This window comes from Paraburkholderia bengalensis (assembly GCF_037126505.1).
In the GTDB taxonomy this organism is placed as follows: Bacteria; Pseudomonadota; Gammaproteobacteria; order Burkholderiales; family Burkholderiaceae; genus Paraburkholderia; species Paraburkholderia bengalensis.
In genome coordinates this window covers 56,128-171,470 of the sequence record NZ_JACFYJ010000008.1, presented here as the reverse complement: position 1 = coordinate 171,470, position 115,343 = coordinate 56,128, and the positions used below count along the sequence as shown (strand labels likewise).

Here is a 115,343-nt window from a genome sequence, read left to right as displayed (position 1 = left end):
ACCATCTTCCCCACACTCACAATCTGGCCGAGACGGCATTCACACGCGGTCAGCCTTCATGGGGCGGCCACCTTGCGGACGAACTCGAACGGCTCGTTGCGTTGCACGATGCATCGACGATAGCGGCCGTGATCGTCGAACCGCTCGCGGGATCGACCGGTGTACTCGTGCCGCCGAAAGGCTATCTCGAGCGTTTGCGGGAAATCTGCACGAAGCACGGCATTCTGCTGATATTCGACGAGGTCATTACTGCATTCGGGCGCCTCGGCGCGGCGACCGCGAGCGAGCGTTTCGGGGTAACACCGGACATTCTGACGATGGCCAAGGCTATCAACAATGCCGCGATCCCGATGGGCGCAGTGGCCGCGAGCCGGTCTGTCCACGACACGATCGTTGCCGCCGCAGCCGGGAATGCGATTGAGTTCTTTCACGGCTATACCTATTCGGCACATCCGGCAGCGGCAGCGGCAACCATTGCAGCGCTGGATCTATACAAGAGCGAAAGACTATTTGAGCGCTCCGCAGAACTTTCGGCCGCCTTTGAGGATGCCGCGCACGAATTACGCAATTCGCCTTACGTGAAGGACATCCGGAATCTGGGGCTCGTGGCGGGGATCGAACTCGAGTCGCGCCCCAATGCGATTGGTACGCGGGCCTACGATGTCTTCGTCAAGTGCTTCGAAGCGGGCGTGCTCGTCCGATGCACAGCGGATGTGCTGGCGTTTTCGCCGCCGCTGATCGTCAGCGGCGAACAAATCGATCAGATCTTCACGACGGTGCGCGATGCGCTTCGATGTGTCGCGTGATGTCGATGGCTTATCTACATCGCCAGGCATCTGGAGTTCACTACATCGATTAAGAGACACGTAGAAAACAACCAATCTCTCGCGGCACCTGATGAACGGGGATGGTGCTGACTTCTGGGCTGTCCGTCGCCGACGACGTGTAGTGGAGGCTCCGCCTCGGCGTACGCGCGCACATGACATCGAATTGCAGTAGACGTCCCACCGTGGACGCTAAAAGGCGATGCGCGCCCCGAAAGCACCCATGAGCTGCGTTACGCGGTCCATATGGACTAGCCAAAAAATAAGACACCCATTCCAATGTTCGTTCAAGGAGGCGACCGTGAGGAGTTACTTTCCGCTATGGTGCATCGCGATAGCGTGTCTTTGCACATTGCATTCAGCTGGAGCGCGCGCACAGAGCAATGTCACGCTATTCGGTGTTGTGGATGCCGGATTGCTCTATACGAGCAAAACACTTGATCCAAAAACGGGAGGCAACGCTGGAAAGCAATTCGCGTTAATCGACGGACAATCTTCCTTTTCCCAATTCGGTCTAAGCGGCACGGAGGATATCGGTGGGGGGTACAAGATAAAGTTCAGGCTGTTGAGCGGGATTAGCATCGCGAACGGCGGCTTTAACCACTGCAACGGGAACCTGTTCGGTTGTGAAGCGTGGATCGCGATCGAGGGCGATACGGGTCAACTCAAGGCGGGGCTGCAATACTCACCATTCTTCCTCGCCGTCTACGACACCGACCCGCGCAGCCTGTCGCTATTCGGAAGCTCGGGCGTTTTATTGGTGGACAATGTATTAGGCACCAGTGTCTTCAATGCGAATGCGATCAGCTATACCAGCCCGGTTGTCGCGGGCCTGCAAGGCAGTGTGATGTATGCGTTTGGCGGGATTGCGGGAAATTTTCAGGCCGGACGGCAGTACGCGGCCAGCCTGAAGTACACCATAGGCAAACTCACCATCAATGCTGCGTTTTACGACGGCAACGGAGGCGGCAATGTTCCTTCGCCGATTCCGACGACTGTCGCGTTCGTAGGGCGCTTGCTCGGCGTGGCATATCAGGCCGGTTCGATAACGGTGAAGGCGTCAGTTGTCAATTACAAGGTGGCGGGATCGTTCAACAACTACGTCTATGGGGGCGGACTGACGTGGCTCGTGATGCCGGACGTGGATGTCAACGGCGGCGTCTGGGTGACGAGCGACCGCAACCAGACGTCCAATCATTCGGTGCTGGCAGCTCTAGGTACCAACTACTTTCTGTCGAAGTCGACGACGCTCTATGCCCAGGTAGGTCTGGTGGACAATCATGGCGCGATGAATACGGGATTGTCGCTAAGTGGAGCACTTTTCGGCGTAAAAGGCACGACCGTGGGCGCTACCATCGGAATACGGCACTCGTTTTGACCGTCGTGAACACGTCACGACGCAAGGCACTGCACAGTTGGAGCGGGGCCGCGCCGTCGTGCATCTTCGTCCCGCAGGCAACCTCGATGGCCGGATCACGCTGATACAGACGCCCTGGTTCAGGGGCCATGGTCGGCGGCTTGCAATCGATGGCGTCGAGCGCATTTCTCCGCAGTCCGATGACAGGAAAATCGAGCATGACCGACAGCGCTTCCAACTTGCAGTGGGTTGATTCGTTTCTTTTAGGTCACGCTCCCATGGATGCTCTCCATGAGGAGTTCGTCGGCCTTATCGGTCGCCTGCAAGCGGCTGAACCTGAACAATTGGATGAACTTCTCGAACTCCTGGCAAAACATCTGCATCGGCACTTCGAACTCGAGAACGCCTGGATGATCGAGACCGATTTTCCTCCCAGAGCCTGTCATATCGACGAGCATGCGGCCGTGCTGAAATCTGTGGCTGATGTCCGGGAGCAACTTCGCGCAGGGAACGTCGACATTTGCCGCTACCTCGTCGACGAGCTTGCGAACTGGTTTCCTTCGCACGCGGATCATCTCGACTCGGCGTTGGCGCATTGGATGTCCAAGATTCGATTTGGGGGAAAACCGGTAATTCTCCGCCGAAGCTTGTCGCTCGAATGATGGTGCATTCGCTAACGGCTGTGCGTGTCGTTACGTTGGCGTCAGGGTTTTTATCGACGCGCTGAACCCAACACCGTATTGGTCGCGCCGCCAACACGATAGGACGTTGGCACATCGACGATATTTATAGATTGAGACGTGCGTCTATGTGCGATTGTTCTGCCCGGTTCTAATCTACGCCTGCAACGACCGTGTATTGGTTGACCAGGAGGCGTCAAATGGGCGAAAGATCTTTGTCTTTGCGTTCGCAAGTTGATAAGTGGTTTCATCCGGCCTCGCTCGTCAGTATCAAACGAACCCCAATACATTCGGGACGTGTGCTACGGTGCGTGCGTGTCGAATCGCGGGCGGAAAGGATCATTTTTTTCTTTAAACACGGAGACGGTGTTTGGCGGGTCTATCCGCCCGAACCGGGAGATTCGCCTGACCGGCCTTGCTATCAGATATCGATGTAATCAGGGCACGTACGCATTCAAGAATCAGTGGCGATGCTCAGCAACTGTGAAAGATGCACTGAAACAAGAAGCAAGCGTCACGTCATTTCTTAAGATGAGGATACATCAGCTCCGCTCTCTGGTCGCCATTGCAGATACAGGCAGTGTTCGCGGCGCCGCGCGCATGCTCAATGCTTCGCCTGCGGCAATCACGCAAAGTCTGCAGCAGATGGAGAAAGACCTGAAAATACAGCTAGTCGCTCGCGCGGCGTCAGGGGTCACGCTGACGGCAGACGGGCGCGCGCTGCTCGAGCATGCGCGTCTGATCGTCGGCCAACTCGCGCGAGCGCATCAGGCCATCGACGCAATGCGCGCAGAAACGGGTGGACGGCTCTCGATTGCGGTCACAGCATGGGTGGCGATGACGTTCCTGCCGGAAACCGTTGTCCGGTTCCGTCAGCGCATGGCGAATGTTCAATTGGAGTTCTTCGAGGGATTACTCGCCATTGCCAATCCGCGACTGCGCGATGGCAGTCTCGACATTTACATTGGGCGTCAAGCGCCCGGTAATACGACTTCGATGTTTACGCACAAGCCGCTCTTCTCCTCGACGCGCGCGATCGTGGCGCGCCGAGGTCATCCGCGCGCAGAAAGCCGCACGCTTGCAGAACTGCTCGATCTCGACTGGCTTGTTGCTTTGGACCCTGAGACAGAAGGTCTCGCGCCATACAAGATGTTCGCGCAGCACCAATTGCCTGTGCCCCGCAGCATTCATTATCTGCATTCGCTGACAGTCGCTGTCGCGTTACTGCAAAGAACGGACATGGTCAGCATATTTCCGTGGCCACTCGTCGAACTCTGTGCTTCGCGCGACTCGCTTTGCGCAATACCCGTGCGGGAGCAACTCGATGAGTCGACGGTCGGTATCATCACCAGGGCGGGTGAGCCATTGAGCGCTGCGGGCAGTTGTTTCATCGATTGCCTGGTCGAGAGCATCCGCGATGAAACGGGACCAGGAGCACGGGATCGAGACCGCGTAATGACTTCGGTCGAAATCCAGATCTAGGAAGAGTTCGAACCGGTGCTTTTGACAAATTGCAGGAAGCTCGCGAGTACCGAGAGCGTGTGTAGCCGACTGGCCGCATGGAATCTGGCGCAAGCAGCCGGTTCACTTGCGCGCCTCGACCCACTGCATCCGCCACTGCGGCGCGTCGAACGGCGCCGAAAAATACTGCGTCTCGCGCACGACCTTCCCGTTGGCGAACTCCATGATGCTGACGACGAGCGCAGCCTGTGTGTTGTAGTCGATCTCGTACTCCGTCACCCAGAGATTGCCGCTTCCCTGGATTCGACGCACTGCAAATCCCGAAGGCTTGTCTGGATGGTGGCCGCGTAAAGCCTGCAGGTTGTTTCGCCCGACGATCCGCTCACCCGACTGCGGATACTCGCAGACCACGCCATCTGCGTAGATATCATGCTCCGCATTCAGGTCACCTGCCGCCGAAGCACGCCAGTGCGCATCGAGCGCTTCACGTGTCTGTCCGTCGTCCATGAATCGCCTCACGCGGTCGTCGGCGGGATGAAACCCGGACTGCCCGTCTTCACGACTTCGTTGAACCGTTGCCGCGTCTCTATTGCGTTGATCTCATCGAAGGCGTCGGTAGGAAGCGCGGAAATGTCGAAATTCTCTCGGGCTCGCGCCGCCGTTTTAGGCGTGGTGAGCACGACCGTGCCGCGCTGCACGGCCCACGCGAGCAGCACTTGCGCGGGCGTTTTATTCACGCGGGCGGCAATTCGCGCAATGACAGGATCTTCAAGCGGCCCCGGCCTGATGCCATGTCCTAGCGGCGCGAATGCAGTGAAGACGATGCCCTTCTGATTGCAGTACGCCAGCAACGCCGTTTCCGGCAGATAGGGATGTGATTCGACCTGAATCGCCGCGGGCTTGATTTTCGCGGACTCGTACAGCGGCTGAAGCTCGCTTAGCGTGATGTCCGAGAGTCCGATCGCGCGGCATCGTCCACGCTCGACGAGTTCTTCCATCGCGTGCCACGTGTCGAGCAACGTCACGCCTTCGTCGTAAAGCACTTTGCCGTTTGCGTCACGCAGGTCCTGTTCGTCGCCCGCCTGAAACGCGAACGGCGTGTGAACGAGAGAAAGGTCCAGGTAGTCGAGGCCCAGCCTTTCAAGACTGCCGTCTAGCGCGGGGCCGACGCGCTCGGGCCGGTGGTTCGAATTCCACAGTTTGGTCGTCACGAAAATCGCATCTCGCGCAACCCCATGTGCCGACAATCCCGCCTTCAGCGCGGCACCTACCTCGCGCTCGTTTCGATAACGCTCGGCGCAGTCGAAGTGCCGGTAACCGGCTTCGATCGCGTCGCGCGTGGCACTCACTGTCGTCGCCGCGTCGGCGATCAGCGTTCCAAAACCAATGACGGGCATGTGCCCGCCGTCACGCAGCGTCACCGTCCCGCTGCGGAAATCATTCGACCCGATCATCGTGAAGCCTCCATGCGCACCGCGCCTTCACATGCTAGGACGGTCCGCTTGCGGTGTCATGGGAGGTGACCGTGCTCGCACTGTCGGCGACATTGAAACGCGCCTGCGAACCGCCCTTGAATGAATGCCGCTCAGGCTCAAAGAGATGTAGCCTCGACGACGCGATCACATTTCGCCCAGAAGCACGGGATCAGCGTTGTGCTGTCGACTGCGCACTTTCGTTGTCTTGATGCGTTGCTGGCGCACCATACGTCGATTCCCAGCCGCCCCCGAGTACCTTGCATAGTGTGACGAGATTGGCAGCGGCATCGGCGCCGCTCTGTTCGAGGTTGCTCTGTGCTTCGAGCAACTGTTTCTGGACATTCAGTACGTCCAGATAGTCGAGCGCACCGGCCTTGTATCGCTGCTGCGCAACAGAAAGCGCACGCAGATTCAGCTGTACGACCTCCTGGAGCTTTTTGTGCCGCTGTTGCTCCGCGTCGTAGGTAATGAGCGCATCGTCCACTTCGCGCCATGCATCGAGAACCGTCTTTTTGTAGACGATGGCGGCCTCCTGCTGTTGTGCCTCACGCAATTGAAGCGTGCCTTTGAGGCGTCCGCCTTCGAAAATCGGCAGTGTGATCGACGGCCCCACGACGAACTGACCGGATGCCCAATTGGCGAGACTTGAAAGCTGAAGGCTCTGGAAGCCTGCACTGCCGTTCAAGGTGATGCGCGGATAAAAGTCTGCCTTGGCCATGCCGATGGCCGCCGTGGCCGCATGCAGCTGCGCTTCGGCCCGGCGGATATCGGGCCTGCGCTGTGCCAGTTCGGATGGAAAGCCGATCGGCACCTGCGCCGGGAGTGCGGGCACATCCTGCGGTGCATCGAGGGTCTTGCGCAATGCTCCCGGTTCCAGCGCGAGCAATACGCCGATGGCGTTGATGGTTGTTTCCTGGCGCGATTCGAGCGTTGGAATAAGGCTTTCGATGGACGCAGCCTGTGCCGATGCATTCGCTACGTCGAGATCGGTCGTGACGCCGTTGCGCTTGCGCGCCTCGGTCAGCTTGGTCGTGTTGTTTGCCAGTTCGAGATTCTGTCGCGCGATCTGCAACAAGGCTTGTGTATCGCGCAGCTGGATATAGTCGCGCGCAAGCTCGGCGCGCACGGAGAGCAATACAGCATTGCGGTCCTCGTACGATGCATCGGTCAATGCAGAGGCCGCTTCGACGCCGCGCCGCACACGGCCCCAGATGTCGAGTTCCCATGAAGCGTCGAAGCCGAACTGATACAGGTTGTAGGCGGGCGAGCCTTTCGAGCCAGGCATCGCCGATACGCCGAGCGGCGCGCTGCCCGATGCCGATTGCGGATTCGAACTGGTCGGCGTCACGCCGAGCAGCGAAAGAATGCCGTTCTCGCTGCCGCGTTCGCGGTTATAGGAGGCCGCGCCATCGAGCGTCGGATATCGCGCCGCACCCGCAACGCGCAGTCCGGCGCGGCTTTGCAGCAGGCGCGCGGAAGCGGCGGCGACATCGAGATTGGCATCGGTCAACTGCTTCTCGAGCGAGTTCAACATCGGGTCGTTAAAGAGCGTCCACCAGTCCGGATTGAAATCGGCTTCGACGGGCTTGCTGGGCGACTGCGCCGTCTGATTGCGATCGAACACATTCGGCGTGGCAGATTTCGGCGGTTCGAAATTCGGCCCGACCAGACAGCCGCTCAGCGCCAGCGAAAGCACTGACGTCAGCATCAGTGCTGGCGCACGGCTGAGAAATTCACGCGTGTTCATTTTGCGTCCACTCCTGCTATCGCCGTTTCGGCGCGCTTGCCGACTGCCACTTCTGCTTCTACCGACAACCCCACGCTGAGCGCGGACGCGGCCTGCTGGTTCGGATCGATCCTGATCTTGACGGGCACGCGCTGGACGATCTTGGTGAAATTGCCCGTCGCGTTGTCGGGCGCAATCGGCGCGAAGCTCACGCCTGTTGCAGGCGCGAGGCTGTCGATGTGGCCTTTGATGACGATGCCGGGGAAACTGTCGACCTTGATGTTCACGCTTGCGCCAGGGCGCATGCGCGCGATCTGGTTTTCCTGGAAGTTCGCGACGACATAAGCATCCGCGAGCGGCACGATAGCGAGCAGCGGCGCGCCGGGCGTCACGAATGCGCCGACCCGCACGGAGCGCCGGCCGATTTTTCCGTCGACGGGTGCATGAATCTCGGTGTACGAGAGATTGAGCTTTGCCTGTTCGAGCGCGGCTTCGGCATGCGCCTGCGCGCCCGCCGCCTTGTCGCGCTGCGTACGTAACACATCGAGGTTCTGCGAAGTCGCAGACAACGCCGCTTGATCGTGCGCCTGCTGTGCAAGCTGCTCGGCGAGCGCGCTGGCGGCATGCTGTTGCTCCTGCGTCGTGCCGGCGCCCGACTGCGACAGATCCTGATAACGGGCCGCATTTTGACGTGCAAAGGCGATCGATGCTTCATCGGAACGCAGCGTGGCACGCGCCTGGTCGACGAGCGACGGATGTCGCGCGATCTCCGCATTGTAGTTCGCAACAGCGGCTTTTGCGGCCGTCACGTCGGCTTGAGCGCTGTGCAATGCCGCCTGAAAGTCGCGATCGTCGATGCGTACCATCAGTTGTCCGGCCTTCACCTGCTGGTTGTCGTCGACGAGGACTTCCGAGACCTGCCCGGCAACGCGCGGCGCGACCAGCGTGAAATCGGCGGCGACGTAGGCGTCGTTGGTGGATTCGATGCCGGGGCTGACGAAGAGCTTCGTGCTGCCCCATGCGGCGACGCCGAGCACGACGACAGCTGCGGCAATGCGAACCATTCTGGGCGAGGGACGGGTGACGGAAGACATGGCAATCAACGTGTTTAGCGAGGGGTGGATGGCGTAGTGCTCCACGGCGGATAGATGCGCACCGGCAGCACGGGAACGAGGAAAAGCACCGCAATGGCGATACAGGTCATCACGCGATAGAGGTCGGCGGAAGTGAGCACCACGGCCTGTTCGTGAATGCGTTGGGCAAGGCCGACATATCCGCGCGCGGTGTCGAAGCTCTGCGTGGCGATCAACGCGTTGTTGCCGAGATGATCGACCAGCATGCTCGAATGAAAATGCTCGCGCGCGGTGCCGAGACCTTCGATCAGCGCGGTCGACACAACCGCCGCGAAGCCTCTGAGCGAATTGAACATCGCGGAAGCAAAGGGGCCGTCGGTGGGCGGCAAGCCAGTGGTCACGCCCATCAGGATTGCGAGTATCACCATCGGTTGCGCGACGATCTGCAACGACTGCAACCAGTAAAAGTTGTCGCGAATCCACTCCGACGTCATGAAGCTGCCAAGGAAACAGGTGAGTGCGATCATCGATAGCCCCAGTGCCATCACCCAGCGCGAATCGACACGGCGAAGATTCAGCAACGCAGCCGTCAGGGGCAGCGTGACGAGCAGCGGAATGGCGACCAGCAGTGACAGAGGTGTCGTTTGAAGCGGCCGGTAATCGTGCACTCGCGCGAGGAATTGACCCGGAATAGCGGCCACACCAACGAGCAGCACGACGGCGCACACGAGCGTCGAAAGACCGTGGGTGAAATTTCTGCGTGACAGCATCTGCAGCTTGAAAAACGGCACTGGGTGATACCACTCGTTCACGAGAAACAATGCGAACAACAACGCGCCGCCACCGAGCATCGCGCAGATGAACGGGGAATTCAGCCAGTCAAGGCGATCGCCTTGCAACAGACCGATCACCAGCATCGCGACGGCGGGGAAACCCGTCAACAAACCAAACCAGTCGAACGCTTTGAACCGTTCAAGTTTGAGCGAGTCTTGCGGAAGACCGTACTGGATTGCAATGCCGGCGATCGCGCCGAACGGCAAAATCTGCCAGAACGCCATTTTCCAGCTCACGTACTCGGTCCATAGCGCGGCGAGCGGGGTTCCCACAGAAGGGCCGAAGGTTGCGGTGAGCGCGTAGCCTGCGAGGCCATAGAGCTTGATGTTCGGTGGCAGATAACGCAGCGCCACGATAATCAGCATCGGTGGAATACATCCCCCCGCGATGCCCTGTAGCATGCGCAGCAAATAGAACGTGGGCAGGTCGGGCGACAGTGGGCACAGGAAGCCGAACAGCATGGAGGCAATGAGTGCGCCGAGCGTGAACCGCTTCAACGTGAACGTGATGCCGAACCACGGCGCGAACACCATCGTTGCCACGTTGGTGGCTTCGAAGAGTGCCGTCAGCCAGCTGCCGTCGTCACGTCCTATCAATAGCGCGCCACGAATGTCGTTCATGGCTTGCGCGGTAACCTGCTCGTTCAGTATGGCGAGTAGCGACGCGAGCAGCATCCCGATCAGACCCGTGGCGAGGCGCAGCGAGAACGCCGGCTGCGCCTGCGGCGCGGGCGTCTGTGCAACGGGCGCCGGCGGCAACGGCGCGACGGGTTCTGCCGTCACCACCGCTTCGATCGTCTGGGTATCGACAGTCGTTTTCATAAAAGCACTCGGCAAATAGTCATCAACAATGCATCTAATGCAGGCAACGACGCATCCGCGTCACACCCGTATTTTTGCGGCGTCCTTACCGCTTGATGATGTGATGGATTCTAGAGCCGCGTCGGCTTTCGCGAAGCGGAAAGGACGGATCGTTTCAGGCCAATTCATTCGGGAATCTGGCCATCGCAGGAACTTTCATGGTTTTGATTGAACGCCTGGAAAAGGTCTTTTTACATGGGGTAAATCATCGGTTTTGAAAAAGACAGTTGTCCGGCGCGGATCGTCATTCGAGATGCTCGTCGATAGAATCAGTCTCAACGCCAGCGCTTCAGAGCGCTTGCCAGACGGCTGAATGGAACTGTTAATGGAGATGGGTGATGAAATTCTCAGTGAATGAAGCGATTCGTTCCGACGACGTATCGAGGATCGAACGTGCAATGAAAAGCGTCGACAGCGATGCGAAGGTCGATATCGATGTCAACGCGAATAGCGTGAGCGTCGATTCGTGGCTGATGCCGGAGGAGTTCTTTGTCGCGTTTCAGGACGAAGACTATAGCGTCAAGATCATCGAAGGTTAGGATAAGGGAAGCGGCCGGCGTCCAGCCGTATCGGTTGGAAACCGGCCGCCGCCTTAGGCCTTGGGCCGCGCCTCCGCAAAGTATTGCGGGGCTTCCCGACGATCGAACATGCCGTACTCGCGAATCACGCGAACATTCCGCAGGCGTGCACCCTCGGCTAACGTCATGCTCTGCGCGTACGTCTGAGCAGCAGCCAGGTCGCGCCATGTGAGCACGGCGATCACATCGCCCGGCACCATCAACGCATCGAAGATATCCCACGCGATCAGACCGGAGGCCGCCAGATCAAGATTGAGCGAGCTGGCCACGGCTTCTGCGCCCGCCTCCTTGACCCAGTCCGCCGCGCGTTGCGCATCGACCAGCATCACCGCCTTGCCGGCGCCCGATTCGGTTTCGTCGAGGCGTTGTTCGGTCAATGCGTAGCCTGCGGGAACGCGCGTGTCATCGACCGTCTGCCCGATACGCAGGCGGTAGTCGGCGAACACACGATCGCGGGCGGCCTGTTGGGTCTTGAAGTGTTTCGATTCGACGCGCCAGCGAATCAGCGACTTCTCATCGCGCCAGCTGGAGAGCGACAGGAGCCAGCCGGCGCGCGTGAGACTTGCGTAGCGATTGTTATCGATGAAGCCGTCGATCTTCTCCAGTTCCGGGCGCAGCATTTTCGCCATGCCGAGATAGGCATCGAATTGCTCGGGAATCGGATTAACTTCAAGCATTGCTGTGAACATGACACATCCTTTCGACAGATTAAGTGAGCGCTACCACTCGATAGGGGTTTCATTGTCGGAGAGGACGCGGATTTCCTGAAGCGTGTGGGAATAAAGTCTTGGGACATTCAGTATTCGATTTGCGCCACGCCGCCAGCGGGCCGGATAGATTGTGTCGGTTGCAGGCCAGAAGCGATGTTTCTGTGGCCAATCGGAGGAAAGTCGGATCGCGGCGCGAGAAGGACTCGTAGAATCGGCCCACAGCAGAAGCCGTAAGTCAGGAATCGAGATGGACAAATATCGTGAGATGGAGGTGTTCGTTGCCATCGTTGATCGTGGCAGTTTGACGGGCGCGTCGGACAAGCTCGGCATGTCGGCGCCGGCAGTCTCGCGGGCGCTGAACTCGCTGGAAGCGCGCGTGGGGGTGCAACTGCTGTCGCGCACGACCCGCTCCATCCGCCCGACCGATGCAGGCATGTTTTACCTCGATGCCTGCCGCCACGCGCTGGGGACGATTGCCAACGCAGAGGCAAATATCTGCGCCGATCAGAGCAAGCCGGTGGGCACGCTGACGGTTTCCGCGCCGGTCCTGTTTGGTCAGCGCTTTATCGCGCCGCTGCTCAACGCCTATGCGAATTTGTACCCGGAGGTCAGCGTGAATGTCGTGTATGCCGACAGGCCGACGCGGCTGATCGACGAAGGCGTTGATATAGCGATACGTATTGGTCTGCTTGGCGATTCTTCCATCTTCGCTGTTCCGCTCGGCTTCGTGCGTCGCCGTACCTACGCGGCGCCGGGCTATCTCAACTTGTGGGGCGAGCCTGTGCATCCGAAAGATCTCGCCGGGCATCATTGCGTGTCCTATACGGGCGTGACCCATCCGCTGGAGTGGATGTACTGCGAGAACGGTTCGAGGCTAGCCGTGCGTGTGCGTCCACGGATGACTGTCGATCTGGCGCCCGCAGCCGTGATGGCGGCCGTTGATCGCGTGGGTATCACGCAATTGCTTTCGTATCAGGCGGCGCCCGAAGTATTGAATGGAAGTCTTCAGCCTGTCCTGACGGCATTCGAGCCGCAATCGATTCCTGTCAATCTGCTGCACGTCGAGCGGCGCGGCAAGAGCATCAAGGTCCGCTCGTTCGTCGAGTTCGTTACGGAGACGTTGCGCAGGAACGCGCAGCTTCAGTTTCCCGAACCGCGGCAACATAAAGCGCCCGATAGGCATCAACCAGCTCATCAAGACTGAAGCCGCGATTCAATCCGCTGGGGTTCGGCAGGACCCAGACTCGAGCGCCACCGAAGGCTGTTGTTTGAAGTCCCCATTGGATATCACGTGATCCCGTCATTGCGGATATCGCCATTTTCCCGAGAAACGCGCAGTAGCGCGGCGCATAGCATGCGATCTTTTTCTCGAATCCGGCTGCTGCGGCTTCAATTTCCGTTCGCGATAACCCGTCGGCGCGCGCTGTCGGACGCGCGACGGCAGCTGTTAGACCGCAGCCGTATGGCAGCAGCATGCGGTCATTGTCGGGAGATAGAACTTCGGGCGTAAAGCCTGCCAGATGAAGCACCCGCCAGAACCGGTTGCCGCGGCCCGCGAAGTGATGGCCCGTCGCCGCGGCACGAAGACCGGGATTGATGCCGCAAAACACCACCGATAACCCGGCTTCGAGAATGTCAGGAAGTCCTCGGTCTGATTCGGAGTCGTTCATTTGCTTCATTCCGTCAACGTGTCGAGAACCAATCGGGTTTCGGCTGCATCGCCGCGAAACCGCTGACGATACTGTTTCGGCGTGACATTGAGGCGCCGTGCAAACGTGGTCCGCATGTGCGTCGCGCTATGGAATCCGCAGTTGAATGCGACCGTCTTGAGTGGTGCGTCCGACTCTTCGAGCAGTTTTCTTGCCGTATCCACGCGCACCTGTTCGACGAATGCCGATGGCGTCACCTTCGCATACTTCGCGAACAGCCTGGAGAAGGTACGCCGGCTGACGGACACCGCGCTTGCAAGTTGCTCGATCGACAGGACGTCGGTGATGTGGTCGACCACGTAGCGATGCACTTTGCCGATGATCGGATCGTCGTCTTTGCGCACGCCGACATAGGGGCTGTACTGCGATTGCCCGCCTTCGCGCTGAATATAAACGACCAGCCGCTTGGCGACGCGTACGGCGAGTTCGTGTCCCCAGTCTTCGGCAACGAGCGACAGGCACAGATCGATACCTGCCGTGACACCCGCCGACGTAAACAACCGGCCATCGCGAATGAAAATGCGGTCGGATTGGACGCAAACATGCGGAAAGGTATCGGCGAGGCGAGGGGCGTCTTCCCAGTGCGTGGTGACTTCCCTGTTATCGAGCAGCCCAGCATGCGCGAGCACAAAAGCGCCATTGCACACGGAGCCGAAGCGGGACGCGTCGTTTGCCTGACGCCTTAGCCAGGCGAGAAACTCGGCTGGCGGCTGAAAATCGGGCAGGCGCGGACCGCCCGCAATCAGCAGCAGGTCGAACTGCGTGTCGACTTCGTCATAGGAGAAGGGCACGGCGAGTTGCATGCCGTTCGAACAGGACACCGTGCCCCGTTGAAATCCGACGAGGGATACCTCGTAGCGCTGTTGCGCGTCGAGCGACGCATTGGCCTCGGCAAACACATCCAGAGGGCCCGCGACATCCAGGGCTTGCACACCATCAAAGATAACAATGGCGACTTTCATCTCGTGACCTTGATCGATTGTAACCTGCGGCCTGCGCGAAATCCTAGGGCGCGCAGCCGATCAGAATAACGCAACTACAGTACTCCGACTGTGGCGTGACGGGCAAATAACGTACGCATTTGTGCCCGTGCTGCAAGCCTCCGCCGCGCTGAATACGCTGACCCGAATCGCGCATCGTTTGGCCCAGGATCGCGCTACCTGGTTGTTTCCGCTCGCGGATCGACTCAATAGACTTGGTTACATGAACGCGCCGGATGTGACCCACGCGTACCCGCTTTGAAGGACAGCATCATCATGTTGCAAGAACGCGAAACTTCCTTTCTGTTCGGGGGCAATGCCCCTTACGTCGAAGAGCAGTACGAGCTGTATCTGGTCGATCCCAGCTCCGTTTCTGACGAGTGGCGAAACTGGTTCGACGCGCTCAGCGCGACGCCTGCGATCGACGGCAGCAATCGCGGCGACGAGCCGCACTCGCCTGTCATTTCGAGTTTCGTCGAGTTTGCGCGGCGCCCACCTGCCGCACGCCCGATAATCGATAGCGATCTCGGGCTGGCCAGAAAGCAGGTCTGCGTGCAGTCGCTGATCGCGGCCTACCGGACAATCGGTACGCGCACGGCAAACCTCGATCCGCTGAGCTGGGACCCGCCGCGGCCCTACGCCGAATTGACACCCGCGTATTACGGTTTATCGGCAACCGATATGTCGACACGGTTTAGCACGGCTGACACATTCTTTTTCGACGACGACGCGGCGCTGCAGGATATCGTCACGGCGCTTGAAGAAACGTACACAGGCACGCTTGGCGCCGAATTCATGCACCTGAGCAATGCGGGGGAGCGGCGCTGGTGGCAGATGCGCCTTGAGTCCACGCGCGCGAAGCCGGCGTTTTCGGCCGACGAGAAGAAGCACATTCTCGATCGGTTGACAGCAGCTGAAACGCTGGAGAGGTATCTGCATACCCGCTATGTGGGGCAAAAGCGTTTCTCGCTGGAAGGTGGCGAGTCGTTGATCGTGCTGCTGGACGAACTCGTCCGCTACGGTGCATCGAAGAAGCTGCAATCGGTGGTAATGGGCATGGCACACCGTGGGCGGCTCAATGTGCTTGTCAACATCGCGGGCAAGCCGCTGCATGCGCTATTCGACGAATTCGAAGGCAAGGCAGCCGATAAGCTGCCGGCCGGCGATGTCAAATATCACAAGGGCTTTCGGAGCGTGACGCAAACCAGCAACGGCCCGGTGGAAGTCGTGCTCGCTTTCAATCCGTCACATCTGGAAATCGTCAATCCCGTCGTACAAGGCATGGCGCGCGCAAAGAGCGACACGTTGCGACTGGCCAATCATGAGCAGGTTCTGCCCGTGGAAATTCACGGCGACGCGGCCATGTCCGGGCAAGGCGTCGTGATGGAGACGTTGAGTCTGTCATACACGCGCGGCCACGGAACGGGCGGCACTGTGCATGTTGTCGTCAATAACCAGATTGGCTTCACGACTTCGGACCCGCGCGATACGCGTTCGTCGTTCTATACGACCGACGTGGCCAAGATGATCGAGGCGCCGATTCTCCACGTGAACGGCGACGATCCCGAAGCGGTCGCGATGGCCGTGCAGCTCGCACTCGACTATCGGACCCAGTTTCACCGCAGTGTCGTGATTGATCTGATCTGTTTTCGCAGGCATGGTCACCAGGAGCAGGACACGCCCGCGATCACGCAGCCGCTGATGTATCGCGCGATCGCCAGTCATCCCGGCGTCCGCGCGCTTTACGCACGGAAACTGATTGAACAGGGTGTGCTGACCGAACGTGATGTAGAGGCAAGCGTCAAGGCGTGCCGGGAGCGGCTGGCAAGCGCGCACAAGGAAGCGATTGCCGAGGATGCGGCCACCTTCGATCATACGTCCGCGCGGTACAGACCGCCTTCGTCGGAACAACTGCGCACGTTGGCAGCGGACATCACGAAGCTTCCCGATGGCTACGGCCTGCATCCTTTAGTCGGCAAAATGCTCGCCGCGCGCCGCGAAATGGCAGAGGGCACGAAGCCGCTCGACTGGGGCATGGGCGAGCACCTCGCGTTCGCATCGTTGCTGGAGAGGGGCGTGGATGTGCGTTTGAGCGGACAGGACAGCGCACGCGGTACGTTCAATCACCGGCACGCTGTTTTGCATGACCAGAAACGTACGGGCCGAACGGACGGCGTTTATATTCCGCTGGAACATGTCGGCAGTAGGCAAGGCCGCTTCACGGTGACCAATTCAATTCTCTCTGAAGCCGCAGTGATGGCCTTCGAGTACGGTTACTCGACGGTCAACACCAACGCGCTGGTCATATGGGAAGCGCAATTCGGCGACTTTGCGAACGGCGCGCAGGTGGTGATCGATCAGTTCATCGCCGCGGGTGCGGCGAAGTGGGGACAGCGCAGCGGCCTGACGCTGTTTTTGCCACACGGGCAGGAGGGGGCCGGACCGGAGCATGCGTCCGCACGTCTCGAACGCTTTCTGCAACTCGGCGCCCACGACAATATGCGCGTGGTCCAGCCGACCACGCCCGCTCAGCTGTTTCATCTGCTCAGAATGCAGGCGCTCTCATTCGATCGGCGTCCTCTGATTGTGATGACGCCCAAGTCGCTGTTGCGCCATGCGGAAGCCGTCAGCACGCTGGATGAACTGGCCACCGGCGCGTTCAATGAAGTTCTGATCGAACAGAGGAGCGACCCGCTGCGGGATTCCACGGTTGAGCGCGTCATCGTGGCCTCAGGCAAGGTTTATTTCGAACTGCTCGAACATCGCCGCACGGCAGGCATTACCGATGTACCGATCGTTCGCGTCGAACAGCTTTATCCGTTCCCTTTGCAGCATCTCGCCGCAGAACTGGCGCGTTATCCGAATCTGAAGACGGTGGTTTGGTGTCAGGAGGAAGCGCACAACCAGGGGGCGTGGAGTTTCGTGCAGCCGCGCTTGGGTGACATCGCACCCGATGGTACGGAGCTGCGTTATGCGGGGCCTCTCGAGTCCGCATCGACGGCGCCGGGGTCGCACGCGACGCATGTGGCGATTCAGGCGGCCGTGGTGGCGAGCGCCTTTTCGCATTAGCGGCGTTCGAATGCACCGACGCAAAACAGAAACGGATTGATGAGGGTCAGCTATGGCAAACAACGCACTTACTGGATCGAAACCGCAGCCGGCACCGGAGCAAAACCAGGAAACCATGTCCGGCGCTGACATCATCCTGCGGGTACTGAGCGAGCAAGGTGTCGACACGATCTTCGGATATAGCGGCGGCGCAAACCTGCCGACGTATGATGCAGTGTTTCGGTTCAATGAATTGCACGAAGGAAACCCGGACCGTCAGATCAAGCTGATCGTACCCGCCAACGAGCAGGCAGCGGGCTTTATGGCCGCCGGCTATGCCCGTGCCAGCGGAAGAGTCGGGGTGTTCACGGTGACATCTGGGCCGGGTGCAACCAACGCACTCACGCCAATTGCCGATTGTAATGGCGATTCGATTCCCGTCGTGCTGATTTGCGGACAGGTGCCGCGTTCGGCGATTGGCAGCGATGCTTTTCAGGAAGCGCCCGTCTTCAACATCATGTCGGCATGCGCGAAGCAGGTGTTTCTTGTCACCGACCCGGAAAAGCTCGAAGAAACGTTGCGTAGTGCGTTCGAGATCGCTCGCACCGGTCGTTCTGGGCCCGTGGTAGTCGATGTTCCGAAAGACATTCAGAACTGGAAGGGTACCTATAAAGGACAAGGCACGCTGAAGTTTCGCGGCTACTCTGACCGGCTTCGAATAGTGGCTAAAGGTGCAAGCCTCGATGCGGACAAGCGCGCAGCGTTTTTCGATCTGCTTGAACACAGCGCGCGCCCGCTTTTATATGTGGGTGGCGGCGTGATTGCCTCGGGCGCAGCGGCTGAGTTGAGGCAGTTTTCCGAACGATATCGCATACCCATCGTGACAACGCTGATGGGTCTCGGTTCGATACCCGCGAGCCATGAGATGAGCCTCGGCATGCTTGGCATGCACGGCACGGCATGCGCCAACTATGCGGTGCAGGATTGCGACTTTCTGGTTGCCATCGGCGCGCGTTTTGACGATCGCGTCGCGGGCGGCCGTCCCGAGCAGTTTGCGCCCGGAGCGCGACATGTCGCGCATATCGACATCGACGAGGCCGAAATCAACAAGGTCAAACGGGTCGACTGGTCGCATGTCAGTGATGCGAAAAGTGCGCTGCTGGCGCTGATGGATCACGGCGCCAGCGAATGCTCGCACGCCGCCTGGCTTTCGCACGTGATGGACCTGAAGCGCACACATGGAATGAATTACGACCGGCAAAGCTCGAAGATCCAGCCACAGCTTGTGATCGAGAAGTTGAGCGAACTGACGGGCGGCCGCGCAATTGTCTGCACGGGTGTTGGCCAGCATCAGATGTGGACTGCTCAGTTCTTCGAATTCGTCGAGCCCCGAAGCCTTTTGACGTCGGGCAGCATGGGGACGATGGGTTTCGGGCTGCCAGCGGCGATCGGCGCGCAACTCGCCCGGCCGGACGCGCTCGTGATCGATATCGACGGCGACGGCAGCATTCGCATGAATGTCGGTGAGTTGGAGACGGCTACGACATATGGCGTGCCCGTGAAGGTACTGCTGCTCAACAACCTCGGTGACGGAATGATCCGCCAGTGGCAGCGTCTCTTTTACGACGGGCGGCTGGTGGTCAGCGACAAGGCACTGCATCGGAAGAACTTTGTGATGGCCGCGAAAGCGGACGGCTTTGAATTCGTGCGCCGTGTCGAGGAAAAAAGCGACCTGGAAACGCAATTAATGGCGTTTCTGGCATTTGATGGTCCAGCTTTTCTCGAAGTGATGATCGACGAGAATGCCGACGTGTTTCCGATGGTGGGGCCGGGAAAGACCTACGCCGACATGATTACGGGACCGTTCATCCCTTCGCGGTCGGGAGGCAACACGAAGCGTTCGCAAGAAGCGGCAGATATGTTCTAGAGGATGAGTCCGGCGATGAAAGATTTCGATGCAATGATACGCGCGCTGGCGCATCCCTTCCGTCGAAAGGTGCTGCACTGGCTGGCCGATCCTGGCAGCCATTTTGCGGACACGGAATATGCGCTGTTGCACGGTGTTTCCGCCGGCATGATTCACTCGAAAAGCGGACTGTCGCAGTCCACGGTATCGGCTCACCTCGCGCAGCTTGAACGAGCGGGTTTCATCAATGCTAAAAAAGTCGGGCAGTGGGTGATCTTCACGCGAAACGAAACCGCGATTCATGAGTTTGGCGGATGGCTGCGCGACGACATCGCCCCGCTCGGTGAGCACGGAAACACTGTCGAGGCCGAGCAGACTTGACCGCGCCTGTTGCTTGCTCGCCGGGTCACCTTCGCGCGAGCGCGCGAAGGCGGGTGGTGAATAGGTGGGCGGTTCGCGTCGGTCAGTTGCGAGGGGCGCACCGTTTCAGCTAACGTCTAAGCACGTTTGACGGCAGGGCGTGCAGCGATCCGGTGGATCCAACGTGCGGCGATTGCTGGCTCGACGTCCGCAACCCGTCGACGGTGAAGGTTCGAGTACCGTCATTGAGTTTCCTGTTCGCACCGAGCTTTGGCGTCGTCGATATGAAAAGCAACAGCGTGCACGCATCGGGTGGATGGAACAACGCAGTGACGGCGACGACGGCGGAAGATATCGGTGCGTTGACCGTAGAGATGCTTCTCCGTGAACCGCGAATCGTGAATGAGGTCGTGCGTGTCGCGGGCGACACGATGACTTATCGGCGACTGGCCGATGCGCTCGGCTGCGTGAACGTCGCCTCCATCCCGTCAATGTTCGCGGGCACGCGGACGCAACGCACGTTAGACGTGGCTTCCGCCGACGCCGAAATGCTATTGCTGCGCGCCAATTCAGAAGACTTCGAATCGCTTCGGCGGCTCGCCCAGTTGCCGAAACACCGAAAGCCAATCCTCGATATGCCAGGTTTTGGCAACCATTCCGTCGCGTAGTTGGTGAAAGGAATGGATGGCGAACCGCACTTGTCTCGACGTGGCAGGGATTCCGAGAAGATCGCCGGTCTGCGTCCCTGAGACCTCGGCGCGCACGCCGACGCGGTCGCCATGAATAAGGAGGTCCAGTATTGTGATTTTCATGTCCGGCAGCGCTGTGGCGATATTGGTAAATACCTTGCTCATTTGCTCCGGACCTGGAGCAGCGCCCGGCGGTTCAGGGATATATTCCCAATCTGCCGTGACTACCTGTCGAAGAAGTGAGATGTCATGCGCGGAAAAGGCATGATAGAACTGCTCAATCGTGTGGCGTGTTGCGGATTCGGTGGTGAGGGGTGTCATGGGCGCGGCTCCGTAGACGTAGTGCCTGAACGGCCACAGCACGGCGGCGTAGACAGGTCGCGTCCGCGTATGGCGCTTGCTACTTCAAGCATACATTGCCCGGGGTTCTCTTGCATTCGTGCGGACGGCAAGCAGACGTTCATTTCTTACGTCACCAACATTGTGCAAATGGTGCTCAACCTTTTCTGGCCGTCATCCCCTCGAGGCGGGCAGTAGTCCGCGCCGGCTGCACGCAACACTTCATCGATTGATCATTTTCGCGATCTGCAAAACGATCTTTCCGATCGCGATCTGTCTCCCTGCAAGCGTGATTTCTAGAATGTTGACAAGGATTGGGAGCGTCGCTTTCCGGCACGAACTCGCGTCACCCGCCAATCCCCACGACTGGACCATTAAGGGAGCTTTCATGCAGTTTCTGTTTGCAGTGCGCGTTCAAGGGAGTCTTGCTTCTGTTACCGGTGAACAGCGTGAGCGGGAAGTCGCGTATGTTCGCGAGAAATATGCAGCGGATTCGGTGCGACACATCTGGTCGCGCACCGACGTTGCCGGTGCTTGTCTGTTGATCGAGGCATCAAGCGCAGCCGCAGCACGCGCCGTAATTGAAGGGTTGCCATTGATGCAAGCGGGATTGCTCGTCATCGAGACGTTTGTGCCGCTTCAGCCATATCGTGGCTTTGCTGCTGCGGCCAACTGATGAATCATCCGCCATTCAAAGCGCTTCAGCATGAAGCGGACGCAGCCGAGAAGCTGCGTCTTTACTTTCTCGATCACGGCGGCAATCGCGTGCTGTCCGCGATGAGCGACGGTAGTGATTTGACCGTTCTTGTTGACACACACTGTGTGGCTCCCGACGGAGTTGCCGTCGATGCGGAGCACGGTCACCTCTATTGGACCAACATGGGCGTGCCGTCGCGCAACGATGGTTTCATCATGCGATGCGACCTCGATGGAAGCAACATCACGACCGTCGTGCGTCCCGGCTTCACACATACACCCAAGCAGCTCGTGATCGAGCCGCGCGGCAAGCATCTTTACTGGTGCGATCGAGAAGGCATGCGTGTCATGCGATGCAATCTGGACGGGTCGAACATCAAAACGCTTGTGCAAACCGGCTACGGCGCCTTCGACCAGGCGGATGCGCGCAATTGGTGCGTCGGAATTGCAGTCGATATCGAACGCGAGCAGATTTACTGGACGCAAAAGGGTGCGCCGAAGTCCAACACCGGGCGCATTCTGCGCGCTCCGCTAGGCGGGTTGCGAAACGGCAATACCCCTTTTTTGCGTCGCGATGTGGAGACGCTTTTCAATGCATTACCCGAGCCTGTCGATCTCGAACTCGATACGGCGACGATGACGCTCTACTGGACCGATCGCGGCACACCGCCGCTTGGCAACACGCTCAATCGCGCGTGCCTCGACAATCGTCACGCGAGCGGCTTTCATCACGAAGTACTGTGTGGCGGATTTCAGGAAGCGATCGGAATTTCAGTGCATCGGGATCACAATGTCATCTTCACGAGTGACCTCAGTGGTTCTGTCTATCGAAGCGAGATGCAAGCACAGACGCTATCCGTCGTCATTCAGAACGCCGGTCGTATTACGGGCATCACTGCGCTCTGAATGGAAGTTTGCCGTTGTTCAGGTTTTTCAGCGCGGCCTCTTCGGCGGCCATACGCGCGCTCAGTTCGTGCTTGAGAAAGTCGACGAACGTGCGAATTTTCGCATCGACGTAAAGGCGCGACGGATAAACCGAATAGACGTTGCGAGTGGGTAACTGGAACTTCGGCAAAACCCTCACTAATGCTCCACTGCGCAAATCGTCGATGGCCGAATACACAGCTAACGCGCCGATTCCAGCACCTGCGAGCAGCGCCACCCGCAGCGCCTCCGGATCGTTGACTTTGAACCGTGCTGTCGACGCGTTCGACAGCACCTCTCCATCTGAATTCTCGAGTGTCCAGCCATCCGTCGGAGGCGACGCTGGCGACTGCAACCGGATGCACTCGTGACGGGTGAGGTCGTCGGGCGAGTCAAGCGGAGGACGCTGCTCAAGATACGAGGGCGCCGCAACGAGGACGCTATAACTCGTGCCGGTTGTCTGGCTCACGTAATCGGAGTCGGGAAGCGTCCGCGCTGTGAGGACGGAAACGTCGAACTGTTCTTCAACAAGCCTCGGCATGGCCGCCGACAAGGTGAGCTCGATGTTCACGTCTGAATAACGCCGCTGGTATTCGATGATACAGGCCGCCAGATGCGTCTGCCCAAGTCCCGGCATCGCGTGCACGCGTAGGGTTCCATACGGTTCGATCAGGGCATCGGCCGCTTCCGCGTCGGCATAGTCGAGATCGGCCAGAATCTTCTGGCAGCGCCGATAATAGCGCGCACCTGCTTCAGTGGGCGTGACACGGCGGGTCGTGCGATCAAACAGACGAACGCGCAATTCTTCTTCAAGCGTCGAAATGGAGCGTGAAACGTGCGCAATGCTGCTGTTCAGGACGTTGGCGACGGCCGTGAAGCTGCCAACTTCGACGACACGCGAAAACACGCGTATGTTGTGTATCTTGTCCACAGAACGCTATTCCTTCAAAGTCGTACAGCCGGCCGACAGCATGGGCGATTGCCTCGATTGTCCTGAACTGCTTGCAGCGCTCCCAAGAGAGTCGTTGTACGGACTGGCCGGCAACGGGATGAGTCATTTCGTTCTTCCGGTAGAAATCTTCGAGCACGTTCGCGTGTCGTGGTGCCGACACGCGGTATCAGACGGTCCGCGACGTTTCACGCATCGCCTTCCAGGTGGGAAGGATATTACTATGAAAAACATAGTGTCAAGTTTGACGGCAGCTTCGGACGCGTTTGAAGGTGATAGCTGTGATAGCGTAACGGGGGTCGAAGGGGATCAGGAGCGGTCGTCTTCGAACGAGGAAGTCGCTCCTATGAAATATGGATGGAATCGGGGAGCGATTGTCGCATGCGATTCGAAAGCGGCAAACCCGATCTACACGGATGCGTCGCAGCGTGCGTTGGAAGGTTTCCTCGTTGAGCTGTGGAGTCGTGCGAGTTCGTGGCATTTTGCGGATGTCCATTAGCGTGCGGATCTCAGCGCACAGTAATAATTCCAGTCTGTCGATACGAGTTCCGCAGGTTGGCCTGTTAGACAATAACCGTACCGGTCCTGCAACTAGCATCGGAATCGCGAGGCACGCCAATCACCGCGTGAGTTCAACGACTACGTCGTGCGAACGCCACTCCATAGACAGCAGACCTGATGACGGGCATCGCGTCGTCCGAAAGCTCGATGCCGTCGATCAGGTTGGTCGGGAGGAACAGCAGATCCTTTTGTATCTCCCGGCTGTCGGCAAGAACCCTGTGCACTGTCAGTACACCAAGGTCCACCACGCGACGACCGGCCGGCCATGGCTGGCTTGGATCGCGGGTATCGTCGCCGGGGCCGGCAAGCTGGGCCGTGAAGTGGAACACGACTGGTTTGATCGCAAGGCGCTGCGGCATGTCGTCGATGAGAAAATCACACGGCTGTCTGGCGGCCTCGTCGGCGGTCAAATACACACGCTCTTCCGGCTTCATGATGTACCGCACGGCCTGTCTGCGCCCGGCCTTGTCGACAAAGATAAAGGCGTTGAGACCACGATACTCCTCGTGTGCAAAACTGTCCGGCGTGCCAGCAGAATTGAACGATGCGAGAACCGTTGGATGACGGGCGGCGAAGTCGTCGAACCTTGTCGGCTTGGGCGCATCTTCAGGGCTCTCGCTGATGGCAAACAGGAGATCACGAAACCCCTCGCCAGTCGCCATCGGAAAAGTCGTTATCGCCAGCATCACGATATCCACTTCGGCTCCGCCAGGCAGATGAAATTTGACGGCCATGCCTTTGATATTGCCCGGCGCGCCGTCGGGGATAGCCGGAAAGCCGCCGTCGTTCGAGAAGCGCACGGTGAATGGAATGGGGCTGCCGTCGAAGATTGCAGCTCGGCTCAATGCGGCCGCTGTGGGAGTTGCGACGAAGCAGCCTTCCGCGACAATTCCTTTCGCGTGGTTGACGCGAAAACCGGGATGGGTCCCATAGATCTTGTAGAAAATATCTACGATCTCGCTCGCGAGCGAAGCATAGTCGGCGCCGGATGCTGCGGCGCTGGTTTCGGCTGACGTGTGGCTCATGAGTAGCTCCACATACTTGGAGTGAGGGGCCGCCCCAATCGATCCAGAATTTACTCCGGATGCTTTGACGTTGAACTCGATTTCGCACCCAAGCATGTTGCGATTCCCGTCGCGGTCGGTGTGTTTCCGGACGAGAGATATACGCGGCCCCCAGAGCTGGGCGGAAAGGGCCTATCCCAAGCTGATTCACTATCAGGTGAATTCGGGATCGATCGCCTCGATAAAGCCAACAGGTATGAGACTGCGGCTGTCGTCTGGGCGCATTACGCTCGTCATGGTCATGCTGGCAATTGGCTCCGGAACTTCGTGTTTTAGCGTCAGGCGGTAACCTCGTCCCGGTATATTCTGGATCAGACGTCGGTCTTCGCCCAACGCCTTGCGCAACGCGCACACCTGCACGCGTATATTCGATTCTTCGACGACGGTATCGGGCCACACCTTGCGAAGAATGGTTTCAATCGAAACAACCTGGCCGCGCGCTGCCATCAGCACGGCAAGAATGTCGAATGCGCGGCTGCCAACCGGCACGGAGTTGCCGCGTACCTGGATCTCACGGGTCGACAGATCGACGTCGATGCGACTGGCCTTCATGTTCGTTTCTCACGAGTAGGGCAAATGCTTCTCGAATGTCCACATCAGTTCAGAAAGCGCGATGGCCGTAAGCGGCTGCTGGTTATGGTCGCGTCAAAACGGCCTCCCGAATGATGAAACCGCAAGTGGTCAATCGAGTCGATAGCACGTATGTATCGCTCACTATACTTTGGTATTAGCTCCTGCCCGTTTCGTTGTCGCGGCTATGGGCAGCGACTATATTGCACTTGCCACTTCGAGTGGAACGTCCTGCCCGATTGGCAGGTACACAGTTCTTTCATCATGCGAGTGCGACTATGAAGATTCTGATGGTGTTGACGTCTCATGATCAACTCGGCAATACCGGCAAGAAAACCGGCTTCTGGTTAGAAGAATTTGCGGCGCCGTATTTCACGTTTCTCGATGCTGGCGTCACCATAACCGTCAGCTCGCCTAAGGGTGGACAACCGCCGCTCGATCCGAAGAGCGACACGCCCGAAGGAAAAACAGAACTGACGGAGCGTTTCAAGAACGACCCGGCTGCGCAGAAGGTACTTGCCACGACGGTGAAGCTCGATACCGTCAAGGCCGATGACTACGACGCGGTGTTCTATCCCGGCGGCCATGGCCCGATGTGGGATCTGGCGGAAGACCCGCTATCCATTGCGCTGATCGAAAACTTCTACAACGCCGGCAAGCCTGTTGCCGCTGTGTGCCACGCGCCTGGCGTGCTGCGTCATGTGAAGGTGAATGGCGAGCCGCTTGTGAAGGGCAAGCGCGTGACGGGGTTTACGAACTCGGAAGAAGAAGCCGTCCAGCTCACAAAAGTGGTGCCGTTTCTGGTCGAAGACGAACTGAAGCGGCTGGGCGGACGGTTCGAGAAAGTCGACGACTGGCAGGTGCTGTCGATCATCGATGGCCGGCTCGTGACGGGGCAGAACCCCGCATCGTCGACTGCGGGCGCGCGCGATCTGCTCAAGGTGCTCAAGCAATTGCATTCGAGCTAACCCTTGCATTCGCTCATTGAACCTGGACACCCCGGAGAACGACATGACCGACGCCGGCTCGAATCAGCAGTTTCGGATTGAACGACGCAGCCACGCCTACTGGCGCGTGATTATCGATAACCCGCCGTTCAACATCTACGGTCCGGAATCCATGCCGCAGCTGAACGCAGTCGTATCGGCGCTCGAAACCGATCCTGACGTCAAGGTCGTGGTGTTCGAAAGTGCGGTGCCTGGATTTTTCCTCACACATTACGACTTCATTCCTCCATTGCAGGAGACCATCAGCATGCCGCCGGGGCCGACGGGGATGCCACCGCTGCCGGACATGCTGGCGCGGCTCGGGCGCGCGCCTGTCGTGTCGATCGCATCGATCCGGGGCCGCGCGACGGGCGTCGGCAGCGAACTGGCGCTTGCCAGCGACATGCGCTTCGCGAGCCGCGAAAAAGCGCTGCTGTCGCAGTGGGAAGTGGGCGCCGCGCTGGTGCCGGGCGGGGGGCCGATGAACCGGCTGTCGCGTCTGGTCGGCCGCGGCCGCGCACTGGAAGTGCTGTTGAGCGGCAGCGACATCGACGGTGATCTGGCCGAGCGCTACGGCTACGTCAATCGGGCGTTCGCGGACAGCGAACTCGATGCCTTCGTCGACGCGCTCGCATCACGGATCGCGTCGTTCGACAAGGAGGCGATCGTCGCGATCAAGCGTCAGGTGAATGCCGTCACCTTGCCGTCCGACAAGGATGTGGCGCCCGAATGGGATGCGTTCATTGCATCGGTGGGGCGCCCGCAAGCGCAGGAAAGGATCGCGCAACTCATGCAACTTGGGCTGCAGAAGAATCACGATGTGGAGGCGCGGCTAGGCTACTACACGGGCACGCTGGGACACTAGCATCGCATGACGCACCTGCGCAGAGGCGGAGGTCGCGCGCGGCACCTTGCAGCCACGGCCGCGCAAGGCACGGTCGCGACGTCGAATGTACAACTCGATCTCGCGACCGTGGTCAACATGTCGCGCGCGATCTTCAGCGGCATCGATCTGAACGAGCTGATCCGCACGCTGATGGTGCTCGCGCTCGAACTTGGGGCCGCGACGCGCGGCTTGCTGATTTTCCGTCGCGGCGACGAATTGCGTGTCGAAGCAGAGGCATCGACCGTGCACGACGGCGTAGAGGTGCGATTGCCGGGCGTTCGCGCGACGGGCCATGCGCTGCCCGAGTCCGTGCTGCGCTATGTGATCCGCACGGGCGATAGCGTGCTGCTCGACGATGCATCGGCGCGCAGCCTGTTTTCATCCGACGAGTACGTTCGCCATCACGGCTGCGGGTCCATTCTGTGCCTGCCGCTCGCGGAGCAGACGCGGCTGACGGGCGCACTGTACCTCGAGAACAACCTGACCTCGGACGCTTTCACGCCCGCCCGTACGGCCCTGCTGCGGCTGCTGGCGTCGCAGGCCGCGCTGTCGCTCGAGAGGGCGCGTCGCTATGCCGATTTGCAGGACGCGCAAGCGCTGCTGGCCGATGGGCAGCAACTGAGCCATACGGGCAGCTTCGATTGGCGGGTATCGAGCGGCGAACTGATCTGGTCGAAAGAGACTTTCCGCCTTTTCGGCTACGAGCACGGCGCAGCGCCGACCGTCGAGATGATGTTCAGCCGTGTGCATCCCGACGATGTCGGCTGCGTGCGCCTCGCGTTCGACCGCGCGGCCCGCGGCCGGCAACCGTTCGACATCGAACACCGGTTGTTGATGTGCGACGGGTCGATCCGGCATCTGCAAGTCGTCGCGCACGTCGTGGTCGATGCGCAAAGCCGGCTGCGCGTGCTCGGCGCGCTCAAGGACATCACCGTGCGCAAAGAGGCGCATGCGGCGCTGGAACGCAGCGAACGCCGCTATCGCGGCCTGTTCGTCGACATGCCCGTGGGCCTGTGGCAGATCGAGGCGCAACCGTTGATCGCGCTGCTGTCCGAGTTGCGTTCGCAAGGCGTCGAGAATCTGTCGGCGTTTATGGACGCGCACCCAGACTGGCTGAGCCGCGCGATGGACTTGCTGAGCGTCGCAGAGATCAATCGCCACGCGGCGCAGATGTTCAGCGCGAACGACGGCAGCGAGCTGCTCGGTCCGTCGCCCTGGCTCTGGCGCGAGAGCCCTGGCACGTTCCGGCGCGCGCTCGAAAGCCGTTATCGCGGCGAGGCGATCTTTCAGGAAACTACAAAGCTGCCGACGCTCGACGGGCGGATTATCGACGTTCTCTTGACGCTCGCGCATCCAGACCCGGAGCAGCACCTTGGCATTGCGCTCGTCAGCCTCGTCGATCTGACCGAGCGCGTGCGCGCGCAAACCGCGCTGCAACGTCTCCAGGCCGACTTCGCGCATGCTGCGCGCGTTTCGATGCTGGGCGAACTGACGGCTTCCGTCGCGCACGAGTTGAACCAGCCGCTGTGTGCGATCGCGATGAACAGCGCGATCGGCAACCGCTGGCTTGACCGCGCCGTGCCCGACGTGGCGGAAGCCCGGCAGATCAACCTGCAAATTGCCGCCGATGCGCGTCGCGCGGTGAATATCGTCGATCGCATTCGCGGTATCGCGCTGCGGCGCACGCCTAAGCGTGCTGTCACGCATCTCGACGAATTAATCGACGAATCCCTCATGTTGGTGATGCACGAACTCCAGTCGCGCGGTGTGATCGTGTCGCGACAGCGCGCTGCCGTCCCGCCGATGCTGCTCGCCGACCGCATCCAGTTGGAGCAGGTGATCGTCAACCTGCTCGTCAACGCGATGCAGGCAATGGAGCAGGCGGGCAGCCGCGAGCGCAACATCACGATCCGCACGCAGAGCTGCGATGACGGGACGCTGTGGTGCGCCACAGAAGACAGCGGACCGGGCATTCCCCCCGAGGCGCTCAACCGGCTGTTCCAGAGCTTCTACACGACGAGGGAGAACGGCATGGGCATGGGGCTTCGAATCTGCCGCTCGATCATTGAAGCGCACGGCGGGCGCATCGCAGCCGACAATGGCTCGGTGCACGGCGGCGCGCGTTTTCATTTCAGGCTTCCATCCGCTGCCGGCGCGGGCAACTGAAGGGCCACAGAAGGATCACTGAGGGACCAGCAGGGGACCAATTTTGCCCTGCACATACGATGGTATGAAACCGTCATGCGATGGTGGGGCTCATGCCAGGCAATAGTAGGCTGGTGCGTGCGTTGCTCGCCCGATACGCTAGTTCCGTTGGACCAGGCGTGTGATCGAACACGAACACATCGACGCGAGCTATCCGGCTCGATGGCGATTTATCGGAATGCACATCATGGACGTGGCGGATCTGAAAGTATTCGACGCAGTCGCTCGCCTCGGAAGCATGAGCCGCGCAGCGCTGGAGTTGCATACGGTGCAATCGAACGTCACGGGACGAATCCGGTCCCTGGAATTCGAGGTGGGCGTCGCGCTATTCGAGCGGCACGTGCGCGGCGTGCAGATGACGCCCGCCGGGCAGCGCATGCTGCCCTACGCGGCGCGCGCTGCCCGCCTGGTCGCCGACGCGCGGCTTGCCGCGCTCGATGATGGCCCGCCGAGCGGCACGCTCGCGCTCGGTGCCCTGTGGACCACGGGTGCGCTGCAATTGAGCCACGCGCTGAGCCGCTTCGCGACTCTTTATCCGCAAGTGGCCCTGTCGCTGACCACGGGGACGAGCGATGGGCTGACGACGGCCGTCGCCGACTGCCGTCTCGACGGCGCCTTCGTGGCTGGCCCGCAGCGTGATCCCGGCCTCGACATCGAATGGGTCTTCAGCGAAGAACTCGTGCTCGTGACGCCCGCCGCCATGCAATCGCTGAACGATGTGAGAACCGTCGACAACCTGAAGACGATCGTATTCAGTCAAGGCTGTTCGTATCGCGAGCGGCTTGATTTGCTGCTGGCCGAAATGGGCGTGACGCCGGTCGCCGCGCTGGCGTTCGGTTCGATCGAAGCGATCGTTTCGTGCGTCGCGGCCGGCATCGGCATTACGCTGCTGCCGCAGGCAATCGTCTCCGATGCCGCGCAGCAGAATCGCGTCGCGGTCCACGCGCTCACCTCCGACACGGCGCGCATGGAAACGCTGTTTGTCCGGCGGCGCGATGCGTATCTGTCGAGCGCGATGCGCGCGTTTCTCGATGTCGCGCGCGCCCAGGCCGGGGCCACTGCTTGATTCGCGCCGCAGGCAAACCACGATGGAAAGGTCGAATCGGCGAGCGTTTGGGGCGTTGCTGACGGTCGTCTTTATCGTGCAGATGAGGCGCGTGTTTCTTGCCGCAAAAACCAATAGAACGAGTATCGGTTTTTAATTACGCGCGTTTTGCCACAATCGCCGCGCGCAAAGCGATAGCTTTAAATTGTCCCTCGCTCGAGCACACTGGCTTTCAGCGCTTCATGTAGCAATCCATACGCGACTTTGCTTTGCGCTGATCGCGGTTTTGGGGCAACAATGGAGTGTCCTGCCAAATCTGCGTCAGACAATCCACGCTTAATGAAAAGGATCGCTCACTCAATTAAAGGAGGCGAAAATGGTCTCAGGACCGGGTTCGACTTCGATCGCAAACAACAATGGAAAAATGAAGCCGAACGGCGCACTTTCCGGTGTGTCTTCCGTCGTGTATGTCATTGACGACGACGAATCGATCAGGTTTGTTTTGAATGGTCTCGTGCGCTCGGTCGGTTTGCATGTGGAGACGTTCGAGTCGCCGAAAGATTTTCTCGCTTTTCCAAAGTACGACGTGCCCAGCTGCCTGATTCTCGATGTCAGGCTGCGTGGTGAGAGCGGCCTCGCATTTCAACAGGAGGCGCGGCGTTGCGGCGTGCGCATCCCGATCCTGTTCATCACCGCACATGGTGACATCGAGATGACCGTCAAGGCGATGAAGGCGGGCGCGCTGGACTTCTTCGCCAAGCCCTTCCGCGATCAGGACATGCTCGATGCCATTGCGCATGCGCTCAAGCGCGATGCCGAGCGTCGGGAATCCGAGCACGCGCTCTCAACGCTGCGCGATTCATATGAATCGCTGACACAGCGCGAGCGCGAAGTGATGAAGTTCGTCGTGGCGGGGATGCTGAACAAGCAGATTGCCTACGAATTGAACCTGAGCGAAATCACGGTAAAGATTCATCGCGGCCAGGTGATGAAGAAAATGGGTTCCCGCTCGCTCCCCGACCTCGTTCGAAAGGCCGAGGCACTTGGAACCGATCAGAAGCAATCGGGTTCGAACTGATGTGTGGCGGGCGCGTCGTGCCTTGCGCCCGCTCGCTTGTCGTCGTTGCGCTGGCACCTATTTCTATCTGTCCAGGAGGCAGGTTAGCGTCTTTCATCAAATGCCGATCCGCAAATGCCGAAACGAAGCAATCAGTTTGTACGTCGTTGAAGTTGCTGCTGATCGCATTGCACGTTCTGTCCCTTCGCGACCTTTCGATTCGCTCGTGGCGCGAGCGCCGGACCGGGCGGCACACGGTGCGTCGCGCGGTGCGTCACGCGGTGCGTCACACAACTGCCCGCCGCAATGCGCCCGGCGTGTCTGGAATACCCATTGCTAACGTTTCGCAAGAGACGTCGCGCGTCCGACAGCGTCGCTGACGGCGCCTCATTCACAGCGATGCGGCCTTCGATAAAGACACTTCAATCGCCAGCACTATGCCCGACCATCCGAAATCGTGTTCGAACGCCGACACCGTCGATTTGGCTGCGCCGAGCTTGCCAGAGGCGTACCGTTCCGTTGCCGTACCCGCAGGCCGCGTGGGCTGGCAGCGCTTTCTCGCCTTCATGGGGCCAGGTTATATGGTCTCCGTCGGCTATATGGACCCCGGGAACTGGGCAACCGACATTGCCGGCGGATCACGGTTCGGCTACACGCTGCTCGCCGTTATCCTGCTGTCCAACCTGATGGCCATCTTGCTGCAGGCGCTGTCGGTACGTCTGGGCATCGCCACAGGACTGGACCTGGCGCAGGCGTGCCGCGCGCGCTACCCGAAGGTACTCGCCATTACACTCTGGATTGCCTGCGAGCTGGCTATCGTCGCCTGCGACCTCGCTGAGGTCATCGGCACGGCTATCGCTTTGCAGCTGCTTTTTGGCATTCCGCTAATCGTCGGCGCTATGATCACCGCGCTCGATGCTTTCCTGGTGCTGCTTTTGATGAACCGTGGCTTTCGCTTTCTCGAAGCGTTTGTCATTGCGTTACTCGTCCTGATCGCGGGTTGCTTCATCGTACAGATCGTGGCCGCTGCGCCACCCGTGGCCGCCGTGCTGCGCGGCTTCTTACCGTCGTCCGAGATCGTCACCAACCGGGAAGCGCTCTACGTGGCGATCGGCATCATCGGGGCGACGGTCATGCCGCACAACCTTTACCTGCATTCTTCTGTCGTGCAAACACGCGCTTATCCGAAGACGCGCGAGGGACGGCGCGACGCCATCCGCTGGGCCACCATCGACAGTACGCTCGCTCTGGTGCTGGCGCTTTGCGTCAATGCGGCCATCCTGATTGTCGCTGCCGCAACTTTCCACGACACGGGACACACGAATGTTTCCGAAATCGGCGACGCATTCCGTCTGTTGTCGCCGCTGCTCGGTATCGCCATCGCTTCCACCCTGTTCGCGCTCGCCTTGCTCGCATCGGGATTGAACTCGACCGTGACCGCGACATTGGCGGGGCAGATTGTGATGGAGGGCTTCGTGCAATGGCGTATGCCGGCGTGGGCGCGCCGGCTCGTCACGCGCGGCCTCGCGATCGTACCGGTGGTCATCGTCACTGCGCTCTATGGCGAGCACGGCACCGCGCATCTGCTGGTGTTGAGCCAGGTGATCCTCTCCATGCAGTTGCCGTTTGCGGTGATTCCGTTGGCCCAATTCGTCTCCGACCGGCGACTGATGGGCTGCTTCGTCATTGGCCGTTGGACAAAGCTGCTGACGTGGGCAGTCGCGAGTCTGATCGTCGTGCTCAACGGAAAGCTGCTGGTTGACATGATGGCGACATGACCGGTCGGCCGGGGGGAAAGCATGAACGCTTCGCGTGGGCTTACCGGCTGCGCGACGGCAAGATCTTCACGTTCTCGGAGACGCAGCGGTTTTCGGGTAGCCGCAACGAGATCCGGCATGAGGCGGCCCGCTACGCCGTGTCCCGCATCGAACGTTATTTCGATTCTCGAGGCTCGCGCTGATGCGCGGCCGTCGAGGCTGGCAGAGCGGCGGGAGCATTTGCCCCTTGAGCCTCGTCATCATCAGCAGAAGTTGCTCCCCCCACGCCGCTCAGCGCGGCAACGACTTCCGCGCCAAGAAGGAAAACGACGGCGCAGAAATACAGCCACATCATCAGCACCGCGAGCGAGCCGGCAGCGCCGAACGAGCCAGCCGTGCCTGCGTGAGCCAGATAAAGACCAAAGAGCTGACGGCCGACCGTGAACAGTACCGATGCAACCAGCCCGCCAATCAAGGCCGGGCGGATGGCGACGTGCACGTCCGGCAGCCATTTGATCAGTGCGCCGAGCCCGATGGTCAGGATCAAGAGCCCGAACAGCGATTGGGCCACTTCCGCAAATAGGGTGAGGGCAGTGCTGCCGAAGATCGCATGGCCAACTGTCTGGATCGCGGCATCGAGTACAAGCGAGACGACCAGTAGAAACGCGAGGCCCATCACGAGACCGAGCGAAACAAGACGGGCGCGCAGCAGTAGTGCCACGCCAGCGATCCCCTTGGGAGACTTTGCATGAAACACCACGTCCAGTGCCGTATTGAGCGACGAGAAAGTGGCGGAGGCACCGACCGCGAGTAGCACGATCGATATCAATGCGGCAAAGCCGCCTTTGCCGGAGAAGTGCGCGTTCTCGACGATCGCCTGGATCGCGCTGGCGGCATCGCCGCCCAGTATGCCTTTGACCTGCGTGAAGAGGCGTCCCTGAGCGGCGTCGCGCCCGAAAAACCAGCCGATCACCGCAAGCACGATCACGAGAGTGGGCGCGAGAGAAAACGCCGAATAAAAGGCGATGCTGGCACCCATCATTGTGCAGCGGTCGCTGGAAAATCGCGCCACGATCTCTTTGGCCAATGCAGCGAGGCTGCGGGTTCGACCGGGCGGCTGTCTCGAATGGTCGTGCGACGATTTTGAACGGGGGGATCGCATGTTCAACTCCATAATGCCTGGTCGGCCTGGTCGGAGATGAGCACGGTGGAGCAACGGCTGTGCCTTTGCGGCTGGCCCGCGCGCTCACAGGCCTTCGCTCGACCGCAGCGCGGTTAATTCGTCGCACCGTGGCAATCTGGAATCGCCCGCTCGCTTCCTAAACACTGAACGGTTGACTGGACTGCGATGCTTGCCCTGCTTCCAACCCTCTTGCATGTTCAGCATGGCGCGCCTCGCGCAGCCTGACGGAGAAGTAATGAACTGTTTTTTCCAGTCCCATGTCGAGTGACGTAACCGGTTTCCACGCGAGCAATTCGGTTGCACGGGTGATATCTGGCTGACGATGCCACGGATCGTCGATGGGCAGCGGGCGGAACTCAATCGTTGAAGACGAACCCGTCATGTCGACGATCCGTTGCGCGATCTGCAGCATCGTGACTTCATGCGGGTTGCCGAGATTGACGGGGCCGCCGGCATATTCCGGCAGGTTCATCAGCCGGATGAACGCATCGATCATGTCGTCGACATAGCAGAACGAGCGCGTCTGCGAACCATCGCCATACACTGTCAGCGCTTCGCCGCTTAGCGCCTGCATCACGAAGTTGGACACAACGCGCCCATCGGCAGGATGCATGCGGGGCCCATACGTGTTGAAGATGCGCGCGATGCGAATATCGAGTCCGTGCTGACGGCGATAGTCCATAAACAGGGTTTCCGCACAGCGTTTGCCTTCGTCATAGCAGGAACGCGGGCCGACGGGATTCACGTGACCCCAGTAATCTTCCGTCTGCGGGTGGATGCGTGCGTCACCGTACACCTCGCTCGTCGACGCCTGGAAAATTTTGGCTTTCACGCGTTTGGCGAGTCCCAGCATGTTGATCGCGCCGTGCACGCTCGTTTTGGTCGTCTGCACGGGGTCGTGCTGATAATGGATCGGAGACGCAGGGCAAGCAAGGTTGTAGATCTCGTCCACTTCGACATACAGTGGAAACGTCACGTCGTGTCGCATCAGTTCGAAGTTTGCGCAATCGAGCAGGTGCGCAATGTTGTCTTTGGTGCCCGTGAAAAAATTGTCCACACATAGCACGTCATGCCCTTGCGCGACGAGCCGCTCGCATAAATGCGAGCCGAGAAAGCCCGCACCGCCCGTCACGAGAATGCGTTTGCGCGATAGCTCTTTCATCAGCGTGCTCCTGGTAGATGTTCAGGCGGTGACCTGAGTCAGCGTGTCGTGCCAGTCCTGCACGAAACGATCGATATGGAACCGCTCCAGCGCCGTGCGTCGCGCATTCGCGCCGAGCACGCAAGCAAGAGACGGGTCGCGCAGCAGCATATGCATGGCATCGCAAAGCGCGTCCGGGCCCGTATGAATGAAGCCGTTCTCGCCGTTGCGGATCACGGTCGACAATTCTGTCGTGGCAAGGCCGACAATTGGCATGCCGATGGTCATCGCCTCGACGATCGCGAGACCGAGACTCGTCCAGCGGATCGGATTGAAAAAGAAACGGTAGTGCGCGATGAAACCGGCGAGTTCCATGTTGCCGATTTCACCGATCCCGCCGCAGCTTTTCGCATCCATGCCGACGAGATCGAGCGGTACGCGCGAGCGCATTTGCGTGAACACATCCGCGCCAAGTCGCCGCCCGCGTTGTGCGAGATGGTTGACGACGACGATCCCGCATTCGCGCTCGCCGCTGTATCGCACGCCTTCGGGTATCACGACGCCATGCTCGATCACGCGCGTGGGCGTCGCGCCGCAATCCCACATCAACTGGTTGAAATGCGTGACATGTACCAGCAGCGTGTCGGGATCATCGACCCAATGCCACTGCTGATAGGGGTTTTCCATTGGCGGATCATGCTCGATGTACACGCGCGGCAAGCGCTGCTGCGCTGCCGACAGCACGTTTTCGCGGTCATGTTCCCAATGCTCGCGATGCTGATACAGCACGACATCGAACTCGCGTGACGCGACCTCGTCGATATTCACCTCGTGCACGTTATCGCCCCATGGCAGCGAGCCATTTGCGCCGGCGTAGCCTGGCGGATTGCCAGGTTTGGTGATGAGAAAGAAGTCGTGCGGCGCCTGGGTCAGGTAGTAAAGATAGTTGCCGTGCACATGCCAGGTCAGCACGCGCAGGCGGCGGCAGCTATGCAACATCGCGGGTCTCCTGGTGAAGCGGGATGATCGTCGCGCCGCTCGTGTGCAACTGGCATGAACCGGCGGGATGCGCATGGGGGTCGCGCGGGAGCATCGCGCGGGCGGCGCTCACGACCTGTGCGACAGACACGTTGAGCGCGCACTCGTGCCCGTAAGGACACGTGCGAAACGAACAGGGACGGCAAGCCGGATAGTCGGCCAGCACACGATGCCGCGCGTGATCGAGGGGCGCCCAGCGGCGTGTATCGCTGCCCGATGCGATCACCACGCTTGGCGTGCGCATGGCAGCCGCGACGTGAGAAATGCCCGTGTCGTTGCAGACCACGAGCCTCGCGCGCGCCACGAGCGCGGCGAGCGCACCGAGCGACGTCGATCCCGCCAGATGAAGCGCGGGGGCAGTCATCATGCCCAGCACGGCCGCCGTCAACTCGGCTTCAGCGGCCGTGCCCGTGATGGCGATCTGCCAGCCGTAGGCGGCAAGCATGTCGGCGACTTCGGCGAAACGGGCCACAGGCCAACGCCGCGACGGCAATTGCGCGCCAGGGTGAATCAGCACCAGGCGTTGCGGCTCGATGCCATGCGCGGCGACAAGGGCGGCACACTCGGTGTCGTCGTCGTTTGACAGGTCGAACGAGAGCGCATCGCTTTCGCACGGCGCGCCCATCGCGTTGGTCAATGCGAGGTAGCGGTGCGGCTCGGGCAGCGTGTCCGGCCATTCGATGAAACAGCCCGCCCGTTGAATCTCGTCGTGCTGCACGAAGCCCGCATTCGCGCGTGCATTGAAGCTCTCTGCGATGTCGTTTGCGACGCCGCCGCTGCCATGCAGCTGAACGGCAAGATCGAAGCGCCGCGCGCGCATCGCGTCGATGAACGCGGGCAACGCAGTGTCGTCTTCCCGCTGTTCGGGAAAGCCGATCGCGCCCGGAAACACGATCAGTTCATCGAGCAGATCCCGATAGCGATCGACAAAGACACGCGCCCACGGCAGGCCGATCAGCGCAATATGCGCATGCGGCGCGGCACGCCGCAACGCGCGCAAGGCGGGAACACTGCACAGCATGTCGCCGAGTTGCAGCGCGCGGAAAATCACGATGCGCTGCGGGCTGAGTCGTTCGATGAAGGAATTCACAGGAAGAACACCTTGTAACGAAGCGCCCCGCGTAAGCGCCAGTAAATCGACAGGAATGGGATCAGTATCGACGTCCATGCCATTTCGGCGACATGCATCGGGTCGCGGCGCGTATGGCGCAGACGTCTGACGCAAAACGCCGTTGTCAGCGCTATCCATAGGGCCAGCGCAAGCGCGGCGACCAGCAGCTGTCCGGCAAGTGCCGCGATACCCGCGCACAGAAGGCTCGCCACGATTGCGTAGTAACGTAACGGCGGCGTCGCGTCGATCCGCTGCCGATACAACTCAGGGTGCTTGCGATACAGCAACGCCTCGAACTGGCTCTTCTTCTGCTGCGAAAGGCTCACGCCCCACCGGGCGGGCCGCACGGGATGAACGACGAGCGCCCGCTCTGCGCGGACAATCGTGCCGCCCATTTGCAGAATGGCGAACTGCAGGTCCGAATCTTCACGCCACGCCGATGTGTAACGCTCGTCGAAACCGCCCAGCGCCGCGAGCCGCGCCCGACGTACGAATGCGTTAGCCGTGGCGAACTCGGACCGTGCAAGGCCGCTCGCATCGAGTTCATAGTCGGTCGGCGCGTCGGGCAGCGGCATGGCGATTGCGCCTGACGCCGCATCGGCACCCGAGCGAAGCGCGTCGACACCGGCTGTCAACCAGTGCGGATCGGGGATCGTGTCGTCGTCGGTGAAGGCGATGAGGGGCGAGCGCGCCGCACGCCAGCCCGCATTGCGTGCACCCGCGGGTCCTTGGGTGGCGGTGACGGGCAGATAGCGCACCACCAGCCCCCGTGCCGATGCGCAATGTTGCGCAAAGCGTTCAACGGCGGCACGCGTTGCGTCGTCGGGGCCGTCGTCGCACACGATAATCTCGTAACGGGCTGCGTCGAAGTCCTGCGCGGCCAGTGCATCGAGGCACGTGCCGAGCAGTAACGGGCGCGCGTATGTGGGCACGACGACAGAGACATCGAACTGCATCTGTTCGCCAGCCGGGCAAGCGGCCCCCGTAGCCGAGCCTGTCTCTGCTTGACCGAAGTCGCGAGCGTTCATCGTGCGCGTTCCGCAGCCGATGCGCCCGGCACGGCGGAGCGGGCCTTTTCGACGATGAACGGCCCGATCACGAGCGCGTCGAGCGGCGAGGTCCAGAACGATTCGACCGCGTCGCGTGGCGAATTGACCATCGGCTCGCCGCGTGTATTGAACGACGTATTGACCAGCACGGGCACGCCCGTGCGTTGCCGGAACGCATCCAACAGGTCGTAGTAGAGCGCGTGCTGCGCGCGGTTGACCGTCTGGACCCGCGCTGTGCCATCGACATGCCGCACGGCCGGGATGCGCGCGGCCTGTTCTTCGCGCACGTCGAACACGAACAGCATGAACGGCGCGCGCTGTCCGCCGACAAACCAGTCCGCTGCATGCTCTTCCATCACCACGGGCGCGACGGGGCGGAAATCCTCGCGGTCCTTGATCTCGTTGAGCCTCGCCTGCATGCCGGGATCGATGGGCGACGCGAGAATGGAACGCGCGCCCAGTGCACGCGGCCCGAACTCGGTGCGTCCCTGATACCAGCCGATCACCTTGTTGGCGGCGAGCATGTCGGCGGCTTCGTTGACCACATCCTGAGCCCGGCGGTAGGGAATTTTTGACCACTGCAAAAAGCGCTCGATTTCGTCGTCGCCATACTCGGGTCCGAGATACGCGTGATCCATGGTCCAGTGGCGCGTGCCGTCGCCGCGCTCGCGATAGTCGGTCCACAGGGCCGCGCCGAGCGCCGTGCCTGCGTCGCCGGCTGCCGGCTGCACCCACACTTCGTCGAACGGTCCGAGGTCGCGGACCTTCGAGTTCATCACGCAATTGAGCGCGACGCCGCCCGCCATGCACAGCCGGCTTAGCCCTGTCTGCTGATGCAGCCAGCGTGCCAGATGCAGCACGGTTTCCTCGAGCACGCATTGCAGCGAATGCGCGATGTCGAAATGCCGCTGTTCGAGCGGGCCGCCGCGCTCTCGCGGCCCGCCGAACCGTTCGACAAGGCGCGGCGCGTCGACGGTGTACGAGCCGTCCTGCCTCGTCTTGACGATCTCGCGGAATTGTTCGAGATAGACGGGTTTGCCGTAAGAGGCGAGCGCCATCACCTTGTATTCGTCCGATGAATGCAGAAAGCCTAGCCATGCCGTCACGGCTTCGTAGAGCAGGCCGAGCGAGTGTGGCAGTTCGACCTGCCGCAGCCGCGTGTATTTGCCATCGACGAATTGCCCCATGCTGGTCGTCACACCTTCTCCGCGCCCGTCCATCGTCAGCACGGCGCTGTCGGCGAAAGGGCTGGCCAGAAATGCACTGGCTTCATGCGCCAGATGATGATCGACGAAATGCCAGCGGAAGCCGTTGTTGCGATCGGCATCCTTGAAGCGTTTCGACAGGTGATGCGGCGCGCCGTCGAGCAGTTGCGCCTTAGCATTCGCGATGTAGCTCAGAAACAGCGGGTCCCACGGCGATTCAGACGGGTTTGCGACGTTTCTCGCGGCGGGGTCGAACGGAAGCTCGATGGTTGCGCGCGCATCCTTCGGCATCCCCGCGAACAGCGCTGGATCGTACGAGTAGGCAACGTGGTCGAGGTCTTTCAGCGTGATGCCGGCCACGCCCAGACAGTAGTCGATTGCGTCGAACGGCAGTTGCCATGTTGAAAACGGCACGGGGCGCTTCGCATGCTTGACGTGTGTGAAGCGCTCGTCTTCGGCAGCGGCCAGCACGACGCCGTCGCGCACCAGCACGGCGGCGCTGTCGTGATAGACGGCATTGATTCCCAGTGTGTACATGAGCGTCATTCCGTATGGGTTTCGATCGGGTGATGGACAGGCCGCGTGCGGCACGTCGGCCGGTTCCGGCTGGTTTCTTCGATGAGATCGAGCGCTGCGTTGGCGACCTCGACGGACGGTATGCCTCGCAGACACGCGTGATGTTGTTCTGGACACACGCTGCGATAACACCAGCGGCACTCGACGTCGTTGAACAGCACGCGATGCGGCGTTTGCCAGGGCGCATGTTGCGGGTTGGTCAACGCGTACAGGTCGACGACGGGCGCGCGCAGCGCCGACGCGATATGCACCGGGCCGCTATTGTTCGAGATGACCACCGCCGCGCGCTCGATCAGCGCGGCGAACGCGCCGAGTTCGAAGGCGTCCGTGAGGTCGTGCATGAAGGGGCGCACAGCAGGACCGGCTGCATCGATGAGCGCATGCGCGAGCGGCGCTTCGCTCGCGCTGCCCGTGATCAGCATGTTCATTCCCGTCGAGCGCACGAGTTTCGCTGCTGCTTCTGCAAACCGCTCAACGGGATAACGGCGCGATTCGGCACTCGCGCCAGGATGTATCAGCGCGTAGGGCAATTCGGGGTCGATGCCGCGCCGTGCGAGGATCGTTTCCAGTGTCTGCCGATCGATGCCACGCAGTTGCATGCGCATGCGCGTATCGTCGGCGTTCGCGCCGATCGCCTGCACCAGCGACAACTGTCGTTGCACTTCATGCTGTACGCCGTGCTCGGGTTCAGTCTCGCGTACCCAGTCGTTGAGCAGCGCATACGGATTCTCACGACAGCGCGCGAGCCGGCGACGAACACCCGCGAGGTAACACATCGTCGCGGCAGGCATCGGGTTCTGGCTGTAGACCGTGAAAATCACGGCGGCGTCGAACTGGCCTTCCTCGAGCAACGTGCGCATCGCGAGATCCGCCGGATGCGAGCGAGGCGTGCGGGCACCCACCCATGGCGCGTCGTAACGGATCACATCGTCGACGTCGGTGAGAAAGGGCGCCAGGGCCGCACCAGCGCCTGACGTCAGCAACGTCAGATGACGGCCAGGGCACGCATCGCGCAACGCGTGCAGCGCGGGCGTCGTCATCAGCACGTCTCCGAGGTTGTCCGTGCGCACACAGAGGACGCGCCGTATCTCGCTTCCCCAAGGCGCGAGCGGGGCCTGCGCCGCGATGCGCGCATGTGCAGCGCGTGGCTGTGGGAGCAGAGAGAGCGTTTTCATCACGCTGTCCGTTGCAGGTCAGCGGCGGCGTCGGCGTTGCAACGCTCGTGATACTGAAGGATCATCAACGCCGCGCGATGGAGATCGCGCGCACAGGCTGTCGGCATTCGCGCATGCGAGCGATCCCAGACGGTTTCGTGACCGTTATCGAGCAGGATCGTCCTGCATCCCGCGAGATTGCCCGCTTCGACGTCGTCGAGAATATCGCCGACAAACCACGACGCTCGCAGATCGATTGCATGCTCGCGCGACGCGCGCAGCAGCATGCCGGGCGCGGGCTTGCGACAGTCGCACGCCTGCGCATACGTTGCGACGCTGCCGTCGGGATGATGCGGACACCAGTACACACCGTCGAGCGTCGCGCCGCATGACGCGAACATGTCGCGCAGCCTGGCTTCGACCGCGTCGAGCGACTCGAGGGGGAAGCGTCCGAGCGCGACGCCGCTCTGGTTGCTGATCACGATCAGCTTGAACGGACAGCATGCGAGCGCGGACAGCGCTTCGTAGGCACCGGGCGCGAACCGCATGCGTTCGGGATCGACGTTATAGGGCTCGTCTTCGAGCAGCGTGCCGTCCTTGTCGATAAAGACGGCCGCCGTCGGCTTTCCGGCAGAAGGTGTAAGCATGGCTGCTCCAGCAAGAGGGCGTTCGAAGCTGACTGATCGCGCACTAGTGCGCGGCGCCTCCCGCCGCCGAACGCAGTGTCCCGGCGACATGGCTGCGGCCGGAATCCGCGTTCACGTCGGCTACGCGTGCGTAGACGGCTTTCAGGGCCGTCGCCACGCCGCTCCACGTGAACTCGGTTCGGGCCCGCGCGAGGCCGGCCTCGCCCATACGGCGTGCGAGCGCGGGGTCGCGCTGCAGCGCCGCGAGCCGCATTGCGAGCGCGGCGGGGTCGCGCGGCGGCACGAGCCAGCCGGTTTCGCCGTCCTTGACTGAATGACGGATGCCGCCGACGTTCGCGCCGATCACAGGCGTGCCGCATGCCATCGCTTCCACGGGCGTGATGCCGAACGGCTCGTACCACGGCGTCGTGACGAACACGCTTGCGGCGCTGTAGAACTGGTGCAACTGCTCGCGTCCGCGGCGTCCGACGAAGATGGTCGCGTGCTCGACGCCTGCGTGCCGCGCGATGCCGCGCAGCCGCGCGATCTCGGGCGTGGCGATCTCGTTGGGCGTATCCGAGTTTCCGCCGACGACATACAACTGCGCGTCGATTCCGTGTTGAGCCTTGAGCGCGCCAAGACCGAGAATCACGTTGTCAATACCTTTGCGCTGCACGATCCGTCCGAGCTGCAGCACGATGAATCCGTTTCGCGGCCATCCAAGTGCCTTGCGCGCCTCGTTGCGGTCCATGGGATGAAACTCTTCCGCGTCGAAGCCGCACGGCACGATCTCGATCCGCTCAGCGTCGGCGTGATACATCTCGATCAGATCCGACTCGTCCTGCGGGCATTCGGCGATGATCGCGTCCGAGTGCCGGACCAGTTCATCTTCGATGGCAAACCGTTCGTCGGGAAAGCCGTCGTCGCTTCCCTGATGAAGTCGGCGTACACGGCCAAGCGCATGAAATGTCGTGACGAGCGGAATGCCGAGCGCGCGCTTCACTTTCAGCCCCGCGAGGCCCGACATGAAGAAGTTCGCGTGCATCACCTGATAGGGCGCACGCTGGCGCCGAAAGAAACCGGTCAGAAAGTCTGCGAACTCGCCCATGTACGGCAGTAACTGCTCCTTGGGCAACTGCAGCGGCGGTCCCGCGGGAACATGGATCACGCGCACGCCGTCCATGTTCGAGATAGCGGGCAGCAGCGCGCGATCGCGGCGCGTGAACACGTCGACCTCGTGACCGCTTCGTTGCAGCTGGCGCGCGACATTGGCGACATAGATATTCTGCCCGCCGCTGTCGACGCTGCCTGCAAGCGCGAGGGGAGACGCGTGTTCGCTGATCATCGCTATTTTCATCGGAGGCCCTTTGCAGGTGAACGGTGTGAGAGAGGAAGAGCGCTGCTTTGTGTCCGCACGTCAGACGGCGCACGAGGACGGTTCAGCATTCGGTGTGCCGAAGGGTGAGAATGCGCGTTTCCATCGTTGATCCAGGCGCAGAAGGTTATTTCGCGAATTGGTCGCAGCTCGAAGCGCTGTGGCGTGCCCCGAATTACACACATCATGTAAGAAGCGCTCTGTGAGGCGCCAGGCGCTTCGGAGAAGGTTCGCCCCCGGATCTTGGCCCACGGCAACGTTAGATGGCGGGTGAGGTTAGAGTCGAAAAAGCGGCCGCTAGCGGGAGCGAATCTCGCTCGCGACACGTCGCGCAAATGAATGCGCGGCCCACCGGGAAGGACGATGATCACGACCGACGCAACAACTACCCGCACGCAAATCAGACGACTGATCGTGCGCGATCTGCTAGCCGCCGTGCTGAAGTATCGCGCGATCACGGCCGCATCCTTCGCGTTGATGATTCTCGCGAAACTCTGCGCCGTGGCGATTCCGTTGACGCTCAAGCACATCGTCGACGAATTGAGTCACCCTGAGTCGCCCGTCGTTTTTCCCGTATTTCTGGTGCTGGCGTACGCGCTGCTGCGCTTTTTTGCCGATGCACTGAACGAAGCGCGCGATGTTGTCTTTAGCCCCGTCACACAGCGCACGGTGGCCGATTTTGCTGAGCGCACCTTCGGTCATCTGCACCGGCTGGGCGCGCGCTTTCATGCGCGGCGCGAGACGGGCGCTGTCGTGCGCGACGTGCAGAAGGGTACCGACGGAATCGGCTTTCTGCTCGGCACCGCGTTGTTTTCGATCCTGCCCACCTTCATCGAGATCGGGACGATCGCCGCGATTGTGATGCGCAACTACACGTGGACGTTCACGCTCATCATGGCGGCAACTTTTGCGTGCTACGCGGTCTACACGTACATCTTTACCCGGCGTCGACTGGTGGTGCAGCGTCGCGTGAATGCGATTGAGGCGCAATCCGACGGGCGGCTCGTCGACAGTCTGCTGAACTACGATACCGTCAAGTACTTTGCAACGGAGGAGACCGAAACCCGACGTCTTTCGGACGTGCTGGCGCAGTGGGTCGATGCGCGAATCGCGAACCAGCGCGCGTTGACGACACTACATGTGGGGCAAAGCGGTGTGGTTGCGCTCGGTATCGCCGCTGTGGTACTGCTCGCGGTGCAGAACGTGATGACGGGAGCGATGAGCGTCGGCGACCTCGTGCTGATCAACGCGTACATCATTCAGGTTTGCATGCCGTTGAACACGCTCGGCTTCGTTTTCCGCGAGACCAACGACGCCAAGGTCAACGTCGAGCGGATGTTCGCCATTCTGGTCGCGCGCGGTGTGCCCGGTGAAGACGTCGACATGCCGGACGCGAAGCCGCTCGCCGTGACGCACGGCGCGATCGAGTTCGAGCATGTGAACTTCGGCTACGATCCCGCGCGCCAGGTGCTGCGCGACGTGACATTTCGCGTTCACGCCGGTCACCGGCTCGCTGTGGTAGGCGGCAGCGGTTCGGGCAAGTCGACACTGGTGAGGCTATTGTTCCGCATTTACCAGCCGACTTCCGGGCGCGTGCTGATCGACGGGCAAGACTTGCGCGCGATCACACACAAGAGCCTGCGCGAAGCGATTGGGATCGTGCCGCAGGACACCGTGCTGTTTAACGAAACGATTGCCTACAACATCGCCTACGGACGGCAAGGCGCGACGCGTGCCGACGTCGTGCGGGCGGCGCGTGCCGCGCAACTGGACGAATTCATCGAACGTCTGCCCGATCATTACGATACGCGCGTGGGCGAACGCGGCGTGCTGTTGTCGGGCGGCGAGCGGCAGCGTATCGCAATCGCGCGCGCGATTCTGAAGAATCCGCGCATCATCGTGTTCGACGAGGCCACCTCTGCGCTCGATACCCGTTCGGAACGCGCGATCCAGACTGAGCTGAACCGTCTTGCGCAAGGACGCACGTCGATTTCGATTGCGCATCGGCTGTCGACGGTCGTCGACGCAGACTGGATTCTCGTCATGGAGCACGGGCGCATCGTCGAACAGGGCACACACGATGAACTGATCGCGCGCGGCGCCGTCTACGCGAAGATGTGGGCGCTGCAATGGCAGCAAGGGGAACTCGAGCATCTTCAACGCAAGGTGTCGTCGGAGTCCGTGCGTGTCAGTGCGCTGATCGCAGAGGCGCTGCGTCCGCTGCAAGAAACCATCGCGCGCCGGCGTATCACCTGGCGTACGAGTGTGCCGCATGAAGATCTGTGCGTCACCGGCGATCCCATGGAGCTACAGCAGGCTATCGCCACTCTGTGTCAGGGCGAGATCGAGCAGACGCGAATAGGCGGGCTCGTGGAATTGCGCGCCGAGCGAGAGGGCAATCACGCATGGATCAGCGTGGTGGGGGCACACGACACATCGCTGGAACTGTCACAGCAGGCCGCGAGGTCGATCGAAACGAAGCTAAGCTCGTCGGGCGGCCGGTTGACGGTGATCCCTGTCGGCAATCACGTCGCGTATGGTTTGGTATTGCCGTTGCGACCGGTTATCGATGTTGAAGACATCGCGCAACACGTGCCCGATTCCGGCACGCGGCAGGCGCCCGGCGAAACGCATCTGCCTCTCGAAGGCTTACGCGTGCTCGTCATCGACGATCAGGAAGATGCGCGCGATGCGCTGGAGGCCGTCCTGACTGCGAGCGGCGCGCAGGTGCAACTGGCTGCCTCGGGCGACGAAGCGCTCGCCGTGCTCGCGCATGCTTCGGCGCATGCCCGCCCAGACGTTCTGCTTTGCGACATCATGCTCGGCGCCGAGGACGGATATGACGTGCTCGCGCGCGTCAGGGACTTCGAAGCACAACACGCCGCCACCGCGCAGCCGCGTATTCCCAGCATCGCGCTGACAGGCTATACGCATCAGGATGATCAGGACCGCGCACGGCAGGCCGGTTTCAGCATGCATCTGACCAAACCCGTCGCTGCGCCGCTCTTGACCAAGGCGATTCTGGACGCGGCGGGCAAAGCGCCTGCATAGTGCGCGCATAGCACGCAAGCCGCGAACCCTACCGTCCAACGGATTGTCCGTAGCCTTGTTTGCGCGGCTGTATGGTGTGCGGGCGCGGAACGGGCGGTATCGATGCACGTCGACGCTCGTGGCGCTTGACCGTGCGCAACATCGACAGCACGTGGGGCGACACGCGTTTGCGTTCGCTTAGCGCCCATGCGAGTCCTCGCAACATCGTCAAGCTATCACGCAGCAGCGTGCGTTCGCGCCCGAAGGTGAGGCATGCGTTCAGCGTCCGCACGATTGCCACGCCGATGGGCAGGCGCAGCCACGCGATCCATGCGGCGTTGCGCGCGAGCATGCGCCGCCGCAATGCGCTGTCGCGCGCGGGCGATGGATGGTGCGCGACGGTTAGCGATTCACAGTAGGCGATCGCGTAGCCCCGTTCCAGCACATCGAGCGCGAGCAACTCTTCTTCCCCGCCGATGAAAAGGCGTGAATCGTAGCCACCTGTCTCACGGAATACAGCCGTCCTGAACACTGCCGCACCTGCCATATAGCCGACGAGGGAAGGGCCGGGCAGTCCGCGCACATCGAGCGGACTGTGCCGCATGATGTCGCAGGTCGGGTCCGTTTCACCCGTTTCACCGACTGCAATTCGCGCATTCAGTACGGCTGCGCGCTGCGATGCATCGAGCGCCTGCACCGCCCGCGTGAGCGAGCCTGGCTCCCACCAGGTGTCGTCGTCGCAGAAGGCCACATATTCGGTGTCCACATAGGCGACAGCCCGGTTGCGACCCGCCGCGCCGATATTCCTGCCGCACTGAACGATGCGCACGTCGGGGAACGTGTGTTCGACCATGGGCACCGTCTCATCCGTCGATGCGTTGTCAGCGACGATGATTTGCGGGTACTCGTGCAATGCCCGCAAGCGACGCAATGTCTCGCGCAGACGTGCGGCCCGGTTATGCGTCAATACGACGATCGTGACGCGCGATCCCGCGTTTCTCATGGCGGAAGAATGTTGAGTGCTCACTGGTCGCGAGAAATCGCATGCGAATGGTTAATATGCTGCGGCATAGGTGCTCTCCATTGATTCATCGTGACGTGAGCGAGTCCTGTCACGGAGGTTCGCGTTTGGGGAGCGGTGCAAGCGGGATGCCCGCGCGCGCTTCGCAGCGACGCTCGCGGGTTGCACCATGTTCAGGATTGCTCCGGGCCAGTGCCGTCATCCGCGCTTTTGTTAGTGGCACTCGCACCGTATTCCATCAGCCGGTTGTAGAGGGTCTTGAGGCTGATACCCAGCGCTTCGGCTGCGCGTGCTTTTACACCGCCGCACTGCGCGAGCGTCGCGAGAATCAGTTCGCGATCGGCATCCGCGAGAGAGGTGCCGTATGAAATGGTGACAGTCGAACGGACATCCGGTGCCGACAGCGACACCTGTAAAGGCACGGTGGCGGTACTGTTCGCCTCTGGCCGGGACATGATGTGCGCACGCTGCACGTAGTTCTTCAGTTCGCGCACGTTGCCTGGCCACGTGTATGACAGCAGCATGTCCTTGACGGCAGGCGGGAAATGCTTGGCTGTGCCGTACTGTTCATTCAGATCATCGAGGAACGACTGCGCGAGCAGTTCGACATCGTTGCCGCGTTCGCGCAGCGGCGGCATGTCGATGGGGAACACATTGAGCCGGTGATATAGATCGAGCCGGAGTTTGCCCTCGGCGACGGCCCGAGCCGGATCGCGGTTCGTCGCTGCGATGACGCGGACATCGGTTGCCATTTCATGTGTGGTGCCGACCCGCATGAACACGCCTGTCTCCAGCACACGCAACAACTTCACCTGCAACTCGATCGGCATTTCGGTAATTTCGTCGAGAAACAGTGTGCCGCCGTTGGCGCGCTCGAAATATCCGTTGTGCTGCCGCTCGGCACCCGTGAATGCGCCGCGCTCATGGCCGAACATTTCCGATTCGATCAGGTTGGGGGAGATTGCGCCGCAGTTGACCGCCAGAAACTCGTGCTTGCGGCGCAGGCTGAGCGCGTGAAGCGTTTGAGCCGCGACCTCCTTGCCGGTACCCGACTCACCCACCAGCATGACCGAGAGGTTCGTAGGCGCGACCCGGCTGATCTGGTCGTACACGCGTTGCATGGCGGGCGAGTTGCCGAGCATCGCGCCGAACCGGCCCATGCGACGGAGTTCGCTGCGCAACGATCCGATCTCTGCCTTGAGATCGCCAGCGCGCGGCAGCCGGCTAAGGACTGCTTTGACGCGCTCCACGTTGATGGGTTTGACGAGATAGTCGGTCGCGCCCATCTTCATCGCGTTGACGGCTGATTCGACCGTGGCGTTGCCCGTGATCACGACGAACGGGATGCCGGAATCCGGGCCCAGGTCCTCGTACAGCTCCACGCCTGTACCATCGGGCAAATGAAGATCGGTGAACACCACGTCAGGCATTTGCCGCGCAAGCTGAATGCGCGCCTCACGCAGGTCGCCTGCAGTCGCTGTGGTCAGGCAATCTTCCTCGACGATTGCCACCAGCGCTTCGCGAATGTACGGATCATCGTCGACCACGAGTGCATGTGCCATCTGTTTGCTAATGAAATGACGTCCCGCCATCGCGAATGCAAAGCGTGTACCCGCAATGACCTTATGCAGAGAAGACAGAAGGCGGCGTCGTTTGCGCGATCAGGGTGCGATCCAGTCGCGCAACCAGATGTCGCCCTGACGAACAAAGCGTGCGCGTTGCTGACGATCCACAGTGAGATGCTCGAGCCAATCCAGGCGCGTGGGACGCACCTCGACGACGCAGAAATGCTTTAAACCTTCGTCTGGATCGGGAACAGGTTGCGTCTGGTGATGGGCATCATCCGCGTGGCCTATTGGAGTGCCAGGTGCGAGGCGCGTCCGGTAGACGACCAGATCGTGGTCGGGGCTGGACCTCCATGCATTCAGTCGCGCTTGCCCGGTGCGCACGATCCGGGTTTCGCCGGACATCCGGATTTGCACGTTATGAACGGGATCGACGCCAACGAGGGCAATGCGCGGTTCGCGGCTTAATTCGGCGATCTTCGGCGAGCGCAAGTCGGTATGGAAAGTGAGCAGATTCTCCTGTTCACTAACGCTTCGAAGGAGCACGGTACGCACGTTCGGGCCGCCATCGAGGCCGACCGTCGCCGCCTGCATCAGCTTGAACGGGTTCTTTTCTTCGCGTACCGCGGCAGCGAGGAAATCCCATATTCGGGCATAAATCTCTTCAAGGGTCATCGGGCTCACTCCTGGCAAGCTAGGGGACGGCAGTCAGAACGAGGCAGCACGCTCGATGCCCAAAGCCGGTCATTCCGGACGAACGACAGGAACGACGATTGCGGCAATGCAGCGCGAAGTCCTGTCCAACCGTAGAGGAGTCGAACATGTCCGAGAGTGTCATTGCGTTGCCCGATGCCGCCGCCAACAGGGCGTCCGAACGTGCTGCATGGATCGGTGCCGAGATCAACGATCTGGCGGAGCTTTACATCCGAACGGCGGAACGCCTCGCGGAACTCAACAGCCGCGCGATGAATACGGCAATCGACGAGCAGCGTGTCGTCGCGCTCGAAGCTGCCGCCGCGCGCTCGCCCTTCGGCGCATGGCGCTTGCAGACGAGCTACGCGTTAGCGAACACTGCAAAGGCCGTTGCATGGTGGCGGCATGTCAACGAGATCATGCTCGGTGCTGCCGCAGAGGCTGTCAACAACGCGGAGAGCCGTGTGAACAGCAACTTCATGGCGTTAAGCAGCGCCTTTGAGGACGCAGTGTCGGGCGTCGGCTCATCCATATTGACGGGCGATCCGGCTCACGCAGTCAACGGCATGAACAAGGCCGTGCAGATTGTCGATACGGATGGCAAGGTCGTTGCGCCACCTCGTTCGCGGTAAGCGGCGGATCGAACTCGCCGCGTAGCGGCGAGTGGCGCCATTGCGTCTTCATTTGGCGGCGTTTCGCTTCGTGGAGCCAGACCACGAACGAACGGGCGTCGCTTATATCGTCGCCGGGCCTTCTGCTTCTTCGGCGTGATTGCATTGTTCGCCCCGTCCGGACGGCGCCGAAAGGATCGAGTCGATGAACGTGCGCGCGCGGCTCTCTCCATATCTGAGTGCTTCCTGCTCGGACAGAAAATCGAATTGCTCGGGAAAGTTCACCACTTTGCGTTCGGGATGTTCTGGAAAAGAGATCGCCCAAGAGACGCGAAACCGGCGGTACATGCCGCCAATCGCATGTCCCTTCGACGCCGTCACGTGAACCTCGATGCTGCACCGGCGATAAGGCACATCGTACTGGCTCGACATCGTCATCCCTCACAGCGCGAAGATGGGTGTACTTCTCGTCGGCATCGCGCATGCCGCATGCCGTACAGGTGACGCAAAGGACTGACAAGCTCATCTGAAGACGAGCTTGCAGGACCCGGCCGCATGGCGGCGCGTCATACGCGCCCACTGCCTGTAAGCCGGGATTAACGATCTCCGATGCCTGGCGCTTCCTGACCTGCGGCACAGCATCATTTATTGGGGCTTTTTCTGCTTTCCATTGTCTGCCTTGTCAGGACTATCGGCTTCCTCGTCTGTCTCGATGCGCGTCGTGCCACCCGTTGCGGGCGGGTCGCTTGCCGGGAATGTATCCTCGACCGCCTTGTCGACGGCATCCTCCGGCCGTTCACTCGTCGGGTTCGCTTCTTCCTTTCTATTTTGCATTTGAGCCTCCATCACGACTGTTCACCGATATTCAGCAAACCGCGTACCGGCGTGGCGTTCGGACCACGAGATCGGATAGTTTGCGGCCCTTGAAATAACTCCTGTCGTTTGCCTCTTCCCCTATCTGGTCCGTCAGTCGTACGTTGAAAACACCCGCGGTAACGATCGCTGAAAGGCAAGCGTTGCGCAGATCTTCTCCATTTACAGTGCTGCACTGCGCCTAAAGAGGAAACTTATGAAAGTTCTCGCGCTTGCCTTCCCGGGCTGCCACGCCGCTGCGAGCCAATTCGAAGAACATGCATCGGCGGCAACAACTGTCCCGACCTGCTAGACTGAAAGTACCCCTGCAAGCCATGGAGGGAGACATGACGACCGTCTACGTCGTGAAGACTGGAGAGAAGTTTCTCTGCACCGCAGAGGATGGCGATATAGGCCTGGCGCCGGAAATCAAGGAAGCCACGCGCTTTCTCTCGTACGAGGACGCAAACAAAGTCGCGAACGAGCACGCTGACCCCGGATACGAAATCGTGGCCGTCGATCGGTAGTTCGCGCAGTGCATGGCAGCCGAGGCGGATGCGCTGATGACGGCCTATTCCCGTCGCTCTAAAACGAGCGACTCAGCACTGCGCTCATCAGCCGTCATCAGGAGATCGAGCAGTTGCTCACAGTCGCTTGGAAACATGCAGGCAAGCGCGAATTCGCTAATAGCTACATCGTGACCTCGCGGCAATAGATCGAGAATGCCTGGAAATTTCGCGCGAACGATAAGTCCAATACAGGACAAGGCAGACAACACGACAGCAGAAAACGCGACCTTCTCGAGAACGCGAAAATTCAAATTCATGACTGCCCCTTGTATGAGTCGCGTCGAACCGGCGCAGACGCGTTTGGGCCGAAGTTTCCCTATCGCCATCATGAAATCGGGTACACAAATTCTCCTCGACTTACCAGGCGAGATGCGCAGCAGTATGGATGGGGCACTTAATCCGAAAACGTAACAGTCGAGCCAAGGATAGCTGATGACATTACAATATACTTTCACCGAATCTTCGAGCGCAAATGGTTCTCTATCACCGCGGTGCCGCGATCTGGGCATCAAGCACCAGGCGCGGCAATACGTTCGTCGCGCACGCGTGCATTCTGAAGGATGACGGCGAATCCGTCTCGCTGCCTGAATTGGGGCAGTTCGCGAGCCGAAGCTGCGCCTTCGCCTTTGCGGTGCGTTGCGCGACTGCCTTTGTGGACGGCAAACCAATGCCTCGCCGGCCATTTCGCGTCAGTTCCGGAAAGCACGAATAGCGTAGGTTCGCGGCCGTGTCTTTGCGCCAAGCGAGGCTGCCGTCAAGGCGAGTCATGTGTGATTCGATCATTGGAGGAACGTTGATGCGTATGGCTGAGGTAAGTCGTTTCCAGTACACCCGCGCATGTGGTAACCGTCGCACGTACGACGTAACGCTTAACGTGACACGCAAAGAATCAGGCATCTATGCATACGCGGCCTGGGTGCAATTCCGCGCGGAATATAAGGGGTCGGGGCTAATGCTGCCGCTGGTTTCTGATAACCACGAGAGCGCGATGCGAGAGGCGCGGACCAGAATAGAGAACGATATTGATAATCTTATCGGCGTGGTCGAATAACGCACTGCATGTTCAGCGGGGCGCGTGCGGTCGGTAATCAACGTCAGAAAGCTTGCGCTCTGTTCGCCACATGTGTGGCAGTGTGACGCGCCTGATCTACTCATATGCGGGACGACCCGAGTTGCCGCTCCGCAGAGCATCCCCTACGATCGACTCCCCGCGTCATTTTCGGCGGATAGGCGCTAGCGGCATTGCACGTCAAAAGAGAGCACTGCCCTCGGCGCAATTGATACCACATCTATTGGCTATCTCAGGAGGCACGCATGCTTAACGCCCGCGAATTTGCGACATCAATGCTCGTGCGTGATTCGGCCGATCACATTGCTAAACGCAAAGAACTGGATGCGTTGCTTGAACGGCAGCTTGCCGCCATGGAGAAACTCGCTGTACGCTCGGATGCCAGGGACGACGACGTGCTCCTGCCTACCATTACGCGTGTTCACTGACGGCACCATTGCCTGGTAGCGAGAATGGAGCAAGTGCCAACGGAATGCGCAACTCCTCTTTCGCATGTCATACGTCGCCGAGTTTGCAACCTTCCTCGCCAGACCGGTTCTCTCGCCACGGCACGCCCCTTGCTGCTCCTCCTTGCTCATGACAAGGAGGTAATCCATGATCGTTAGAACCATCGTAGTGACTGCGCTTGCGTTTTCGTTTTCCGCGGTATTGCCCGCACCAGCGATGGCGGCCGGATGCCTGAAAGGCGCCGCCGTTGGCGGGGTGGCGGGACATATAGCGGGTAAGCATGGCACCGCGGGAGCCGCGACTGGATGCGCGATAGGGCATCACGAAGCGTCGAAGAAGCAAAAAGCCGCCAGTGACGCGGCGACAGCAAGCACGCCACCGTCGAAGTGACTGTGTGTGACGGAGCGCCGCGCGCACAGCGTGTTGAGTTTCCGGCCATCGGTCCCTGACCTGTCAGTAATTAAACAGCGATAGTTCGACTGCCACCGTGCCGGGTTCGATACACTTCTGTTAGCCAAGAGAAACGCATCGACATCGCGACGAAGCGCGCCGGGTACTGTACAGCGAGCCGTGATAGGCGTCCGGATAGATGATCAGTTGCGCGTTCGGAATGTGTTGTTGCAGGAGCCACGAGTTGATCGAATAGATGATCACGTCGTGGTCGCCGTTGACGACGAGCGTCGGGTGTTTGAGCGCGGCGAGATAGTCGTACGGGTTCTCGCACGGCGCGCCCCACTTGGCGAGCGCGGCGAGTTGCGCGGGCGCGACCTTGTCGTTGCTTTCGGGGTCCCGGTTCTCGGTGAGCAAACAGAAACGCTCGATAAAGCCACGGCCAGCCGCCTGGCTCGCTTCGATGGCGCGAACTGCGTCGGGGCGGTCTGATGGGTGTGGCGGGTCATGTCGATGTCCTTTCATAACCGTTGAAGGTGGCGCGGCGCGATTGAGCTCTCGCGTCTGGGCGGCAATCCGGGTTCGGCGTTTCGCGTGGGCCAACCGTGCCTGGTACGCGCCGTCATGACGCGTAATGTAGGCGTCGCGGGTCGTCAGGAAAAAGACTTTGTAGGCTGTGCGGCATGCCTCGCAGGCATGAGCGGGCAGACGCCGGTTACGAGGCATTCTAACGCCGCGCCGCACGCGGAGCTTTGCTGATCGACACGGTTCACCCGTTGCCTCACGCGGTTTCGCCAGCTGAGGGTTCGAGGGCGTCGTCGTAGGCGGGAAAGTCGATGTACGCGCGTTCGTCGCCGCCCCAGAACGCGTCGCGTTGATACGGTGCGAGCGGCAAGTCGCGGCGCAGGCGCTCGGGCAAATCCGGATTCGACGAAAACCATCGGCCGAAGGCAACCAGATCGGCATCGCCGCGGTGCAGGATCTGTTCGGCGCCCGCGCGATCGAAGCCACCCGCCGCGATGATCGGGCCGTCGAACACCGTGCGCAGAAGCGAAGACGCGACGGGCGCCTGACCTTCTTCGAGCGTTTCCGTGCCCATCACGCGCGGTTCGATCACATGCAGATACGCGAGGCCATAGTCGTTCAGACGCCCGGCGAAATAGTCGAAGGTGGCGTTGGGATCGCTGTCGGAAATCGCGCCCCAGCGGCCGCTCGGCGAGACGCGCACGCCGACGCGATCCGTGCCCCACACCGATGCGAATGCATCCACCAGTTCCAGCGAAAAGCGCGCGCGCTTTTCGACCGTGCCGCCATACGCGTCGGTGCGCCGGTTGGTGCCGTCCTGCAGAAACGTGTCGGCGAGATAGCCATTCGCGTTGTGCAGTTCGACGCCATCGAAACCGGCCGCTTTGGCGCGTTCCGCCGCGCGGCGGAACGACTCGACGATGGCAGGAATCTCATCCGTCTCCAGCGCGCGATGCGGCGAATTCGGCACCCAGCCGTTCTGCGTGAACACCGTGGTCTCATACGGCACGACGGAAGGCGCAATGGCGCGTTGCCCCAGCCGTCGTGCGCGATCTGCATGAAGATGCGCGCGCCTTTCGCGTGAACCGCGTCGGTGATTTTCTTCCAGGCGTCGACATGGGCATCCGTGTAGATGCCGGGCGCGCCGAGATAGCCACGGCTGTCGTACGAAGGATGCGCGCTTTCCGTGATGAGCAATCCGCCTTGCGACGCGCGCTGGCGGTAATACTCGACCATCATCGCGCTCGGGCTGTCGTCGGTGTCGGCGCGCAAACGCGTCATCGGCGCATGCACGACGCGGTGCGACAGTTGCAACGGGCCGATCCGCGTCGACGAGAACAGTTTGAGTCGTGTGCCAGACATTATGGATACCTTAGTAATGGATCGTGATGGACCGTGCTGCGATGCGTCGTGTTCGGTACGGCAGGCACTCAATCTAGCTTTTGTTCGCGCAAAGAAACAAGACTTTTTAGGCAGTCGGGCATGCCTCGAAAGCATGGCGATCGAAGCAGGCGACAGAGGAGCAAACCGGGTGGCCGGCCGATTCGCGACCGGAAGCGTTGCTGCAGTTGCTGTCGTAGCCTTCGCTGCCGGTACGGCCCTTCCAGCATGGCTATCCCGTTTGTCGCTGCCGTCGCCTTTCGAGTCCATTGCGCAATTGGCCACCGATAAATGCGCCGACGATCAGACAGAGATAAAGCACGATGAGATGGTGACGCCATGCATCCAGTGTGAACTGATGCGTGACCAGCTTCGGATCGGGCGCGCGGAGCGTGACACTCGTCATTTCGACGGCTTGCATCATGCGGATAAATCCTCCCGCGGACAGCAGCGGCAACAGGGCAGCAGCGGCCAGCAGCGCGAGCTTCATGCGCTGCGCCAGCGGATAGTGGCGCAACCGGAACCACAGTCCCAAACATCCATGTACCCAGCCAGGGGCGAGCAGCGCAAGTTGCAGCCCTTGCGTTCCACTCGTTAGCAGCATGCCGACGACCTGCTCGTAATTGGGCTCGAAGCCGTAGAGCGTGGAGGCCAGCCGGGTCGTCACCGTGTGGCGTATGAGCAGCAGCGGCAGGCTGAGGCCCGCCCACAGGCGAATCCATTCGGCGGCCGGCAATTCCCAGTGGCGGCGCCGGTATATCGTGTGCAACGCGAGAGAAAAATGCAGCGACGGTGCACCGTACAGCGCGATGGTTCCGGGCGTGCTGCGCCACAGTCGCAGCGCCATCGCAAGACCGCGTCCGGCCAGTTCCAGCGACCACAGGCCAAGGGCATGGTTGGTGAGGTGCAGAAAGAGGTAGGCCAGCATCACCACGCCCGAGCCTAACTGAACCCGGCGCAGGACGGCTTGCAGCGACGCTTCGGACGGCCGAAAGGGTGGAATGATCGTCGAGCCTTTCATTTCGCGTACCGGTGCGTGCGACGCGACGCGTCTCTCGCAGCGGCTGACAGCGTTTGCGTTGACCCATGCTCGCTACGGCGCCGGCGTCGTCGGCCCGTGTGGGTGGCTGCTGCCCCTGACCGATGCGGCGTGCCGTCACGTTGGTTCACGGCGGACCGATACAGCGCTTCGGCGAATCGCTGCAACGCCGACACTGAACCGCACACGCTCTGGTATTCCTCGCGGCCGATCCTGCCATCGAGGATGACGGTCAATCCCGATGCACGGGCGATGTCGATGACGTTCATTTCGATCCCCAAATGCTGTTTCGTAGCTGCAAGACGTTGCATACGCATCAGTTATTCCCTGGCGCGCTCGAGCAGATGAGGCCGCAAACGCGCTGAAAGGAAAAGGCAGGCGATCAGGCGCCGGAGGCGGGGACCGAGTTCAGGGCCTAGGGGCGTTGGAATCAGGAATCCGGCATGAGGGAATAAAACGAACGAGCCGGCGGTATAGCGCTTGAACTCACGCGGGGTAGTCCACTTGATTGACGGGTGGCCTACCTTTTGAACCCCACTCGAGAGGACATCATGTCATCTGATATTCCTTCCAATCCATCGCGCCGTAACGCGTTGAAATGCCTCGCCTACGGTGGCGCAGGCACCCTGTTCATGCTGGCCGGCGGCGTTCTCACGCCAATGGAGTTGGCCTCTGCCGCCGGCACGAGCGGCAGGTCGGCGGCCTCGGGCGCCCCGTTGTTCCTGCAGATCAGCGACACGCACATCGGGTTCAACAAGGAAGCCAACCCGGATGTCGCGGGTACGCTCAAGCAGACGATCGACCTGGTCAACGCCATGCCCGTCAAGCCCGCGCTGACGATTCACACGGGCGATATCACGCATCTGTCGAAAGCATCGGAGTTCGATCTCGCGGCCCAGTTGCTGTCGGGGCTGAAAATCACCGAGTTGCACACTGTGCCCGGGGAGCATGACGTGACAGACGGGCCAGGAACGGAATACTTCAAGCGCTTCGGCGGCGCGTCGGACAACAAGGGGTACTACAGCTTCGACCACAACGGTGTGCACTTCATTGGGCTCGTCAATGTGATGCACTTCAAGCCCAATGGCCTCGGAGGTCTTGGCGACGACCAGCTCGAATGGCTGGAAAACGATCTGAAGGGACGCTCGTCGAGCACGCCGATCGTTGTCTTCGCACACATGCCGATGTGGACCATCTACGAACCTTGGGGATGGGGCACGGGCGATGCGGGGAGGGCGACGGACTATCTGAAGCGGTTCGGCTCGGTCACCGTCCTGAATGGACACATCCATCAGATCGTGTCCAAGGTGGAAGGGAACGTCACGTTCCATACCGCACGATCGACCGCCTATCCGCAACCGACGGCCGGTAACGGCCCAGGACCGATGCCGCTGACGGTTCCCAGCGACCAGCTTACGAAGATGCTCGGCGTCACCAGCATCAAGGTCTCGCAGCATCCGCTGAAGGCAACGCTTTCCGATACGACGCTTGTTTGATGCCAGGCGCCATTCACCTACAACGGAATCAGATCATGCTATTCAGTCTCTTCAATCGCACCTTTGTGCGCTTCATCGGCAGAGCAGTTCTCATTGCGGCGTTGGCGTCGGGGTTCACGACTGCGCAGGCACAGGACGCCAATATGGTCGTGATCAAGAATTTCATGTTTTCGCCGATGTCGCTCACGGTCAAAGCGGGGTCGACCGTGACCTGGAAAAATATGGACGGTGAACCGCATACGGTGGTGAACGATGCGGGTATCTTCCATTCCGCCGCGCTCGATGAAAACGACACGTATCAGTTCAAATTCGACAAGCCGGGCGTCTATAAGATCTTTTGCGGCATCCACCCGAACATGAAGGCGACCGTGACTGTGCAGTAGGGCGTGAAGGTACTGTCTGCCGTGGCCCGGATGCGTCCGGGCCATCTGCGCAAGCGCGATGAAATTAAAGTTCGTCGATGAGGCCGCCGATGAACATAGCTACGGCGTTATAGCTGTTCGAGCGCGTGCGGTACAGCGCAGATAACCGACAAATCGCCACTCGGCCGCAGCCTCTGGCATCGGGATATCTAGATCAATGGCATCGTGCCCTCGTCGTGCAGGCCGTCGAACAACGCAATGAGATTGTCCGGTTCGACCGGTTTGACGAAGTGATAATCGAATCCGGCGGACTTCGAGCGAGCCACGTCTTCCGCCTGTCCGTACCCTGTCGTCGCGATCAGAATGGTTTGCGCGAGACGCGGCATGCGCTTGAGCCTGCGAGCCACCTCGTACCCATCCATGCCGGGCAGGCCGATATCCAGCAGCACTACATCGGGCGCTTCACGCTGGCATTGCTCGAGCGCTGCCGGCCCATCCGCTGCGGTTCGCACGTGATATCCCGTCATTTCAAGCAGGATAGCCAGCGAATCAGCGGCATCGCGATTGTCGTCGACCACCAGAATGCGTAGGCCGCGCGACTGGCGTGGCGCGATGGGCGGCAGCGGATCGCTCGAGGATGGAGCCTGCGTCACGGGCAGTGTCACGGTCATCTGTGTACCGCGTCCCAAGCCGTCGCTTTGCGCATCGACGGCTCCCCCGTGCATGCCGACGAGCGATCGCACGACGGACAGGCCGATTCCCAAGCCGCCTTGCGCACGGTCCAGCGCGCGATCCGATTGCGAGAACAACTCGAAGACTTCAGGCAACTCTTCCGGAGAAATGCCGGTTCCATTGTCCTTGACGGAGATGACGACACGCCCGGAGCCCGACGCAGCGTGAATTTCGATCTTCCCGCCATCCGGCGTGTACTTCGCTGCATTGTCGAGGAGATTGCCGAACACCTGCGCCATGCGCGTGGGATCGGCGTTCAGATAGACAGGTTCACGCGGCAGCATCATGGTGAGCGAGTGACGTCGCGCTTCGATGGAAGGCATAGCCGCGTCGACGGCTGCCGTGAGGACTGAGGCGAGTTCGATTGGAACGCACTTCAAGGTGATTTTGCCGGTAGTGATCCGCGAGACATCCAGCAGATCTTCGAGCAACCCGGCCAGATGCCGGCTCTGGCGTTCGATCATCTCGCGGGCCCACTGCACGCGCGGCGGAAGCGCTTCGTCCGCCATGCGGATGGCTTCGACGGCGTTGCGGATCGGTGCCAACGGGTTGCGCAACTCGTGGGCGAGCATTGCGAGAAACTCGTCCTTTTGGCGAGCGGCGCGGAGCAGCCGCGCATTGGCGGCAGCGCGCTCGCGATCATCGCACGCGCCTGGTACTGGCGCCGCCTGGCACGGAGCGCGCCCCGCGCTGCGCTGACGAGTGCTTCGCCGCTCATCGGCCGCTCAATCAGCATCACATTGCCGAGCACTTCGAGACGGCGCCCTTCGGCGGTCAACGCGCCTTTCTTGCCGTTTCCGCCGAGCAGGACGAACGGGAAATCGGACCAGGGCGGCTGCGTGCTCAACCAGTCGTCGACCATTCGCAACGCGCGCTGGTCCAGCGCCTCGTCGGCGATCAGCGCACACGCCGCGCCCTGCTGCAGCGACTCGACCATACTGGCGACGTCGGGACAGACGACGCACTGCATTCCCTCACGCGAAAGCACATGTTCGACAACCTGCGCATCCCGCCCGCGCGGCGCGACGATGAAAATCCGCTCTTCCAATGCGCCTCCTTAGTCGAGCGGACGTTCGCCCAGCATCGACTGGCCGCCTCGATAAGACGGCAAGCCGGCGAGTACGCCTTCAAAGTCTTTCAGTGGCAAGCCAAGGCGTAGACCTCCGGCGCCCACGCGAAACTCGCGTATGGTGCGTTCATGGGTTCCCGTGCGGCTCTTCAGAACCGACAGAGCCGAGAGCACCTCGCCAGCGCTTTCGAAAAAGCGGAAGACCAGAAGTGCGTCGCTCAGGTAGCTGAGGTCGACATCCGACGCTACGTTGCCGATGAGCCCGTGCTGGCCGAGGACCATCAACGTCGTAATGCCTTGCTGGTTAAGAAAGCTCAACAGCTCGTGCATCTGCAGAAGAAGATACCGGTGACCCGGCATCGCCTGCATATACGCGTTGAGGCTGTCGATCACCACCATCGATACGCCCGCATTTTCCACCGCGTCGCGCACGAGCGTAGAAAACTGGCCCGGCGACATTTCGGCGGGATCGATCTGCTGCAGCAACAGCTGGCCGTTCTCGATATAGGCATCCAGCCCCATGTCCAACTGCCTGCACCGCGACAGGAGAATGCCCAGTGTCTCGTCGAACAACAGGTACTCGACGCGCTCGCCGCGCTCCAGCGCGCTGAGGGCGCAACGGACTGCCGTGGTGGTCTTGCCGGCGCCCGAAGGTCCGACGAGCAGCGTGTTTGTGCCCGGCACGAGGCCACCGCCGCCTAGTAAAGCGTCAAGTTCGGGTACACCTGTCGATCGCGCAGCGGCCTCGAACTCCCTGCGATGAACTGCTGCCACGAGGCGGGGATACACCGTGATGCCGCCCGTATCCAGCCTGAAGTCGTGATAGCCGCCGGCAAACTTGATGCCGCGCATCTTGACGACTCGCACGTGACGTTGCTCGACGCCATAGGCGGGCACGGCCTGGTCCAGCTCGATGACGCCGTGGGTAATGCTGTGCAGTTGCAGGTCGCCGGGCTGCGACGTCTTATCGTCGAGCAGCCAGAGCGTGCATCCGAGCGTCGAAAAGAACTGCTTCAACGCCAGCACCTGTCGCCGGTACTTCAGCGCATCCTGGGCAAGCAGGCGCAGTTCCGAGAGACTGTCGAAGACGACGCGTCGCGGATTGGTCTCGAGGACCACCCGCCTGACCTCGTCGATGGTCTCGCCCAGTTCCACTTCCGACGGGTGAAGGATCGACTGCCCGGCGTCGGCGGTCAGTTCGTCCATGTCGCCGAGCTCGTGGATATGCAAACCGTCGAGCGACCAGTGATGGGATGCAGCGACGGACCGGAGTTCGGCGGCCGTTTCCGACAGGGTGATATAGAGCACCGTCTCGCCGAGCCTCTTCCCTTCTAGAAGGAAATGCAGACCCAAGGTAGTTTTTCCCGCCCCGGGCACGCCCTCGATCAAATAGACCCGGTTGGCGGCCAGGCCGCCGTTCAGCACATCGTCGAGCCCCGGCACGCCCGTCGAAATCCGTGGTGGCACATCATCGGGGACGCTGTGAGTGACATCACCGTGCGACATTGTTTTGCTCGCGTTGATTGATAGCGCCGTAGCTTAAGCAAATTCAATGCCAGATAGATTGGGGCCCGCCCGCGTGGCGCGGCCGCCAACACCGGAGCAGATCGGACGAGATGGCGCCGCGCACCAGGGCCGTTGCATCGTCGCTGAGCTGTCAAGCCTTGCCGCGAAGCACACAGTCTCGCCGTCGAACTGCATTCCGACGTGCCCGGCGATGAGCCGAACGGTTTCTTCACGTTGCCCGCGGCTTCGCGGACGACGCTCCCATTCCGTCGCTTCCACCCATCGCTTCCACCCGTCGCGCTCTCGATTGTTGCGCTTTTCGCTATCGTTCCCGTCCATTGCAGTCATTGCCGCTGCGAAAGGAACGCGCGACCATCGAGGTCGCGTGGGGCGTGGCAGACTGGGATTCAGGAGGCGGCTTTTGCCGTGGCTGTATTTTCCGATGACGGGGACGACGGGCTCTTCGCGTCCGAGCAGAATATCCAGGCGTGCCATGTCGTCAGCTCGACCCGCAAGTACTGCAACAACATCGTGAATTGCGTGTCGTCGAGTTTCGCTTCGCACACCGGCTCCTTTTCAGGGTTGGAGAGAGGCACGCTTAATCAGCCAACACCGCAACAGCCTTGATTTCGACGATGTAGCCGGCGGCGCCACCCAGCATGTGTGCGCCCACTGCGGTCCATGCAGGCAAGGGATGCGTGTTGAGGTACCGGTCACGCACTTCCATGAAGAGTGGAAGATCGCGCATGTCCGTGTGGAAAGTGGTGACGTCGACGACATCGGCGAGCGCGGCGCCCGAAGCCTCCAGCACTGCCTTCAGATTCTCGAACGCCTGCACAATCTGTGCTTCGCGATCTTCGACAAGTTTCATGTTCGCGTCGCGACCGATCTGGCCCGACACATATACCGTGTTTCCCACTTTGACCGCAGGTGCGTAGTGAATCTTCTCGTACACTGTCTCCATTCCTGCAGGGACAATGGCTTTACGTCCGCTCATAGTGGCGTCTCCAGGTTCATTCTTGGATGGCTAGCCGTTGTCGCCACCGGCGACGGGCAATACGGCGCCTGTGATGTAGCCTGCCTCATCGGATGCCAGGAACAGAATCGGCGCGATCTGCTCGTCGAGGGTGCCATAGCGCTTGAGGAACGTCGACTCGGTGACCTGCTTCACCGCTTCGCTCATCCAGACTTTTTCCTGCTCGCTGTCTCCGGCGGCATTGCGGGGTACGCGCCGCGGCGGCGCCTCGGTTCCGCCCGGTGCAGCTGCGACCACGCGAATATTCTGTTCGCCATACTCCATCGCAAGCGATTGGGTCATCGCGTTGACGCCGCCCTTGGCGGCGGAGTACGGCACGCGGCGAATACCGCGCGTGGCGTTCGATGAGACGTTGACAATCGTTCCCCCACCTTGCGCGAGCATGTGCGGAAGCACCGCGTGGCAGGCGTACAGGGTGGGCATCAGCGAACGGCGGATTTCAGCATCAATCTGCGTCGGTTCGAACTCGCCATAGGGCCGCATGCGAATCGCACCGCCCACGCCGTTGATGAGAATGTCGATCCTGCCGAACTTCTGAACGGCAAACGCCATCGCGGCGGCTGCGCCCTCATAGGTTTCGAGGTCAGCGACGAAGCCGGCGGTATCGGCACCCGTGGCCTCGGCTGCGACCTCCGCGACGAAGTCAGCCCGGTCGACAAACAGAACCTTTGCACCTTCGGCAGCCGCGCGGAGCGCGACGCCGCGGCCGATACCTTGTGCGGCGCCCGTTACGACCATCACCTTGCCTTCAAACCTTCGAGCGTTCATGAGTCACCGTACGTTAGGAGTGAATTTCTCGTAGTGGAAGCTGTTTGGCTTTACACCGTTGTCGTCGAAATGTTTGCGTACCGCGTCGACCATGGGCGGCGGGCCGCACAGGTACACGTCAACATCGCCGTCGTTCAGACACTCGGGGGGCATGTGTTGCGTCACCCAGCCTTTGCGCGGATGGCTGGATTCATCTTCGGCAACAACGGTGCTGAACGTGAAATTCGGTAGTTTCTCCGAATACGCCTCGATGGCTTCGACCAGGACCAGGTCGAGGTCTCGCGTGACACCATAGATAAGGTGCACCTTCTGCTGCGAGTTCGCACGAACCAGCACTTCGAGCATCGACAGGAACGGCGCCAGGCCCGTGCCGCCCGCAAGGAACAGTAGCGGCCGCTCAACGGCGCGCAGATAGAAGATTCCCATCGGTCCCGCCAACTCGACCTTGTTCCCCGGCTGCGCCGATTCGAGCCATGTGCTCATCACGCCACCCGGTATCTTTTTAATGAGGAAGCTGATTTTCGACGCACCCGGTGTCGACGAGAACGAGTAGGAGCGGTGCTGGCCGCTGCCGGGCACGTCGATGTTGACGTATTGACCGGCCAGAAAAACGGGCGGCGCGCCGTGGACGTCCAGTTCGAGCACGACCGCCGCATCGTTGTGCTGCTCGACCTTCGTGACGGTCGCCGCGAACTTGTTGTGCTCGGTCTTGCACGATGTCGACGAGGCGGGCACTGCGATGACGCAATCGCTCTGCGGAACCATCTGGCATGTGAGTACGAGACCGCTTTCTTTTTCGTCGTCGGTCAGCGCATCCTCGATGTAGTCATCGCCCAAATCGTAATTGCCGCTCTCGGCGCGACACTTGCAAGTGCCGCACACGCCGTCAGAGCAATCCATAGGCAGGTTGATTTTGGCGCGGAAGGCGGCATCGAGAACCTTCTCGCCGGCCTTGCATTCCACGAAACGGGTAACCCCGTCCTCGAAGTTCAGAGCAATGTTGAAACTGGACATGTTGTCTCCTGCTTACTGTCTCATTCCGACCGTTTGCATCAGACGTGGTAGACGTCGAGCACCTGGCGGATATAGTCGTTCTTCAGTGCAATCTTCTTGCTGGAAATCAGCAAGCGATCGTCGACCTTGCGGAACGTCACGTAGATGGTGCCGAAGAACTGGTCGGTAATCTTGTAACGATGATTCAACGTGTTGAAGTTGTATCGGACGTCCACTTCGTTGTCGCGCTCGCCGAGCACTTCCACATTGGTAACGTTATGGCTAGTGCGCGGTTCCGGCATCGACGCGCCGCTTCGCTCGGTCTTGATGCGGAACACGCGGTCTTCGAGTCCGCCACGGTCCGGATAGTACATAAGCGAGATCTGGCTTTGAGGGTCTTCGGTGAGCTTGTCGTCGTCGTCCCACGCGGGCATCCAGTACGTCACGTCCTCGGTGTAGCACGCGAGCCATTCGTCCCACTGGCGGTCATCGAGAAAGCGCGCTTCCTGGTACAGCGCGCTGCAGATCTTGTGATAGTCGAAGCTCATACCGTCGCCTCCGCCTGTTCCTTCTGAAGGGCTTCGCGCATCACCTTCGCCCAATATTCGTGTTGAACCACAAAAAGACCTTCGTCTTCACTGCGTTCGCCCGAGATGAGCGGGTTCAAACCCATGCCCTTCGCGTTGTCGTCGGGTCCATGGACCCATAGCGGTGCACCGCGCGACATGTCGTTCCACATCGACGTCGTCTGACCGTAACCCGCCTGGCACGCCCGGAATTCCTCGAGGTCGTCGCTCGTGCCCATTCCGGACACGTTGAAGAAATCCTCGTACTGGCGAATACGGATGGCGCGGCTCTCTGCGCTTTCTCCCTTCGGGGCGAAGCAGAAAATGCTGACCTCGGTCTTGTCGACGCTGATCGGACGAACCACGCGAATCTGGGTACTGAACTGATCCATCAGGAAGACGTTCGGATACAGGCACAGATTGCGCGTCTGATTAACGATGTATTGCGCTTTCTGTTCGCCGACCCGTGCGGCGATTTCTTCGCGATGCTGGTAGACCGGACGGACCTCAGGGTTCATCGTTTTGGTCCACAGCAAAATGTGGCCGTGCTCGAATCCATAGACACCGGCAACAGATTTGCTCCAACTATTCGCATCGACTGCCTTGGTACCTTCCACCTTGCGTCGGCCCATCGTCGCAGCGTAATTCCAATGAACGGTGCTGACGTGATAACCGTCGCAGCCGTTTTCCATCTGCATCTTCCAGTTACCCTCATATATGTATGAGGAGTTGCCTCGCAACACTTCCAGCCCGTTCGGAGCCTGGTCGACGATCTGGTCGATGATGACCTTCGCTTCACCGAGGTAATCTTCCAGCGGCATCACATCCGGATTCAGGCTGCCGAACAGAAAGCCTCGATAGCTCTGGAAGCGCGGGACCTTTTTCAGATCATGGGAACCGTTGGTATTGAACTGCACGGGGTATTGAGTGGTTTTCCCGTCCTTCACCTTCAGCAGCTTGCCGGTGTTGGCGAAACTCCAGCCGTGAAAAGGGCAGGTGAAAGTGCCCTGGTTGCCGTGCTTGCGTCGGCACAGCATTGCACCTTTGTGCGCACACGCATTGATGACGGCATGCAACTCGCCGGCCTTGTCACGCGTGACGACTACTGGCTGGCGTCCGATCGACGTGGTGTAGTAGTCGTTGTTGTTGGGCACCTGGCTTTCATGTGCAAGATAGACCCAGTTGCTCTCGAAGATGTGCTTCATCTCGAGTTCGTAAAGATCAGCGTTGGTGAAGATGTCGCGGCGGCACCGGAACACCCCGTTTTCTTTGTCATCCTGAACGGCGTCCCGCAGCAATTCGTCCAGCTGTTTGACCTTGTCGTGAATGGCTGACATGTTAGTTATCCTATGCATGCTCCAGCGTTTCAGGAGCTTTTGCATTCAGTTGAAGTTCTCGCGAAGAAGTAACCGGCGGCTGTTGACGATGGCCGCCGCGTGGTCTGTTACGCCGCAGCAGATGCTCGCGGGCGTTGAACAAGCTGGTTGTCCTTGCCCTCGACCAGCGACGTCAACTTGATGTTGAACTCAATCTCCTTGTAGGCGTCGGCCTTGAGACCCAGAGCAATGCCTCCCGTCTTCTCCACCACGTGGGGGACCAGTTCTTCGCGAGTTGCATAGGCGAAGTCGTCCCAGATCAGCGGATCGCCTTCGATATTGATTTGCGTCGTGAGCTTGCGGTTGGTGTCCGAGGTGACGAAGAAGTGAACATGTGCCGGCCGGTTGCCGTGACGGGCGAGTGCGTTCAGGAGTTGCTGTGTGGCGCCGTGTGGCGGACAGCCGTAGCCCACAGGCATGAGGGTACGGAATTCATACTTGCCCTCGGCGTCCGTCCTGACTGCACCGCGCAGATTAAATTCGCTCTGGGCGCCGTCGGGTCAAAGTGGGAATAGAACCCCTTGGAGTTCGCGTGCCAGCACTCGACGAGGGCATTCGCGACGGGCTTGTCGCCGGCACCGGAGACGATGCCGCGGATGACGAGCGGGCCGGCATTTTCGTCGGGATTGATGTCGATCCTGGACACAGCATCGCGTACGGGTGCACCGGCGACATACAAAGGACCCTCAATGGTGCGCGGCGTGCCACCGTGAATGTCCGCTTCGCGGTCCGCTGCGTCCATACGGATGTCAAGGTACTTCTCCAGTCCCAGTCCAGCGGCCAACAGGGCGGCCTCGCCGTCTTGCCCGAGCTTGTTGAAGTAGTGGACACCGGCCCAAATCTCGTCGGGCGTCATATCGAGATCGTCGATGGCCTTGAACAGATCGCTCAGCAGGCGATGGATGATTTGCTTCGCACGTGCATTGCCTTCCTGGCTTGTGAGGTTCGCGGCTGCCTTCAGCAAGTTTTGAACTTCTTCGGTGTTGAACACTTTGACGCTCATGTCTGCTCCTGAAATCTTCCTGATATGGTGGGGTAAACCCGCGCTTTCCGTCTACCCTCTTATGTTTGCTAGGTATAATGGGCCGTCGAATTAGCGTGTAAATGCAGGATAGTTGACCTCCGAACCGCTAGTCCAACACTGTTTTAGTATGGGTCCATATCTGGGAGGTATTAAGATGGAGTTGCGCCACCTTCGTTACTTCGTCGCGGTGGCGGAGGAGCGGAACTTCACACGTGCTGCAGAACGGCTGAACATCGCGCAGCCGCCATTGAGCCGGCAGATACAGCAACTCGAAGAGACGCTTGGCGTGCAGCTTCTCGAGCGCGGCTCCCGGCCGCTCAAGCTGACGGAGACCGGCAAATTTTTTTTATTCCCATGCGGCGCAGCTTTTGGCGCAAACATCAGACCTGGAATCGATGACGCGGCGGGTCGGGAGTATCGAGCGGACTTTCTCCATTGGCTTTGTCGGTTCAACTCTTTATGGGTTGCTCCCCAAAATCATCCGACGTTTTCGCGATGAGAATCCGACAGTCGAATTAACCCTTCATGAAATGTCGACGATGGACCAGCTCCGAGCGCTGAAGGACGGCCGCATCGACGTGGGGTTTGGGCGTATCCGGAACGAGGACGCAAACATTCGCCGTGTTGTGTTGAGGGAGGAAAAGCTGATTGCGGCGCTTCCTCAAGGACATCCCTTGTCGCTCGGCAAGTCCGTTCTGTCGCTACGCGACTTGCTCAACGAGACCTTGATTGTCTTTCCGAAGGCGCCACGCCCTAGCTACGCGGATCAGGTGTTAGCCGCGTTTGAAGACCGGGCACTCGAGCCGCGTCGAGTCTATGAGGTGCGCGAACTTCAGATTGCGCTCGGACTGGTCGCGGCAGGAGAGGGCGTCTCGCTGGTTCCGAGCAGCGTCTACGGATTGAAGCGGGACGACGTGAGTTACATGGAGCTCGATGACCTTACGCTCGTGTCACCCATCATCATGAGCATGCGGGCGCTGGATGAATCGCGCGACATACGGGAGATCCTCGAGCTGATTTATCGGCTCTACGAAGAACTCCACATTCCCTATGTTCCGCGCGTTGACCGGGGCGGACGCTAACCCGTTTATACCGCGAAAGTATGGCGTTAGACGTGGAAGGTGTTGGACAGGCCGCTATTGCCCAGTCAATACTTTCGCCAGCCCTTCCACTTTGCCATTTCAGGTATGAACCCTTCAATTACTTCCGTAGAAGCTATTCTGGTCGACCTTCCGACCATTCGGGCGCACCAGCTCTCCATGGCGACGATGCAGCAACAGACCATGGTCATCATCCGCCTGCGTTCAAGTGACGGCATTGAGGGCATCGGCGAAGCCACGACGATCGGTGGTCTGTCATACGGCGAAGAAAGTCCCGAAGGCATCAAGCTGACCATCGACACGTACCTTGCGCCAGCGCTGGTGGGTCAAGACGCGACCAACGTCAACGCGGCCATGCTCAAGCTCAACAAGGTTGCGCGTGGAAACCGATTCGCCAAATCGGGCATTGAAACGGCGCTGTTGGATGCACAAGGTAAGCGCCTCGGCGTACCAGTGTCGGCGCTGCTCGGTGGCGCAGTCCGCAAGACGCTGCCGGTACTGTGGACGCTGGCCAGTGGCGACACCAGCCGCGACATCGAAGAAGCCGAAACGCTTCTCGCCGAACGCCGACATAACGTGTTCAAGCTGAAGATTGGTCGTCGCAGCGTGCGGGATGACGTGGCGCATGTGTCCAGAATCAAGGCGGCACTTGGCGACCGCGCAAAGGTGACAGTCGACGTGAATCAGGCGTGGAACGAAGTCGAAGCGGCCTCGGGCATCGAAGCCCTCGAGGCTGCCGGTATCGACCTCATCGAGCAACCTACGCCGCGCGAGCAGCGCGGGGCGCTGGCCCGACTCGCAGCGCGGTTTAACGTCCCCATCATGGCCGATGAAGGCGTCACCGGCCCGGAAGACGCACTCGACCTTGTGCGCGATGCCTGTGCTGACGTGTTTGCGCTGAAGATTGCGAAGTCGGGCGGTATCTACGGGATGATGCGTACGGCCGCCGTTGCCGACGCGGCGGGCGTGTTGCTCTATGGCGGGACGATGCTCGAAGGCAGTATCGGCTCCATCGCTTCCGCGCACGGCTTCAGCGCGCTGCCGCAACTGGCGTGGGGTACGGAACTCTTTGGCCCGCTGCTCCTTAAGGACGACGTCGTGACGTCCCGGCCACAGTATCGCGACTTCGACCTGCATCTGCCGGAAGGACCGGGGCTTGGGCTGCAAATCGACGAAGAGAAGCTTGCGTTCTACCGCCGCGAGAAGAAAGCATAAACGCCGGCCGCCCTAAATATCAATTGGCGCTCCTTCTGGCATGGAGGAGTGTCCTCCTGGAGAAAGCATGTTGTATCTCGTAAGAATGGACGTGCACCTGCCGCACGATATGTCGACGGCACAAGCTGACGAAATCAAGGCCCGAGAAAAGGCCTACTCGCAGGAATTGCAGCGAGCCGGAAAGTGGCAGCAACTGCATCGCATTGTCGGTGAGTACGCGAACTACAGCGTCTTCGATGTCGACTCGCACGACGAGCTGCATACGATTTTGTCGGCGTTGCCCTTGTTCCCCTATATGACCATGCAGGTGACCCCGCTCGCGCGTCATCCGTCGTCGATTCGCTGAGGACGCCGGCTGCCTGCATGAGTCACGATACGAACAGGACGTTGGAATCAGTCGCGTCGAAAAGCGCCTGGTCAGTATCTGCAGTGACAACCGGGCTGCTCGCTGTCATCATCTCCCGGCCCGCCAGCGATATCTTGCCTGCGGGATGTCATCGCACGCGCAGTCGCGTGCAATTTGGCCGAGAACAGTAGCGGGGCGACGAATCCTGGCGTGCTCACTAACACGAGTACTCCCGCTCAGGCTCCGAAACAGAAGGAGCCTTGGCGGTTCGGGGGCGATATGCGAACACCGTTTAGCCAAGGTTAAGAATTTCACGAGCCTGTGCCGCAGTGGCGACAGGGCGACCATACTCCTCGCAAAGCTCCGCGACCTGACGCACCAGCGCTGCATTAGACGGCGCGAGTGTGTTCTTATCCATTCGCACATTGTCTTCCAACCCGGTTCGGCAGTGCCCGCCGAGTTCAAGAGACCAACGGGCCATCGTCAGTTGATTGCGACCGATGCCGGCGCCCGTCCACGTCGCATCGGGTGAAAGGCGCTCGAGCGTTCGAACGTAGAATTCAAGCACTTCGCGATCAACAGGCATTGCGTTCCTGATGCCCATTACGAACTGGATATGCAGAGGACCGACGATCGCACCGGAAGCTTGCATGGCTGCCGCCTGAAAGATCATTGACAGATCGAAGGCTTCCACTTCGGGCTTGATGCCATAGGCTTTCATTTCGGCGGCCAGCCAGTCGATCAGGTCCGGCGGATTGTCATAAACCCGAGTCGGGAAATTGACCGAGCCGGTCGCCAGGGATGCCATATCCGGTCGCAGGCTTAGCATCGCACCTCTTTCATTGCCGGCACCCGAACGACCACCCGTGGACACCTGGGTGATCATGCCGGGCGCGTGTTTGCGGATGCCTTCCAGAACCAATGCGAAACGTTCGGGACTTGACGTGGCAGTTTCGTCATCGTTGCGCACATGGAGATGAACCAGGGTCGCACCTGCTTCGAATGCCGCCTGCGTCGACTCAACCTGCTCACTTACCGTGATCGGCACCGCCGGATTGTCTTTCTTGCGAGGTAGCGATCCTGTGATCGCAACAGAAATGATGCAAGGCTTGTTCATGCTTAATCTCAGCAAATTGGGTTTCAAAACGGGAACTGAATGGAATAACAATCGTGGAGATTCATCGTTCGCGACCGTTCGACGGGCTACGAGCTGCATAGCCCCGAAAACCTCACTTGTCGAACGCGATTCGCCCTTAGCTTAAGAAGTGGACTAAAGGGCGATCCAGCCAATGTCCTGGCGATCAAACCGGTTTAGCTTTGGCGGCAACCGGCATTTCGCCGACTGGTGGCGTCCGCCGTACCTTGATGAGGCATATCGCTACCATCGCAATCGCTCCCGGTATCGCAATCGCGAAGAAGTTCTGCTGCAGCGGCAGGGATTGACTGACAAGGAATCCGATTACGATCGGCGCGAGAATCGCACCGCTTCTGCCGACGCCGGACGCCCAGCCAATACCTGTCGCACGTGCGACGGCAGGATAGAACTGGCCGGCAAACGCGTACGTCACAATCTGCGTGCCGATCGTCGACGCTCCCGCGAGGCCAACGAGAAAAAACAATGCTTCGATAGGGACCTTGAACCCCAGCATGCTAATCGAGGCGGCTGACAAGCCATACATGACGATGAGCACGTGCTTGATGTTGAAGCGATCCGCGAGCCATCCGCCGCCAATTGCGCCGATCATTGCGCCGAAGTTGAGAACAAGTACAAACGTTAGCGCGGAGCCCAGGGAGTAGCCAGCGCTCGCCATCAGTTTTGTAAGCCAGGAGCTCAAGGCATAGACCATGAAGAGACACATGAAGAAGGCAACCCACAGCATGACGGTGCTGGTGCCTCGGCCATCGAGAAAGAGTTGCTTGACCGGCGAGCCGGCCGCCGCGCACTCGTCTTGCAGTGCGAAGTAGTCGGCCTCCTGTGGGACGTAGGTTGAGTCGATTTGAGGAAGAATTCGCTTCAATCGATCCTTGTGCCCATTTCGTGCCAGGAAAGCCAGAGACTCCGGCATCAGCTTCCAGACGAGCGGCGCGAGCAGTGCTGGGACCCCAGCGGCGAGAAACACGGATTGCCAGCCGTAACGTTCAATCATGGCTTTGCCGACGAGGGCTGCGACCATTCCACCTACGGAATAGCCGCTGAACATCAACGTGACCATCGTGCTGCGAATTCTTCGTGGCGAGTATTCCGTCATCTGCGCAACCACGTTCGGCATAACGCCGCCGATTCCAAGGCCAGCGATGAATCGCGCAATGCTAAATGTCACCGGGTTGCTAGTCACGCCCGCTGCCGCCGTGAAGATACTGAAAAGCAATAAACATATGACGATGGCGCGAACTCGTCCGATGCGGTCTGCGATGGTGCCGAGAAACACCGCACCGATCATCATTCCAAGCAATGCAGAACTTACCATGAAGCCCGCACTTGCCGACTCGATGCCCATCTCACGCATGATCGACGGCAACGCTATGCCGACGACGGCCAGATCGTAGCCGTCAAATATGATGATAACTGCGCACCAAAAGAGAAGCAGAAGGTGGAATTGACTGAATCGCGCATTGTCGCAAAGCGCTTTAACGTCGATCGGGCGCATGGTGTCTCCTTCATGCATGGTTAGCTCGTATGCTGATAAGCAGGATCGTGCGCACCGTCGAATGAACCTGCAGCGGTAAGTGTCTGATGGCGAGCTACCATGTCGCGGTTGTCGACGCCGCTCAGCCCAGGGTGCGTGATGTGTCGAGGTTTTGGACTTGTCCGTCGTGTTCTTTGTGTAGTAGCGGACTCAGGATAGGGGAATGGAAGAAGCGGCGTCCAATACTGTTTGGGTCGCGGATGATACTTTTCGGGAATGGAGCGCGCGTTTAAGATTTGTGGACAGTACTCTCTGGAAGAGCGCAGATGGATTGATCGCTATTGAACGGGATCGCTTGTCACTTTGGGCCGGTATTCCCTAAGTGCGCAAACGAAACGCGGCGGGTTGATTTTCGATAATGAGCGGTGCGCGGAAGCGACGTGATTCCTCATCCGGACAGTGAAAAGCAGTCGTTACTTATGAGCGGGGCGTCGTCGTTTCGACGCTGTTCGCTTCGAATCAAGCGAGGGCGATCGCTCTGTGAGCGATGGTGAAGCATCGTTCTTCTTCCCTGAAAACTGCCGCCTATAGTCGGCGGGAGTCATCTGTTTCGTCACCTTGAACTGCCGGTTGAAGTTGGCCAGGTTCGGAAACCCTGAACGACCGGCGATCACCGATATTGGCATAGCGGTATCTGCCAACATTCGACACGCATGACCGATTCGTACACGAGCGATGTATTCGCCTACGCTTTCCCCCAGGTGCTGGGTAAAGTGCCTCGTCAGTGTTCGTTCAGACATCCCTGCGGCCTTCGCGAGTGTCCCGACCTTCAAAGGATGTGCGAATTGCGTGTCAATCAATGACAGCACCCGGTTGAGCCGGTCCGGCCCGTATGCCGAGGTGGCGCCGGCACGAGTTTCTGTTCATCGTCAGGGTTAGCTCGCTGGTCGAGGAACGTCGGATACGTTGGTGTTGCGCTCAAGGTAGCTGGTTGGTCAGCGTCGATCATCGGCACGTTGCCACGGAAAAAACCTTCGATGAGGCGATGCGTGGCGCCAAGCTGCGCACTCAAAGATGAGGAGGCGAAACGGTACGAGGCGACCTTCTACGACGACGCGTCGCGTCAACTGGCTGGGCTTGCTGCCGTGCCTTGTTGCCTATCGCGCCCCTCTGCCGCCGATGTTGCCGCACGCAATCTTGCGTTTTTTCAAGTTGGGATAGTCCAGGTGAGCAGACATGGTTCGGCCAGTTCTGCTCTGTACGACCTAATGCTCGCTTCGTGGATGGCCTCAGTGCCGAAGGCCAGAAAAGTGGTTTATAGCGGCCTCCTCCATGCCGTTACCGTACTGTCTGCTTTGGTCGATGAAGGTGCTCTCGGCGATCGAATGGCGGCCAGCTGAGGCGGAGCCGCCGTCTGAATGCCAGAGTGACACACCGGACGAACGTCCCTTCATGGCCCAGAAACGGTCCCGAGGCGAGCCGTTAGATCGTTGACAACGGGACGGTATCTGGTCTGGAATATCACGCACCGACCGCCAACAAAAAGCTCCCGCTTCGAGCCGAAATGTCCGACGCCAAAAACGCCCTCTATGCCAATCCAAGACTCGTTGACCTCTACGACATACTAAATTCCGGAGACTGGGACCACAGGTTCTATGCAGAGCGAATTGGAAATAGCCCTAGGCGGGTTCTCGACCTAGGATGCGGTACTGGAACCTTTGCCGTTCGCTTGGCTTGCGCCGGTCATCGAGTCGTCGGAGTGGATCCTTCAGAGATGATGGTCAGTTATGCAAGGCGACGCCCTGATGCCGCTGCAGTTCAATGGATCGTCGGTGACGCCGGTAGCGTACCGCGGTCGCCCCCTTTTGACGTCGTGACCATGACTGGCCACGCTTTTCAGTGCGTTTTGAGCGACTGTGAGGTCGCGGTTATGCTGCGAACGGTCCGCGAGATGCTTGTGACAGGCGGATGCTTCATGTTTGAAAGCCGGAACCCGGTCCTTCGTCCCTGGGAATCGTGGACGCCAGCGCTTTCCTCGCGGTCGGTTCAGTCTGAACAGCACGGTGCGATATCGGTCTTTCACCATTGCATATCTGTGACCGAGCCACTGGTAGAGCTCGAAACGCATTACGTCTTCGAGCTCGACAATGCGCATCTAACCAACACGAGCCGACTGCGGTTCACATCTTACGAGGACCTGGCTGACGCGATCGCCACGGCCGGGTTCCGGGAGGTCGATTGGTTTGGCGATTGGGACGGTAGCCTTTTCCGGGACGCAACCAGCGAGGAAATCATTGCGATATGTCGAGCGTAATGTGACTCGAACGACCGCTATCGAAATCCGTGGACGTCCCTTGTCGGCCGCGAAGGGGCGTCGGGCGCCCCCGGCAACAGTCATTCGGTTGATCGACGTCAACCATCTAAGGCGCCGAGCATGGATCGCCGGGGCCCGGGTGAGTTCCAGCGGCGTGCGTACTGTTGCCTCATCTCATCGGTCGGTTCGCTCTCGATTGCGAGCGCATAGGCGATGAACAGCTCGCAGCCGGCCGCCATGTCGGTGAGGCATGGATGAAGACACGATCACCCGGTTCGATGGCCCGCGGTTCGGGAGCACGCGTGATTCAGGAGGCGGGCACTGTTGCCATCGCGACTGCCATTAATTACCCGTCCGTCCGAGAGCCCGAAGGTGTGAAGTCCTCTTTGAGTCATTTCGTGCCATGTCGCGCAGCCGAACAATCCATGCGTGCTATTCATGAGCCTCCGGGACCCGGCAGTTGCCGCTGAAGTCCATCCAGTACGACATCGATGTACCGCTCGTGGCTCTGTTTCAACGACGAATTGGTACCGCCCTTCCAGCGTACGATGAATGCATGATTCGAAAGTCGTTTGACATTCGACGTCAGGACGGGAAAGGCAGAGGGGTCAAGTTCTTCGAATCGCGTGCGCAATCTGCCTTCCCACGCGTCACGCTCGTCAGCACCGTGACTTGCGAATTCCAGCGTCACGAAGCCGACCATCGCCGTAATCACCGTGTTGTACACGTGAATCAGATCTTCGGGCCTGAAGCCCGCGGAAAGCAAGGTCTGGAGCACAGCTTCGACCATCGCGGGATTCATACTGGCATTCGAAATGATCTGCGAACCCAGTAACGGTGCGATGTTCGGATGCCGCGCCACGGCATCGCGATAACGATTGAACAGTTCCTTCAACCAGTCGCGCCAGCGCGCGGCCGGCAGTGTTGGCGGAACAAGGTCACCCAATGCCACCGCGATCACTTCGACGAGTAACTCGTCGCGGCTCGGCACGTGCCAGTAGATAGCCGTCGGATAGACACCCAGCTCTCTCGCGACGTCGCGCAGGCTGAACGATGCGTAGCCTTTGGCATCGATCAATGCGAGGGCAGCTTCCACGATTCGTTCCCTCGTTAGCCCCTGATCCTTCGGGGCCCGGCCACGTCGCTTCTTCTCGGGCGCGGTCGCCGCCGCCGCTGACTCTTCCTTTCTGCTCAACGTGAGTTCTCGCCAGTGAATTCGAACGAGCGTCACTCTACTGCAATCGGTGCAATCGCGCGAGACGTCGGGAAAACCCGCAAATTTTCTCGCTTGCACGTTTTAATTGTACGGCGTACATTAAATTCACTTCGAGAGCGTTGCTGATGATCCGCGACGGTTTCGACATGGTTCTCGCGTGAAGAGAAGGGATCCTGCGTCGCTCGTGTCGACATCGCTGCCGAAGTCGAAGGCAGCATCAAAGCCGGTCAATGTTTTGTTGAATTCGCACTACTACATGATGGAAGAACCTATGAAACCCAAAGCACTAACGTTCGACTACTTTGGCACGCTCGTCGATGTGACGACGGGCGGCATTCGCGGTATTGAAGGCGTATTGCAGCATCTTGCGCTCACGACGACGCAAACAGCGGCCGATGTCTATGCGGACTGGGACAGGCGCACGGTGCAGGGCTACAGAAGCACCGCGTACCGGCGCTATCGCGATGTCGCGCAACAGGCGCTCAAGGATTGTCTGGAGACGCTACATGAAGGCAGCACCAGTGGGCAGGACATGGCAGGGTTGACTGAGTTGCTGCTGACACATCTGGTCGAATCATCTCAGCCTTTTGACGACGCCGTTGCGTTTCTCGACTGGGCGCGCGACAGATTCGTGCTCATGCCGATTACCAACATGGACACGGATCTGTGGCGTCGAAGTCGTCTCGTTGAGTACTTTCCGAAAGTGACGACGGCGGAAATGGCCCGCGCGTACAAACCATCGGAAACGATCTTCAAAACCGGGCTTGCCACGCTTGGCATGCGAGCCGACGAAATCTTCCATTGTTCCATCGGCACGTGGGCCGATATCGACGGTGCCAAGCCGCTCGGTATCAAGGTGGCGTGGATCAATCGTGGTGCCGAGAAGCTGGGTGATTTCCAGGCACGCCCTGATTACGAGTTCGCGACGCTGGAACCCGTGCGCAGCGTGCTGGAACATCTCATCAACGAGTGACGGGGGCATGATCATGCGTATTCCTGCAATGAAGATGCTTGTGGCAGGCCTGGGCGTCGCGTTGGCATCCGCGACGGTTCTTGCGGACACGGTGGTGAAGCTTGGTGTCGCAGGTCCACTGACAGGTTCGCAGGCGGCGAGCGGCAAGGACAACGAGCGCGGCGCGAGACTCGCTGTCGAGGACCTCAACGCAAAGCATATGACGCTGAATGGCCAGCCGCTCAAGTTCGAGTTGATTTCCGTGGACGATCAATCCGATCCGAAGGCAGGAGTGACTGTTGCGCAAAAACTCGTAGACAACGGTGTGCTCGCAGTAATCGGGCACTGGAATTCGGGCGTGACGATTCCCGCCTCGAAGATCTACAACGATGCGAAGGTCATCATGATCACGCCTGCGGCCTCGAACCCCGCATTGACGGTTCCCGGCTATCCGTACGTATTCCGTCTGACCACTGATGACAATGTACTTGGCGCAAGGATGGCTGATTATGCGGCGAATGCGCTGCATCTGAAGCGCGTCGCGGTGATAGACGATCGCACGGCCTATGGTGCCGGTGTAGCCGATGTGTTTGCCAGTACGGCGAAGAAGCAGGGCATCGATATTGTCGCGCGCGAATACGCTACGGATCACACCGTCGATTTCAAAGCGGTTCTGTCGAAGGTGAAGCTCGAGAAACCGCAGGCCATTTTCTACGGCGGTTATTACGGGCAAGCGGCCTATCTGGCCCGGCAAATGCGCGACCTTGGAATTAACGCGGTATTGATGGGTGGCGATGGACTGTGCGTCGGCGAATTTCCAAAGCTTGCCGACGGCGCCCTCGACAAGAAAATGTATTGTCCGCAGGGCGGTGTGCCGCTCGCCGCGTTACCCGACGGCAAACGCTTCGAGGGCCGATTCAAAGCGGCATATGGTGTCGCTCCCGATCAGAAGGCCCCTTCCTTCTATACCGCCACGATGATGATGGGCGAGGCGATTGCGAAGGCGCAATCGCTATCGCCAGAAACGCTCGACAAGACGCTTCATCAGACAACCTTCAACACCCTGTTCGGACAAGTGCGCTTCGATCAGCGCGGTGAATGGATCAAGGCGCCCATGACGGTGTATTGGTCCGCGGGCGGATCGATCGTGCCGGTCGAATGACCGATTTCACAGAGCACGTATTCAGTAACAGATCCCTAATGAATCAGGAATGCATATGTCGATAACCAACGTGTTGCCATCGCAGCCGGATGTGGCCGAACTCACGCGCGCGGCTTCACTCGCCTCGGGTGCGTTCGCAAAGTCGAACCCCAAAAGTGAAGCGGCGCATCTCGAAGCCTTATCCGTCATGCCGGGCGGCAATACCCGTTCCGTGCTGTTTTATTCGCCGTTCCCATTGACGATCGCGCGCGGCGAGGGCAAGCGCTTGTGGGACGTAGACGGTCACGCCTATACAGACTTCCTCGCCGAGTACACGACGGCGATGTATGGCCATAGTCACCCCGTGATTCGCGCAGCCATTGTCGAGGCACTCGATAATGGTCTCAATCTGACGGGCCACAATACGCTGGAAGTGCCGCTTGCGCGTCTGTTGCAAGAACGTTTCGATTCCGTCGAATCACTGCGATTTACGAACTCAGGTACTGAGTCGAACCTGATGGCCATTGCCGCATCGCTCATCTTCACGGGACGCAAGAAGGTCATCGCTTTCAAGGGCGGTTATCACGGCGGGGTTCTCACTTTCGGTAGCGGCAATAGCGCGGTGAATGTGCCGCACGATTTCGTCGTCGCGCCGTACAACGATCTGAGCGCCGTTGCAGCCGCCTTCGCTGCACACGGGGACGATATCGCCGCGGTTATCGTCGAGCCGATGCAGGTTGCAGGTGGATGTATCGTCGGCGAACCTGAATTCCTTAAGGGATTGCGAGCGCTGACACAACGGCACGACGCGTTGCTGATTCTCGACGAAGTCGTGACGTCGCGCCTGTCGGGCGGCGGACGGCAGGCGTTGCTCGGCATCCGTCCCGACCTCACGACATTCGGCAAATACATTGGCGGCGGCATGTCGTTCGGCGCGTTTGGCGGCCGCAAGGATGTGATGGCGCAGTTCGATCCGCGCTTGCCCGGTGCCACGCCGCACGCAGGTACGTTCAACAACAACGTGCTGTCGATGGCGGCCGGATACGCGGGGCTCTCGCGTCTCTATACGGCAGGCGCTGCCGCTGCGCTCAACGAAAAAGGCGAGCGGCTGCGGGCGCGAATCAACGGGTTGTGCCGCGAACGCCAAGTCGAGATGCAGTTCACAGGCATCGGGTCGCTGATGAATCTGCATGCGGGCACTCAAGCGATCCATTCCGTCGACGACCTCACCGAGGCCGACACGCCGCTCAAAGACCTGTTCTTCTTTCACATGATCGAACGTGGTTGCTACGTCGCGCGCCGCGGCTTCATCGTGCTGACACTGGCACACGACGAAGGCGACCTGCAACGTCTCGAAGAAGCGGTGGCGTCGTTCATCGACCGATATGAAGCGCTGCTGCGCACCCGATACGCAGCGTGAGGAGAAAGCGTTGACATCTGATCAGTCAGCACGCTCGCCGAGGCCGCTGCGTAGCCGCCGCTGGTTCGACAACCCATCGAACCCCGGCATGACTGCGCTGTATCTCGAGCGCTACATGAACTTTGGCATTACGCGCGAAGAGTTGCAGTCGTGCAAGCCGATCGTTGGAATCGCGCAGACAGGGTCCGATCTCGCGCCGTGCAATCGACACCATATCGAGCTTGCAAAACGCGTGCGCGACGGCATCCGCGACGCGGGCGGCATTCCGCTCGAGTTTCCTGTTCATCCGGTTCAGGAAACCGGCAAGCGGCCGACGGCGGCACTCGATCGCAATCTGGCCTATCTCGGGCTGGTAGAAGTACTGCATGGCTATCCACTAGACGGCGTGGTACTCACGACAGGTTGCGACAAGACCACGCCCGCCTGCCTGATGGCCGCTGCGACCGTCAACATTCCGGCGATCGTGCTCTCCGGTGGTCCGATGCTCGACGGCTGGTATCAGGGGAAACTGGCGGGCTCCGGTACCGTCGTGTGGGAGGCGCGCAAGGAACTCGCGAGAGACGAACTCGATTACGCGACGTTCATGGAGAAGGTCGCGGCGTCGGCACCGTCGGCGGGGCACTGCAATTCGATGGGCACGGCGCTTTCTATGAATTCGCTCGCCGAAGCACTCGGCATGTCGTTGCCCGGTTGCGCGTCGGTGCCTGCGCCGTATCGCGAGCGCGGCTGGTTTGCGTACGAGACGGGCAAGCGGATTGTGCAGATGATCGGCGAAAACCTCAGGCCGTCGGACATCATGACGCGCAAGGCCTTCGAAAACGCAGTGGCCGTCGCGGCCGCGATCGGTGCTTCTTCGAATTGCCCGATCCACATGATCGCGATCGCCCGACACATGGGCGTGGCCCATTCGCTCGATGACTGGCAGCGCGTCGGTGCCGACATTCCTTTGCTTGTCGATTGCCAGCCAGCGGGGCGTTTCCTCGGTGAAGCATTTCATCGTGGCGGTGGGGTGCCGGGCGTGATGAGGGAATTGCTCGCCGCAGGCCGGTTGCACGGCGGCGAAATGACAGTCACCGGGCGCGTGCTGGCGGAGAATCTGGCGCAGGTCGCTGAGCCGGATCGTGAAGTGATCCGGGCATTCGATGCGCCGCTCAAGCCCGCAGGCGGCCATATCGTGCTCGGCGGGAACCTGTTCGACAACGCTGTGATGAAAGTGAGCGTCATCGACGCACGGTTTCGCGAGCGCTTCCTGTCGAATCCCGACGATCGGGATGCATTCGAAGTCACGGCTGTTGTCTTCGAAGGCCCGGAGGACTATCACGCACGGATCGACGATCCCGCGCTCGCAATCGACGAGAACTCGATGCTGGTGATGCGGAACTGCGGACCCGTCGGTTATCCGGGCGGAGCGGAAGTGGTCAACATGCAGCCGCCCGCAGCATTGATCCGTCGCGGTATCGACACGCTGCCGACGATGGGAGATGGGCGCCAGAGCGGCACTTCGGGGAGTCCGTCGATTCTGAATGTATCGCCAGAAGCTGTATTAGGCGGCGGGCTCGCGCTGCTGAAAACGGGCGACCGGCTGCGTGTCGATCTGAAGATGCGTCGCGTCGATCTGCTGGTCTCCGATGATGAACTCGCTGCGCGCAGGGCCGCGTGGTCTGCGCCGTCGCTGCCCAATCAGACACCCTGGGAGGAAATGTATCGAAGCATGGTGGGTCAGCAGGGAAACGGTGCGTGTCTCGAACCGGCGACCCTGTTTCTCAACATTATCGAGTTGCGCGGCGAATCGCGCGATAACCACTGACGGGGCGAGCATGAGTCAGGCAAACGGGATGCAGATGCCGCGCGTAGGTATCGTGACAGGCGCGGGGTCGGGCATCGGCAAGGCGGCGGCGCTCGAATTGTTGAGGAGCGGATGGGCGGTTGCGCTGCTCGGCAGACGTATCGAGCCGTTGCGGGAGATCGCCAATGACGATGCGTTCGAAGAGCGCGCGATCGCCGTGTCGTGCGATGTATCCGATCCGCTTGCGGTCACGTCATCGTTTGACGCCGTCGTTGCGCGTTTCGGGCGGATCGATCTGCTGTTCAACAATGCGGGCGTTGGCAATCCGCCAGGTTCGTTTGAAACGTGGACGCCCGAACAATGGCGCGGCACTGTCGACGTCAACCTCAACGGCATGTTTTACTGTTTGCAGAGAGCGTTCAGGATCATGTCGACGCAAACCCCGCGTGGCGGCCGCATCATTAATAATGGGTCATTGTCGGCCTGGGTGCCACGACCGAATTCAATCGCCTACACGGCCACGAAGCACGCCGTGACGGGCCTGACGCGCTGCGCCGCGCTCGATGGCCGTGCGTACGACATTGCCGTGGGCCAGATCGACGTGGGCAATGCGCACAGTACCCTTGCGCGGCCCATGGCGCACGGGGTTCCGCAGCCTAATGGGGAACTGGCATCTGAACCGCTGATCGACGCGGAAATCGTGGGGCGTTCGGTGGCGCATATGGCGAACTTGCCGCTCGATGCGAATGTGCTTTTTCACACCGTGATGGCGACGAAAATGCCATTTGTCGGGAGAGGATGATGCATCACCTCATAGGATTTCGGATGTAGACGGATTCATGACCGGCAGGTCGGGATGACCGATGGGTCAGTTCTCGCTGCAGTCCGATGAGTACTTGCGGCCAGTTTCGGACACTCGACCTCGCCACGTAGATCGCCGACAATCATGGCGACTCATTCACTTAAGCTCCACATCGATGAAAGTCACACCGCCGCCTGCTTCTTCAGCGAGAACTATCATCCGATTAGCACCCTTATGGAGCGTGGCAAGAACTTCATCCGCGAAACCACTCCCGTAAAACCCGAGGCCGTGACGTACTACGCGCTTGCAGAAGAGTTTTTCAAGACCGTGCAGTCTGCGTTGAACACTATCCCTCTCGCGCCAGAGTGAAGAGACGATTCTTTTTGGCGCAGCTGGCGGATGAATTGACTCATGACCCGAGGTGCCCGCGTGGATCGGCCCCGAAGCGCCGCGTCGGACGGCGATCGGCCACTTACAGTCAGTGGCCGCTCGTTGCTGATGGCCAGTAGAGCGTCGTCTCAGTTCTTCACAAGGGACGTTCACACGCATGTAACCCAGAGCCCGTCATCTGACGGAAGGGTCGCTCTCTCCCCTTGCTCGTAGCCAGTCAATGAAATCTCTCATATGTACGGGCTTATCGGCATCGAGCGGGACCAGCGCGTGATAGGTCGCTCCCCTCGAAGTCAGATCGGGAAAAGGCGTCTGCAGACGACCCGAAGTGCAATCGGCCTCAAGTGTGGGAAACGGTCCGATACCGAAGCCCAGACCATCTGCGACGGCCTGCAAGGTTACAAAGAAGTGATCGAATCTCAGCGTTCGATCGGCTCGAAGGGCTGGATGACCGACGGCCTCTGTCCAGCTTTCCCAATCCCTCGGGCGCGATTCCGTGGTAAGCCATGTCTCGTCGCTCAACTGGTCAACAGACGATATGCCGGCTCGCGCGATCAGTGCCGGGCTCGCGATCACTGTGTTGCGCTCCTCGAAAAGTGGCCAGGCCTGAAATTGCCCGCCAGGCGGCACTTCGCGACGAATCGCCAGATCGAAGCTGCCGCGCAGCGCGGAGTCGGTCGTCAGGGTCGTCGAAACGCGCACGTCCACATCCGGGCAAACCGCGGCGAACAACGGCAGGCGAGGAATCAGCCAGCGCATCGCGACTGTCGCCGCCGCGCTGACCCGAATCACTTTGCGGTGCTGACTCTTGCCGTAGCGCTCGGCCGCATCCGCGATATGGTCGAAGGCCGCGCTGATTTCACGCGCGAACGCGCGCGCATGGGCGGACGCGACCATGCTCTGCCCCTCGCGCAAGAACAACGGTTGACCAAGCCAGTCTTCGAGGATGGCGATATGGCGGCTCACCGCACCGTGCGTCAAGCTCAGTTCGCGCGCGGCTGCGGAATAGCTGCCTGCGCGCGCGGCGACCTCGAACACGCGCAAGGCGTTGAGGGGAGGCATCTTCGATCGCATGTGTGAAATTATTTAACGGGCTGTGGGAAATTTTGTCGATTGTGTGAGTGGATTGCCCATCATACGCTCAGGTCATTCCAGTCTCTCGATCAAAAAAGGTGCCCCCATGACCCGCCAAATCAACGTCAACTCCAGGACTTATCAGTGGCCTTCTACCCCGACGATCGTCGTGTGCGTCGACGGATGCGAGCAGGAGTACATCAATCAGGCGATTCTCGCGGGCAAGGCACCGTTTCTGGCCAGCTTGCAGTCGAGCGGCACCGTGTTGGCGGGCGACTGCGTCGTGCCGTCGTTCACCAACCCGAACAACCTGTCGATCGTCACGGGTGCGCCGCCTTCGGTCCACGGCATATGCGGTAATTTCTTCTTCGACAAGGAGACTCAGGCTGAAGTCTTGATGAACGACGCCAAATACCTGCGCGCGCCGACCATACTTGCCGAGATGGCGCGCGCGGGTGGGCGCGTCGCCGTCGTGACCGCGAAGGACAAGCTGCGCAGCCTGCTCGGCCATCGGCTGGAGGGCATCTGCTTTTCCGCCGAGAAGGCCGACCAGGTGACGCGTGGACAGCACGGCATCGAGAACGTCGTCGAGAGGGTCGGCATGCCCGTGCCGTCCGTCTACAGCGCCGAACTATCGGAATTTGTGTTCGCGGCCGGTCTGTCGATCCTGCGAGAAGAACGCCCGGACCTGACATACCTCTCCACCACCGATTACGTGCAGCACAAACACGCGCCCGGCACGCCGGAGGCCAACGCTTTCTACGCGATGATGGACGGTTACCTGCAACGTCTGCACGACGAGGGTGCCGTGTTGGCGCTCACCGCCGATCACGGCATGAACGCGAAGACCGATGCGATCGGTCGGCCCAACGTGGTGTACCTGCAGGACCGTCTCGACGCACAATACGGTGCGCGAAGCGCGCGCGTAATCCTGCCTATCACCGATCCATACGTCGTCCATCATGGCGCGCTTGGCTCCTACGCGACCGTCTACCTGCGCGAAGGCGATGATGAGGCGCGGCAACGCGAGGTGATGGCATTTATCGCGGCAATCAGGGGGATCGAGACGGTGTTGACACGTGCCCAGGCGAGCGAGCGATTCGAACTGCCGCCGGACCGGATCGGCGAGCTTGTGGTGCTCGGCGAACGGCTCACGACGATCGGCAGCGCTGCCGCCAATCACGATCTGTCCGGGCTCACCGTGCCACTGCGCTCTCACGGCGGGCTGTCCGAACAGAAGGTGCCGCTCATTTTCAACCGCAAGCTCGTTGGCATCAGCGACACCCGTCGCCTGCGTAATTTCGACGTGATCGATCTCGCACTCAATCACCTTGCCTGACGACGACAAACGGCTAGTGCGGCAATAGACCGCGCGTTACACGGAGACACCCATGCCCTCAGACACGCCTGATGTTTTGCGATACACGTCCGTCGACACGGCCACGACTTTCACGCAGTACAAATGGCGTGCGCTGATAGGCGTGACCTTTTGCTATCTGTTCTATTACACCGGCCGCCAGACGCTGGGATTCGCGGTTGCCGGTATTCAGCATGATTACGGCCTGTCGAAGTACGAGCTCGGCTGGATCAGTGCGACGATGCTCTGGTGCTATGCCGGCGGGCAGTTCATCAATGGCAACCTCGGTGACAAACTAGGCGGCAAGACGATGATGATTGCCGGGGCCGTCCTTTCATTGGCGGCGAACTGGCTATTCAGTTTCGGCCATACGTTCCCCTTCTTTCTGTTGGCATGGGGCCTTAACGGCTATTTCCAGTCGATGGGGTTTGCGCCAGGCAGCCGCTTGCTATCCAACTGGTGGGATCACAAGCATCGCGGCTTTGTCTATGGCGTTTATGTGGGCTTTTCCGGATTCTCTTCCGTGCTCGCCTATATTTTCCCGGTCCTTATTCTGGGCACGATGCAACTGGGCTGGGTCTGGATCTTCCGTCTCGCACCGCTGTCGATGTTGCTCGGTGCACTGGTGCTGTTGCTATTCGTTTCGGAGCGGCCCCAGGTTCGCGATCTGCCCGTAATGGATCAATCGAAGGACGCTGTGCCGCCCGAAGAACCTGCCGATGAACTGACGAGCGCGCAGCGTTACGCGCTGGTGATGAAGAACTGGAGGCTCTACATCACGGGCTTTGCGATCGGTTTCCAGAACGCCGCGCGGTACGCGCTGGTAGTCTGGGTGCCGGTCCATTTTCTCGGCATCGACTGGAAGACTTCATCGACGCTGATCGACCCGAAGTGGATCACGGTCGCGTTGCCGGTGGGCATGGCGCTCGGCTCGCTGTCGAATAGCTGGATTTCCGACGTGCTATTCCAGGGACGCCGTTATATGGCGATCGTCTCGTACATGGTGCTGGCTTGCGCGACAGCGATCTTCATGATGTTCATACCGCACGGCAGCATGCTCGCGATCGCATGCCTGTTTCTGTGCGGCTTTTTTGTCTTTGGGCCTGCGTCTTCGTTCTGGGCCTTGTGTCCCGACCTTTTCGGGCGCCGAGCCGCGGGAACAGCGACAGGCGTACTCAACACCATGTCATACATGTTCGCCGGCGTCGGCGAACCGGTCATCGGCCGCATCATCGATATTACCGGCCATACGTCGATCATCTTTCCGACTGTAGCGGGACTTTGCGCAGCAAGTGCAGTGCTTTCGATGCTGATCAAGCGCTGATCGGTTTGCGTCGTGCGAGCGGAAACGGATCTCGAAAGTGCGCGAACAACTGGCGGCGCTGAAGCTGCGGCTTGCCCGCTGCGACCAGCGATCGCCGCTCACGCCCGCGGCAGTGACGTCGCGAGACGCGCCAGCGAACTGCTTGGCAGTCTGGCGGGTAACCTCCGGTACGCTGGCTGCCACAGTTCCCGATGCACACATCTTCCGCAATGGCCGACAGTTCGGTGCATGGCTTGGCCTCACGCCGCGCCAGCACAGCGCCGGTGGGCAGGACGCGGCTCGGACACATGAGCCTGCGGGCCAACGTCTATCTGCGCACGCTGCTGGTCCAGGGCGCCCGAAGTACGTTGCAGTCGGCGTTGCATCTTGACTCTCGGGGGAAGTCCTTGCAAACACTATCGGCCCCTATGCGATGTTCGCCGGTATCGGCAAAATCGTCGACAAAACGGTAACTCAACGGTCGTCAACGAGCCTCTCGGCCTCTTCAAGCATTGTCGGTGCGCTGATATTGATGGCAGTACGTAGCTGCTTGAACTCCGCGCTTTATACGGTCTCTCGAATGTTGTTTTCTATTGGGTCGAGAGAACGGGCTCCCAAGGTCGTGGCGAGGACGTGTCGGGCGAGCATTCCTTCAGTCCGTAATCTCATCGACCGTGGTCGCGCTTGCCGGGTGTGCGGCTAACGTCCTCGCCCCAAAGAGTGTCTTTGGGGCGTTGCTCTCGACGCCCTGCGCTATAGCGCTGCTGGGTTTTCTGCTGATTGCGGTAAGCCAATTGCGCCTTCATTCCGCCGTGCGTAACACGCGCATGCTGAAAATAAAGATGTGACCGCATCCATTCCCTGGATTCTCTGTCGTGTTCCTCACAGTGTCTGCGTTCGTGACGTGTTGTCCGGAGATGCACATCGCGAGGAGCTCGCAGCGACGCTCTGATTGACTGCGGCACTGTCGCCGGCAGGCCTCATCCATCAACGTTTTTCACGGCGGTAGCGGTTGGGGCCGCATCGCCTTATTAGTCTCCTCGATTTAACGGCATCTTTGGCTAGCCCAGAAACAAGGGCTAGATGCGCGACCCGTACCGTACGGGGTCTCCGCCCGCCGTCCGCAAGATCCCACGGTTGCAGCCCATTCCCGAATGTCATGAGCGCGTGCGAATCCGTCGCTTTGAGCACAAAAGGCGCTTGTGTATTCTCGGAATCAAGTAGTCGCCGGAGTCGAGCGGGGTTTCCCTGACAAGCCGAGAACCAGTTGCATCGGCGGGTGGAGAGCGATGGTCTCGCAGCCCAACGAAGGCGCCGCGCGCTCCGTCGGCCCAAAGTCTTTTCAAGCATAGCGGCTGCGCAAAGAACATCAGGAAGCAGAACGTCGCGCGAGGTGACTCATCGTGAGCCGCGCGAAGTGCGCTTCAGTTCCCAAATTAACAACAGCATCAAGACCGTATTATGAAATCAGATAAATGGCAGTTCTGGGTAGACCGCGGAGGCACATTTACGGACATCGTGGCGAAGCGGCCCGATGGCGCGTTGGTCACGCTCAAGTTGCTTTCGGAGAATCCGGAACAATATCGTGATGCCGCTGTGGCAGGCATTCGCAGGCTGCTGGGATTGCAACCGCCCGAACTTATCTCTTCCGAGCTGGTTGAATGTGTGAAGATGGGCACGACCGTCGCCACGAACGCGTTGCTCGAACGGAAGGGTGAGCCGACTGTCCTCGTCACGACGCGCGGTTTTAGAGACGCGCTTCGAATTGCATACCAGAATCGCCCACGACTATTCGACCGTCATATCGTGCTCCCGGAGCTCCTTTACAGTTCGGTTGTCGAAGCTGACGAGCGGGTCGGCCAGGACGGCGAAGTTGTGCGGGAACTCGATAGAGAATCGCTGCGCCAAGACCTGATTCGCGAATACGAAAATGGACTTCGTAGCGTGGCCATCGTATTCATGCATGGTTATCGCTATCCCGAACATGAAGAAGTGGCCGCAGATATCGCGCGCGAGATTGGGTTCACCCAAGTGAGCATCTCGTACGAGACGAGCCCCATGATGAAGTTCGTCAGTCGTGGAGATACGACGGTTGTCGACGCCTATCTTTCACCGATTTTGCGCCGGTATGTAGATCAGGTCGCACGAGAGATGCCCGGGGTTCGGCTGTTCTTCATGCAATCTTCGGGCGGGCTGACCGACGCCAAGTCCTTCCAGGGTAAGGACGCAATTCTTTCTGGGCCGGCAGGCGGCATTGTGGGTATGGCGAGAACGGCGCAGCTTGGCGGCCACCCCAAGGTGATTGGCTTCGATATGGGCGGTACGTCGACAGATGTATCGCATTACGTCGGAGAGTTCGAACGTGAGTTCGAGACGCAGGTCGCGGGGGTTCGCGTGCGTGCGCCGATGATGAGCATCCACACTGTGGCAGCCGGTGGCGGTTCCGTGCTTGCATTCGACGGTGCACGATTCCGCGTGGGCCCCGATAGTGCGGGCGCCAACCCAGGTCCGGCTAGCTATAAGCGGGGTGGTCCGTTGGCAGTGACGGATGCGAACGTATTCCTTGGAAAGATTCAGCCGCACTATTTCCCGAAGGTGTTCGGCCCCGGCGCGGATGAAGCGCTTGGGGTCGACGTTGTCAAGGAGAAGTTCGAGGAATTAGCCCGGCAGACGGGTCGCACCCCTGAATCAGTCGCTGAGGGCTTTCTTGAGATCGCGGTGCAACAGATGGCGAACGCGATCAAGAAGATTTCCGTCGCCCGAGGCTACGATGTGACGGGATATGCACTCCAGTGCTTCGGCGGTGCCGGGGGCCAGCACGCGTGTCTTGTGGCAGATGCGCTAGGTATCACGCGAGTGTTTGTGCATCCGTTGGCTGGAGTTCTGTCTGCATACGGCATGGGGCTAGCCGACCAGACGGTCATTCGGGAAAAAGCAACCGAACTCGCGCTTCGGGAAACATCGCTCCCCGCAATTGCGGAGCAGTTGAAGGAGCTCGGCCGCCTGGCGTCGGATGAACTGGATAAGCAGATGGTCAGTTCGGGCCAGGTTCATGTGACGTATCGTGTCCATGTTCGGTACGAAGGCAGCGACTCCGCATTGATTGTGAACTTCGGCACGTTCGACGAAATCGTCACCAATTTCGAAGCCGCCTATCGCCAACGCTATGCGTTCCTTATGCGCGGTAAGTCTATGGTTGTCGAGGCGGTCTCCGTTGAAGCAAATCTCGCCGGAGACGCTCCGGAAGAGGTTCTGCATGAGGCGCACGAGGCACGAGAAGCGCCTCGGCGAGAAACAGTCAAGCTGTTCTCTGCAGGAAGTTGGCGTGAGGCAGCCTTGGTCGTGCGCGAAGATATGACGCCGGGAGATGTAGTTACAGGCCCTGCAGTCATCGCCGAGAAAAACGCGACGACAGTATTGGAACCCGGCTGGGACGCCCGCCTCACGGACCTGAACCACATCGTCCTGGAACGTCGCGTACCTAAGGCCGCAGAGTTCGCGATCGGCACAACGGTTGATCCCGTCATGCTGGAGGTGTTCAACAACCTCTACATGAACATTGCCGAGCAGATGGGGTTGCAGCTCCAGAACACCGCACACTCTGTGAATATCAAGGAGCGCCTGGACTTTTCTTGTGCCCTTTTTGATGCGGACGGTAATCTGGTGGCAAATGCGCCTCACATGCCGGTACATCTCGGGTCGATGGGTGAAAGTGTCCGATCGATCATTGAGAAAAACCGGAGAGATATCTCGCGTGGAGATGTCTTTGCGATCAACGATCCCTATGACGGCGGCACGCATTTGCCGGACGTAACGGTGATTACACCCGTCTATCTCGACGGTCACAATACCGATGAACCGATATTTTATGTAGGTAGTCGCGGCCATCATGGAGATATCGGGGGAACGACGCCGGGTTCGATGCCGCCGTTTTCAAAAACGATTGATGAGGAAGGTGTCCGTTTCCAGAGTGACTTCAAGCTCGTTGACAAGGGGCGGTTGCGAGAGGCCGAGGTTCTTGAACGTCTGTCGGGCGGAAAGTGGCCGAGTCGCAATCCTGAACAGAACGTTGCAGATCTGAAGGCACAAATCGCGGCAAACGAAAAGGGCGTTCAGGAGTTGCAGAAGATGGTCGGGCAATATGGGCTCGAGGTCGTTCAAGCCTACATGCGTCATGTCCAGGACAATGCGGAAGAGTCTGTGCGCCGCGTGATTGCACTCCTGCGGGATGGCAGATTCTGTCTGCCTCTTGATAACGGCTCACAGATCAAGGTCGATATCAAGGTTGACGTAGTTGACCGGTCTGCCGTTGTGGACTTCACAGGTACCTCCGATCAGCAGCAGAACAACTTCAATGCTCCGAAGGCAATCTGCATGGCCGCGGTGCTGTACGTGTTCCGGACGCTGGTGGACGACAACATACCGCTTAACGCTGGCTGTCTCAAACCGCTCAAGGTCATCGTGCCGGAGGCTTCGATGTTGAACCCGACCTCCCCAGCGTCAGTGGTTGCCGGAAACGTGGAAACTTCAACCTGTATCACGAACGCACTTTACGGAGCGCTTGGAGTACTTGCGGGGAGCCAGTACACAATGAACAACTTCGCTTTTGGAAATGATCGCGTGCAGTATTACGAGACCATTTGCGGAGGAACGGGCGCGGGACGTGCAGACATCGCGGGAGAGTCGAACGACCGCGGCTTCGACGGTACGTCGGCTGTGCAGGCGCACATGACCAACTCGCGATTGACTGATCCTGAAGTTCTTGAATTCCGCTATCCGGTCCGTCTTGACAGCTTCGCCGTTCGCGAAGCATCCGGTGGAGCGGGACGATGGAAGGGCGGGGACGGCAGTGTCAGGCGAGTCCGATTCCTTGAGCCGATGACGGCAAGCATTTTGTCCAATGGGCGGAAGCACGGTGCCTTCGGTGTCGCTGGTGGACAACCTGGCTTGGTCGGAACGAACAGGATCATCAGGGCTGATGGCACGATCGAAACACTCGATCACATCGCCGAGGCGCAAATGGCGGTGAATGACGTGTTCGAAATCTGTACCCCCGGAGGCGGTGGCTACGGTGCGCCATATGTTGATCGGCTGGCCTGAATAGCAGTTGCCAGTTGTTGGTCAGTGCATGGTTCACTTGGGGATTGGTCGACAGACCGTCCCGGGAGCGTTCGCCCATCGTCGATGATTGCAGATTTGCGATTCGAGGTGGGATACAACAAGTCGGAGAAGCAAATGAAGCAGTTTAATGACGTTTCGGTGCTGAAAAAAGCTAACGTCTATTTTGACGGCAAGTGCGTGAGTCGTCTCGTGCTTTTTCCCGACGGCAGTCGGGCGACGCTCGGCGTGATCTTCCCGTCAACGCTGAACTTCGATGCCAAGCGACGGGAAACCATGGAAATCGTCGCTGGCGAATGTCGAGTTCGCCACGCCGGTAGCGATGACTGGGCAACCTATCTCGCCGGCGAGCGATTTGTTGTACCCGAGAATTCAAGCTTCGAAATCGAAGTGCGAGAAATAATGGAATATGTTTGTCACTACCACTGAGATGGTGGCGTTCCCGTTTGAGTAAAGATACCGCTGTGTTTGCGGAATGAAAAACTTGGCTTGATTAGAGGTCCATATGAAACATGACGGAAAGGTTGTAATTGTTACGGGCGCTGCACAGGGGCTCGGTCTGGCTTGCGCGGAGCGGTTCCTCTCTGAGGGTGCAAAGGTGTTTCTCGTTGACATCCTGAAAGAGAAGCTGGACGAGGTAGTCGCAAAACTGGGGCCCAAATCCGTTGCCTGTGTCTGTGACCTCTCCGACATCTCTAGCGTGAAGGCGAAAGACCTGGTTGACCAGGCAGTGACTGTATTCGGAAAAGTAGACGTCCTCGTGAACAATGCAGGCATTATCCACCTCGCGGACTTCGTGGACTTCCCCGAAGAAATGTTTGACAGGACCCAGCGTATTAATGTCAAGGCCGCGTTCCTCATCGGTCAAGCGGTCGCCCGTCAGATGATCAAGCAAGGCGGTGGAGGGTCCATCGTTAACATGTCATCAGTCAACGCGAATCTTGCGATACCCAACGCGGTTGCGTATGCGGTATCGAAGGGGGCGATGAAGCAGCTAACGGCAGTAATGGCGGTAGGACTAACCCCGCACGGCATTCGGGTGAACGCGGTTGGGCCCGGCACCATTCTGACGGAACTTGTCGAGAACTCGATCATGGCTAGCGAAACTGCTCGGCGCAACGTCCTGGCTCGGACGCCGATCGGCCGATGCGGCCAGCCGTCTGAGGTAGCAAGTGTCGTTTCGTTCCTGGCCAGCGATGATGCCTCGTATATTGTCGGCCAGACGATCTATCCAGACGGCGGGCGTAGTATCGTGAACTATATGGTTCCGGTCAAGGACTGACGCCGCGGTCCAGAGGCGCGGCGGCGTTTGGATAGATACCCTTCTCCGATGTCGGATCGGTGAGATCAACATTTAGCCCGCGAAACCGCGGGCTCTTTTCTTTTCTCCGGAAGAAGCATAGGGGCTGCGCTTCTGTTGCGCCGTCGCCATTTTTTGTCGGCTTCTTTGAAGCGGCTTTTCGGCTGAGCAAATTCTACTGGCGATGCAGGCACAGTCTTCATCGCCCGCTTCCGAGAAAGGGCTTTTCCGTACGGTCCTTTATTGAGGTTGCTAAGGCCAGTTTTGAGCGCACTCGAATTGGGACGATGGTACAACGGAGTGTGATTCGGCAGGCATATTCGAGGAGGGGAGCGCGTCGCAGTCGACGACGGCATTCGCGATGGGAAGTTGCAGGAATGGCCAGCGATAGTGCCGACTAGCATGGATACGACGGCATTGCCGATTCAACGAGCGAGTACAGTTTTCGATCGCGTGAGCGTTGGCGACGGTTCGTCCGAGGCGAGTGGCCGCGGTCTTCTTCGCAAAATGGCGTAATACCCTCTGAAAGACTTACGTGGTGAACGAGATCGCGTTATGGCCTTAGCTAACAATGCATAGTCAACCGTTGGGCTGCCGTAGCGCTCCGATCAACAATCGACGGGATACGCCACAAGGGCGGGTCGGGGAAATCTACGGCGAGCACAAGGCGAACAATGAGACGTCGGAGATGGACCGGCTGAACGATCGGAAGATCAGAACCGCGTCCAGCGGTGCAGCGCCTTATTAACGCTGCGTCTAAACGGTTGAGGATCAGAACGGTGGGAACTCAAAGAAGGTGTGCCAACACCGATCCAGCTTCATAGTAACCCGCTCTTAATCTACGCATCGATGCGTACTGGGGGAGGGTAGCTTTTAGCGGGAGCTCCAGATTGGGGTTGAGAATCCGTCCTGCCATCATTTTTCCAAAAACCGTTCCTGTGCCGATGCCGCGGCCGTTATAGCCGTGAAAGCCGATCACCTGCCGATCCAGTTCGTGATATCGCGGAAGGTGGCTCGGGGTCATGGCGATTTTGCCGAACCATTCGTATTGGAATTGCACATCGCGTAGCGCCGGAAACATTCGTTCGATTGAGCGTTTCGCATAGGCGGCGTGTACAGCCGATCCAACGTTCCGCAATGCTCCAAGGCTTCCGAAGATCAAACGCCCTGCCGCATCGGTTCGCAGCGAGGTGATGACGGTCCGCGTGCAGATGAGTCCCTCGCGGTTGGCGAGTATCACGCGGCGCAATTCGTCTGGCAGCGAGGCAGTGGCGCACTGAAAGTAGAATAGCGGGATGATCTCGTTCTGCAGCGCTGGCCAAAGTGAACCGGAGTAAGCGTTAGTCGCAGTGATGACCCAATCTGCCGTGATCGATCCGCCTTGAGTCCCGAGTTTCCATCGGTCGCCGGCGCGCTCCGCGCTGTCGACTGTAGTGTTGGTGAAGATCTGTGCTCCGGCTGTTTCGGCCGCACGTGCCAGTCCCCGAACATACGACAGCGGCTGTATCGTACCCGCTCGTTCGTCTAGCAGCGAACCTGCAAACGCAGTGCTACCCGTTCGTCGGGCCGTTTCTCCAGCATCCAGTAGCCGGACGGGTGCGCCACGTCGGCGCCATTGGGCTTCGCGATCCTCAATCTCGCGTAGGCCTGCCTTTCCGACGGCACAATGAAGTGTTCCATTCCGGACGGCTTCACAATCGATCTGATGGCGGGAGATGATGTCAAACACCAGGCTCGGCGCTGCGCCGAGGGTGGTGATCAGGCGCTCGCCATCTTCCTCGCCGAGTTCCGCGCAGATGTCGTCAGGCTTAACCCACATTCCCGGATTGACCAACCCGACATTCCGACCAGAGCCACCGAAACCAATACCATATGATTCCGCGACAATAACCTTGGCTCCCTGTTCCGCGAGATGTAATGCTGTCGAGAGTCCGGTGATACCGCCCCCGATCACTGCTACATCTGCCGTCAATTGACCGCGCAGACGTGAAGTGGAGGGCGCACCCGTTGCGGTCGCTTCCCATAGACCATGGGTCTCGTTCGTAGCAGACATGACTGAAAAACTCCTTGAGGATCGACTTAAAGCACGATACCGATAGACGATCGCCGCTCAAAGAGACTTATATGTACGAGGTCATGTCAGTCAGGAATGTCATTCCATCATGATGGTGTGAAGTGACTTCTAGTTGCCAGAACGTTTCCTTGAGCGCGCCGGATAGGGATCGGGTCCGTGCTCATGCGGCATCGTAGGTAGAGATCTCGATTCGTGTTCGAGCCAGTTACGAAAGAGGATCATCGTAGGATTGTCACGTCGGCTGTGAGGCCAAACGAGGTGGTAAGAATCATCAGATGGTGTCTGTTTATCGAAGAGGGGGACAAGCTCGCCACGAGTCACTTCTTCCTCAAAGAGAAACGCGGGCAGCAGCGCAACCCCAACCCCCGCCTTCGCAGCGGAGGCCATGGAATCGAATTGATCGAAAAGCGGTCCGTTCACGGAGTCGTAGTACACGCCGTTCGCGAGAAACCACCTCTCCCACGCGTCCGGCCGACTACGCAAAATAAGCAGAGGGGCCGACAGAAGGTCCTCGGGGGATGCGAACTGATGACGCTCCAGAAAAACACGGCCCGCTAGAGCAACCACGGTTTCACCCATCAAAGGAATGGATTCGGCGCCCATCCACGCGGGATGACCGAAGTGGATAGCGGCGTCAAACGGTTCTGCCGCAAATTCGAAGGGCGCCAGGCGTGTCGAAAAGTTGATGGTGACGTCTGGGTTGGCAGCAAGGAATGACGGAAGTCTGGGTATGAGCCAACGAGATGCAAACGCGGGAAGCACCGCGAGATTCAGAGAGGCCGCACGTGGGCTCGCCCGTACTGCCATCGATGCATCCCCGATATGCTTTAAGGCTTCGCGGATCTCTCGCGCATAACTCAGTCCGGCCTCAGTGAGCTTGACAGCCTGTCGTTCCCGTACGAAGAGGTCCGCGCCGAGTCGCTCTTCGAGAGCCCTGATCTGGCGGCTTACAGCACTCTGTGTGAGGCTGAGTTCGACCCCTGCCTGGGTGAAGCTGCCGGTTCTCGCAGCGGCCTCGAATGCCGCGAGCATCGCGGTTGGAGGTAGAAACCTTCTGGGGATTGCCATGGGACTCCTCAATGCGGTGTAAAAATATACCGAATGAGAAAATATCGCTGATGGGCGACCTGCGGACAACTGGTATTGTGCATGAGCCGCCCGTCACGGCATTCAGGAACTTGAACTGATCACGTCCAAGGGTACCCACGCACCGTGTTCGCACTTATACACCGTGACCACCGCGTCTCGCAGGTCTCCGTACTGATCATACGAGAAGTGGTCGGTTGTCACACCTTTCATGCCGATCCTGGCGAGCTTCGGCAGATAAGTTGACGGGTCTGAGGAGTTCGCATCGACCATTGACTTCATCAGCGCCATGGCGCCGTCGTAACTGTAGGGCGCGTAGGTGGTGGGCTTTTCACCAAATTTCGCCTCGTATCGCCGGGTGAAACCGCTACCTCCGGGCATGCGTTCAAGAGGAAGGCCAGCCAGAGATACGATGGCTCCATCGGCGGCTGCGCCGGCCACCCTGATAAAATTTTCGGTCTTCGACATTTCACCGGAAGCAAACAGGGCGGACATAGCGAGGCTACGAGCCTGCTTGAGCATAGGCGCAGACTGCGAATCCGCACCCGCGTAGTAGATAAAATCTGGGTTCTTGCTCTTCAGTACAGTCAGGATCGACTTGAAATCAGTTGCCTTGTCCGTCGTATATTGATGATCGATGATATTGCCACCGGCGGCCTTGACCGATTTTTCGAACTCCTCGGCGAGCCCTTGTCCGTAAGCGGTCCGGTCGTCGACAATGGCAATCCGTTTTGCGTGCATTTTTTCTACGACGTACCGTCCGACCACTCCGCCCTGCTGGGTGTCAGAGGTCATCATACGGAAGGTGGTCTTAAAACCTTGTCGCGTATACGCCGGAGCGGTGGCGACTGATACTTGCGGAATCCCCGCGCGGGAGTAGATCGCAGAGGCGGGAATTGTCACGCCGGAATTGAAGTGTCCCAGCATTCCCTTGATACCGTCGTCTACCAGGCGTTGTGCCACAATTGTGCCGGTTTTGGGGTCTGCCTGGTCGTCCGCAGAATCAAGCACGAACGTCGTAACCTTTCCGTCGACCTTGGGGTGAGTCGCGTTGAAATCGTCGATGGCCAGCAACACCCCGGACTGGTAGTCCTTGCCATACATCGCCTGAGCGCCTGTCATCGGACCCGAAAATCCGATCTTGACGGTTTGAGTTTGCGCGTTAGCGACAGCGCTCGCGCAGAGCGCTATCGTCATGCAGAGCCATTTCGAAGTCAGGTGTCTCATATCTCGACCTAGTGCGTTTAAATTGCGAGACGGTCGCGTTTGTCTTTGGTAGACAGGATACGGCGTCTCGATTAATCGACGTTCAAGAGCATTGCACGTGTCTTTAGGTACATGTGGCCTGGACGCGGCATCTGCTCCGTTTGCGACGAAAGACGATTCGTCGTGGAGCTAGGCTAAGTGCACATTAAACCAGTCGAAATCGATACTTTGGTATCACGTCATGATTGTTTGGAATGGAGCGGGCTCTTAAGGCGCGGTCGTGGGGTCTGCACCCGGGGAGCCTGCGTCCGGTCTAACGCTGGGCCATTCCTTCGAAAAATCGTCGCGCCAGGCGGGTGGATACCACGCCATGTCGGAGTGGGATTCCGGAAACTCATTACGTTGCGACTTATTCACGCTTTACGCGATCGTCGAGACTTTGAATAATTGGCGTAAGAGGTGCGCAGATGCGATCCCTGTCGTCAGGACGCCTCGTGCGAAACGCGGACCAGGTGGATGCCGTCTGCGGTTAGCCGCCTGCCGCGTCCACCCTATGTGGCCACTCCTGGCGTAGCGCTGACGATACTGAGGAGTTAAAAAGACGTGAGTCAAACACGAAAGAGACTGGAGTCGTTGGGTTTTTCACTGCCTGATCTGAATCGCGGTAATGCAAGTTGCGAGCCGTACAGTAAGGTTGCAAACCTTTTCTTCATGTCTGGGCAAGGGGCGCGAAACGTCGACAACACATTACGAAAGGGGCGGCTCGGGGACACGTATAGCGTCGAGGATGGGTATCGAGACGCGCAGACAATCGGTTTGCAGTTACTCGCCACGGCTGAGCGTGCGATCGGCGATCTCGACAAGATTGTGCGAGTTGTGAAAATCCACGGAATGGTTAACGCCGACGCCGCCTTTGAGGATCACCCGAAAGTAATTGACGGATGCTCGAAGCTGTTCCTTGAGGTGCTCGGTGAGCGAGGAAAGCATTCGCGAACTGCGATGGGCGCTTCGTCGCTGCCGGGCGGTATAGCGGTCGAGATCGAGGCGATTTTCGCGATTGACGGCGATTAACTGCCGCTCCGTTGCAATAACGATATTTGATTCAGAGGACAGAGTTTATGGAAGCGCGTCGTTCAGACACCACGATCGTCGTTCAGTCGGACCATTTCATTGACGAAAAGACCGGTGCCGTCGTACCCCCGATCCACACATCCACGACGTTTGCCCGTGACGAGAACTATGAGTTGATCGGCGAGATCCGATATGGTCGTTATGGGAACCCGACCTGTATCCAGGCGGAGAATATGCTCGCCAAGCTCGACGGTGGGAAACAAGCTCGAATCTTTGGTTCTGGCCTTGCGGCGTGTACCGCGGTTTTCGAGACGCTGCGCTCGGGACAACACATTCTGGCGCCGAAGGTTATGTACCACGGGGCGCAAAAATGGATGCGACGGATCGCTGACCGGCGTGGCATTGAGCTGTCTTTCTTCGACCAGGCGGACCCGAATGCATTGCGCGCATCGATCCGTGAGAATACGGCGCTGCTATGGATTGAATCTCCGGTGAATCCGACTTGGGATGTGATCGACATCGCCGACGCTGCGGCCGCTGTGCACGCGGTAGGTGGAATTCTGTGTGTCGATGGCAGTGTTTCGCCACCGGTTACGCAGAAACCGCTCGAGCATGGCGCGGATATTGTGTTTCACTCAGTTTCGAAGTATCTGAACGGTCACAGTGATGTCCTCGGCGGTGTTCTCATTACGAAGGAACTCGATGATCGTTGGGAAGAGATCAATGTCATCCGGAACCTTTCTGGAGCTGTGCTGGGTGCTTTCGAGGCGTGGCTCCTGATCCGTGGTATGCGAACGTTGTTTGTGCGCTTCGAGCGAGCATCGAGAAACGCATTGGAAATTGCTCGCCACTTCAGCAGCCATCCGCTCATCGACGCGGTTCTTTATCCTGGTCTTGAAAGCCACCCCCGACATGATGTCGCCAAGCGGCAGCAGACGCACGGTTTCGGCGGCATGATGTCGATGCTTATCAAAGGAAACGCAGAGCAAGCCAGAAAAGTTTGTTGTGCGTTGAACGTGATCCTTATCGGAGCCTCTCTGGGTGGCGTCGAAAGTCTTGTCGAGCATCGTGCTTCGGTCGAGGGACCCGAGAGTGCAGTTCCGCATAATCTCATCCGGTTCTCGATCGGAATCGAGCCGGTGAACGAGCTCATCGAAGATATTGAGCAGGCTCTCAAAGCGATAAACTGAGCGTCATGCGAGGTAGGCGGTTGTGATATTTCGAATGACGCTCCATCCGCCAAATTGCATGCTCGCCATGATGGTAGCGTTCTTCGAATGAAGAAAAGTTTCGCCAGGTGCCTTGGTATTGCAAACCGTAATATCGAACGACTCCTCGTCTATGCGATAGGACCGGTTAAAGCCGAGCGCGCGCTGCAAACGATAGACTTCCCGTCGTTTCTGAATGATTGGGAATCTGGATCGATCACGAGGTCGGAGCTTGCAATGGCCTTGCAAGTCGTACTGTTCGACGACCTGCTGATGGACTCGATAGAGGGGCGATCGGCATTGCTCGAGTTGGTCAAGAAGGGAAAGCGGATTTTTCTTCACCATTCTTGTCTGCATACCGTCCGCGCTCGCTTGAACGGTGCATTGCCACTCCGCGAAACTGCCATTACCCGCATCATCGGTTCGTTAGGCTACCGGTTTGAAGGGACTGCCGAACTCGATGGTATGGGTGTAATGAAACAGATGTACTCCCATGCAGATCAACCGGAAGCCTTGCCAGGATTCCTGATTGGCGAGCTACTTCCCGACCGATTTTCGAGCGCTTTTCAGCGAGTTGTCACGAGAGTTGTTGCTTCATCGGCTGATCCGATCACTCCTTTGTGTGTACAGCATTTATGCGAGCTCGAGAGAGAGGGTGTATTACCGCTTGGAATAGCGGAGCATGTTCTACTATTGATCGTCGGCGCGTTTCGTCGTCGCCATCAGATCGCAAGTGATCGCGACTATGGTCTGCTCGCGTTGGAATCTGTCGAAATGGAGTTTGTTGCGAGGACAGGGAACGCCGTAAGCAGTTTTGTTGGCAGCGTGACAGAAGTCGACGGAAAGCTCGGCGGTTCGTTCGCGCCGTCGATGTGCGGCAATAATTCTAGATGTGCTTTTACTCGACACAAGTCTTTCGTCTCGGCATTGTTCGACGATAAGGTGTGAGGCCTCGCTTATCGGACCGGTTCGCGTGGGTTGTCGACCAACAGCAAAACACACGCGAGCGTCGGCTTACTCTGGAGCGCGGATCAGCGCGGCAGCACGAATGAGCCGCGTCTCCTGTGCTGTGATCAGATGGCCCGATGCCTTCAGATAGCCCGGGAAATCGGGATGCGTATCGCGTGCCATGCACCGCCGTTCATAGTCTGCCAGATCGTCATATCCCCACAGGTGGGTGAACTGATTCTGCGGCCCGACCAGACTTGTCCAGAAGCCGAGCGGGTGTCCAAGCGTCTCGCGCAGGACCGGCATGGCGAGCCTGTCAAACACCTCCAGAAACTCTGGCATCTTGCGAGGCGCGATGGTGTAGACCCTGAAGTCCACGAGGGGCTTTGCCAGAAACATCGGGCGGGTACTCATGCGGGCACCTTCTCTTTGTGGGCCATGGCTTTGGTCGCGATGGCGTTGCCGGTGACATAGCCGAAAGTCATATTGGGTCCATGGGTGATGCCTGCGCCCGGATAGTTGCCGCCCATCACGCTGCGCCGGTCATTGCCGACCGCGTAAAGACCCTCGACCTGACTGCCGTCGGCGCGCAGCACTTCGCCCGTGACGCTCGTCCTGAGGCCGTCGAACGTGCCGAGATCGCCCATCACTACCTTCACCGCATAGAAGGGGCCGGTCGCGATCGGCGCAACGCAAGGGTTGGGCTTGTTGTCCGGATCGGCAAGATAGCGGTTGAAGGAGGTGCGACCGCGATGGAACGCGGGGTCTTCCCCGCGCACGGCATCGCGGTTGTAGGCAGAGATCGTCATCTCGAGCGCATCGGGAGCAATCCCGCAATTGCGGGCCAGCTCGATGATGGTTTTGCCCTTTATGAGGTAGCCTTTGCGCAGCAATGGCCCCACCGGCATCGGCGCGGGCTTGGCATAGCCGAGCCCATACTTGTCGAGCGCCACCTTGTCGCAGACCAGCCACATTGCTGTCTCCCGTTCACCCTCGCAGGCGCGCATCAGCGCCGCGCCGACGTCGTGGTAGGAGTTCGATTCATTGGTGAAGCGCCGGCCGTTACGCAATACGCCGATCACGCCGGGCTTGTAGCGGTCGAGCAGATGCGGGAAGACCCCCGTGCGTCCCTTGCCTAACGGCACGTTTGATACAGGCATCCACGCAGACGCATCGGCGAAGCCGACCTTCACGGCGCCACCCACTTTTTCCGCCATGGTCAGCCCGTCGCCCGTATTACCGACTGGCGTGGGCGAGAGATGTTCGCCGCCACGCTTCACATGCGGATAGACCTGCGCGATGCGCTTGAGATCATGCGGGAAGCCGCCGCACGCCAGTACGACACCATGCCGGGCGACGATGCAAAGGTCGCCGTCCGTAGCGGCCGCGCGTACACCGACCACCTTACCGTCCTCGCTCAGCAGTTCCTTCACGGGGGTCGAAGTGAGGATGGGAATGTCGATCGCCAGCGCCGATTTCGCGAGCCTCGCGGCGAGCGCGTTGCCGCTCGTTACGTTGATCCCCCGCCGGTAAAGCGCGAGTTCTTTGATGTGCGTGGCCAGACGCCGGACCACATAGAAGAACGAAGCAATGGACCGGGTGGCGCGGAAGAAATGCTTGAGGTCCGCGTTCGAGGAATTGAACATCATCCCCATGAAAGTGATCGTCTCCAGCGGCGGCTTGAGGCGGCGCATGTCCTTGCCCAGCGCGCGAATGTCATAAGGCGCGGCGAGTATCGAGCGGCCGATGTCGACGCCGCCTCGCGCATCCGGGTGATAGTCCGGATAGAGCGTCGGCACGAACCTCATCTCAGTCTCGCGCTCGAAGAACTCGACCATTTTCGGGCCGTTTTCGATAAAGCATTGGACGGCAGCGGCATCGTAGTTGTTACCGGTCTCGCTCTTCATGTATTCGCGCACGCGTTCGACGGTGTCAGCCGGATTCTGCTGCCGGCCATATTTGCTTAACGGAATCCACAAGACGCCGCCCGATAGCGCGGTAGTACCGCCGAAAACAGGCTCCTTTTCGAGCACGATGACATCGAGGCCGCGCTTCCTTGCAGTGATCGCGGTAGCGAGGCCCGCGGCGCCCGATCCGACTACGACCAGATCGCACGTGATCTCATTGGACATGTCCAGTCTCCTTGTCGTTATGGTGTGATGCGGCTTACGCAGCCTTGGTGGCGTTGAAACCGGGCCGCGGCACCATGTCCATCAGCATGCAATCGAGCCCGCCGTCAACCAGCACTTCCGCGCCATTGACGTAAGCAGCCAGATCGGAGGCGAGGAACAGGGCAGGCCCGGCAAGATCCTGCGGCTCGCCGATGCGGCGGCTCGCGGTGGCGGCGGCGCGGCGAGCCTCGAAGCCGGGCTCCTCGTAGAACTTCGCGGACAGCGCGGTGCGGATCATGCCAGGCAGCACGCAGTTGCTGCGCACGCCGCGTGGCCCCCATTCCGCTGCCAACTGCCGCGAGAGCAGCAGTACGCCCGCCTTGCTCGGGCTATAGGAACCGCTGTTGGTTTGCGGACTGAGTGCCGCAATCGAGGCAACATGGACGATGCTGCCTTTGCCCGTCGCCAGCATGTCGCGTCCGAAAGCGCGGGCACACAGAAGATAGCCGGTCAGGTTCACGGCGATGGCCTGGTTCCAGTCCTCGATCGAGACCGTCTCGAGCGGTCCGGCGCGCAGAAGTCCTGCATTGTTGATGAGCACGCTGGCCGGCCCGAGCACTGCGCGAACCTCGCTCGCAGCTGCGGCGACCGAGGCTTCGTCCGACACGTCGCAGCCGATTGCTTGCGCCACGGCACCGGCTTCGCGAAGTTCGGCGGCAACCGCTTCAGCGCCGGAAAGATTCCGGTCCACAAGCGCCACATGTGCGCCGACATCCGCGAAGGCACGCGCGATGCCGGCACCAATGCCACTGCCCGCGCCCGTGACCACGCAGATCTGTCCATTCAGGTTCAGCCAGTGCGCGCTCGAGGCAACTGCGCGATCGTCGAGTTCCTGTCCCATCCGGTTAACTCTCCTAAAGTTGTTCATGCGATTGCGTTTAACGGAAATCTGTATCGCCATTGAACGCCTCAAGCGCCTATGGAACAATGGACAGAGATCACATATAGCAGGACATAACGTGCATCATGGCCAATGACCAGCAGCGCCGCCGGACCGTTCTTCATTTCGCGCTCTATGGCGCGGAAGCCGACCAGCCGTGGGTCGACATGGTCCACTACGAGCGCATTCCCCTGCGGGCCGGCCGCTTCGACTTCGACATCAAGCCGCACGTTCATGACGCGTTGATCCAGGTGCTCTACGTCACCGCCGGGGGCGGCGAGACCTTCATCGACGGCAAGACCTGGGCGGTCGTTGCGCCATGCCTGATCGTCGTGCCAGCTCGCTCGGTCCACGGCTTTCACTTCCGCAGCGACATCGACGGTCACGTGATCACGGCCGCGCAGTCTGCGCTGGAATCGCTGGCGATGACGGCCGCACCCGAGTTGCTGGAATTCATACGCACGCCGACGGTGCTGTCGATCGATCCCGACGTCGAGCGCGGCACGCCTCTGGACACGTTGTTCCAATCGATTGGGCATGAGGCGGAGAGCCACGAGCGCTGGCAGTTCACCGCGGGCGCGGCATTGACGATCGCCCTGTTCGTCAAGATCGGGCGCCTCAGCGAGAGCGCCCGGCTTTCGGCCAGTTCCGAGCAGCGGTCAATGGCTGCGCGCATCGAGCGCTTCCGGGCCTTGCTCGACCGCCATTGCCGTGAGCGGCGGCCGGTCGCGAGCTATGCCGACGAAATGGGCGTGAGCACCGGCCAGCTCTCGCGTATCTGCCGTGCCACCTTCGGTGTCTCGGCGATCGAGGCCATCGATGCACGTTCGATCCATGAGGCCAAGCGGCTACTCGGTTATTCGACGCTCAGCGTGAAGCAGATCGCCAGTGAACTGGGATTTCAGGACGAGGCGTATTTCGGGCGTTTCTTTCGCAAGCAGACGGGACTTCGGCCAACCGAATACCGCGCTGCGGCTCACGATCGATCCTTGCCGCCTGCAAAGGGGAGAGCGGGCTGACCCGGCCTCGCCCCTTGATCCGGTTCATGCCGATAAACCACCGAGCTTCACGAACAGATGCTCCGGTCCGGAGTTGGTCAGGTTGTTGCCCCGCACGTACTCGATCGGTCTTGCCGGATCGAGGGCGATATCGCCGATCTTGCGGGCCAGAGCCTTCGTCGCGATCAGCGTCTCCAGCTTGGCAAGCGGCGCGCCAAGGCATTTATGCATGCCGTTGCCGAAACCCAGATGGCCGTTGGTATCGCGGTCGATGTCGAAGGTCTCGCCCTCGGCAAACTTGCGGCTGTCGCGGTTCGCAGCCGACAGCAGCAACCGCACGACCGCGCCCTTGGGCAGATCGACGCCCGCGACCGTGGTCGCCTCGGTGGTGATGCGGCTCACACGCTGGACGGTGCCGCGATAGCGCGCCACCTCCTCGACGAAACGGTCGGCGTCGGCGGGGTTTTCGCGGATCCGTCCGAGCAGATCCGGCTGTTCGGTGAACATGCGAAAGGCGTTGGCGACAAGGATAGTTGTCGTGTCGTGCCCGGCGATGAAGACGAATGCGCACAGTTCCTTCGCTTCCTTTTCCGAAAGTAGCCCGTCCTTCCACATGCGCGCGATATGCCCGCCGATTGACTGGCTGTCGGTAAGCGCGAGCCGCTCCATCGCCTCCTTCAGGTACGCGAAGAAAGCATGTGCGCTCTGCTCGTCGGTGCCGGTTCCCGGCGCATTGCGGGCGAGGCGCCCGAAGTAGCTAAAGGTCTCGTCCGACCAGAACTTCATCTTTTCCTCATCCTCGTTCGGCACGTCGATCATCGTGGAGATGGTCGAGATGCTGAGCGGGATAGCGAAATCGTCGACGACATCACCGCCGCCTCTGGCAATCATCGCGTCGAGCAGATCTTCCGCCCTTTGTGCGATCTGCTCGACGAAAGGATCGAGCGACAACGGCAGGAAGGACGGCTGCACGACCTTGCGCAACCGCGAATGGTCGGGCGCATCGAACAGCGTCAGGAACGTCAGGGGCGGCGGGCTGACGACCTCGGAGGAAAACAGCTTCGGGTTGCGGATCGCCTGGTAGACGTCGTCATAGCGCGAGAGGAACCACACGTCCGAAGTCGCCGACTGGCAACGCAGCACCGGCGCATGCTCCCGCATCCATCGGTAGTGCTCGTAAGGGTCGCCTTGCGATCCGTCATCGACCACCTTGAACGGTTCCAGCCCTTCGGGCCAGTCCAGTTCATGTGAATACGGCGGAAGCGTCGTGGCCGCGAATGGACAGATCTGCGGCGCGCTTTGCGGCACGGCAGGCGAAGGAGCGGGCGGCGCGGCGACGATGGGCACGGTGTTGTCCCGCGTCATGTGCTCCAGCGCCCGGCTCATCGTGGCCTTGGAGTGGCGTGCATGCAGCGCGATCGCGTCACGCGCCGCGTTCAGGTCGCCCAATTCGAAGGCGGCGACAATGTCACGGTGCTGCTGGACGATATCGCCGACGATCTCGATCCGGTCGGTCAGCGCGCGAGCGATGTAGTCCTGCACGGCCAGTTCCCGGTAGCGCGCGATCAGTTGGGCGTTTCCGGAAGCTTCCACTGTGAACATGTGGAAGGCGTGATTCGCCTCGATGTAGCGGCGAACATCGGTAAAGCGCCGTCCGGACACGAACGATGCCGTCGCTTCGGCGAGCTGGCGGAAGTCGATCAGTTGCGCGCTCGACAGCCGGCCCATGGTCAGCTGCGCCGCTCCCAGTTCGAGCGCCATGCGCAGGTCGAACGCTTCATCGACATCAACAGGCGCGATGCGCTCATCGCCGGTCTGAACCACCAGGCCGGTTCCGGCGAACTTCTCATAATAGAAATTGCGCGGCGTCAGTCCTTCGGACAGGAGAAACGTGCGCACGGCATCAACCATCGGCGGCGGCCCGCAGAGGTAGACATCCGCATCGCCATCGTTGAGCTGGGCGGCACTGATGTGGTGGGTCACATAGCCCTTGTTGACATGGGCACTGGCGGGGCTGGCGACGGTGCAGGCATAGGTGAAGTTCGGCAGGCGTTGCGCATAGAGGTCGAGCCGGTCGATGGCAACCAGATCCTCGTCGCTGTTCACACCCAGTATCATGTGAACCGGATAAGGGCTGCCGCCGTCCTCGACGATCTTGTCCAGCATCGAGAGGAACGGCGCGAGGCCCGTGCCACCCGCCAGAAACAGCACCGGCCGCTCGATGGCGCGCAGGTAGAAGCTCCCCATCGGGCCGCGAAATTCAATCGGGTCTCCCGCTTTGGCGTTGTCGCAGAGCCAGGTCGACATCGCGCCTTGACGCACATTGCGCACAAGGAAGGACAGGTGCGGTTCGGACGGCCCCGAGCTGAAGGAGTAGGACCGCGTCTGATCGGTGCCGGGCACCCTGATGTTGACGTACTGCCCAGGAAGGAAGGTGAGATCGGCGCGGTTGTCGAGTTCGACCGAGAAAGCGATCGTGCTGTCCGACGCTCGTTGGCAGCTGACGATTCGTCCCCTGTGCGAAGACGGGCCAGTACCCGAGACATCGGAGCTGGTGGCGATCTGGATCACGCAGTCGGAACGTGGGCTCATCTGACAAGTGAGAACCTTGCGGGTGCTCGCTTCCTCCGGGCTAAGCGCGTCCTCCACGCAGTCGCCCAGAACGTACTCGCCGGATTCGCAAACCGCCTTGCAGGTGCCACATACACCGTCACGGCAATCGAGTGGGATATTGATTCTGGCGCGAATGGCGGCATCGGTGACGCGCTCTTCCTCCTCGCATTCGATGAAGCGGGTCACTCCGTCTTCGAAACGGAGGGTGATCTGATGGGGCATGGCGGCGTCTCCTCTAGAGCCGCTCGGACATACCGCATCGCTGGCGGTGCGCCCGGGCGGAGGGCGTGCGAGATAAGCTTGCTAATCGCAACGCCCCGGTGGGTTGTGTGACGCCAATGTAGAGCCTGCCCCGCGTTTCCCTCAATGGACAGAGACGACGTTAAGCCGGACAAAACGTGCATGGAGCTGGACGATGCATCACGATGGAGGCTTGGGCTCCTCGCATTAGGCGTCCAGACGCCGCGATCTGGAGCGGATTGATTACCACTGCGCTGGTCGCCGCCGATTATGGCTCAACGCGACTCGCTGGTGCACACATCGGCGCGCGTGTGGCTTGTCGGCGTGTCGTCGCTGAGCTTGCCCGCGATGAACTTCGCCACGCGCCATCCGAACACGATGGCGGGGCCTAACGTCGTGCCCGGCCCCGGATACATGCCGCGAAAGATCGAAGCGAGATCGTTGCCGCACGCGAAGAGGCCCGGAATCACGTTGCCGTTCGCATCGAGCACTTCACCGTTGGCCGTGCCACCCAGTCCCGCGCTGCACGCGAGGTCGGCGGGCCAAACGGTGACGGCGTAGTACGGGCCTTTGTCCAGCGGGCGGATGCACGGATTGGGCTTCTGCATCGGGTCGCCATTGAAGCGGCTCATCGGGCTCGAGCCGCGGCCGAATGCCGGGTCGTTGCCCAATGCGGCATCGCGGTTATAGCGCTCGACCGTACCCGCGAGCCCCGCCGCGTTCACATTCAACTTCGTCGCCAGTGCGGCGAGCGTGTCGCCCTTGACCAGATAGCCGGCGCGCTCGAACGCTGCGATGCGCGCGCGGCTACGCCCCGGCATCAACAGTCCCAAACCGTATTCGCGGATAAAGCCTGCATCGACAATCAGATGCGCCGGTACGCTGGTGCCGTTGCCGTTGCCGTCGTCGCGCAGCATGCCCATCACGAAATCGTGGTACGAGTTGGACTCGTTGACGAATCGCTCGCCCCGGCTGTTCACCGCGATCAGCCCAGGCTTCGCGCGATCGAGAATGATGTGCGGCCACACGCTGTCGTCGCCGTTCGGCGAACGGCGAATCGAGCAGGGCATCCACAGACCGGGGCTGTCGCCGCCGTTTTCGAGCCGTGCGTCGATAGCCAGCGCGCTGCTGACGCCGTCGCCTGTGTGCGTGTCGGGAGAGAGCGATAGCGGTTGGGCAGCAACAGGAAACAACTGCTTGCGCAGCGCCGGATGCCGCGTGACGCCGCCCGTGGCCAGCACGACTGCGCGACGCGCGCGGATGCGCCGCTGCTTGCCATCGCGCGACCCGACCACCGCGCCCGTCACGCACCCTTGCTCGCGAACCAGTTCGATGAGCGGCGTTTCGAAGCGCACGGCCACGCCGCGCTTGCGCAGGCTGTAGAAAAGCCGGGCGGCGAGCGCATTGCCCATCACGAGTTGCGTGCCGCGCGCAAACCGCATGCGGTCGATTACATAGCGTCCGACCACTTCGACAGTGCGCCTGAAATTGCTCACCGACGCGAACGGATTGAGCAGCGCACCGAGGTCGCTGCGATTGACCATCATCCCGCCAAGGCCCATGAACTCCTTGCGCGGCGGGCGCACCCGTGAGAAATCCTTGTCCAGCACACGCGCGTCGAATGGCACGGGTGCGAGTGCTCGCCCGCCGAAGGCCGCACCGGGTCCCGTCACATAGTCCGGATGCGCGGCCGCTGCGACGAACTTCACGTCGCTGATGCGCTGCAATTCATCGATGGCGAGCGGGCCGCTTTGCAGAAAGGCCTCGCGTGCTTCATCGCCGCCGCGTTCGCCCACCACCGAACGTAGAAAACGCCGTGCGTCGTCGACGCTGTCGGGCACGCCTGCATCGACGCTCAATTGGGTGCCCGGCACCCAGGTCGTGCCGCCCGACGTCGACGTGATGCCGCCGACGGCATCCGTTTTTTCGCACAGCAGCACGTCCAGTCCTTCGTGATGCGCGATCAGCGCCGTCGTCATGCCTGCCGCGCCCGCGCCGAACACCAGCACGTCGACTTCTTCGTCCCAATGGATGTTGCTGTCTGAATTCATGTCCAATGTCTCCTCCGATGCCTTGTCGCCTTTCCGTGCTTCACGGGCGGCCCGGCTTCGTGCGAGCGGTCCGAAGAGCATGTGGAATAAGATTCCATTATAATTATAAGTGGAATTATGTTCCAGCAAACTGCCGATTCAGGATTCCAGCGTTGATGAAGTCCGTCAGAACCGGTGCACGATCCCGACGCCCGCCGCGAACTGGTTACGGGTGGACGAGGGCGCGGAATTGAAGCCGTCGCCGAGCGTGGCGGTTGCGTCGATGATCTGACCGGCGCCCGCTGTGCCCAGCGTCTTGCCGTTCGCGTGCTGATACGCTTCCAGCGCATAGAAGCCAGTGCGCTTGGACAACGCGTAGTACTGGGACAGGTTGAACTGCTGATATTGCGACGCGCTCGTGATGCCGTTGGCCTTCGTTGCACGCGTGTAGCTGTAGCCTGCGCCGAAGTCCCATGTGACAGCGGGCTTCCAGTGCAGGACGATGCCGCCCGTGTTGAAGATGGCGGCGTCGGTGAACTTCGATCCGATGCCCGGAATGTATTGCACATTGGAGTAGGTGGCGGACACATCCCACGCGCTGTTGAACGTGTAGCTGCCGCCCACGGCAAAGCGCTGTTGCGCCTGCGCCGTTTGATAGCCGTTCGTCAGCGCGGATACACCCGCCTGAGCGCCGTTGTTCGACGTGGTCGAATCCGCGCCGAATGCACCGCCGCCCGTCGTCGAGTTGTTGATGCGCGAGAAGCCGACTGCGAGGCCGATCGGTCCGTTCGCGTACTGGATCGCACCCGCCCATGTCGAGCCGCTGTTGAGGCTGCCTGCCACGCCGCCGAGCGAATACGAACCGCTGAACGTAAAGCCGTAGAGTTTGGGCGACGTATATTCGATCGTATTGTTCGCACGGTAGATGGTGTCGAGTCCGTCGATATCGCCTGGGTGTGCGCCGAAGAAACCCGTCAGCCAGTTCGTCGGGCTGTACGGCGAAAGCAACTGGTAGTAAGACGCGTACTGGCGTCCGAACGTGAGCGAGCCGTACTCGGGATTGGTGAACCCGACCCACGATTGCCGCCCGAACATCGCATTGGTGTACTGCTGCGTGCCCGTCGTCGAATTGATGCCTGATTCAAGCGTGAAAATCGCTTTTGTGCCGCTGCCCAGATCTTCGGCGCCTTTGAGGCCAAAGCGGCTGCCGGCCCACACGCCCGTCACCATCTTGACGGCGGAATGGCCATGTGCCGTCGAGCCCAACGTCGTCTGGCTGTTCTGATACGCGATGCCGGTATCCACGACGCCATACAAGGTCACGCTGCTCTGCGCGAATGCGGGCATTGCGGCGAACATGGCGGCGCCGAGCGCAAGTTGTTTGAATTCGTTGCTGCGCTTCATCTCCTGTGCTGCTCCTTCTTTTGTGGTAGTGATGGTGTTGTGTCCGAACAGACGTCAATAGGTCGCGCGTCCGCCTGACAGATCGAACGTCGCGCCCGTCGAAAACGAGCATTCATCCGATGCCAGCCATGCGGCGAGGTTCGCGACCTCGTCGGCAGTGCCCGCGCGCTGCATCGGAATCTTCGCGAGACTCGCAGCGAGCGCGTCGGGGGGGCATCTGTTGCAGCAGGGGCGTTTCGATCACGGCGGGCGCGATGCAATTCACGCGCACCGGCGTGAGCGCCAGTTCCTTGCCCATCGACTTCGTGAACGCGATCACACCGGCTTTGGCCGCCGAATACGCGGACATCGACGCATTGCCTTCCTTGCCCGCAATCGACGCGAGATTGACGATGCGGCCGAAGCCCGCAGCGAGCATTGGCTTGACGGCGGCGCGCGAGCACAGGAACACGCTGCGCAGATTGACGTCGATGCAGCGCTGCCATGCATCGAGCGCGCTGTCGGCGACGGTTGCGATCGGGCCTGTCATGCCTGCGCTGTTGATCAGCACGTGCATCGCACCGAAGCGGTCGAGCGTCGTGTTCAGCGCGGCCGCGACGGAGGCTTCGTCCGTCACGTCTGCATGCACGCCGATGACCGCGTTGTCCCTGCCATTGGAAAGCGCGTCAGCGGCTTCACGCGCTGCGCGCGCATCGAGATCCCACACCGCGACGCGCAGGCCGTCGCGTTGCAGCCGCGCCGCAATCGCGCGGCCAATGCCGCCGGCGCCGCCCGTGACGACGGCGACCTGCTGCGCACCGCTCATGCTTTCGCGTCGAGCAGAAACTCGACCATGCGGTCGCACACGCGCCCGAACATCTGCGTGCCCGTGACGGTCTTGCAGCCTCGCGCGCGCGCCGCTTCGATGAACGGCGTGAGCGGCGGCTTGGTGACGACGTCGCCGACGAAAGTGGAAGAGGGCAGACGCGACACATCGATGGGCAATGGATCGTCGGCGCGCATGCCCATCGGCGATGCGTTGACGACCACGTCATACGATGCAGCTTCGACATCGGCAGTGGCGGCCTGCACGGCACCGCGTTGCATCGCGGCGAGACGCTTGACGAGCGAACCGGTGCGCTCTGCATCGTTGTCGCGCAGGTCGAGCGACGCAACGCCCGCTTTGACGAGCGCCTGGCCAATCGCCGAGCCCGCGCCGCCCGCGCCGATCAGCAATGCGCGTTTGCCTTGCAGATCGCAGCCTGCATCTTCGAGTGCTGCGACGAAGCCGGTGCCGTCGAACATGCCGCCATGCCAGCCGCCATCGGCTGTGCGCCGCAGCGTGTTCACCGCGCCGAGAAACGCAGCTTCTTCCGACAGCGTCGAACAGAAGCCGGCCGCGCTGAACTTGTGCGGCACGGTGATGATCACGCCATCGACATTACGCATCGGCGCGACACCGGCGAAGAATGCCGCGAGATCGTCCGGTCCGACATGCGCGGGAACCACGAGCGCGTCACGCCCTGCTTCACGCAGTGCAGCCGTTACGCCTTTGGGCGAGCGCACCTGTGCGATCGGATCGCCGACAATGAAGTACACGCGCGTCGCGCCGCTGAGTCCCTCGTCGAGCGATACGGCGACATGGGTTGCAGTTGCTTGGGTCATGCTGTTTTTACCTCCAGAGTAGAACGGGCATCGTCATGGACGATGCCGAGAAGTTTGGCCTGCGTCGCGCTGTCCTGAGCGAGCGCGTCGGCCGTGTTTTCATAAGCGATGCGGCCATTGACGAGTACATACACGCGGTCCGCGATGGGCAACACCATATCTGCCTGATGTTCGACGATCACCACACTTGCGCGCTCGCGCAGCTTCACGACGGCATCGAGCACTTCCTGCACGACGGCAGGCGCGAGGCCTTCAAACGGCTCATCGAGCAGAATCGCTTTCGCCGGCGCCATCAACGCACGCGCGATAGCCACCATTTGACGCTCCCCGCCCGAAAGATGCTCGGCACGGACGTCCTTGCGATTCGCGAGCCGCGGAAAGAGCGCATACATCTCGTCGACGCTCGCGCCGCCCTTGCGCGCAGCGAGCCGCAAATTCTCGTAGACAGTCAGGTTCGGAAAGAGGCGACGGCCTTCGGGCACCATCGCGAGGCCGAGCCGGTTGATCTCGTGCATCGGCCGGGCGGTGATGTCGTGTCCGTCGAACGTGATCATGCCTGCGCTGATCTGTGCAACGCCCGTTGCCGCGCGCAGCGCCGTCGTCTTGCCGACGCCGTTGCGGCCGAGAATTGCAATCACTTCGCCTTCGTGCAACGTGAGATCGATGCCGTCGAGAATCGTGTTGCCCGCATAACCCGCCTTCACGTTTTGCATTTGAAGAAGCACGCGGCTGTTCGCCGATGCGTCGCGCTTGTGCGCAACGCGTTCGGCGAGGCGTGCATCGACGGGACGCTGGCCTTTTGCGTGACCCATGTACGCTTCGATCACTTCGGGGTGCGCAGCCACATCGGCCGGCGAACCGTCTGCGATCAGGTGACCGCGATGCAGCACGCTGACGCGATCGGAGATTGTCAGCACGCGGTCGATGTCGTGCTCGATCAGCAGCACCGCGTGATGATTAGCGAGTTCACGCACGATACGCGCGACGATTGCGCGATCCGCTTCGGCGAGACCCGCGAGCGGCTCGTCGAGCAGCAGCAGGCGGGCTTGCGTCGCGAGCGAGAGCGCGATTTCAAGCAGACGCTGTTCGCCGTGCGAGAGGCTTTCGCACGATGCCGCTGCGCGATCGACAAGACCGACCGCCGACAGTAGCGACCACGTCTGCGCATTCTGTTTGTCGAGCGTATGCGCGTCGCGCCACAGGCCGAGCCGCTCACGCTGCGCCGCCTGCACGGCAACGCGCACGTTCTCGAACACGGTGAGATTGCGGAACACGCTGAGAATCTGGAACGAGCGGCTCATGCCAAGCCGCACGCGACGGAACATTGCGAGTCGCGTCACGTCGTTGCCGTCGAAGGTGATGGTGCCCGACGATGGCGGCAGCACGCCCGTCAGCATGTTGAAGAACGTCGTCTTACCGGCGCCGTTCGGGCCGATGAAGCTGTGCAGCTTGTACGGATACACGTCGAGATCGATGTTGTCGGCGGTCACGAGTGAGCCGAACTGCTTCGACAGCCCGTGCACGCTGAGAATCGGCGTGTCTGGATTCATGTCGATGCGGCTCGCGCGGTACGGCGCGATCACTTCGGGGCGAGCGGGAATGGTGTCGCGCACGAGCGTCCAGCGCGGCCGGCACAACAGGCGTTGCGCGAGACCCTGAATGCCTTCGGGCGAGAAGAACGCGAACGCGATGATGATCGGCGCGAACATCAGCCACCAGTGCTCCGTCAGGCTGCTCAGCTTGTCTTCGAGCAGGATAAATGCAATCGCGCCCCACAGCGGGCCGAGAAACTGATGCACACCGCCTAGCACCGTCATCAGCAGGCTGTCACCCGCGTGTTCCCAACTGAGGTTGTTCGCGTACGCGCCTTGCAGCATCAGACACAGCAGACCGCCCGCATAACCGATCACAGCAGCCGAGATCACGAACGCATACAGCTTGAGGCGATACGTGTCATAGCCGAGACTGGCGGCACGCTGCTCGTTGTCGCGCAGCGCCTGCAACGCACGCCCGAACGGCGCGTGCACCAGACGCCACAAGCCATACGCTACGGCGACCACCGTGATACACGCGAACACATGAAAGCCCGTGGTCGTCGCGAAGGTCGGGCGCGGCACGTTTTGCAGACCGTTCTCGCCGCCCGTCACGTCGGTCCATTTGAACGCGATTTCAAACGCGATCTGCGAACAGGCGAGCGTGAGCAACGAGAAGTACAAGCCGCGTCGCTTGAGCACGATCGCGCCGATCAACGCGGCCATCACGACAGTGACAATCACGCTCGCCGCGAGCGCAACGATTTCATTGCCGATCATGCGTTGCAGCGAAATCGCGACCAGATACGTCGACGTGCCGAAGAACACCGATGCACCGAACGGCACGAGACCCGTATAGGCGACGAGCAGATTCACCCCCATGCCGTAGAG

Annotated in this window: 99 protein-coding genes and 5 pseudogenes (2 of these 104 only partly in view); 47 read left to right on the top strand and 57 right to left on the bottom strand. The window is 60.2% G+C overall.

Annotated elements, in window-relative coordinates:
- From aptA to H3V53_RS08065, 4 genes are all read left to right on the top strand, one after another.
- Positions 1 to 806, top strand: the 3' portion of a protein-coding gene (gene aptA, locus H3V53_RS08080; RefSeq protein ID WP_336597507.1) for an omega-aminotransferase AptA. Its footprint begins 523 nt before the window's first position; only the last 806 of its 1,329 coding nucleotides appear in the window; its start codon lies off the left edge, out of view; its stop codon occupies positions 804 to 806.
- 319 nt (positions 807 to 1,125) lie between these two features.
- The gene (locus H3V53_RS08075) at positions 1,126 to 2,202 is read left to right on the top strand and encodes a porin (RefSeq protein WP_473766654.1); all 1,077 of its coding nucleotides are present in this window, start codon (positions 1,126 to 1,128) and stop codon (positions 2,200 to 2,202) included.
- A 197-nt stretch (positions 2,203 to 2,399) separates the two neighbouring features.
- Positions 2,400 to 2,843, top strand: a complete 444-nt coding sequence (locus H3V53_RS08070) for a bacteriohemerythrin (RefSeq protein ID WP_336597506.1) — start codon at positions 2,400 to 2,402, stop codon at positions 2,841 to 2,843.
- Positions 2,844 to 3,392: 549 nt separating this feature from the next.
- The gene (locus tag H3V53_RS08065; RefSeq protein WP_336597518.1) at positions 3,393 to 4,343 is read left to right on the top strand and encodes a LysR substrate-binding domain-containing protein; all 951 of its coding nucleotides are present in this window, start codon (positions 3,393 to 3,395) and stop codon (positions 4,341 to 4,343) included.
- Between the two features lie 102 nt (positions 4,344 to 4,445).
- Here H3V53_RS08065 and H3V53_RS08060 read toward each other — a convergent pair whose 3' ends face one another.
- The 5 genes from H3V53_RS08060 to H3V53_RS08040 form a co-directional block, all read right to left on the bottom strand.
- Complete coding sequence (locus H3V53_RS08060; RefSeq protein ID WP_336597505.1) at positions 4,446 to 4,829, bottom strand: nuclear transport factor 2 family protein; 384 nt, start codon at positions 4,827 to 4,829, stop codon at positions 4,446 to 4,448.
- Between the two features lie 8 nt (positions 4,830 to 4,837).
- A complete protein-coding gene (locus tag H3V53_RS08055; RefSeq protein ID WP_336597504.1) occupies positions 4,838 to 5,776 on the bottom strand; it encodes an aldo/keto reductase in 939 nt (312 codons plus the stop codon).
- Positions 5,777 to 5,966: 190 nt separating this feature from the next.
- Positions 5,967 to 7,544, bottom strand: a complete 1,578-nt coding sequence (locus H3V53_RS08050; protein ID WP_336597503.1) for an efflux transporter outer membrane subunit — start codon at positions 7,542 to 7,544, stop codon at positions 5,967 to 5,969.
- A complete protein-coding gene (locus H3V53_RS08045; RefSeq protein WP_336597502.1) occupies positions 7,541 to 8,617 on the bottom strand; it encodes an HlyD family secretion protein in 1,077 nt (358 codons plus the stop codon). Before H3V53_RS08045 ends, H3V53_RS08050 begins: the two co-directional genes overlap by 4 nt.
- A 14-nt stretch (positions 8,618 to 8,631) precedes the next feature.
- The gene (locus H3V53_RS08040; RefSeq protein WP_336597501.1) at positions 8,632 to 10,251 is read right to left on the bottom strand and encodes an MFS transporter; all 1,620 of its coding nucleotides are present in this window, start codon (positions 10,249 to 10,251) and stop codon (positions 8,632 to 8,634) included.
- 377 nt (positions 10,252 to 10,628) lie between these two features.
- Here H3V53_RS08040 and H3V53_RS08035 point away from each other — a divergent pair, with 377 nt between their 5' ends.
- Positions 10,629 to 10,829 carry a hypothetical protein gene (locus H3V53_RS08035; protein WP_054921582.1) on the top strand — a complete coding sequence of 67 codons (201 nt, stop codon included), beginning with the start codon at positions 10,629 to 10,631 and terminating at the stop codon, positions 10,827 to 10,829.
- Between the two features lie 53 nt (positions 10,830 to 10,882).
- Here the strand turns inward: H3V53_RS08035 and H3V53_RS08030 are convergent, their stop codons facing one another.
- The gene (locus H3V53_RS08030; RefSeq protein ID WP_336597500.1) at positions 10,883 to 11,557 is read right to left on the bottom strand and encodes an antibiotic biosynthesis monooxygenase family protein; all 675 of its coding nucleotides are present in this window, start codon (positions 11,555 to 11,557) and stop codon (positions 10,883 to 10,885) included.
- Between the two features lie 268 nt (positions 11,558 to 11,825).
- On the opposite strand from H3V53_RS08030, the gene H3V53_RS08025 reads away from it, so the two are divergent.
- A complete protein-coding gene (locus H3V53_RS08025; protein WP_336597517.1) occupies positions 11,826 to 12,782 on the top strand; it encodes a LysR family transcriptional regulator in 957 nt (318 codons plus the stop codon).
- Here H3V53_RS08025 and mug read toward each other — a convergent pair.
- Together mug and H3V53_RS08015 are read right to left on the bottom strand one after the other, a co-directional pair.
- On the bottom strand, positions 12,688 to 13,248 hold the full coding sequence (gene mug / locus H3V53_RS08020; protein WP_336597499.1) for a G/U mismatch-specific DNA glycosylase: 561 nt from the start codon (positions 13,246 to 13,248) through the stop codon (positions 12,688 to 12,690). The two genes, H3V53_RS08025 and mug, sit on opposite strands and share 95 nt — an antisense overlap.
- Positions 13,249 to 13,253: 5 nt before the next feature.
- Positions 13,254 to 14,249, bottom strand: a complete 996-nt coding sequence (locus H3V53_RS08015; protein ID WP_054921588.1) for a DJ-1/PfpI family protein — start codon at positions 14,247 to 14,249, stop codon at positions 13,254 to 13,256.
- A 294-nt stretch (positions 14,250 to 14,543) separates the two neighbouring features.
- On the opposite strand from H3V53_RS08015, the gene H3V53_RS08010 reads away from it, so the two are divergent.
- From H3V53_RS08010 to H3V53_RS07995, 4 genes are all read left to right on the top strand, one after another.
- The gene (locus tag H3V53_RS08010; RefSeq protein WP_336597498.1) at positions 14,544 to 17,336 is read left to right on the top strand and encodes a 2-oxoglutarate dehydrogenase E1 component; all 2,793 of its coding nucleotides are present in this window, start codon (positions 14,544 to 14,546) and stop codon (positions 17,334 to 17,336) included.
- A 115-nt stretch (positions 17,337 to 17,451) separates the two neighbouring features.
- Positions 17,452 to 19,242: a biosynthetic-type acetolactate synthase large subunit gene (gene ilvB, locus H3V53_RS08005; RefSeq protein WP_336597497.1), complete on the top strand. Its 1,791-nt coding sequence runs from the start codon at positions 17,452 to 17,454 to the stop codon at positions 19,240 to 19,242.
- Positions 19,243 to 19,257: 15 nt separating this feature from the next.
- Complete coding sequence (locus tag H3V53_RS08000) at positions 19,258 to 19,602, top strand: ArsR/SmtB family transcription factor (protein ID WP_419539461.1); 345 nt, start codon at positions 19,258 to 19,260, stop codon at positions 19,600 to 19,602.
- A gap of 224 nt (positions 19,603 to 19,826) precedes the next feature.
- A complete protein-coding gene (locus tag H3V53_RS07995) occupies positions 19,827 to 20,249 on the top strand; it encodes a Rossmann-fold NAD(P)-binding domain-containing protein (protein WP_336597495.1) in 423 nt (140 codons plus the stop codon).
- Here the strand turns inward: H3V53_RS07995 and H3V53_RS07990 are convergent.
- Positions 20,151 to 20,591 carry an ester cyclase gene (locus tag H3V53_RS07990; protein WP_336597494.1) on the bottom strand — a complete coding sequence of 147 codons (441 nt, stop codon included), beginning with the start codon at positions 20,589 to 20,591 and terminating at the stop codon, positions 20,151 to 20,153. The genes H3V53_RS07995 and H3V53_RS07990 overlap by 99 nt on opposite strands.
- Positions 20,592 to 20,997: 406 nt before the next feature.
- On the opposite strand from H3V53_RS07990, the gene H3V53_RS07985 reads away from it, so the two are divergent.
- Complete coding sequence (locus tag H3V53_RS07985) at positions 20,998 to 21,285, top strand: hypothetical protein (protein ID WP_336597493.1); 288 nt, start codon at positions 20,998 to 21,000, stop codon at positions 21,283 to 21,285.
- Complete coding sequence (locus H3V53_RS07980) at positions 21,285 to 22,211, top strand: SMP-30/gluconolactonase/LRE family protein (RefSeq protein ID WP_336597492.1); 927 nt, start codon at positions 21,285 to 21,287, stop codon at positions 22,209 to 22,211. The genes H3V53_RS07985 and H3V53_RS07980 overlap by 1 nt, the downstream gene beginning before the upstream one ends.
- Here the strand turns inward: H3V53_RS07980 and H3V53_RS07975 are convergent.
- From H3V53_RS07975 to H3V53_RS07965, 3 genes are all read right to left on the bottom strand, one after another.
- A complete protein-coding gene (locus H3V53_RS07975) occupies positions 22,198 to 23,160 on the bottom strand; it encodes a LysR family transcriptional regulator (RefSeq protein WP_419539460.1) in 963 nt (320 codons plus the stop codon). The genes H3V53_RS07980 and H3V53_RS07975 overlap by 14 nt on opposite strands.
- A 650-nt stretch (positions 23,161 to 23,810) precedes the next feature.
- Complete coding sequence (locus H3V53_RS07970) at positions 23,811 to 24,764, bottom strand: catalase family peroxidase (protein ID WP_336597491.1); 954 nt, start codon at positions 24,762 to 24,764, stop codon at positions 23,811 to 23,813.
- Positions 24,765 to 24,956: 192 nt separating this feature from the next.
- Positions 24,957 to 25,355 carry a winged helix-turn-helix domain-containing protein gene (locus tag H3V53_RS07965; protein WP_336597490.1) on the bottom strand — a complete coding sequence of 133 codons (399 nt, stop codon included), beginning with the start codon at positions 25,353 to 25,355 and terminating at the stop codon, positions 24,957 to 24,959.
- Between the two features lie 296 nt (positions 25,356 to 25,651).
- Here H3V53_RS07965 and H3V53_RS07960 point away from each other — a divergent pair, with 296 nt between their 5' ends.
- From H3V53_RS07960 to H3V53_RS07930, 7 genes are all read left to right on the top strand, one after another.
- On the top strand, positions 25,652 to 26,341 hold the full coding sequence (locus H3V53_RS07960; protein WP_336597489.1) for a type 1 glutamine amidotransferase domain-containing protein: 690 nt from the start codon (positions 25,652 to 25,654) through the stop codon (positions 26,339 to 26,341).
- 43 nt (positions 26,342 to 26,384) lie between these two features.
- Positions 26,385 to 27,224: an enoyl-CoA hydratase/isomerase family protein gene (locus H3V53_RS07955; protein ID WP_336597488.1), complete on the top strand. Its 840-nt coding sequence runs from the start codon at positions 26,385 to 26,387 to the stop codon at positions 27,222 to 27,224.
- A 6-nt stretch (positions 27,225 to 27,230) separates the two neighbouring features.
- Positions 27,231 to 29,411 (top strand): ATP-binding protein, encoded by a 2,181-nt coding sequence (locus tag H3V53_RS07950; protein ID WP_336597487.1) that lies wholly within the window; start codon positions 27,231 to 27,233, stop codon positions 29,409 to 29,411.
- A gap of 160 nt (positions 29,412 to 29,571) precedes the next feature.
- A complete protein-coding gene (locus tag H3V53_RS07945; RefSeq protein ID WP_336597486.1) occupies positions 29,572 to 30,516 on the top strand; it encodes a LysR family transcriptional regulator in 945 nt (314 codons plus the stop codon).
- 355 nt (positions 30,517 to 30,871) lie between these two features.
- Positions 30,872 to 31,573: a response regulator transcription factor gene (locus tag H3V53_RS07940; protein WP_336597485.1), complete on the top strand. Its 702-nt coding sequence runs from the start codon at positions 30,872 to 30,874 to the stop codon at positions 31,571 to 31,573.
- A 416-nt stretch (positions 31,574 to 31,989) separates the two neighbouring features.
- Positions 31,990 to 33,330 carry an Nramp family divalent metal transporter gene (locus H3V53_RS07935; protein WP_336597484.1) on the top strand — a complete coding sequence of 447 codons (1,341 nt, stop codon included), beginning with the start codon at positions 31,990 to 31,992 and terminating at the stop codon, positions 33,328 to 33,330.
- Positions 33,327 to 33,512: a hypothetical protein gene (locus H3V53_RS07930; RefSeq protein ID WP_336597483.1), complete on the top strand. Its 186-nt coding sequence runs from the start codon at positions 33,327 to 33,329 to the stop codon at positions 33,510 to 33,512. The genes H3V53_RS07935 and H3V53_RS07930 overlap by 4 nt, the downstream gene beginning before the upstream one ends.
- Here the strand turns inward: H3V53_RS07930 and H3V53_RS07925 are convergent.
- From H3V53_RS07925 to H3V53_RS07885, 9 genes are all read right to left on the bottom strand, one after another.
- Positions 33,485 to 34,471 carry a YihY/virulence factor BrkB family protein gene (locus H3V53_RS07925; RefSeq protein ID WP_419539464.1) on the bottom strand — a complete coding sequence of 329 codons (987 nt, stop codon included), beginning with the start codon at positions 34,469 to 34,471 and terminating at the stop codon, positions 33,485 to 33,487. The two genes, H3V53_RS07930 and H3V53_RS07925, sit on opposite strands and share 28 nt — an antisense overlap.
- A gap of 157 nt (positions 34,472 to 34,628) precedes the next feature.
- A complete protein-coding gene (locus H3V53_RS07920; RefSeq protein ID WP_336597481.1) occupies positions 34,629 to 35,654 on the bottom strand; it encodes a UDP-glucuronic acid decarboxylase family protein in 1,026 nt (341 codons plus the stop codon).
- A gap of 21 nt (positions 35,655 to 35,675) precedes the next feature.
- The gene (locus H3V53_RS07915; protein WP_336597480.1) at positions 35,676 to 36,632 is read right to left on the bottom strand and encodes a glycosyltransferase family 4 protein; all 957 of its coding nucleotides are present in this window, start codon (positions 36,630 to 36,632) and stop codon (positions 35,676 to 35,678) included.
- Entirely contained in the window at positions 36,622 to 37,692 is a 1,071-nt protein-coding gene (locus tag H3V53_RS07910; RefSeq protein WP_336597515.1) for a glycosyltransferase family 9 protein, read from the bottom strand. Before H3V53_RS07910 ends, H3V53_RS07915 begins: the two co-directional genes overlap by 11 nt.
- A gap of 65 nt (positions 37,693 to 37,757) precedes the next feature.
- Positions 37,758 to 38,738 (bottom strand): glycosyltransferase family 2 protein, encoded by a 981-nt coding sequence (locus H3V53_RS07905; RefSeq protein WP_336597514.1) that lies wholly within the window; start codon positions 38,736 to 38,738, stop codon positions 37,758 to 37,760.
- Between the two features lie 68 nt (positions 38,739 to 38,806).
- Positions 38,807 to 40,573 carry a carbamoyltransferase family protein gene (locus H3V53_RS07900; RefSeq protein WP_336597479.1) on the bottom strand — a complete coding sequence of 589 codons (1,767 nt, stop codon included), beginning with the start codon at positions 40,571 to 40,573 and terminating at the stop codon, positions 38,807 to 38,809.
- A gap of 5 nt (positions 40,574 to 40,578) precedes the next feature.
- Positions 40,579 to 41,787 (bottom strand): glycosyltransferase family 9 protein, encoded by a 1,209-nt coding sequence (locus H3V53_RS07895; protein ID WP_336597478.1) that lies wholly within the window; start codon positions 41,785 to 41,787, stop codon positions 40,579 to 40,581.
- Positions 41,787 to 42,413, bottom strand: coding sequence for a D-glycero-alpha-D-manno-heptose-1,7-bisphosphate 7-phosphatase (locus H3V53_RS07890; protein WP_336597477.1), 627 nt, complete (start codon positions 42,411 to 42,413; stop codon positions 41,787 to 41,789). Before H3V53_RS07890 ends, H3V53_RS07895 begins: the two co-directional genes overlap by 1 nt.
- A 43-nt stretch (positions 42,414 to 42,456) precedes the next feature.
- Positions 42,457 to 43,749 (bottom strand): glycosyltransferase, encoded by a 1,293-nt coding sequence (locus tag H3V53_RS07885; RefSeq protein ID WP_336597476.1) that lies wholly within the window; start codon positions 43,747 to 43,749, stop codon positions 42,457 to 42,459.
- Positions 43,750 to 44,133: 384 nt separating this feature from the next.
- On the opposite strand from H3V53_RS07885, the gene H3V53_RS07880 reads away from it, so the two are divergent.
- Positions 44,134 to 46,818, top strand: coding sequence for an ATP-binding cassette domain-containing protein (locus tag H3V53_RS07880; RefSeq protein ID WP_419539463.1), 2,685 nt, complete (start codon positions 44,134 to 44,136; stop codon positions 46,816 to 46,818).
- 28 nt (positions 46,819 to 46,846) lie between these two features.
- Here H3V53_RS07880 and H3V53_RS07875 read toward each other — a convergent pair whose 3' ends face one another.
- From H3V53_RS07875 to H3V53_RS07865, 3 genes are all read right to left on the bottom strand, one after another.
- Positions 46,847 to 47,800 carry a glycosyltransferase family 2 protein gene (locus H3V53_RS07875; protein WP_336597474.1) on the bottom strand — a complete coding sequence of 318 codons (954 nt, stop codon included), beginning with the start codon at positions 47,798 to 47,800 and terminating at the stop codon, positions 46,847 to 46,849.
- Positions 47,801 to 47,991: 191 nt separating this feature from the next.
- Positions 47,992 to 49,380, bottom strand: coding sequence for a sigma-54-dependent transcriptional regulator (locus H3V53_RS07870; protein ID WP_336597473.1), 1,389 nt, complete (start codon positions 49,378 to 49,380; stop codon positions 47,992 to 47,994).
- A 99-nt stretch (positions 49,381 to 49,479) separates the two neighbouring features.
- Complete coding sequence (locus tag H3V53_RS07865) at positions 49,480 to 50,058, bottom strand: pyridoxamine 5'-phosphate oxidase family protein (protein WP_336597472.1); 579 nt, start codon at positions 50,056 to 50,058, stop codon at positions 49,480 to 49,482.
- A 146-nt stretch (positions 50,059 to 50,204) separates the two neighbouring features.
- Between H3V53_RS07865 and H3V53_RS07860 the strand changes: the two genes are divergently transcribed.
- Positions 50,205 to 50,708, top strand: coding sequence for a phasin family protein (locus H3V53_RS07860; protein WP_336597471.1), 504 nt, complete (start codon positions 50,205 to 50,207; stop codon positions 50,706 to 50,708).
- A gap of 102 nt (positions 50,709 to 50,810) precedes the next feature.
- Here H3V53_RS07860 and H3V53_RS07855 read toward each other — a convergent pair whose 3' ends face one another.
- Both H3V53_RS07855 and H3V53_RS07850 read right to left on the bottom strand, forming a co-directional pair.
- A complete protein-coding gene (locus tag H3V53_RS07855; protein ID WP_336597470.1) occupies positions 50,811 to 51,068 on the bottom strand; it encodes a hypothetical protein in 258 nt (85 codons plus the stop codon).
- Positions 51,069 to 51,332: 264 nt separating this feature from the next.
- On the bottom strand, positions 51,333 to 51,521 hold the full coding sequence (locus tag H3V53_RS07850) for a hypothetical protein (protein ID WP_336597469.1): 189 nt from the start codon (positions 51,519 to 51,521) through the stop codon (positions 51,333 to 51,335).
- A gap of 365 nt (positions 51,522 to 51,886) precedes the next feature.
- On the opposite strand from H3V53_RS07850, the gene H3V53_RS07845 reads away from it, so the two are divergent.
- Entirely contained in the window at positions 51,887 to 52,066 is a 180-nt protein-coding gene (locus H3V53_RS07845) for a hypothetical protein (protein ID WP_054921633.1), read from the top strand.
- A gap of 44 nt (positions 52,067 to 52,110) precedes the next feature.
- On the opposite strand, the gene H3V53_RS07840 is transcribed toward H3V53_RS07845, so the two are convergent.
- Positions 52,111 to 52,365, bottom strand: a complete 255-nt coding sequence (locus tag H3V53_RS07840; RefSeq protein WP_054921635.1) for a hypothetical protein — start codon at positions 52,363 to 52,365, stop codon at positions 52,111 to 52,113.
- Positions 52,366 to 52,874: 509 nt separating this feature from the next.
- On the opposite strand from H3V53_RS07840, the gene H3V53_RS07835 reads away from it, so the two are divergent.
- Positions 52,875 to 53,159, top strand: a complete 285-nt coding sequence (locus H3V53_RS07835) for a hypothetical protein (RefSeq protein ID WP_336597468.1) — start codon at positions 52,875 to 52,877, stop codon at positions 53,157 to 53,159.
- 263 nt (positions 53,160 to 53,422) lie between these two features.
- Complete coding sequence (locus H3V53_RS07830; protein WP_336597467.1) at positions 53,423 to 53,605, top strand: hypothetical protein; 183 nt, start codon at positions 53,423 to 53,425, stop codon at positions 53,603 to 53,605.
- Positions 53,606 to 54,134: 529 nt separating this feature from the next.
- Here H3V53_RS07830 and H3V53_RS07820 read toward each other — a convergent pair.
- From H3V53_RS07820 to H3V53_RS07810, 3 genes and pseudogenes are all read right to left on the bottom strand, one after another.
- Positions 54,135 to 54,431 (bottom strand): alpha/beta fold hydrolase, encoded by a 297-nt coding sequence (locus H3V53_RS07820; RefSeq protein ID WP_336597465.1) that lies wholly within the window; start codon positions 54,429 to 54,431, stop codon positions 54,135 to 54,137.
- A gap of 364 nt (positions 54,432 to 54,795) precedes the next feature.
- Positions 54,796 to 55,901: pseudogene (locus tag H3V53_RS07815) on the bottom strand (alkene reductase).
- A 250-nt stretch (positions 55,902 to 56,151) separates the two neighbouring features.
- Entirely contained in the window at positions 56,152 to 56,940 is a 789-nt protein-coding gene (locus H3V53_RS07810; RefSeq protein ID WP_336597464.1) for a hypothetical protein, read from the bottom strand.
- 569 nt (positions 56,941 to 57,509) lie between these two features.
- Between H3V53_RS07810 and H3V53_RS07805 the strand changes: the two genes are divergently transcribed.
- Both H3V53_RS07805 and H3V53_RS07800 read left to right on the top strand, forming a co-directional pair.
- Complete coding sequence (locus H3V53_RS07805; RefSeq protein WP_336597463.1) at positions 57,510 to 58,454, top strand: metallophosphoesterase family protein; 945 nt, start codon at positions 57,510 to 57,512, stop codon at positions 58,452 to 58,454.
- 35 nt (positions 58,455 to 58,489) lie between these two features.
- Positions 58,490 to 58,837, top strand: a complete 348-nt coding sequence (locus H3V53_RS07800) for a cupredoxin domain-containing protein (RefSeq protein ID WP_336597513.1) — start codon at positions 58,490 to 58,492, stop codon at positions 58,835 to 58,837.
- Positions 58,838 to 59,025: 188 nt separating this feature from the next.
- Here the strand turns inward: H3V53_RS07800 and H3V53_RS07795 are convergent, their stop codons facing one another.
- The 10 genes and pseudogenes from H3V53_RS07795 to catA form a co-directional block, all read right to left on the bottom strand.
- Positions 59,026 to 60,120: a hybrid sensor histidine kinase/response regulator gene (locus tag H3V53_RS07795; RefSeq protein WP_336597462.1), complete on the bottom strand. Its 1,095-nt coding sequence runs from the start codon at positions 60,118 to 60,120 to the stop codon at positions 59,026 to 59,028.
- The gene (locus H3V53_RS07790; protein WP_336597461.1) at positions 60,009 to 60,596 is read right to left on the bottom strand and encodes a hypothetical protein; all 588 of its coding nucleotides are present in this window, start codon (positions 60,594 to 60,596) and stop codon (positions 60,009 to 60,011) included. Before H3V53_RS07790 ends, H3V53_RS07795 begins: the two co-directional genes overlap by 112 nt.
- 9 nt (positions 60,597 to 60,605) lie before the next feature.
- Positions 60,606 to 62,123: an ATPase domain-containing protein gene (locus H3V53_RS07785; RefSeq protein WP_336597460.1), complete on the bottom strand. Its 1,518-nt coding sequence runs from the start codon at positions 62,121 to 62,123 to the stop codon at positions 60,606 to 60,608.
- 33 nt (positions 62,124 to 62,156) lie between these two features.
- Complete coding sequence (locus H3V53_RS07780) at positions 62,157 to 62,618, bottom strand: hypothetical protein (protein ID WP_336597459.1); 462 nt, start codon at positions 62,616 to 62,618, stop codon at positions 62,157 to 62,159.
- 103 nt (positions 62,619 to 62,721) lie between these two features.
- The gene (locus tag H3V53_RS07775; RefSeq protein ID WP_336597458.1) at positions 62,722 to 63,120 is read right to left on the bottom strand and encodes a RidA family protein; all 399 of its coding nucleotides are present in this window, start codon (positions 63,118 to 63,120) and stop codon (positions 62,722 to 62,724) included.
- Between the two features lie 30 nt (positions 63,121 to 63,150).
- The gene (gene benD, locus H3V53_RS07770) at positions 63,151 to 63,927 is read right to left on the bottom strand and encodes a benzoate diol dehydrogenase BenD (RefSeq protein WP_336597457.1); all 777 of its coding nucleotides are present in this window, start codon (positions 63,925 to 63,927) and stop codon (positions 63,151 to 63,153) included.
- Positions 63,928 to 63,930: 3 nt separating this feature from the next.
- The gene (gene benC / locus H3V53_RS07765; RefSeq protein ID WP_336597456.1) at positions 63,931 to 64,941 is read right to left on the bottom strand and encodes a benzoate 1,2-dioxygenase electron transfer component BenC; all 1,011 of its coding nucleotides are present in this window, start codon (positions 64,939 to 64,941) and stop codon (positions 63,931 to 63,933) included.
- A 38-nt stretch (positions 64,942 to 64,979) separates the two neighbouring features.
- Positions 64,980 to 65,468: a benzoate 1,2-dioxygenase small subunit gene (benB, locus tag H3V53_RS07760; RefSeq protein WP_054921665.1), complete on the bottom strand. Its 489-nt coding sequence runs from the start codon at positions 65,466 to 65,468 to the stop codon at positions 64,980 to 64,982.
- Positions 65,465 to 66,823, bottom strand: a complete 1,359-nt coding sequence (locus H3V53_RS07755) for a Rieske 2Fe-2S domain-containing protein (RefSeq protein WP_336597455.1) — start codon at positions 66,821 to 66,823, stop codon at positions 65,465 to 65,467. Before H3V53_RS07755 ends, benB begins: the two co-directional genes overlap by 4 nt.
- Positions 66,824 to 66,930: 107 nt before the next feature.
- Positions 66,931 to 67,865, bottom strand: a pseudogene (gene catA, locus H3V53_RS07750) (catechol 1,2-dioxygenase).
- Positions 67,866 to 68,040: 175 nt separating this feature from the next.
- Here catA and H3V53_RS07745 point away from each other — a divergent pair.
- The 3 genes and pseudogenes from H3V53_RS07745 (at position 68,041) to catC (ending at position 70,547) form a co-directional block, all read left to right on the top strand.
- A pseudogene (locus H3V53_RS07745) lies at positions 68,041 to 68,968 on the top strand (LysR family transcriptional regulator).
- A gap of 105 nt (positions 68,969 to 69,073) precedes the next feature.
- Positions 69,074 to 70,201, top strand: coding sequence for a muconate/chloromuconate family cycloisomerase (locus H3V53_RS07740; RefSeq protein ID WP_336597454.1), 1,128 nt, complete (start codon positions 69,074 to 69,076; stop codon positions 70,199 to 70,201).
- A 67-nt stretch (positions 70,202 to 70,268) separates the two neighbouring features.
- A complete protein-coding gene (catC, locus tag H3V53_RS07735) occupies positions 70,269 to 70,547 on the top strand; it encodes a muconolactone Delta-isomerase (protein ID WP_054921695.1) in 279 nt (92 codons plus the stop codon).
- Between the two features lie 292 nt (positions 70,548 to 70,839).
- Here the strand turns inward: catC and H3V53_RS07730 are convergent, their stop codons facing one another.
- The 3 genes and pseudogenes from H3V53_RS07730 to H3V53_RS07720 all read right to left on the bottom strand — a co-directional run.
- Complete coding sequence (locus H3V53_RS07730) at positions 70,840 to 71,664, bottom strand: 3-oxoadipate:acetyl-CoA acetyltransferase (protein ID WP_336597453.1); 825 nt, start codon at positions 71,662 to 71,664, stop codon at positions 70,840 to 70,842.
- Between the two features lie 184 nt (positions 71,665 to 71,848).
- Positions 71,849 to 73,195 (bottom strand): MFS transporter, encoded by a 1,347-nt coding sequence (locus H3V53_RS07725; RefSeq protein WP_336597452.1) that lies wholly within the window; start codon positions 73,193 to 73,195, stop codon positions 71,849 to 71,851.
- Positions 73,196 to 73,647: 452 nt separating this feature from the next.
- A pseudogene (locus H3V53_RS07720) lies at positions 73,648 to 74,094 on the bottom strand (helix-turn-helix domain-containing protein); the annotation flags it as partial.
- Between the two features lie 644 nt (positions 74,095 to 74,738).
- On the opposite strand from H3V53_RS07720, the gene H3V53_RS07715 reads away from it, so the two are divergent.
- Positions 74,739 to 75,488 carry a class I SAM-dependent methyltransferase gene (locus H3V53_RS07715; protein WP_336597451.1) on the top strand — a complete coding sequence of 250 codons (750 nt, stop codon included), beginning with the start codon at positions 74,739 to 74,741 and terminating at the stop codon, positions 75,486 to 75,488.
- A gap of 436 nt (positions 75,489 to 75,924) precedes the next feature.
- On the opposite strand, the gene H3V53_RS07705 is transcribed toward H3V53_RS07715, so the two are convergent.
- Complete coding sequence (locus tag H3V53_RS07705; RefSeq protein WP_336597450.1) at positions 75,925 to 76,584, bottom strand: TetR/AcrR family transcriptional regulator; 660 nt, start codon at positions 76,582 to 76,584, stop codon at positions 75,925 to 75,927.
- Positions 76,585 to 76,975: 391 nt separating this feature from the next.
- Between H3V53_RS07705 and H3V53_RS07700 the strand changes: the two genes are divergently transcribed.
- From H3V53_RS07700 to H3V53_RS07675, 6 genes are all read left to right on the top strand, one after another.
- The gene (locus H3V53_RS07700; protein WP_336597512.1) at positions 76,976 to 77,677 is read left to right on the top strand and encodes an HAD family hydrolase; all 702 of its coding nucleotides are present in this window, start codon (positions 76,976 to 76,978) and stop codon (positions 77,675 to 77,677) included.
- 7 nt (positions 77,678 to 77,684) lie between these two features.
- Positions 77,685 to 78,818: a branched-chain amino acid ABC transporter substrate-binding protein gene (locus tag H3V53_RS07695; RefSeq protein ID WP_336597449.1), complete on the top strand. Its 1,134-nt coding sequence runs from the start codon at positions 77,685 to 77,687 to the stop codon at positions 78,816 to 78,818.
- A gap of 55 nt (positions 78,819 to 78,873) precedes the next feature.
- A complete protein-coding gene (locus H3V53_RS07690) occupies positions 78,874 to 80,217 on the top strand; it encodes an aspartate aminotransferase family protein (protein ID WP_336597448.1) in 1,344 nt (447 codons plus the stop codon).
- Positions 80,183 to 82,024: an IlvD/Edd family dehydratase gene (locus H3V53_RS07685; RefSeq protein WP_336597447.1), complete on the top strand. Its 1,842-nt coding sequence runs from the start codon at positions 80,183 to 80,185 to the stop codon at positions 82,022 to 82,024. The genes H3V53_RS07690 and H3V53_RS07685 overlap by 35 nt, the downstream gene beginning before the upstream one ends.
- Positions 82,025 to 82,034: 10 nt before the next feature.
- Positions 82,035 to 82,805 (top strand): SDR family oxidoreductase, encoded by a 771-nt coding sequence (locus H3V53_RS07680; protein ID WP_336597446.1) that lies wholly within the window; start codon positions 82,035 to 82,037, stop codon positions 82,803 to 82,805.
- Positions 82,806 to 82,949: 144 nt separating this feature from the next.
- Positions 82,950 to 83,174, top strand: coding sequence for a hypothetical protein (locus H3V53_RS07675; protein ID WP_336597445.1), 225 nt, complete (start codon positions 82,950 to 82,952; stop codon positions 83,172 to 83,174).
- Positions 83,175 to 83,369: 195 nt separating this feature from the next.
- Here the strand turns inward: H3V53_RS07675 and H3V53_RS07670 are convergent, their stop codons facing one another.
- Complete coding sequence (locus H3V53_RS07670; RefSeq protein WP_336597444.1) at positions 83,370 to 84,269, bottom strand: LysR substrate-binding domain-containing protein; 900 nt, start codon at positions 84,267 to 84,269, stop codon at positions 83,370 to 83,372.
- A gap of 106 nt (positions 84,270 to 84,375) precedes the next feature.
- Here H3V53_RS07670 and phnA point away from each other — a divergent pair, with 106 nt between their 5' ends.
- From phnA to H3V53_RS07640, 7 genes are all read left to right on the top strand, one after another.
- A complete protein-coding gene (gene phnA, locus H3V53_RS07665) occupies positions 84,376 to 85,608 on the top strand; it encodes a phosphonoacetate hydrolase (protein WP_336597443.1) in 1,233 nt (410 codons plus the stop codon).
- Between the two features lie 52 nt (positions 85,609 to 85,660).
- Complete coding sequence (locus H3V53_RS07660) at positions 85,661 to 86,950, top strand: MFS transporter (RefSeq protein ID WP_336597442.1); 1,290 nt, start codon at positions 85,661 to 85,663, stop codon at positions 86,948 to 86,950.
- A gap of 37 nt (positions 86,951 to 86,987) precedes the next feature.
- Positions 86,988 to 87,320: a transposase gene (locus tag H3V53_RS07655; RefSeq protein ID WP_336597441.1), complete on the top strand. Its 333-nt coding sequence runs from the start codon at positions 86,988 to 86,990 to the stop codon at positions 87,318 to 87,320.
- Positions 87,321 to 87,362: 42 nt separating this feature from the next.
- Entirely contained in the window at positions 87,363 to 87,632 is a 270-nt protein-coding gene (locus H3V53_RS43605) for a hypothetical protein (RefSeq protein WP_419539455.1), read from the top strand.
- Between the two features lie 758 nt (positions 87,633 to 88,390).
- Complete coding sequence (locus H3V53_RS07650; RefSeq protein ID WP_336597440.1) at positions 88,391 to 92,029, top strand: hydantoinase B/oxoprolinase family protein; 3,639 nt, start codon at positions 88,391 to 88,393, stop codon at positions 92,027 to 92,029.
- A gap of 135 nt (positions 92,030 to 92,164) precedes the next feature.
- Positions 92,165 to 92,476: a pyrimidine/purine nucleoside phosphorylase gene (gene ppnP / locus H3V53_RS07645; RefSeq protein ID WP_336597439.1), complete on the top strand. Its 312-nt coding sequence runs from the start codon at positions 92,165 to 92,167 to the stop codon at positions 92,474 to 92,476.
- Positions 92,477 to 92,552: 76 nt separating this feature from the next.
- The gene (locus tag H3V53_RS07640) at positions 92,553 to 93,329 is read left to right on the top strand and encodes an SDR family NAD(P)-dependent oxidoreductase (protein WP_336597438.1); all 777 of its coding nucleotides are present in this window, start codon (positions 92,553 to 92,555) and stop codon (positions 93,327 to 93,329) included.
- 805 nt (positions 93,330 to 94,134) lie between these two features.
- On the opposite strand, the gene H3V53_RS07635 is transcribed toward H3V53_RS07640, so the two are convergent.
- The 3 genes from H3V53_RS07635 to H3V53_RS07625 all read right to left on the bottom strand — a co-directional run bounded on the left by H3V53_RS07635 (position 94,135) and on the right by H3V53_RS07625 (position 97,734).
- The gene (locus tag H3V53_RS07635) at positions 94,135 to 95,400 is read right to left on the bottom strand and encodes an NAD(P)/FAD-dependent oxidoreductase (protein WP_336597437.1); all 1,266 of its coding nucleotides are present in this window, start codon (positions 95,398 to 95,400) and stop codon (positions 94,135 to 94,137) included.
- A gap of 129 nt (positions 95,401 to 95,529) precedes the next feature.
- Complete coding sequence (locus H3V53_RS07630) at positions 95,530 to 96,489, bottom strand: LysR family transcriptional regulator (RefSeq protein WP_336597436.1); 960 nt, start codon at positions 96,487 to 96,489, stop codon at positions 95,530 to 95,532.
- A gap of 102 nt (positions 96,490 to 96,591) precedes the next feature.
- Positions 96,592 to 97,734: a branched-chain amino acid ABC transporter substrate-binding protein gene (locus H3V53_RS07625; RefSeq protein WP_419539454.1), complete on the bottom strand. Its 1,143-nt coding sequence runs from the start codon at positions 97,732 to 97,734 to the stop codon at positions 96,592 to 96,594.
- A gap of 612 nt (positions 97,735 to 98,346) precedes the next feature.
- On the opposite strand from H3V53_RS07625, the gene H3V53_RS07620 reads away from it, so the two are divergent.
- The 3 genes from H3V53_RS07620 to H3V53_RS07610 all read left to right on the top strand — a co-directional run bounded on the left by H3V53_RS07620 (position 98,347) and on the right by H3V53_RS07610 (position 100,940).
- Positions 98,347 to 98,784, top strand: a complete 438-nt coding sequence (locus H3V53_RS07620) for a RidA family protein (RefSeq protein ID WP_336597434.1) — start codon at positions 98,347 to 98,349, stop codon at positions 98,782 to 98,784.
- 47 nt (positions 98,785 to 98,831) lie between these two features.
- Positions 98,832 to 99,974, top strand: coding sequence for a trans-sulfuration enzyme family protein (locus H3V53_RS07615; RefSeq protein ID WP_336597433.1), 1,143 nt, complete (start codon positions 98,832 to 98,834; stop codon positions 99,972 to 99,974).
- An 87-nt stretch (positions 99,975 to 100,061) separates the two neighbouring features.
- Positions 100,062 to 100,940, top strand: coding sequence for a VOC family protein (locus H3V53_RS07610; protein ID WP_336597432.1), 879 nt, complete (start codon positions 100,062 to 100,064; stop codon positions 100,938 to 100,940).
- Positions 100,941 to 101,006: 66 nt separating this feature from the next.
- Here H3V53_RS07610 and H3V53_RS07605 read toward each other — a convergent pair whose 3' ends face one another.
- The 3 genes from H3V53_RS07605 to H3V53_RS07595 are packed head-to-tail and all read right to left on the bottom strand — an operon-like array spanning position 101,007 to position 103,952.
- On the bottom strand, positions 101,007 to 101,354 hold the full coding sequence (locus H3V53_RS07605; protein ID WP_336597431.1) for an NIPSNAP family protein: 348 nt from the start codon (positions 101,352 to 101,354) through the stop codon (positions 101,007 to 101,009).
- Positions 101,351 to 103,072, bottom strand: a complete 1,722-nt coding sequence (locus tag H3V53_RS07600) for an FAD-dependent oxidoreductase (protein ID WP_336597430.1) — start codon at positions 103,070 to 103,072, stop codon at positions 101,351 to 101,353. The genes H3V53_RS07605 and H3V53_RS07600 overlap by 4 nt, the downstream gene beginning before the upstream one ends.
- 34 nt (positions 103,073 to 103,106) lie before the next feature.
- Positions 103,107 to 103,952 carry an SDR family NAD(P)-dependent oxidoreductase gene (locus tag H3V53_RS07595; RefSeq protein ID WP_336597511.1) on the bottom strand — a complete coding sequence of 282 codons (846 nt, stop codon included), beginning with the start codon at positions 103,950 to 103,952 and terminating at the stop codon, positions 103,107 to 103,109.
- A gap of 125 nt (positions 103,953 to 104,077) precedes the next feature.
- Here H3V53_RS07595 and H3V53_RS07590 point away from each other — a divergent pair, with 125 nt between their 5' ends.
- Complete coding sequence (locus H3V53_RS07590; RefSeq protein WP_054921749.1) at positions 104,078 to 105,010, top strand: helix-turn-helix domain-containing protein; 933 nt, start codon at positions 104,078 to 104,080, stop codon at positions 105,008 to 105,010.
- 24 nt (positions 105,011 to 105,034) lie between these two features.
- On the opposite strand, the gene benC (H3V53_RS07585) is transcribed toward H3V53_RS07590, so the two are convergent.
- The 6 genes and pseudogenes from benC (H3V53_RS07585) to H3V53_RS07560 all read right to left on the bottom strand — a co-directional run.
- Complete coding sequence (gene benC / locus H3V53_RS07585) at positions 105,035 to 107,824, bottom strand: benzoate 1,2-dioxygenase electron transfer component BenC (RefSeq protein ID WP_336597429.1); 2,790 nt, start codon at positions 107,822 to 107,824, stop codon at positions 105,035 to 105,037.
- Positions 107,825 to 108,117: 293 nt separating this feature from the next.
- Positions 108,118 to 109,893, bottom strand: coding sequence for an FAD-dependent oxidoreductase (locus H3V53_RS07580; RefSeq protein ID WP_336597428.1), 1,776 nt, complete (start codon positions 109,891 to 109,893; stop codon positions 108,118 to 108,120).
- Positions 109,894 to 110,058: 165 nt separating this feature from the next.
- Entirely contained in the window at positions 110,059 to 111,276 is a 1,218-nt protein-coding gene (locus tag H3V53_RS07575; RefSeq protein WP_336597427.1) for a porin, read from the bottom strand.
- Between the two features lie 54 nt (positions 111,277 to 111,330).
- Positions 111,331 to 112,081, bottom strand: a pseudogene (locus H3V53_RS07570) (SDR family oxidoreductase).
- On the bottom strand, positions 112,078 to 112,920 hold the full coding sequence (locus H3V53_RS07565; RefSeq protein WP_336597426.1) for a shikimate dehydrogenase family protein: 843 nt from the start codon (positions 112,918 to 112,920) through the stop codon (positions 112,078 to 112,080). Before H3V53_RS07565 ends, H3V53_RS07570 begins: the two are co-directional and overlap by 4 nt.
- Positions 112,917 to 115,343, bottom strand: the 3' portion of a protein-coding gene (locus H3V53_RS07560) for a branched-chain amino acid ABC transporter ATP-binding protein/permease (protein WP_336597425.1). 126 nt of this gene lie beyond the right edge of the window; 2,427 of the gene's 2,553 nt are visible here — the last part of the coding sequence; its start codon lies beyond the right edge, outside the window; the stop codon is at positions 112,917 to 112,919. The genes H3V53_RS07565 and H3V53_RS07560 overlap by 4 nt, the downstream gene beginning before the upstream one ends.

What these genes read in the sequence shown, in the direction of transcription:
- H3V53_RS08025 (WP_336597517.1), top strand. Translation starts at nt 11,826, where the DNA reads ATGGACAAATATCGTGAGATGGAGGTGTTCGTTGCCATCGTTGATCGT.
- H3V53_RS07965 (WP_336597490.1), bottom strand. Translation starts at nt 25,355, where the DNA reads ATGAAGGCCAGTCGCATCGACGTCGATCTGTCGACCCGTGAGATCCAG.
- H3V53_RS07985 (WP_336597493.1), top strand. Translation starts at nt 20,998, where the DNA reads ATGCAGTTTCTGTTTGCAGTGCGCGTTCAAGGGAGTCTTGCTTCTGTT.
- H3V53_RS07830 (WP_336597467.1), top strand. Translation starts at nt 53,423, where the DNA reads ATGCTTAACGCCCGCGAATTTGCGACATCAATGCTCGTGCGTGATTCG.
- H3V53_RS07990 (WP_336597494.1), bottom strand. Translation starts at nt 20,591, where the DNA reads ATGACACCCCTCACCACCGAATCCGCAACACGCCACACGATTGAGCAG.
- H3V53_RS07590 (WP_054921749.1), top strand. Translation starts at nt 104,078, where the DNA reads ATGGCCAATGACCAGCAGCGCCGCCGGACCGTTCTTCATTTCGCGCTC.
- H3V53_RS07810 (WP_336597464.1), bottom strand. Translation starts at nt 56,940, where the DNA reads ATGAAAGGCTCGACGATCATTCCACCCTTTCGGCCGTCCGAAGCGTCG.
- H3V53_RS07920 (WP_336597481.1), bottom strand. Translation starts at nt 35,654, where the DNA reads ATGAAAGAGCTATCGCGCAAACGCATTCTCGTGACGGGCGGTGCGGGC.
- H3V53_RS07885 (WP_336597476.1), bottom strand. Translation starts at nt 43,749, where the DNA reads ATGAAAATAGCGATGATCAGCGAACACGCGTCTCCCCTCGCGCTTGCA.
- H3V53_RS07780 (WP_336597459.1), bottom strand. Translation starts at nt 62,618, where the DNA reads ATGGCACGCCTGGATATTCTGCTCGGACGCGAAGAGCCCGTCGTCCCC.
- H3V53_RS07865 (WP_336597472.1), bottom strand. Translation starts at nt 50,058, where the DNA reads ATGACCCTTGAAGAGATTTATGCCCGAATATGGGATTTCCTCGCTGCC.
- H3V53_RS07690 (WP_336597448.1), top strand. Translation starts at nt 78,874, where the DNA reads ATGTCGATAACCAACGTGTTGCCATCGCAGCCGGATGTGGCCGAACTC.
- benC (WP_336597456.1), bottom strand. Translation starts at nt 64,941, where the DNA reads ATGTCCAGTTTCAACATTGCTCTGAACTTCGAGGACGGGGTTACCCGT.
- H3V53_RS07800 (WP_336597513.1), top strand. Translation starts at nt 58,490, where the DNA reads ATGCTATTCAGTCTCTTCAATCGCACCTTTGTGCGCTTCATCGGCAGA.
- H3V53_RS07835 (WP_336597468.1), top strand. Translation starts at nt 52,875, where the DNA reads ATGTGTGATTCGATCATTGGAGGAACGTTGATGCGTATGGCTGAGGTA.
- H3V53_RS07635 (WP_336597437.1), bottom strand. Translation starts at nt 95,400, where the DNA reads ATGTCTGCTACGAACGAGACCCATGGTCTATGGGAAGCGACCGCAACG.
- H3V53_RS07785 (WP_336597460.1), bottom strand. Translation starts at nt 62,123, where the DNA reads ATGTCGCACGGTGATGTCACTCACAGCGTCCCCGATGATGTGCCACCA.
- H3V53_RS08070 (WP_336597506.1), top strand. Translation starts at nt 2,400, where the DNA reads ATGACCGACAGCGCTTCCAACTTGCAGTGGGTTGATTCGTTTCTTTTA.
- H3V53_RS07960 (WP_336597489.1), top strand. Translation starts at nt 25,652, where the DNA reads ATGAAGATTCTGATGGTGTTGACGTCTCATGATCAACTCGGCAATACC.
- H3V53_RS07875 (WP_336597474.1), bottom strand. Translation starts at nt 47,800, where the DNA reads ATGAGAAACGCGGGATCGCGCGTCACGATCGTCGTATTGACGCATAAC.
- benC (WP_336597429.1), bottom strand. Translation starts at nt 107,824, where the DNA reads ATGCCCCATCAGATCACCCTCCGTTTCGAAGACGGAGTGACCCGCTTC.
- H3V53_RS07890 (WP_336597477.1), bottom strand. Translation starts at nt 42,413, where the DNA reads ATGCTTACACCTTCTGCCGGAAAGCCGACGGCGGCCGTCTTTATCGAC.
- H3V53_RS08055 (WP_336597504.1), bottom strand. Translation starts at nt 5,776, where the DNA reads ATGATCGGGTCGAATGATTTCCGCAGCGGGACGGTGACGCTGCGTGAC.
- H3V53_RS07870 (WP_336597473.1), bottom strand. Translation starts at nt 49,380, where the DNA reads ATGGCACATGCACTCGTGGTCGACGATGATCCGTACATTCGCGAAGCG.
- H3V53_RS07725 (WP_336597452.1), bottom strand. Translation starts at nt 73,195, where the DNA reads ATGCGCCCGATCGACGTTAAAGCGCTTTGCGACAATGCGCGATTCAGT.
- H3V53_RS07895 (WP_336597478.1), bottom strand. Translation starts at nt 41,787, where the DNA reads ATGAAAACGCTCTCTCTGCTCCCACAGCCACGCGCTGCACATGCGCGC.
- H3V53_RS07910 (WP_336597515.1), bottom strand. Translation starts at nt 37,692, where the DNA reads ATGCTGTGCAGTGTTCCCGCCTTGCGCGCGTTGCGGCGTGCCGCGCCG.
- H3V53_RS08065 (WP_336597518.1), top strand. Translation starts at nt 3,393, where the DNA reads ATGAGGATACATCAGCTCCGCTCTCTGGTCGCCATTGCAGATACAGGC.
- H3V53_RS07580 (WP_336597428.1), bottom strand. Translation starts at nt 109,893, where the DNA reads ATGAATTCAGACAGCAACATCCATTGGGACGAAGAAGTCGACGTGCTG.
- ppnP (WP_336597439.1), top strand. Translation starts at nt 92,165, where the DNA reads ATGAAGCAGTTTAATGACGTTTCGGTGCTGAAAAAAGCTAACGTCTAT.
- H3V53_RS07950 (WP_336597487.1), top strand. Translation starts at nt 27,231, where the DNA reads ATGACGCACCTGCGCAGAGGCGGAGGTCGCGCGCGGCACCTTGCAGCC.
- H3V53_RS07660 (WP_336597442.1), top strand. Translation starts at nt 85,661, where the DNA reads ATGCCCTCAGACACGCCTGATGTTTTGCGATACACGTCCGTCGACACG.
- H3V53_RS07905 (WP_336597514.1), bottom strand. Translation starts at nt 38,738, where the DNA reads ATGCAGTTCGATGTCTCTGTCGTCGTGCCCACATACGCGCGCCCGTTA.
- benB (WP_054921665.1), bottom strand. Translation starts at nt 65,468, where the DNA reads ATGAGCTTCGACTATCACAAGATCTGCAGCGCGCTGTACCAGGAAGCG.
- benD (WP_336597457.1), bottom strand. Translation starts at nt 63,927, where the DNA reads ATGAACGCTCGAAGGTTTGAAGGCAAGGTGATGGTCGTAACGGGCGCC.
- H3V53_RS07670 (WP_336597444.1), bottom strand. Translation starts at nt 84,269, where the DNA reads ATGCGATCGAAGATGCCTCCCCTCAACGCCTTGCGCGTGTTCGAGGTC.
- H3V53_RS07775 (WP_336597458.1), bottom strand. Translation starts at nt 63,120, where the DNA reads ATGAGCGGACGTAAAGCCATTGTCCCTGCAGGAATGGAGACAGTGTAC.
- H3V53_RS07685 (WP_336597447.1), top strand. Translation starts at nt 80,183, where the DNA reads ATGAAGCGCTGCTGCGCACCCGATACGCAGCGTGAGGAGAAAGCGTTG.
- H3V53_RS07565 (WP_336597426.1), bottom strand. Translation starts at nt 112,920, where the DNA reads ATGACCCAAGCAACTGCAACCCATGTCGCCGTATCGCTCGACGAGGGA.
- H3V53_RS07630 (WP_336597436.1), bottom strand. Translation starts at nt 96,489, where the DNA reads ATGGCAATCCCCAGAAGGTTTCTACCTCCAACCGCGATGCTCGCGGCA.
- H3V53_RS07955 (WP_336597488.1), top strand. Translation starts at nt 26,385, where the DNA reads ATGACCGACGCCGGCTCGAATCAGCAGTTTCGGATTGAACGACGCAGC.
- H3V53_RS07675 (WP_336597445.1), top strand. Translation starts at nt 82,950, where the DNA reads ATGGCGACTCATTCACTTAAGCTCCACATCGATGAAAGTCACACCGCC.
- H3V53_RS07700 (WP_336597512.1), top strand. Translation starts at nt 76,976, where the DNA reads ATGAAACCCAAAGCACTAACGTTCGACTACTTTGGCACGCTCGTCGAT.
- H3V53_RS08015 (WP_054921588.1), bottom strand. Translation starts at nt 14,249, where the DNA reads ATGAAAGTCGCCATTGTTATCTTTGATGGTGTGCAAGCCCTGGATGTC.
- H3V53_RS08000 (WP_419539461.1), top strand. Translation starts at nt 19,258, where the DNA reads ATGAAAGATTTCGATGCAATGATACGCGCGCTGGCGCATCCCTTCCGT.
- H3V53_RS07980 (WP_336597492.1), top strand. Translation starts at nt 21,285, where the DNA reads ATGAATCATCCGCCATTCAAAGCGCTTCAGCATGAAGCGGACGCAGCC.
- H3V53_RS07805 (WP_336597463.1), top strand. Translation starts at nt 57,510, where the DNA reads ATGTCATCTGATATTCCTTCCAATCCATCGCGCCGTAACGCGTTGAAA.
- H3V53_RS08050 (WP_336597503.1), bottom strand. Translation starts at nt 7,544, where the DNA reads ATGAACACGCGTGAATTTCTCAGCCGTGCGCCAGCACTGATGCTGACG.
- H3V53_RS07845 (WP_054921633.1), top strand. Translation starts at nt 51,887, where the DNA reads ATGACGACCGTCTACGTCGTGAAGACTGGAGAGAAGTTTCTCTGCACC.
- H3V53_RS07925 (WP_419539464.1), bottom strand. Translation starts at nt 34,471, where the DNA reads ATGCGATCCCCCCGTTCAAAATCGTCGCACGACCATTCGAGACAGCCG.
- H3V53_RS07640 (WP_336597438.1), top strand. Translation starts at nt 92,553, where the DNA reads ATGAAACATGACGGAAAGGTTGTAATTGTTACGGGCGCTGCACAGGGG.
- H3V53_RS07600 (WP_336597430.1), bottom strand. Translation starts at nt 103,072, where the DNA reads ATGTCCAATGAGATCACGTGCGATCTGGTCGTAGTCGGATCGGGCGCC.
- H3V53_RS07615 (WP_336597433.1), top strand. Translation starts at nt 98,832, where the DNA reads ATGGAAGCGCGTCGTTCAGACACCACGATCGTCGTTCAGTCGGACCAT.
- ilvB (WP_336597497.1), top strand. Translation starts at nt 17,452, where the DNA reads ATGTCCGGCGCTGACATCATCCTGCGGGTACTGAGCGAGCAAGGTGTC.
- H3V53_RS08035 (WP_054921582.1), top strand. Translation starts at nt 10,629, where the DNA reads ATGAAATTCTCAGTGAATGAAGCGATTCGTTCCGACGACGTATCGAGG.
- H3V53_RS07680 (WP_336597446.1), top strand. Translation starts at nt 82,035, where the DNA reads ATGAGTCAGGCAAACGGGATGCAGATGCCGCGCGTAGGTATCGTGACA.
- H3V53_RS07840 (WP_054921635.1), bottom strand. Translation starts at nt 52,365, where the DNA reads ATGAATTTGAATTTTCGCGTTCTCGAGAAGGTCGCGTTTTCTGCTGTC.
- H3V53_RS07935 (WP_336597484.1), top strand. Translation starts at nt 31,990, where the DNA reads ATGCCCGACCATCCGAAATCGTGTTCGAACGCCGACACCGTCGATTTG.
- H3V53_RS07970 (WP_336597491.1), bottom strand. Translation starts at nt 24,764, where the DNA reads ATGAGCCACACGTCAGCCGAAACCAGCGCCGCAGCATCCGGCGCCGAC.
- H3V53_RS07860 (WP_336597471.1), top strand. Translation starts at nt 50,205, where the DNA reads ATGTCCGAGAGTGTCATTGCGTTGCCCGATGCCGCCGCCAACAGGGCG.
- H3V53_RS07715 (WP_336597451.1), top strand. Translation starts at nt 74,739, where the DNA reads ATGTCCGACGCCAAAAACGCCCTCTATGCCAATCCAAGACTCGTTGAC.
- H3V53_RS08060 (WP_336597505.1), bottom strand. Translation starts at nt 4,829, where the DNA reads ATGGACGACGGACAGACACGTGAAGCGCTCGATGCGCACTGGCGTGCT.
- H3V53_RS07625 (WP_419539454.1), bottom strand. Translation starts at nt 97,734, where the DNA reads ATGAGACACCTGACTTCGAAATGGCTCTGCATGACGATAGCGCTCTGC.
- catC (WP_054921695.1), top strand. Translation starts at nt 70,269, where the DNA reads ATGTTGTATCTCGTAAGAATGGACGTGCACCTGCCGCACGATATGTCG.
- H3V53_RS07605 (WP_336597431.1), bottom strand. Translation starts at nt 101,354, where the DNA reads ATGAGTACCCGCCCGATGTTTCTGGCAAAGCCCCTCGTGGACTTCAGG.
- H3V53_RS07650 (WP_336597440.1), top strand. Translation starts at nt 88,391, where the DNA reads ATGAAATCAGATAAATGGCAGTTCTGGGTAGACCGCGGAGGCACATTT.
- H3V53_RS07740 (WP_336597454.1), top strand. Translation starts at nt 69,074, where the DNA reads ATGAACCCTTCAATTACTTCCGTAGAAGCTATTCTGGTCGACCTTCCG.
- H3V53_RS08040 (WP_336597501.1), bottom strand. Translation starts at nt 10,251, where the DNA reads ATGAAAACGACTGTCGATACCCAGACGATCGAAGCGGTGGTGACGGCA.
- H3V53_RS07610 (WP_336597432.1), top strand. Translation starts at nt 100,062, where the DNA reads ATGAAGAAAAGTTTCGCCAGGTGCCTTGGTATTGCAAACCGTAATATC.
- H3V53_RS07930 (WP_336597483.1), top strand. Translation starts at nt 33,327, where the DNA reads ATGACCGGTCGGCCGGGGGGAAAGCATGAACGCTTCGCGTGGGCTTAC.
- H3V53_RS07795 (WP_336597462.1), bottom strand. Translation starts at nt 60,120, where the DNA reads ATGCTCGCCCACGAGTTGCGCAACCCGTTGGCACCGATCCGCAACGCC.
- H3V53_RS07850 (WP_336597469.1), bottom strand. Translation starts at nt 51,521, where the DNA reads ATGCAAAATAGAAAGGAAGAAGCGAACCCGACGAGTGAACGGCCGGAG.
- H3V53_RS08010 (WP_336597498.1), top strand. Translation starts at nt 14,544, where the DNA reads ATGTTGCAAGAACGCGAAACTTCCTTTCTGTTCGGGGGCAATGCCCCT.
- H3V53_RS07915 (WP_336597480.1), bottom strand. Translation starts at nt 36,632, where the DNA reads ATGTTGCATAGCTGCCGCCGCCTGCGCGTGCTGACCTGGCATGTGCAC.
- H3V53_RS07755 (WP_336597455.1), bottom strand. Translation starts at nt 66,823, where the DNA reads ATGTCAGCCATTCACGACAAGGTCAAACAGCTGGACGAATTGCTGCGG.
- phnA (WP_336597443.1), top strand. Translation starts at nt 84,376, where the DNA reads ATGACCCGCCAAATCAACGTCAACTCCAGGACTTATCAGTGGCCTTCT.
- H3V53_RS07595 (WP_336597511.1), bottom strand. Translation starts at nt 103,952, where the DNA reads ATGGGACAGGAACTCGACGATCGCGCAGTTGCCTCGAGCGCGCACTGG.
- H3V53_RS43605 (WP_419539455.1), top strand. Translation starts at nt 87,363, where the DNA reads ATGTTCGCCGGTATCGGCAAAATCGTCGACAAAACGGTAACTCAACGG.
- H3V53_RS08045 (WP_336597502.1), bottom strand. Translation starts at nt 8,617, where the DNA reads ATGTCTTCCGTCACCCGTCCCTCGCCCAGAATGGTTCGCATTGCCGCA.
- mug (WP_336597499.1), bottom strand. Translation starts at nt 13,248, where the DNA reads ATGAACGACTCCGAATCAGACCGAGGACTTCCTGACATTCTCGAAGCC.
- H3V53_RS07900 (WP_336597479.1), bottom strand. Translation starts at nt 40,573, where the DNA reads ATGTACACACTGGGAATCAATGCCGTCTATCACGACAGCGCCGCCGTG.
- H3V53_RS07695 (WP_336597449.1), top strand. Translation starts at nt 77,685, where the DNA reads ATGATCATGCGTATTCCTGCAATGAAGATGCTTGTGGCAGGCCTGGGC.
- H3V53_RS07730 (WP_336597453.1), bottom strand. Translation starts at nt 71,664, where the DNA reads ATGAACAAGCCTTGCATCATTTCTGTTGCGATCACAGGATCGCTACCT.
- H3V53_RS07940 (WP_336597485.1), top strand. Translation starts at nt 30,872, where the DNA reads ATGGTCTCAGGACCGGGTTCGACTTCGATCGCAAACAACAATGGAAAA.
- H3V53_RS08030 (WP_336597500.1), bottom strand. Translation starts at nt 11,557, where the DNA reads ATGTTCACAGCAATGCTTGAAGTTAATCCGATTCCCGAGCAATTCGAT.
- H3V53_RS07575 (WP_336597427.1), bottom strand. Translation starts at nt 111,276, where the DNA reads ATGAAGCGCAGCAACGAATTCAAACAACTTGCGCTCGGCGCCGCCATG.